Genomic DNA, 114,671 nt, shown 5'->3' on the forward strand with positions numbered 1-114,671 from the left:
CCTACAGGACATGTATAACTATGTGCGGCGCTCGATCTTGATCTTGATCTTGATCTTGATCTTGATCTTGATCTTGATCTTGATCTTGATCTTGATCTTGATCTTGATCTTGATCTTGCTTTTGATCTTCGCGACTTCAGAAGGCCGAACGCAGGTCTTGCGGAGGGAGGTGACAGGCATGGATGCCTGTCAAGCGCTGGGCCCCAGGATGGGGCCTACAGCGCGGTCCTCCCGGGAGCAAGACCGGAGTGAGGGAACCCCGAAGCGCAGCGTAGGGGCCGTATGAATGGAGCGCAGCGTTTTTTGGTTACTTTTTGTCGCGTTTGACAAAAAGTGACTCGCCGTAAGGGCGAAAAGGTGATTAAGCGTCGCCATCGCAAATGGACTAAACACTTTATCACCACCCACACCTAAGCATTCAAGTTCTAAACATATAACTCCGAACTTAGAACTTAGAACTTAGAACTTAGAACTTAGAACTTAGAACTTAGAACTTAGAACTTAGAACTTAGAACTTAGAACTTCCACATCATCAGGCAGGATATCGAAACCCATCAAAACTCCCGACCCAACCTGTAAGAGGCTAACTCACCCCTCACCCACCACGACGAGCATTAAAAGTCCACCAACCGATAAACCTCATAGGCCGGCGTCTCATACGGATGACTCTGCTTGAGCGCAGCAACAACCTGACGAATCAGGTCATCGCCCATCACAAGCTCCACCCTCCACTCCTCCACCACCTCGACCTGACCCGCCCGCCCAAGAAACGGCGAACTGCCGTCCAATGGACGAAACTGGCCCTGGCCCAAGGTCTGCCAAGCACAGTGGTCATAATCACCCATGTGCCCACCACCTGCGGCGAACACAGCAGCCTTGACCACCTCCACATGGCTGGCAGGGACGAAGAAGGCGAGCTTGTACACGCCTTAGTTCACCCACACCCGCGCATTGCGGAACATACGCATCAGCGCCGCATCTTCCTGCCACTCATCCGGGCGCCACGAGTTCTGCACGGCACGGAACACACGCTCCGGGTGCGGCATCATGATGGTCACGCGGCCGTCGCGGCTGGTGAGCCCCGTGATACCGCGTGGCGAGCCGTTGGGATTGGCCGGGTAGGCCTCGGTGACCTTGCCGTGGTTGTCCACGTAACGCAGCGCCACGCAACCGGACACATCGGCCTCCAGCAAGGCTTCTTCACTGGCGAACTCGGCATGGCCCTCGCCGTGGGCGATGGCGATCGGCATGCGCGAGCCGGCCATGCCCTGCAGGAAGATCGAGTTGGACTTCTGCACCTCGACCATGGCCACCCGCGCCTCGAACTGCTCGGAGCGGTTACGCACGAAGTGCGGCCAGTACTCGGTGCCCGGAATCAGCTCGTGCAGGTTGGACATCATCTGGCAACCGTTGCACACCCCCAGGGCGAAGCTGTCGTTACGCTCGAAGAACGCCTGGAAGGCATCACGCGCACGGCTGTTGAACAGGGCCGACTTGGCCCAGCCCTCGCCTGCACCCAACACGTCGCCGTAGGAGAAGCCGCCACATGCGACCAAGCCCTTGAAGGCCTCGAAGTCCACGCGACCAGCAAGGATGTCGCTCATGTGCACGTCGATGGCCGCGAAACCGGCACGGTCGAAGGCAGCCGCCATTTCGACCTGGCCGTTGACGCCCTGCTCACGCAGGATGGCCACTTGCGGGCGCACGCCTTTCTTGATGTAGGGCGCGGCGATGTCGTCGTTGACATCAAAGCCCAACTTGACCGACAGCCCTGGGTTGTCTTCTTCGAGCAGCAGGTCGAATTCCTGATCCGCGCAATCGGCGTTGTCGCGCAGGCGCTGGATCTGGTAGCTGGTCTCAGCCCACTGGCGCTGAAGCATGCGGCGGTCGTCATCGAACAGCACTTCGCCGTTCAGGCTGATGGAGACTTCGGCGTTGTTGACCGGCTTGCCGATCACCGCCACGCACTGCTCACCCAAGCCAGCGGCGCTGAACTGGACCAGTACGTCCGGGGTAGCGTCCTGACGCACCTGAATGACCGCGCCCAGCTCTTCGTTGAACAGGATGGCCGGGATGTCGGCCTTGCTGTCGGTCAGCGGATCGAGGTGCAAGTCCAGACCGCAGTGACCCGCGAAGGCCATTTCCAGCACGGTGGCGAAGAGGCCGCCGTCGGAGCGGTCATGGTAGGCCAGCAGGTGGCCGTCGGCATTCAGGCCCTGGATGACGGCGAAGAACGCCTTGAGGTCTTCGGCATCGTCCACATCCGGCGCCTGGGCACCGAGCTTGCCGTAGGTCTGCGCCAGGATCGACGCGCCCATGCGGTTCTTGCCACGGCCCAGGTCGATCAGGATCAGGTCCGTCTCGCCCTTGTCCATGCGCAATTGCGGGGTCAGAGTGCCGCGGATGTCGGTAACCGGCGCAAAGCCGCTGACGATCAGCGACATCGGCGAGGTCACGCTCTTGTCCACGCCGTCCTCGCTCCACTTGGTTTTCATCGACATGGAGTCTTTGCCGACCGGAATCGTCAGGCCCAGCTCTGGGCACAGCTCCATGCCCACAGCCTTGACGGTGTCGTACAAGCGGGCGTCTTCGCCCGGGTGGCCGGCGGCCGACATCCAGTTGGCCGACAGCTTGATGTCGGACAGTTTGTCGATACGCGCGCCGGCCATGTTGGTCAGGACCTCGCCGATGGCCATGCGCCCGGAAGCCGGGGCATCGAGCAGGGCCAGCGGGGTACGCTCGCCCATGGCCATGGCTTCACCGGTGTACACGTCGAAGCTGGTGGCGGTGACGGCACAGTCAGCCACCGGCACCTGCCAGGGGCCGACCATCTGGTCGCGCGCCACAAGGCCGGTGATGGTGCGGTCGCCAATGGTGATCAGGAAGCTCTTGCTGGCAACGGCCGGGTGGTTCAGCACGCGCTGCGCAGCGCTGTCCAGGTCCAGGGTGCTCGGATCGAAGTCGTCGCCCAACTCGGCTTCGCGGCTGACCGAGCGGTGCATGCGCGGCGGTTTGCCGAGCAGCACGTCCAGCGGCATGTCGACCGGCGTGTTGCCAAAGTGGCTGTCGGTCACAGTCAGGTGCGGCTCGGCAGTCGCCTCGCCGACGACTGCGAACGGGCAGCGCTCGCGCTCGCAGATGGCCTGGAAGCGCTCGAAGTCCTCGGCGCTGACTGCCAGTACATAGCGTTCCTGGGATTCGTTGCTCCAGATTTCGTGCGGGGCCATGCCCGGCTCGTCATTGGGCACGTTGCGCAGCTCGAAGCGGCCACCGCGACCGCCGTCGTTCACCAGTTCAGGGAACGCATTAGAGATACCGCCCGCCCCCACGTCGTGGATGAAGGCGATGGGGTTGTGTTCACCCAACTGCCAGCAACGGTCGATGACCTCCTGGCAACGGCGCTCCATCTCGGGGTTTTCGCGCTGCACCGAGGCGAAGTCGAGGTCGGCCGAGCTGGCGCCGGTGGCCACCGACGAAGCGGCGCCGCCACCCAGGCCGATCAGCATGGCCGGACCGCCCAACACGATCAGCTTGGCACCGACGGTGATCTCGCCCTTCTGCACGTGATCTTCGCGGATGTTGCCCATGCCGCCGGCCAGCATGATCGGCTTGTGGTAACCGCGCACTTCTTCGCCGTGCGGGGTGTTGATGGACTGCTCGAAGGTACGGAAGTAGCCGGTCAGGGCCGGACGCCCGAACTCGTTGTTGAAGGCAGCGCCGCCCAGCGGGCCTTCGACCATGATGTCGAGGGCGTCGACGATGCGGCCAGGCTTGCCGTAGTCCTGCTCCCAGGGCTGCTCGAAGCCTGGGATGCGCAGGTTGGACACGGTGAAGCCGGTGAGGCCGGCCTTGGGCTTGGCGCCACGGCCGGTGGCACCTTCGTCACGGATTTCGCCGCCAGAACCGGTCGATGCCCCGGAGAAGGGAGCGATGGCGGTCGGGTGGTTGTGGGTTTCCACCTTCATCAGAATGTGTACCGGCTCCTGCACCGCACCATACTGGCGGGTTTCAGGGTTCGGGTAGAAACGACCAGCAACGTTGCCGACGATGACCGAAGCGTTGTCCTTGTACGCCGACAGCACACCTTCGCTGTGCATCTGGTAGGTGTTCTTGATCATGCCGAACAGGCTCTTGTCCTGCGCCTGGCCGTCGATGTCCCAACTGGCGTTGAAGATCTTGTGGCGACAGTGCTCGGAGTTGGCCTGGGCGAACATCATCAGTTCGATGTCGTTGGGGTTGCGCTTGAGGCCCTGGAACGCGGTGACCAGGTAGTCCACCTCGTCCTCGGCCAATGCCAGGCCGAGGTCGATGTTGGCCTGGGCCAGAGCGTCGCGGCCACCGGCGAGGATGTCCACTGACGTCATGGGCCTTGGCTGGGCGTGGCTGAACATGTCGGCGGCCTGCTCAAGCTGGCCCAGCACGCGCTGGGTCATGCGGTCGTGCAACTGCGCCGACACCTGCTCGGCCTCGGCGTCGCTGAGGTCACCGGCAACGTAGTACGCAATGCCGCGCTCCAGGCGCTGGATCGACTGCAGGCCGCAGTTGTGGGCGATGTCGCTGGCCTTGCTGGCCCAGGGCGAAATGGTGCCCAGGCGCGGTACGACCAGGAACAGGCGACCGGCGGGCTCCTGCACCGGTACGCTCGGGCCGTACTTGAGCAGACGGCCCAGCACCTGCTGCTGGTCGGCGGTCAGCTCGCCGTCGGTATCGGCGAAGTGGGCAAATTCGGCATACAAACCAGTAACAGCGGGGACTTTCTGGCTCAGTTGCTCGAGTAACTTACCGTGGCGAAAGGCAGAAAGGGCAGGAGCGCCGCGCAGGATCAACATCGTCGGGACAGCCTCAGAAGGGGTGTGCTTGGAGGCCGTGCATTCTAGCCTAATTCGTTGGCTTGCGGCACCCGCTGTAGCGCATGGCTGCCGGGCGGCGGAACCGGACCGGCGGGTCAAAATTTCCGGGGGTTCTACCACTTGTCAGGGGCCGTGTTGGCAGCTCATCGGCAGCGCCTGCCCGGGCTGGCAAAAGGGGGGGCGATCGCTCTGATGCAGGGCCTGCACCCTGTACCAGACCATGAACGCAGCGCTGGACGGTGCGCACGAGTGACAAACCCCAGTAAGCGCTATCAGACAAGCTAGCCGTTGTCGAGATATGGCACGGCCAGTCCTTTGCGTATACTGCAACCTATGTTCACCCACACTGCTTTGCGCCAGCGTTGCGCCAGATGGCTTTTCGCAACCGGACTCTTTCTGCTGCTTGGTGGCTGCGTTGAAAAACCCAGTACCCTCGAGCGCGTGAAGGAGGACGGTGTGCTGCGCGTGATCACCCGCAACAGCCCGGCCACCTATTTCCAGGATCGCAACGGTGAGACCGGCTTCGAGTACGAACTGGTCAAGCATTTTGCCGATGACCTGGGCGTGAAGCTGGAAATCGAGACCGCCGACAACCTCGACGAACTGTTCGACGACCTTGGCAAGCCGTCCGGCCCGGTGCTGGCAGCCGCCGGCCTTGTCAGCAGCGAACGGCGCCAGGTCCAGGCGAAGTTTTCTCACCCCTACCTTGAGGTGACGCCTCAGGTCATCTACCGCAATGGCCGCTCGCGCCCGACCAGCGCCCAAGGCTTGGTCGGCAAGAAGATCATGGTGCTCAAGGGCAGCAGCCATGCCGATCAGCTGGCCGAGCTGAAAAAACAGTACCCGGGCCTGCAATACGAAGAGTCCGATGCCGTGGAGGTGGTCGACCTGCTGCGCATGGTCGACGAAGGGCAGATCGACCTTACCCTGGTCGACTCCAACGAACTGGCCATGAACCAGGTGTACTTCCCTAATGTGCGCGTGGCCTTCGACCTGGGCGAGTCTCGTGACCAGCGCTGGGCCGTCGCCGCAGGCGAGGACAACAGCCTGCTGAACGAGGTGAACGAATTCCTCGACAAGTCCCAGAAGAATGGCACCCTGCAGCGCCTGAAGGACCGCTATTACGGGCATGTCGACGTACTGGGCTATGTGGGCGCCTACACCTTCGCCCAGCACCTGCAGCAACGTTTGCCCAAGTACGAAAAGCATTTCAAGAGCTATGCCAAGGTCGAGCAGGTGGACTGGCGCCTGTTGGCCGCCATCGGCTACCAGGAATCCATGTGGCAGCCGGAGGTCACCTCCAAGACCGGCGTGCGTGGCTTGATGATGCTGACCCAGCGCACCGCCCAGGCCATGGGGGTTTCCAACCGCCTGGACCCCAAGCAGAGCATCAAGGGTGGCGCCAAGTACTTCATGAAGATCAAGGCCGAGCTGGACGACAGCATCCAGGAGCCCGACCGCACCTGGTTCGCGCTGGCCGCCTACAACGTCGGCAGCGGCCACCTGGAAGATGCGCGCACCCTGGCCAAGCGCGAAAAGCTCAACCCCAACAAGTGGCTGGATGTGAAGAAGATGCTACCGCGCCTGGCGCAGAAGCAATGGTACCGCCAGACCAAGTACGGCTATGCACGGGGCGGCGAACCGGTGCACTTCGTCGCCAACATCCGCCGCTACTACGACATTCTCACCTGGGTTACCCAGCCTCAGCTCGAAGGCCAGGTGGCCGAGGGCGACCTGCATGTACCGGGTGTGAACAAGGCTAAACCGGCAGAGCAATCAGCGCCGTTGTAGCCGGTCACGTCACGGCTTGGCCCGGCGAGCCTTGAAGAAGTCACTGAGCACTTGCCCGCACGCTTCGGCCATCACGCCCCCCTCTACCAGCACACGGTGGTTCAGGAAGCCTTGCCCGAAGAACTGGCCCTGGCTCTGCACGATCCCGGCCTTGGGTTCCAGTGCGCCGAAGACCACGCGCATCACCCGCGAATGCACGATCAAGCCGGCGCACATGCTGCACGGCTCCAAGGTCACGTACAGCGTGCTACCCGGCAGGCGGTAGTTGCCGACCGCCCGCGCGGCGGCGCGGATCGCCACCATCTCGGCATGGGCGCTGGGGTCGCTGTCGGTGATCGGGCGGTTGAAGCCCTGGCCGATGACCTGGCCGTCCTGCACCAGCACAGCGCCCACCGGCACCTCGCCCAGCTGGGCGCCCTCGGCGGCCAACGCCAACGCCATGCGCATGTAGGTCTGGTCATGGCTGCGGTCGATGATCTGCGGTCGCATCAGACCACCGCGATCGCGGCCATCAGGCCGGTTTCCATGTGGTCGATGACGTGGCAGTGGAACATCCAGGTGCCCGGGTTATCGGCGACCAGCGCAACCTGGGCGCGCTCGTTCTTGCCCAGCAGGTAGGTGTCGGTGAACCACGGCTCCTTGATGTCATGCCGGTTGGAACCAATCACCTTGAAGCTCATGCCGTGCAAGTGGATGGGGTGCTGGTACTGGGTCATGTTCTTCAATTCGAAAATGTAGCTCTTGCCCTTGGTCAGCGTCGCGATCGGGCGATCGGCGCAGGTCTTGTCGGTGATGTCCCAGGCCTGACCGTTGATCTGCCACAGGCTCGGCGGCTTGCCCTGGTCGGTGCCGACCGACACCTTGCCTGCCCACTCGAAGTTGAAGTTGAGCTTTTCGGCGTTTTCCAGGTCCGGCTCGGCGATGGGGTTGGGCGGCAGCGCCGCTGGCCAGTCGCTGGGCGCATCCGGGTTGGCCACCGCGCGCAGGGTGCCCAGGCGCACGAAGCCATCGCGAAGGGAGATCTCTTCGCCGGCCTCGGGAATGCGGATCGCCAGGCAAATGCGCATGCCAGGCCCCAGCCAGTAGTCATCCTCCAATGGCCGGGGGGTGACGGGGTTGCCATCGAGCGCGTAGATCCGCGCTTCGCAGTTGCCCTTGAGGTTGATGCGGTACGTCCAGGTGTTGTCCAGGTTCAGCAGGCGCACGCGCACCACCTGCCCTGCCGGCAGCTCGGTCACGGCATCGGCTTGGCCGTTGATGGTGATCAGCCGCCCTGCCGTCCCATTGCGCGCCGCCTCGCGCGGGACGCTGAACGGCATCCAGCCCCCCTGCTCGTCCACATGCCAGGTCTTGAGGTTGAGCGTGCGCTCATGCTTGAAACCGGTGGGTTCGCGCTCCTCGACGATCAGCGGGCCCACCAGGCCCCGGCCCAGCTCTTCGGAGCTGCTGACATGGGGGTGGTACCAGTAGCTGCCGGCATCGGGCACCCGGAACTTGTAGTCGAAATACTCCCCTGGCTTGACTGGCAATTGCGACACATACGGCACGCCATCCATTTCCAGCGGCAAGCGGATGCCATGCCAGTGGATGGTGGTCTCGATCGGCAGGTGGTTGATGAAGCGCACGCGCAGCCAGGTACCCTGCCGCACGCGCAGCTCGGTCCCAGGGGCACTGGGCCCGAACGCCCAGGCTTGAGTCGTGTGTCCAGGGACCAGTTCGACGTCAAGGGGCGCTGCGATCAGCTCGTAGTCATGGCCGGCATTGTCATCTTCGACCTTGCCCAGCCAGTACCGCGCGGCGCCCCCCGCGCCCAGGCCAACCACAACCAGGCCGGTCAGGCCCTTGAGCATTTGTCGACGGGTGAAGGACATCGCAGCGGGTACCTCGTGTTCGGCACAAACAGTTCACCAGCAGGCGCTGATGAAGAAGGGCGAATACGATACACCTGCGAATGGGAAAGATTAAGTGAAGGATCAATCCGATGTGTCCTGGGCGCGCTCAATCGGCTTGAGCGCGCGCCCCCGTTCACAGTCGGCCGAACCAGTGGCGCTCCTCGACGCCCGGTGCCCGGGTAGCGGCGAACAGCAGCGCCGGGTCGGGCGCAACACCCAACGCCTGCAGGCGGGAAGCGGCTGCAGGGTGAGTGTCGAAGGGGTGCGCCATGGCGGCACCCAGCACCTCGTCGCCCACCTGCAGCGGGTGATGCTCAAGGTAGCCAGGCAGGGCTCGATCGATACCTTGTCCACCGCACGTCGCCAGCACCGTATCGACCGCAGGCTGCAGCGCAATGATGCGCAGCAAGGTCTGCGCAAACAGCCGTTGTCCGCCGACTGCAGCGCCTGCCTGGTCTGCCAGCAGCTCTTGCGACCGTCCCCAGTGCAGTACCGCACGCTGGAAATGGTGCAGGAACTGCCAGGCCATCCACAGCGTCGGGCGTTGCGTCCAGGGCGCGGGCTCGTCATCGCCCACCAGCGCCGAGAAATGGGCGCGCATCATGCTGAACTGTGCATTGGTCTGGCTGGCCCGTTCGGTATCCTGATGCCGGAAATGGCCCAGTTCGTGTCCAATGACCGCACCCGCTTCTGCCTGGCTGAGCATGCCCAGGTAAGGCAGCGGCAAGTACAGCGTGCGACCTGCCAGCGGCAAGCCTGCAGGCTGAAGCAGAATCGGCACGCTGGTGACAAAAAAGCCCTGATCGAGGCCAACCACGATGTTGTCGGGGACCGGTGCCTGAAGCTGCGCCGCCAGGCCCTCGACCCAGCGCCATACCCCCGTTGCACTGTCCCGATCAAGCGCCCTGCCCAGAAAGGACGTGCCCTGATCGAGTACAAGCGGCCAGCGTCGATGCAACCGCCTGGCCAGTTGCAGGCAGACCAGCACGCACGAAGCCAGCGGCAACACGATGAACAGCACCGTCAACCCACCCTCGGCCACCCGGCTGGTCGCAACGCTCAGCTCGTACAGCAAGGCAAGGCTCAATGCGGCAGCCAGCAAGCCCAGATGCAGTACCAGCCACTTGCCCAGGGCACGCCAACGCTGGGTCATGTGCTGCTGCAGGAACTCAGATGAGCGCAGCGCCCGCCAGGCGTCCAGTCTGAGCCTGAGCCACGCCCCTGCCGCAGTGAGCAGGGCCAGAACCGCCAGCAGGCCGCTCGTGACTGCCAGGACCTTGCGCAGAGACTGCCCGCCAAGGCCCGCCTCATAGCGGTCCACTTCACGCTGAAGCCGCTCACGTCGGTCTGCCTGGGGCAGGTATGGGTTACGCTCGGCCTTGGGCAGGGCCTGCAAGAGCGTGTCGCTTGGCGTATCCAGCCACTGGCGCATCACCTGAGCCTGCGCCTGTGCCACCTCGAGGCGCCAGAGTTGCACCTGGCTCCACCCCAGTACCAGCAGCGGCAACAGCAGCAGGGCCAAGCCCCAGCCCAGGCGCCTGAGCAGCCGTATGGCCCCGTTGCTCATGGCCCAGCCCGCCGCAGGGCATCACCCTGGCGAGCCACGGCCGGGAACAACTGTGCCAAGGTACGCCTGGCCTGTGCTGCCTGCAGGTAGGGGTAAAGCACGTCCACCAGTTCTGCCAGTGTGAGCCTGCGCCCGGTCAGGGTGAAGTTACACGCCCACACCTTGAGCCGCAGGCCACCGGCAATCAGCTGGGCATCAGGGGCTGCCAGCGCTTTGAAACTCGAGGCCTTGAGCACAGGTGCAGCACCGAACGCGGCAAGGCTGAACACCAGGTGCGTACTCAGCCGCCGTTGTTCGACATCGAAGCCCTCGAACGCTTCCCATGGTACAGGGGCCAAGGCGTTGGCGAAGCTGACCGTGTCACGGGTCACCGCCAGTGCGCACTGCCCATGGCGCTGATACAGCGCCCAGGCGCAAACCAGGGCCACCAGCCCGATGCCGGCCAGCCCTGCACCGAATGCCCATAGCAACACCACCACCGCGGTGGAGGTCTGCGGGCCGAAGACCATCGGCAAGCTCGCGAGCCAGCCACCGAGCCCAAGTGCCACCAGCCCGATGATTGCACACGCAAGTGCCTTGCCCAGCGAGTGCTCACGCAGCTCGAACGACTCATCAGGCCCGACGGCATGGACCTGCAGGTAGGCCAGGTCGTCATTGGCGCCGGAATTATCCATTGGCCTGCAGCAGCTCGAGCTGACGCTGAGCGTGGGCGGCATCGCAGTAGGCCGTCAGCACGGCCAGCACTTCTTCGTTGGACAGCTTGCGTCCGTTCTGCGCCAGCCCAGCCGACATGATACGGATCTGGGGGCGCGGCTTTTTCAGAACCATGGCCTGGTTACCGAAGAACTGCAGCCTCGCCACTCGGTGGGTAGGCAATGCAGCATCGCTGCTCATCTCCAGCGTCTGCATCATCACCAGCCCTTCATCCTTGACCGAGATGTCCTGCACTTGGGCCAGGTCCACCGGCGCGTCCAACGTGTCGACGAACAGTTGGCGGCGCGTCAGGCGCATGAACACCTGGGTACCGGCGTTGCGGTGCTGCCAGGTCACAACAGCGGCGATGAGCACGATGAAGGCGGTGGCCACGATCGGCCCGGTGCGCTGCATGCTGATGCCGATTCCGAACAGAATCAGGGCACCGACCAGCCATACAGGCCCCCACACGCGGTAACGGCGAGAGTTGGTGAATTCGCTCTGCTCCGGCACGCGCTCGATCACTTGCCGAAGCTCGGCAACCACGCGCTCGCGCTGGGCCGTGCGCGACTGGTCGTACTCGTTGCCCAGCGAGCCGGACAGGTCGGCCAGTGGATCGGTATGTTCGCTCATGATCGATGCCCCTCGATTATTTCTTGGCAGCCAGGTAATCGGTCAGGAACGCCTCGGCGTTGCCCTGATGCGACAAACCTTCCGAGTAACCGACCTGGCGCGGCTGCGCCTCGCCGGGCAGGTACAGCTCGCCCCCCCACATGCCCTGGATGATCAGCACGACGAATTTCTTGCCGTCGACGTCGGTCCAGTAGCGGGTATCCGTGGCGGTTTTCTCGACGTGCATTTTCTGGATGCGCATATCCCAGTCGTGATCGACGCCTTCCACCTGCACCAGCGCCTCGTTGGCCGCGCGATCGCCAATGCGCAGCGTCCACACCTTGGCCCCTTCAGTGCCCAGGTAGGCGACGACGTTCTTGGCCACGTCCGGGCGGTCCTCGGCCTGGGCTTGACCGATACACAGGGTGAGCGCGGCAACCAGCAAGGCAGCCCATTTCCGATAAGCGAACATGATTTTGTTTCCTGATCTGCAACAAAACGCGTATTGAAGGACTCAATAGCCAGGCTGCCAACCCAGTTGCCCGTTCATCACAACAAACAGCCGGTTGGTCACAACGACTATTGTCGAAAATGTGCGCGCGTTACCATTTCCGGTCGACGCTGCCCCCACCGAGAAACCGAGCCTGCATGCAATCGCTAACCCCCTACCTGGATACCGCCTTCTGTTTCGACAGCCCTGGCTCCCTGGCCCAGGCAGGCGTGCTGGATACGCGTGCCGCTCATGTGATGGGCAGTGCCACGGGGCACTATCGGGCACAGACCGTGCGCCAAGGCTTGCAGTACTTCGACTGCCACCTGCACTTTCCCGAGCCCCTGCGCATCGACAAGGTGCTGCCCGAGAGCCTGTGCATCGTGCAAGTGTTCGACGGCGCCTGGCAGCACAAGGTCGACGGCAGGCTGAACCAGTACGACACCGGTCGGCTGCACGTGCTTGGCCTGAGCGAGAGCCTCGAAGCCCAGGACCAGTTGCCGGTCGACAGCCATGCGCGCATGGCCGGCGTGCGCATTGCCGGTGACGCGTTGCGCGAACTGGCTCAGGACGATCCCCAGTTCCACCCACTGCTGGCCCTGCTGGCCGATGGCATGCAGTTCGACCAGTTGCCCCAGTCCCCCTCGCTGAGCCGCCTGTTCCAGCAGCTTTATCGCTCGCCCTACAGCGGGAGCTTGCGCCGCCTGCACTACGAAAGCCTGAGCCTGGGGATCGTGCTGGAGCTGGCCAGCCATCTGTCGAGCCAGGCCCCGACACCTGAGCTGCAGCAAGACCGTGGCCGCCGCGACCTGGCACTGGAAACGCGTCGGCTGCTGGACACCAGCCCCACTGCCCCGCCGTCCGTCGCCGCCCTGGCCAAACAGCTGAAAGTGAGCGAGACCACCCTGCGCCGGGCCTTCAGCCAGCAGTTTGGCTGTTCGATCCTGCAGTACATTCGCCAACAGCGCCTGGAGCTTGCACGCCTCCTGGTACTGGAACGCAAATGGCAAATCTCGCAGATCGCCTATCACATCGGCTATGCCAACCCGGCGAACTTCTGCCATGCCTACAAGGCCTATTTCGGCCACACCCCCGGCACGGAATAACCGGCGCTACTCACCGCGGCGTTGGCAGGCGGGAACGAAATCAAAGTGCCACCAGTCTGAACGATTGCAGCAACCAGAGGATCGGCCGATACGGTCCGTGAGAGCAGCGTCCCGCCCTGCTCGTTTCAAGCTGAAAAAGGGCAATCCGTTCGGTTTGTCACCTGGTTGTACTTTCAGAGCGTCGCCTGATGAAAAAAACACTACTCGGCCTGCGAGCTTTGATGTCCGTACCCAAGGACAACCCCGACCTGGTCAAGGCGCAATACATCGCGCTGTCGCGCCAGCTGCCCATGATGTACTTCATCCTGCTGATCAACACGCTGATGCTGGCGGGCACCCACTTCACGATGGCGCCGCGCTGGCTGGTGGTGTACTGCCCGATGATCATGACGGTGTTCGGCCTGGTCCGAGGGATAGAGTGGGTACGTACCCGCCGGCGCGTGCGCAGCCCGGCCCAGATGGTCACGGCACTCAAACGCACCAACACGCTCGCACCCTTCGTTGCCGTGGCCTTCACGGCCTGGTCGCTGGCGCTGTTTCCCTATGGCGACAGCTACACCCGGGCGCATGTCGCCTTCTACATGGCCATCACCGTGATCGGCTGCATTTTCTGCATGATGCACCTGTTGCCAGCGGCCTTGGCCACTACCGCTGTGGTCAACACAGCGTTCGTGGTGTTTTTCGCCTCCACCTCCATCATCACGTTCATTGCCACCGCGCTCGATGTGCTGTTGGTATCGATCGCCATGCTGGTCATCCTCAAGGCGCAATACACCGACTTCACCCGGCTGGTGAACATGCAGGCGCAAACGGCCAGGCTCAGCGAGGAAAACCTGCAGCTGGCCAACGTGGACAGCCTGACCGGGCTTGCCAATCGGCGGCAGTTCTTCTCCCGGCTCGACACGCTGTTGACCCAAGCTGGTGACCAGGGCGCCCGCCTGGCCGTCGGGCTGATTGACCTGGATGGTTTCAAGCCAGTCAACGACCTGTATGGCCACAGTGTGGGCGACCGGCTGCTGTATCAGGTCGGTCAGCGCCTCAACGAGTTGCTCGACGACAGCGTGCACCTGAGCCGGCTGGGGGGCGACGAGTTCGGCCTGATCATTACTCAGGCCCTGGATGACGAGCAGCTACGCGCCTTTGGCGAGAAGGTCTGCACGCGCATGCGCGAGCCATTCGTACTGGTGGACATCCCCATTCAGATCAGTGCGTCGCTGGGCATCGCCACCTTTCCGGATCAGGCATCGTCAGCCACGCAAGTGTACGAATATGCCGACTACGCGCTGTACCAGAGCAAGCGTCATCGCCCTGGTACGGCGTGCCTGTTCAGCACTGCCCATCGTCAGCAACTCAATCGACAAGGGCTGACCGAGCAGGCCCTGCGCAGGGCGGACCTTGATCGCGAGTTTCACATGGTGTTCCAACCCATCGTGGATATCCGCAGCGAGCGAACCGTTGCGTTCGAGGCACTGGCGCGCTGGGAAAGCCCGGAACTGGGTAATGTGCCACCCAGTGATTTCATCCCGATCGCCGAGCGCATCGGCATGGTCAATCGCCTCACGCTGCCCCTGCTGACCAAGGCACTGGACACGGCCGCCAGTTGGCCTGCAGGCATGCGCCTGTCTTTCAACCTGTCTACCCATGACTGTGGCTCGGAAGAGGCCGCCCAGCAGATCGTGGCGTTGATCAGGAGCAGCCGGTTCGACCCTGCGTACCTGGACCTGGAAATCACCGAAACCGCAGCCATCCAGGACCTGCCACAAGCCCAGCGCGCCATCAGCCGCCTGCGTGAATTGGGCTGCGGCATTTCCCTGGACGACTTTGGCACCGGCTACTCCAGCCTCAGCCAGATCCATGCGTTGTCGCTGACCAAGCTGAAGGTGGACCGCACCTTCGTCACCGGCATCCAGCTCAACCCGGCCAGCTTGAAAATCGTCAAGTCGCTGATTGCCCTGTGTCAGGACATGCAACTGGAGTGCATCGTCGAAGGCGTGGAGACTGCGGCAGAACTCAACACCCTGAAGACCCTGGGCTGCACCTGGGCACAAGGCTACCTGTTCTCCAGGCCGATGCGCCCCAACGAGATCGGGGCGTGGCTTGAGGCCGAGCAATGGGTCAAGGTGAAGGCGATCTGACAGGCCGCTTTTTCGGCTGTGACAGCCTGCCGGTGTGACCGCGCTTTACGCCGTGATCAACCTGCGCCGGCAGAACCGCCTGGCAAGCTGTGCATCGCCTCCAACCGCTCCCGAATGAACGCCAGCAGGGCGCGCACCCGCGCCGTCACTGAATGGCGGTGGCTATACGCCGCCAGCAACTGCAAAGGCGCCGGGCACAGATCCAGTACCACTTCCTGCAACCGGCCAGCCGCCAGATCGTCCTGGCAGGGATAAGCCGCCACAATCGCAAACCCTATCCCCTGCCGCGCGCCCGCCACGGCCAGCTCACCGCTGTTGACGCGGTAACGGCTGCGCACCGGTACCTTGACGATTTCGCCCTTGGCACCTTGAAACTGCCAGGGTTGCCCGCCGAGCGCGCTGAGCGTGGTGATGCAAGGCAGCGACTTCAGCGCTCGAACGTGCTGCGGGATACCTGTACGGGCCAGCAGAGACGGGGCAGCGACCACGATGCTCGGCAAGCAGGCCAGCTCGCAGGTGATGAACTCGCTGTCTTCCTGGCGGCCACGGTGAAAGAGGATGCACAGGTCCACGTCCTCACGCAGCACTTGCAGCCCAGTCACCCGGGTATCGCACTCAAGCTCGATGCCAGGGTGCAGGCTGCAAAATTCGGCCAGGATGGGCGCCAGCAGCCTGGGAGCCTCACCCGGCATACACAGCTTCAATGGACCTCGCAGCTCGCGCTGTACAGCACCGAGTGCTTCCTGGGTGCTGCGCAAAGCGTCGAGCAAGGGCTTGGCCCGTGCGTATAACAGCCGCCCCGCTTCGGTCATGCGCAGATGACGGGTGCTGCGCTCGAGCAGGCGCGTGCCGAGCTGTCGCTCCAGTGAAGCGACATGGCGACTGACATTCGAAGACGGCATGGCCAGCACACGCGAGGCGCCGACGAAACTCTGCTCATCCACCACCGCTGTATAAACACGGACCGCATTCAGATCGAGCTCATTGCGCACTGACTATCCCACCTGAGGTATGAAAACGTCCCATTTTTGCACGCTAGTGATCTGAAGCGGGGAAATCTACGATTGCTCTTTGCCCCCAGCGCTCAATGACCTGGCGCGGGGCAGCGAATGAACAAGGAGGGCTGGAACGTGGACATAGCGATAGTGGGTGCAGGCATTGCAGGGCTGAGCGCGGCGCTGGCGTTGCGCAAGCAGGGCTACAACCCACGGGTCTTTGAGCGCCGCAGTGTACCGGCAGCCGGAGGGGCCGGCGTGACGCTCTGGCCCAACGCCAGCTTTGTGCTGGAGCAGCTCGGCGTGTTGCACGCTATCCAGGCCGTCGGCGGCAGGCCCCTTACCATGCGCCGGTACGATGCAGCCGGCAATGCGTTGGGAGGCCTGGATATCGAACTGCTGGACCGAACCATGGGCTACCCCACCGTAACGGTGCTGCGCCGGGATTTGCAGGACGTGCTGCTCGTACATGCAAGGCGGGCGGGGATCGCAGTCGAATTCGGCTGCCAGGCAGTTGCCATCGACCTGGATGCCCAGGGCCAAGCCGTGGCCCGCTTCGGCAACGGCACACGCATCCGCCCAGACGTGCTGATCGGTGCGGACGGGCGCATGGCATCGGTGACACGCAAGTTCGTCGCGGGCGACAACACCCCGCGCTATCAAGGGTTCGTGAACTGGATCGGCGTGGCACAAGGGTCGCGTGCACTGGTGGACGATGTGTCGATCCAGGATTACTGGGGAACGGGGCAGCGCTTCGGTGCGGTGGCGGTTCGACCTGACCTGGTGTATTGGGCCGCTGCGCAAGCATGCCCGTCCAACGAAGGGGCTGGCCAAGCCGATGACCGGGCGCAGGTCGAGCATAAATTCGCCCAATGGCCCGAGCCCGTTTCACGCATCATCCGGGCAACCCCCATCCAGGCCGTCCGGCGAATTGCAGTCCACGACTTGGAACCGCTGCACACGTGGAGCCGCGCGAACGTGCTGTTGATCGGCGACGCTGCGCATGCGCCATTGCCCACCTCCGGCCAAGGCGCCTGCCAGGCCCTGGAAGACGCCTGGCACCTGGCTCGCTGCCTGGCTGTTGCCGGCAACGAGCCCACCGAGGCGTTTGAGGTATTTACAACGATCCGCGCCCCCAAAACCGCACGGCTTTCGGAACAGGGCCGGGGCTTTGCCCGCGCCTTGTTCGCAACGGATGCCCAGACGTGTCGGTTGCGCGATGAGAGGGTCAGGGCGTGCGACCCAGCGCGGGACGTGCAGGTGTTGGCCGCGGGATGGGCGCAGGGTTTACCGATGGCGGGAGGGGTGCTTGATACGCCGTTGCCTGAAGACGGCCGGGACAGCGTTTATCGTTTGAGAGGATGACGATGCTTCATGGGTATAAGAAGGTGTGCTCGGCTTTGGCTGATTCCCCCTCGACTCATAGCCTTTTTGCCGCCACCGGTCGTCCGCTCATACGAAACATGATGTAGCACCTCAACTATCGGGCTTGGCTGCCGTAATCAATGAAAGCCAACCTAAATTTTGTGGAGCTTCAGCATGTCGCTACTTCCCAATCGCATCTCCGGGCGCATGACCCTGGGAATCCTGACGTTGCTGGCACTCACCGCATTGGCGATCTATAGCGTCATGACCCTGGGCGGCAAGCCTGAACTGGTTGCAGCTGGCACCGAGGCGGCGGAACAGTCGGCCAGCGCCATCACCCGCCAGCTGGCCATGCAGGTGAACCGCATCGAGGGCACCGCGGCTGCAATGGCGCACCTGGCCGAGACCCTGCCCCGCGACGAGAACCTGATCAAGGCGAACTTGCCCAACGTGATCGACAGCCAAGGCGATACCGCCATTGCAGGCGGCGGGCTGTGGCCAGAACCCAACAGCTTCGTTGCCGGCACCGAACGCCGCAGTTTTTTCTGGGCACGCAACGCCAGCAATGGGTTGGATTACTCGGACGAGTACAACGCTGCGCAAACCGCGCCGTATCAGGCTGAGTCCTGGTACATCGGCGCCAAAGCCGCGCCCTTGGGCCGCTGTGTCTGGTCGGATGGGTACCAGGACCCGGTCAGTGGCGTCGCCATGACGACGTGCAGCGTGCCCTATCACGCCCAAGGCGCGTTCGCCGGCGTCGCCACCATTGACCTGAAGCTCGACGGCCTTGCGGCCTTCCTCAAGGCCAACGGCAATGTCACCGGTGGCTACGCCTTTGCGGTCGACGCCTCAGGTAACCTGCTGTTCTTCCCCGATGCAAAGAGCGCCAAGGGCTTGCCGACCCTTGCCGGCCTGAGCCAGGAACAACCGTGGTTCAAGCCAGTGGCCGATAGCCTGGCGAGCAAGCCGGCTGGCACCACCACCCTTTATCTGGATAACGATGCGCGCCTCGATGGGCCGGCCTACGTCACCCTGGCTACCATGGAAGGCACTGGCTGGCGCATTGGCTTGGTCACCCCCGAAGCTCGTGTTGTCGGCCTGGCGAACAAGCTCACCGGCCAGATCCTGCTGTTCCTGCTGCCCTTACTGGCCATTTTGCTGGGGCTGGCATGGCTGGCGGGCAAGCGGCTGCTCACCCAGATCGACGAAACCACGGCGCAAATCGAAAGCCTGGGTCAAGGCGGCCAGGCGGGTGCTCAGCTAGACGTTGTGCGCAATGATGAGCTGGGCGCGTTGCGCACGGCCGTCAACCAGTACGCCGGCTCTCTGCAGGCCATGCTGCGCCACATAGCCGAGGAGTCGGTGTCACTGGAAGAACAAGCCAACGAGCTGGCGCAACTGTCCACTGGCCTGGCCGATCGGGCAGAGGCGCAACGCGTGGACAACACCCTGCTCGCCACCGCCATCACCGAAATGTCGGCCAGCGCCAATGAGGTCGCGCGCAACACCACGGACTGCTCGGACACGGCTCGCAGCTCATTGGTCGAGGCGCAGAAGAGTCAGGACCAAGTCAGTCGCAACGGTGAATCCATCGAAGGCCTGGCGACCGACATCTCGGGCGCGGCCACCGCGATCACCCAGCTAGGCGAAGACATCGAGCGCGTAGGCGGCGTGCTGGAGGTGATCAAGTCGATCTCCCAGCAGACCAACCTGTTGGCGCTCAACGCTGCCATCGAGGCCGCCCGCGCTGGCGAACAAGGCCGCGGCTTTGCGGTGGTAGCCGATGAGGTGCGCACGCTTGCCGGCCGTACACAAACGTCTGCCAACGAAATCCAGGAAATGATCACCCATCTACGCGAGGCATCGTACGCTGCGGTCACCACCATGCAGCACGGTGCGCAGCGCACTCGCGAGTCGGTGCAGCAGGCCGTGGGCGTGGCCACGACCCTGGGCACCACCGTGGGCAGTTTCGACGACATCGTCCAGCGCGCCCAGCAGATCGCCGTCGCCGCCCAGGAGCAGAGCCACGTGACGCAGGAAATCAACGAGCTGGCGGTACGGATCCATGCGGCCAGTGAAGAAGGCGCCCGGGATGCGAGTACGCTCAGGGAGTTGGGCAAGGGGATGCAGTCGATTTCGGCGCGGCTGGGTGGGTTGAGTCGCGGCGGTCGTTAGGACTTGGGGCTTGGGCTTGGCAGCCAAGCATTGAGTGAAAGGCTGTTATCCAATGCAAATGGGGCCGCTAAGCGGCCCCGTCCCTTCCGGCCTCCTGTAAGGGAGCCGAAAGCGCTTCAGCGCAATAGCTCGGTGGCCAACACGCTGTTGCTAAATGGCGTGGATCACGCCCACGCTATTCCAAAAGCAGCCTTTCGTCTGCGTCGTCTCAATAGCCAATCTCGGCCAGCCGAGCAAATGCATGGTAGTGGCTATGAGATCAAGGGTGATTCATGGCGCCTGAGTTGGGAACCCATACTGGCTTGAATGAGCCAGCAGAAGCTGGCTCTTTCTTTTCTAGAGAACTACTTCAGGATCGGGATCTCAGCCAATCTACCCTTGAGCGTGATGGCGTCTCACGGCAGGTGCTCGGTGATACCCAAACCAACCACATCAGTCGCCTTGGATACACCGTTGATTAATCGCACGCCTTGGGCGAAGCTCATTTTCCCTGCAGGGAAGCCTCGTAAGGGTCGCAGGCCGGGTTAGGCTCGCCGAAGAAGACCGAGCGACACTCAGTCGGATCCAGGACATCCAGATCGAATTGGATGGCCAGATGCTTGATCTCGTTGACGCGGTTCCACTCCAGCACGCTTGCACTAGATAAGATCTGCGCTTCTGGCGGCGCAACGTTCAGGCTATAGCGCTCGATGAACTCAGCCCCCTGACATGTCAGACCATCGTTCCGCAGCCATGCGAACATCACCTTCTTCGGGTCAATATGCACCTTCACCTGCGCAGCGAGTGGGGTGTTTTATAAGTACCATGGAAACATCAATTACCCAGCGCTCTTGCTACACGAGCGACCCGTTGAATTTGCCTTGGTTCAACCGGCGCGCCGCCAGCCAAACGACACCCCCATCATGCATCAGCACTTGCATTCGGGAAGTAGCGACAGGCCTTTATCTTGAAGATAACCGTTAATGACCGCGAGCCTCGCGCAGGTCAGTGGATGCTATTCCAGTAGGTGCCGGAATGTCATGTTCGTGATGTCTTCAGGTATCGGGGCCCTCAGGGTCAGGCGGTCAGGCGTCATCACACTGCAGGACTTGACCGGCGACTTCCTCTCCGCGGCCATTACGCTAACACGGCGGTTAATCAACTGATATTTTTGCCAGTATGAAAATCTATAAGGGCGCATTACGTTAGGTACGACGAAAGACAGACTTGAAAACCTAGACAGGCTGCCCGCGTCTATTTTTCAATGAGTTTCGATTTTGTCTTCTGCGTCATTAACAATGACGCTGGGGCATGAAAATACTGTCTTTTTCCACAGCTGTAACCTTCATCAGCAAAATAGAGGTGTCTTATGGGAAAGCGAAGAGAGTCTGCCTTTAAACTTTACTTTGGCAATGACGAGAATGAATCTAAAGCCATTGTGAGGTTTACCGATGATGATGGGCTAGGCATCGGTCTTGACGGTGGTGATGTAGCCAAGGTGACTAAAGGTCAAATGGTCGCACAGCATACAGAAATGGGCCCAGAGTACCTAGATCACCTCGGCGGCAAATTAAGGGCTACTTTATGGGTAGAAATTGTAGACAGCTGGGAAAAAGACGGTAACTGGGGTGGTTACCTTAAAGTTGCCTGCGAGCACTTGAAGGGTCAGTACCTCGATAGCAAAAGCGGATGGGTGAGGCCCTACAGTAAAAAGTACGACCCCGTGACGTTCGTCGACAAGGACGATTATTACGAGATCTGGCAAGGAGACCCTGGGACGGGTAAACCATTGAGTATTGAGGGGGGGGTCTTGAGGTTCATGGATGACAAGACGAATATTGGCCAATGGAATATCAAAGACTAAATAGCAATGACCCGTGTTCCGCTCGGGAAGTTCGTTAATCCAAAAGCCCCTGAAACATTGGGCGAGTTATTTAAACAGATAAACGAACTAACCGTTCGGGGCACTCGTGTGGTGTTTCATAAGTACTGTGGACACATCATTTGCCCAGGGCTCTTGCTTGCACGAGCGGCTGAGGTGAGGATGTCATCAGCTTCTGGCGCCACCGGAATGGCTCCGGGTTCTGGTTGTACGTTTCCAAGTCCTGCGCAATGGATGCTTATAGATCTTTGACGCTAACCTGTGCCTGCCGCTTGATCCATTTCTCGCTCAGCGTTGAGAAAAAGCGCTCGACCCCATTCAGGCACGAGGCCGGAGTCGGTGTGAAGTGCATGTTGTAGCGCGGACGCGCCGCGAGCCAGGCCCTGACTTTCGATACAGTGTCAATACTGAGGCAAACGACATGGTATTGAGCGTCATGCATGGCATTAGATGCAGTCAATACCCCGTACCATGTCACACAAACACCGTGCTTGGCGATGCAGAACTCTATCCGAATTTGCCAAACGCAAAAAGCCAAAAGCCCGCAATTACGCGGGCTTCAGGGCATTTTTTGCTAGATCGTGCCGGGCTATACCGGACGCAGGATCACTCCCACTCAATCGTCGCCGGCGGCTTGCTCGACACGTCGTAGGTCACCCGCGAGATACCGTCGATCTCGTTGATGATACGGCCGCTCACGGTTTCCAGCAGTTCGTAAGGCAGATGAGCCCAACGCGCGGTCATGAAGTCCACGGTCTCGACGGCGCGCAGGGCGACGACCCAGGCGTAGCGACGGCCGTCACCGACCACACCAACCGATTTCACTGGCTGGAACACCACGAAGGCCTGGCTGGTCTTGTGGTACCAATCAGCCTTGCGCAGCTCTTCGATGAAGATATGGTCCGCGCGACGCAGAATGTCGGCGTATTCTTTCTTCACTTCACCCAGGATGCGCACACCCAGGCCCGGGCCTGGGAATGGGTGGCGGTAGACCATGTCGTAGGGCAGGCCGAGTTCAAGGCCGATCTTGCGCACTTCATCCTTGAACAGCTCACGCAGTGGTTCGACCAGCTTGAGGTTCATTTCCTCCGGCAGGCCACCGACGTTGTGGTGGGACTTGATCACGTGGGCCTTGCCACTCTTGGCGCCAGCCGATTCGATCACGTCCGGGTAGATGGTGCCCTGGGCGAGGAACTGGATGTTGGGCAGCTTGCTGGCCTCGGCATCGAAGATGTCGATGAAGGTGCGGCCGATGATCTTGCGCTTCTTCTCCGGGTCGGCTTCGCCGGCCAGGTTGTCGAGGAACTGCTGTTCAGCGTCGGCACGGATCACCTTGACGCCCATGTTCTCCTTGAACATGGCCATCACCTGGTCACCCTCGTGCAGGCGCAGCAGGCCGTTGTCGACGAAGACGCAGGTCAGCTGGTCGCCGATGGCGCGGTGCAGCAGGGCCGCGACCACCGAACTGTCCACGCCGCCGGACAGGCCGAGCAGGACGTTGGCCGACCCCACTTGCTCACGCACCTGGGCGATGGCGTCCTCGACAATGTTGGACGGGGTCCACAGGGCTTCACAGCCGCAGATGTCCTGCACGAAACGGGACAGGATGCGACCGCCCTGCTTGGTGTGGGTCACTTCCGGGTGGAACTGCACGCCGTAGTAGCCGCGTGTGTCGTCGAACATGCCGGCGATCGGGCAGCTCGGGGTGCTGGCCAGTACGTGGAAACCGGTCGGCAGCTGGGTGACCTTGTCACCGTGGCTCATCCACACGTCCAGGCCCAGTACGCCGTCGGCGTCGATATGGTCCTCGATGCCGTCGAGCAGGCGGCTCTTGCCGACCACGTCCACGCGGGCATAACCGAACTCACGCAGGTCGGACCCTTCGACCTTGCCGCCCATCTGTTCGGACATGGTCTGCATGCCGTAGCAGATGCCCAGCACAGGCACGTTCAGGTCGAACACGGCCTGGGGTGCACGGGGGCTGTTGGCTTCGTGAACCGACTCGGGGCCACCGGCGAGGATGATGCCGCGCGGGTTGAATTCGCGGATCGCTTCATCGTCCATGTCGAACGGGTGCAGTTCGCAGTACACGCCGATCTCGCGCACGCGGCGGGCGATCAGCTGGGTGTACTGGGAGCCGAAATCGAGGATGAGGATCCGGTGAGCGTGAATATCGAGGGCCATGGGGAATCTCTGATTCAGCTGCGAGCTTGAAGCTGCAAGCTGCAAGTTGATCGGGGAAAACGCAGTGGCTGCGCGAACGCAGCCACCGTCTGGAGCTTACCGCTGAGCAATCAGCCAACCCGGTAGTTGGGGGCTTCCTTGGTGATCTGCACGTCGTGAACGTGGGACTCGGCCATGCCGGCGCCCGTGATGCGTACGAATTCCGGCTTGGTGCGCATCTCTTCGATGGTGGCACTGCCGGTGTAGCCCATGGACGAACGCAGGCCGCCCATCAGCTGGTGAATGATCGCGGCCAGTGCGCCCTTGTACGGCACGCGGCCTTCGATACCTTCGGGGACCAGCTTCTCGGCACCGGCCGAGGAGTCCTGGAAGTAACGGTCGGAGGAGCCTTGCGACTGCGCCATGGCGCCCAGCGAACCCATGCCACGGTAGGCCTTGTAGGAGCGGCCCTGGAACAGTTCGACTTCGCCCGGCGCTTCTTCGGTACCGGCGAACATCGAACCCATCATCACGCAGCTGGCACCGGCGACGATGGCCTTGGACAGGTCACCGGAGAAGCGGATGCCGCCGTCGGCGATCAATGGCACACCGGTGCCTTCAAGCGCAGCGGCGACGTTGGCGATGGCGCTGATCTGCGGCACGCCGACACCGGCCACGATACGGGTGGTGCAGATCGAGCCAGGGCCGATACCGACCTTGACCGCGTCCGCGCCGGCTTCGGCCAGGGCCTTGGCAGCCGCGCCGGTGGCGATGTTGCCGCCGATCACCTGCACCTGCGGGTAGGTTTGCTTGACCCAGCGCACGCGCTCGATCACGCCCTTGGAGTGCCCGTGAGCGGTGTCGACCACGACCACGTCCACGCCAGCGGCGACCAGGGCGGCAACACGCTCGCCGGTGTCCTTGCCGGTGCCGACAGCAGCGCCAACGCGCAGACGACCCTGGTCGTCCTTGCTGGCCAATGGATAGGCCTTGGCCTTCTCGATGTCCTTGACGGTCATCATGCCCTTGAGGCTGAAGTGCTCGTCGACGATCAGCACTTTCTCGAGGCGGTGCTTGTGCAGCAGCTCGCGCACCTCGTTCTTGTCCGCGCCCTCGCGGACGGTGACCAGGCGTTCCTTGGGCGTCATCACTTCGCGGACCCTGGCGTCCAGGCGGCTTTCGAAGCGCACGTCGCGGGAGGTCACGATACCGACCAGGTCACCGTTTTCCAGCACAGGCACGCCGGAAATGTTGTTCAGGCGCGTCAGGTCGAACAGGTCACGCACGGTGGCGTCGGCCTCGATGGTGATCGGGTCCTTGACCACGCCAGCCTCGAACTTCTTGACCTTGCGCACTTCGCCGGCCTGCTGCTCGATGGTCATGTTCTTGTGGATGATGCCGATACCGCCTTCCTGGGCCATGGCGATGGCCAGGCGCGCTTCGGTGACGGTGTCCATGGCAGCGGAGACCAGCGGGATGTTCAGCTCGATGCCACGGGTCAAACGGGTCTTGAGACTGACTTCATTGGGCAGTACCTCGGAATAACCAGGTACAAGGAGAATATCGTCGAAGGTCAGGGCTTCTTGGCTGATACGCAACATCGCGGGGGCTCCCGGGCGGGAAAAATGGAAGCGCGCCATTATACTCATGCGTGCCGTGCCACTCAATGTAAATCAAGCCTGAAGTTACAAGTGGCCGTTGCTGCCCTGCGCGCTACCGCCCTGCCCGGCCGCTCGTCAGGCGAGCCGGACCTGCACCACCGCCACCGGTTGGTCCAGCCAATCGGCGAAGCTGTCGATGAACGCCTGGGTGAACCCGGCATCGCCCCAGTTGTTGAAGATGAAGCCCAGGTTGGAAAAGGCACAGGGTTGCAGGAACAGAAAGCCATTGATGTCGTCTTCGAACCCGCACAGCGGGCACGTGAAGTTGTCGCTGACCCCAGGCATCCACTCTTCCAGGCTGTCGAACAACGGCTCGCCCACTTCCCGCCGGCACTGCGGGCAGCCTGCCTCTTCCTTGAAGCCTTCGGTGGGCGTATAGATGCAGCGCTTGAGCATCACCTCAAGGCCGTTGACCGGCGCACCGAAGGGCAGTTTGTCGGGGTGCAGCGCCACCTTGCGAGCACCTGGCCCAAGGGCATGGGCCATGCGGTTGCCGGTACGCCCGCAGGTGGTCAGCTGCTCTTCCACGACCTTTTCGCGGACCAGCCAGCGCAGGATGGCGCGGGCGCGGGCCTCGTGCACCGGGACGGTGGACTGCCTGGGAACGATGATGCTTTGGGTATTCATGAGCGGGACAAGCCTTGGATCGGGTAGTCGGCCAATTCTACCCCCTGCTCAAGCGCTCACATAGCGAGCGATGAGCGCCAGGCCGCTGGCCAGCACCAACCAGGTGACCAGCCGCACGAAGACCTCGCGTGACAGCCTGTGCGCGAGCCTGCGCCCAGCCCACAGGCCGATGACCATCACCGGCAACAGGCAGGCCGCCATCAGCAGCAGTTGTCGATCGGCGTAGACACCGGCGACCAGGAACAGCGTCAGGCGCACCAGGGTGCTGCAACTGATCAACGCGCTCTGGGTGGCGCGCACCTGCGCCTTGTCGGGCAGGCGAGCGCTCAGGTAAAGGGCGTAGAGAAAGCCGCCACTGCCGAACAAGGCCCCGAACAGCCCGCCCACAGTGCCCATTGGTGCCGCCCACCACCCGGCAAGCGAGGCCGGGCGTACCTTCAGCGCCAGGCTGTAGAGCGCATAGGCGGTGATGAACAGCCCCATCAGCAGCATCAGCAGGTCCGATTTGAGCTGCAGCAGGAACACAACGCCCAGGGTGCACCCCAGCGCCATGAACGGCAGCAGGCGCAGCAATTCGCGCCGTATCACATCGCGCCGCGAGGGCAGCAGGTTGCCGAACGCCGCCACGAAATCGAGCAACACCAGCAAGGGAATGATCTGCGACAGCGGCATGAAATGGATCAGCACCGGGCCTGCCACCAACGCCGTGCCGAAGCCGGCGATGCCGAACACCACATAGGCCGCCGCGATACCCAGCACGATGGGTAGCCAGTCAAGCACCGAGAACGGTAGTGCTATGGCGAAGTCAGCAAGCATCGGCGCATTGTCCTTGAAGGTTCAGCGCACCATAACCAAACCCGTGTCATGCCGGCTAATATGCAATCTCGCCTTGATCCATCTCGAAATGGCATCGCTCATGATCTCGACCCGTCAGTTACGTTACTTCGTGGAAATTGCCGAATGTGGCAGCTTCAGTGCTGCGGCCGAACGGCTGTATGTCGCCCAGTCCGCCCTCAGCCGCCAGGTGCGCGAGCTTGAACTGCAGCTGGACACGGCGTTGTTCGAACGCACGGCCAGGTTGCCTCGCCTGACCGATGCGGGCCGGGCGTTCCTGCCGCGTGCGCGCAACCTGCTGCTGGACCTGGACAAGGCTGGCGAGCTGGCCCGAGCCGTTGGCCAGGGCCTGCGCGGCAGCCTGAACATCAGCCACTCCAGCACGGTGCCGCTGACCGGTCGGTTGCTTGAGCACTTGGGTGAGTACTTGCGGACCAACCCAGGCGTGAGCATGGAGATCGCCCAGCTGTCCTCCGAAGGGCAGCTTGCAGCCCTGGCCGAAGGTCGCCTGGACATCGGGTTGCTGAGACTGCCGGTGCTGCGTCAGCACGATGGGTTGTGCGTCGAGCCGCTGTTCGAAGAGCCCCTGCTGCTGGCGCTTGCCCCTACCCATGAGCTGGCAGCGCGCGATTGCATCGCCTTGGCGGAGCTTTCGAGCCAGCCGTTCATCTCCATTCCCCACCACCAACGCGGTGGCCTGAGCTATCTGTCTGCCGAGCTGTGCATGGCGGCGGGGTTCTTTCCCCAGCCTGCGCGGGTGGTGTCGCGCAAGACCACGCAGTTGCAGCTGATCCAGGCGGGGTTCGGGGTGGCTTTGCTGCCACGCTGCATGCAGGACATCGCCCCTCCTGCGCTGCGGTTCATCCCGCTGACGGACCCCGGCTGCGTCAGCACCGTCGCCATCGCTCACCGTCGCGATGCCGGGCCGCTGGTTAGCCAGTTCATCGAACACATGACCTGCGCAGCTTCGGCAATCGGTACGCCAGGGCAGGCACCCGCGATCCAGGTCAGCTCCTGATCGACCGGGCACGACACCCGGCCCCCTCATCCTTTATAGTGCCTTCCCATGATCAAAGACCCTTTCGAACGCCTCGGCCTTGACCGTGATGTGCTCACCGTCAGCCAACTCAATGGCCGCGCCCGGGTGCTGCTGGAAGACGTTTTCCGCAGCGTGTGGGTGGAGGGCGAGATTTCCAACCTGGCCCGGCCGGCCTCCGGTCACATGTACTTCACCCTCAAGGACAGCGGTGCCCAGGTGCGCTGCGCCCTCTTCCGGCAGAGCGCCACGCGGGTGCGCCAGGCACTGCGTGATGGCCTGGCGGTACGGGTGCGCGGCAAGGTGTCCCTGTTCGAAGGCCGTGGCGACTATCAGCTGATCCTCGATACGGTGGAGCCTGCTGGCGATGGTGCGCTGCGCCTGGCTTTCGAGGCGCTCAAGGAAAAGCTTGGCGCCGAGGGCTTGTTCAGCACCGACAGCAAGCGCGCGCTGCCTGCGCATCCCCAGCGTATCGGCATCATCACCTCCCCCACCGGGGCCGTGATCCGCGACATCATCAGTGTGTTCGCCCGTCGCGCGCCCCAGGTGGAGTTGAACCTGATCCCCACCGCCGTGCAGGGCCGCGAAGCCATCGCCCAGATCGTGCGCGCCATTCGCCTGGCCGACAGCCGCGGTTTCGACGCATTGATCCTGGCCCGCGGCGGCGGTTCGCTGGAGGACCTGTGGTGCTTCAACGAGGAAGCCGTGGCGCGCGCCGTGGCCGCGTGCAAGACGCCGATCGTGAGCGCCGTGGGCCATGAAACCGACGTGTCGATCAGCGACTTCGTAGCCGACGTGCGTGCCCCTACCCCGTCTGCTGCGGCCGAGCTGCTTGCCCCCGACAGCAGCGGGTTGCAGCATCGCCTGGACGGCCTGCAACGGCGCCTGACCCTGCGCATGCAGAACCGGTTGGTGCATGATCGCCTGCGCCTGGAGTCGCTGATTCGCCGCTTGCGCCATCCGGGCGAACGCCTGCGTCAGCAGGCTCAGCGCCTTGATGACCTGGACATGCGCCTGCGCCGTGCCTTCCTGCACAACCTCAATCAGCGCCGCGAGCGCTTGGTGCGCCTGGAGACGCGCCTGGCTGCGCAACATCCCGGGCGCACCCTGGCCCTGCTGGGCCAGCGCCTGGACAGCCTGGCCGAGCGACTGCCACGGGCCATGCGCGACGTGCTCAAGGACCGGCGCCAGCGCTTCCAGGCCCAGCTACAGACCCTGCAGATCGTCAGCCCCCTGGCGACGCTGGCGCGCGGCTACAGCATTCTGCTCGACGAACAAGGCCAGGCCATCCGCAGCGCCGAACAGACGCGCAACGGCCAGCGCCTCACCGCACGCCTCAACGAAGGCGAGCTGCAGGTGCGGGTCGAAGATAACCACCTGACTCCGGTCACGCTCTCACTTCTGGATTGACCCATGCCCCGCTTGCTCGCGTCACTGCTCGCCCTCGCCTTCACCGTCCTGAGCGCCACAGCCCAGGCCAGCTACATCACCCGCACGCTGAACAAGCCGGTGCCCGGCGGCGTTGCAGTGGTCGACCTGGGGCCGGCAGCCAGTGCCCCCAGCGCACGCTTCGATGGCAAGCCGGTGCTGGTGGTCAAGGAACAGGACAACTGGTTGGCCATCGTCGGTATCCCCCTGACCCAGAAGCCTGGGCAGGCGGTGGTGCAGCAAGGCAGCCGAAGCCTGCCCTTCACCGTGGGCCACAAGCAGTACCCCGAACAGCGCATCACCTTGAAGAACACCCGCCAGGTCAACCCCAATCCGGCCGACCTCAAGCGCATCGATCGCGAACTGGCCGAGCAGATCAAGGCCTACCGCAGCTTCAGCCCGGCATTGCCAAGCAACCTGATCCTCGACAAGCCGGTCAATGGGCCGCTGTCGAGCAAGTTCGGCGTGCGCCGGTTCTTCAATGGTGAAGAGCGCAACCCCCATGCGGGCCTGGATTTCGCCGTACCAGCGGGTACGCCGATCAAGACGCCAGCCAATGGCAAGGTGATTCTGGTAGGCGATTATTTTTTCAATGGCCGCACGGTGTTCGTCGACCACGGGCAGGGCTTCATCAGCATGTTCTGCCATATGTCCAGGATCGACGTGCAGAACGGGCAGCAGCTGCGTCGTGGCGATGTGGTTGGGCGCGTTGGCTCAACGGGGCGCGCGACCGGGCCGCACATGCACTGGAACGTCAGCCTGAACGATGCGCGTGTTGACCCGGCGATCTTCATCGGCGCCTTTCAGCCCTGAGGCAGGGCTGACTCTGCGTCGATAGACCCTTGAGCCGCCCGACGAAACGGGCGGCGATTGCCGGGCCAACGCAGATCTGAAGCCCTTCTGAACGGTTGACACACCATTGCGCCAAAGAAAAATACTGCGCAACAGATGCAAAGCATTCAAATGCTAGCCACAAGAAAATCTCGCAATAGCGCTTTTTTTGAGCATTTCTCTCAATTTTTTTTCAACGCTTGCCAACCCTCAGCCCACTGGTTAGGGTTGAGGCCATGAAAACCTTCAGCACCCTCATCTTGCTCCGACAACATCGCAGCCTCTGCCTGGTCAGCGCTCGACTACCAGGCTGAATCGCGTCGCCTCGCCCCCACCTCGTTACTGCTCGGCAGGCCCGATCTCGGCCGCACATAAAAGGATTGCTTCCATGACCATGCTCAAAGACCCTTCGAAGAAATACCGCGCCTTTCCCACCATCGACCTGCCCGACCGTACCTGGCCGTCCAAGACCATCACCGAGGCGCCCATCTGGTGCAGCTCGGACCTGCGGGACGGTAACCAGTCGCTGATCGAGCCGATGGATGCGGAGAAGAAGCTGCGGTTCTGGAAGACCTTGGTGCAAGTGGGCGTGAAGGAAATTGAAGCCTCCTTCCCTTCGGCCTCGCAAACCGACTTCGACTTCGTCCGCACCTTGATCGAAGACGGTCATATTCCAGAGGACACCACCATCCAGGTGCTGACCCAGGCGCGTGAAGACCTGATTGCCCGTACCTTCGAGTCCCTGCGCGGCGCCAAGAAGGCCATCGTTCACCTGTACAACGCCACCTGCCCGGCTTTCCGCCGCATCGTCTTCAACCAGGACAAGCAGGGCGTGAAGGACATCGCGGTAAACGCGGCCAAGCTGTTCGTCAAATACGCCGCACAGCAGCCGGACACGCACTGGACATTCCAGTACTCGCCCGAAACCTTCAGCGCTACCGAGATGGAATTTGCCAAGGAAGTGTGCGATGCGGTCATCGAGGTGTGGAACCCTACACCCGAGCACAAGATCATCCTCAACCTGCCGGCTACCGTCGAAGTCGCCACGCCCAACGTGTACGCCGACCAGATCGAATGGTTCTGCCGCCACATCAACCGCCGTGACAGCGTGATCATCAGCCTGCACTGCCACAACGACCGGGGAACCGGCATCGCCGCGACCGAGCTGGGCCTGATGGCCGGCGCCGACCGTGCCGAGGGCTGCCTGTTCGGCAATGGTGAGCGTACCGGCAACGTCGACCTGGTGACGCTGGCCTTGAACCTGTACACCCAGGGCATCGATCCGGGCCTGGATTTCTCCGATATCGACGGTGTGCGCAAGGTCGTCGAAGAATGCAACCAGCTGCCGGTACACCCGCGCCACCCGTACGTAGGCGACCTGGTGCACACAGCCTTCTCCGGCTCGCACCAGGATGCCATTCGCAAGGGCCTGGCCAAGCAGCAGGAAGGCGAGTTGTGGGAAGTTCCGTACCTGCCGATCGACCCGGCCGATATCGGCCGTAGCTACGAGGCCGTGATTCGCGTCAACAGCCAGTCCGGCAAAGGCGGCATCACCTACCTGCTCGAGCAGGAATACGGCATCAGCCTGCCGCGCCGCATGCAAATCGAGTTCAGCCAGGTTGTGCAGGGCGAAACCGACCGCCTGGGCCTGGAAATGACGGCGCAGCAGATCTACAGCTTGCTGCACAAGGAATACTTGCAAGCCAATGCGCCATACGCGCTGGTCAGCCATCGCCTGCAGGAAGAAAACGGCCACAGTGCCGTGGAAGTGGAAGTCGCTGGCGAAGGCGAGACCACGCTGCACTGGCGCGGCAAGGGCAATGGCGCTCTGGAAGCCCTGGTTGCCGGCCTGCCGGTTGCCGTCGAAATCATGGACTACAACGAACATGCCATCGGCGCCGGCACCAACGCCAAGGCAGCGGCCTACATCGAGCTGCGTGTAGCCGGCGGGCGTCCTGTGCACGGTGTGGGTATCGATGAAAACATCACCACAGCCAGCTTCAAGGCCCTGTTCAGCGCGCTGAACCGCTCGCTGAGCCAGCAAGAGGCCAAGGCGGCCTGAGTGCTGTCAGGGAGAAAGCGGCCTCTTTAGCCGATGTTGTTGACTCGGGATTGTTGGGGCCGCTTTGCGGCCCCAACGTTCTAAAGGCACACTTACCTCTACCGTCTACGCGCTCACCACCCGCAAGCGGCAAACGGCAGGCAAAAAAATGGGCGCCGACCAAGCGCCCAAAAAGCCGTAAAGCACACAACGAAATTCAGTGACCGTCCACCAGCGCCATGGCCTCGGCACTGCAGGCCTCGATGCGAGCCCAGTCGCCATTCTTGATCCAGCTGCTGTCGAGCATCCAGGTGCCGCCTACACACATCACATTGGCCAAGGCCATGTAATTGCGCACGTTGGCCGGGTTGACGCCGCCGGTGGGGCAGAAACGGATATCGCCAAACGGGCCTGCAAAGGCTTTGATCGCCGCCACGCCACCGCTGATTTCGGCGGGGAACAGCTTGAAACGGCGGTAGCCCAGCGCGTAGCCCATCATGATTTCGGACGGGGTGCTGATACCCGGCAGCAATGGGATTTCGCTCTCCACACCTGCTTGGAGCACATCCTGGGTAATGCCGGGCGTGACGACGAACTGGGCGCCAGCGGCCTCGACGGCTGCAAACATGGCGCGATCGAGCACCGTCCCGGCGCCTACACACAGTTCGGGGCGCTGCTCACGCAGCACTTCGATGGCCTTCAGGCCATGCTGTGAACGCAGGGTCACTTCCAGCGTGCGGATACCGCCGGCTGCCAGGGCATCGGCCAGTGGCAGGATGTCCTGTTCGCGGGCGATGGTGATCACCGGCAGGATGCGCGCCGCTTCGCAGATGGCGTCGACCCGCGCGGCCTTGTCGGCCATCGAGAGCTTGGGCTGTGGACGTTCGAGGGTGATCATTGCTGTGGATCCTTGGCTCATGGGCACCAGTAGATGTCCAGGGGTGCGTGAAGAAAAGCGCGAATGGGCATTTCGGCGAGGTCGCCATCCGCCAGCGCGGCGCGCAGGGTAGCGAGTTTGCCTGGCCCTTGCACGGACAATGCGGTGAACCCTGCCGTGGCCAGCAGCGATCGGGTCATGGAAAGACGCTGATGGGGAACGGTTGGCGCCATTAGCGGTAGGCAACGGCGGGGATTGTTTGGATCAAGGCCCTCGGCCAAGTTGGGACTGGCTGGGAACAGCGAGGCCGTATGGCCATCGTCACCCATACCCAGTACCAGCACGTCGATGGGCGGCAGATCGGCCAGGGCGCGATCGGCCTGCTCTGCAGCTTCTTCCAGCGAAGGCGCTTGCTGGTACAAGCCAATGAAGCGCGCTTGGGCGGCCTGCCCTGTGAGCAGGTGCCGGGCCAACAGGCCGGCATTGCTGTCGGCGTGCTCCACCGGCACCCAGCGCTCATCGGCAAGGCTAACCGTCACCTTGCTCCAGTCCATGTCCTGCTTGGCCAGTTGCTCGAGAAAAGGCACCGGGCTGCGTCCACCAGACAGCACGACGCAGGCCTGGCCTTTAGCGTCGATGGCCGCCCGCAGGCGCTCACTCACACCCTTGGCCAATGTGTCAGCCAGGGTGCTTGCGTCGGGCAGTTGATGCACCTCGGTGCTCGTCGGAAACTGCAAGTCGGACAATGTTTCAGATGTCGCCATACCAGGCCCTCCCATCGCGGGTGATCAAAGCAATCGAGCTCATTGGCCCCCAGCTGCCCGCAGCATAGGGCTTGGGGGCGTCGCCTGTGTTGCGCCAGCCGGCAATCAGCTGGTCACACCACTTCCAGGCGTACTCGATTTCGTCCTTGCGCACGAACAGGTTCTGGTTGCCCCGCATCACTTCAAGCAGCAAGCGTTCATAGGCGTCCGGAATCCGCGCGCTACGCCAGGCGTCGGAAAAATTCAGTTGCAGCGGGCCACTGCGCAGTTGCATACCCTTGTCCAGCCCTTGCTCCTTGGTCATCACGCGCAGGGAGATACCTTCGTCCGGCTGCAGGCGAATGATCAACTTGTTGCCCACCTGCAAACGCTGTTCCGGGGCAAAGATGTAGTGCGGCGTTTCCTTGAAGTGGATGACGATCTGCGACAGCTTTTGCGGCATGCGCTTGCCGGTGCGCAGGTAGAACGGCACGCCCGACCAGCGCCAGTTGCGAATGTCGGCGCGCAGAGCGACGAAGGTCTCGGTGTCGCTCTGGCTGTTGGCGTTGTCTTCTTCAAGGTAACCCGGCACCGGCTTGCCATCGCTGTAGCCGGCAATGTACTGCCCGCGCACCACCCGCGTGCTCAACCCGTCTCCGGTGATTGGCGCCAGCGCCTTGAGCACCTTGACCTTCTCGTCGCGAATGGCGTCGGCCGACAGCTCGCTCGGCGGGTCCATGGCAATCAGGCACAGCAACTGCAACAGGTGGTTCTGGATCATGTCGCGCAACTGCCCGGCCTTGTCGAAGTAGCCCCAGCGACCCTCGATACCCACCTTCTCCGCCACCGTGATTTCCACGTGGGAGATGGAGTTCTGGTTCCATTGGGTTTCGAACAGGCTGTTGGCGAAGCGCAAGGCGATCAGGTTCTGTACCGTCTCCTTGCCCAGGTAGTGGTCGATGCGATAGACGCGGCTTTCGGGAAAGAACCGCGCCACGGCATCATTGACCCGGCGTGAGGACTCAAGGTCGTGACCGATCGGCTTCTCCAGTACCACACGGGTGCGCTCGCTCAGGCCCGCCTTGTCCAGGTTTTCGCTGATGGCACCATACACAACGGCGGCCGTGGCGAAGTAGGCGATCAGGGGATGCCCGTCAGGCACTTGCGCGGCCAGGGCCTGATAGCCTTCTGGCTGCAGAAAATCCAGGTGCTGGTAATCGAGCCTTGCCAGGAAGCGCTCGAGCGCCGGAGCCTCGATGTCGGCCTCGGGCACATGTTTGCGCAAGTGGGCTTCGATGCTGTTCAGGTGATCCTGGGCGCTGCCAGCCTCACGCGCCAGCGCCAGCAGGCGCGTCTGGGCGTGCAATAGCCCGGCGCGGTCGAGCTGGTAGAGCGCAGGGAAGAGCTTGCGCAGGGCCAGGTCGCCCAGGGCGCCAAACAGGGCAAATGTGCAAGGTTCGACACTGATTGCAGCCATGATGTTGGTTCTTTCCTAAAGTTGATTTAGAAATACCGTTTTCAGTTAGGGTTTTCAAGGAAAAATGTAGTAAAAACCATAACATTATTCGGATGTATGACAGACGAGTGGTGCGCAATCGGCGCCGCCAGTACGATAGACGACCCTGCAAACAGGCCTGCTGCTCCCTCAGCTGGCTGTCTTCCCGACCCAAGGACACCCCATGGACCGCGTGAGAAACCTCCTGGAACAGATCCAGGGACGCCTCGACGAGCTGAACAAGGCCGAACGCAAAGTCGCCGAAGTCATCCTGCTCAACCCGCAACAAGCCACACGCTTCAGCATCGCGGCGCTGGCACAGGCGGCCAAGGTCAGCGAACCGACCGTCAACCGCTTCTGCCGCTCATTCGGTGTCAGCGGTTACCCGGAGCTGAAACTGCAACTGGCGCAAAGCCTGGCCAGCGGCGCTGCCTACGTCAGCCGTGCGGTGGAGGCCGATGACGATCCGGCGGCCTATACCCAGAAAATCTTCGCCAGCGCCATCGCTTCGCTCGACAGTGCCTGCCAGCAGCTGGATCCCCAACAGGTCAGCCGCGCAGTCGACATGATGATCCAGGCTCGGCAGATTCACTTCTTCGGCCTGGGCGCCTCCGCGCCGGTGGCGCTGGATGCCCAGCACAAGTTCTTCCGCTTCAACCTGGCAGTGTCGGCGCATGCCGACGTACTGATGCAACGCATGCTGGCCTCGGTGACCCATACTGGCGACCTGTTCGTGATCATTTCCTACACTGGGCGTACTCGCGAGCTGGTGGAAGTAGCCCGTCTGGCCAGGGAAAACGGCGCCTCGGTGCTGGGCCTGACAGCGGCCGGGTCGCCGCTGGCCAACGCCTGCAGCCTTAGCCTTCACATCCCCCTGCCCGAAGACACCGACATCTATATGCCGATGACCTCGCGCATCATCCAGTTGACCGTACTCGATGTGCTGGCCACCGGCATGACCTTGCGCCGGGGCGTGGATTTCCAGCCACACCTGCGCAAAATCAAGGAAAGCCTCAACGCCAGTCGCTACCCCATCGAGGACGACGAACTCAGCTGAGCCGGTGCGCCTGAAGACTCAAGTGCGCGCGCTGCCCCGGTGCCAGGCTCAGGCCGTCGTCGCTGCCGCTGGCAGCCTCCACACACACGAAACGCTGGCACTCGCGCCCGGTAACCCCCAATAGCGGCCGGCTGCCGGGGTGCCATACGACCGTGTCGTCGCTGTCGCCGGTGTCGATGCACAGCTGGCGCTGCCAGGCCGGGTCATGCAGTTGCACGCGCGGAATGCCCGGATAGACCCGCTGGCAGCCGCCCTTGGGCTTGAGCGCCCCGTCCTGGCGGCATGCCTGACGGTTGAGGTGGTCGTACCCCTCGATGTCCTCGAGCCCGGACAGCGCTACCTCCGACACGTCACTGATACGCCAGTAGGCCAGCAAGGCATGACTCAACTGGCACGGCTCGCTGTCCTGATGCTCGGTGCTCAGGCTCAACTCCATGCGGCTGCCCAGCCGCGCCTCCAGGTCGACCTGCCAGTCGCACAGTTCCAGGCGCCACTTGAGGACCACGCCCTGCTCATCCTCATGACTGTCCATCAGCTTCCAGTCCAGCAGGCGGGCCCAACCGTGGGCAGGCCACAGGTCTTCACTGGGATGGCGCCCGTACCAGGGCCAGCAGACCGGCACCCCGCCGCGAATGGCGCCCACCTGTGGCCACTGTTCTGCGCACCACAGCCAGGGCCGTTCACCTGTGGGCTGGAAATGCAGCAACTGTGCCCCCTGGCGACTGAAAGCCGCCTGGCACAGGGGGTGATCGATGATCAGCACATCGCGCTGCTGGTAGCGCTCCCATTCGAACGTCGGCCGGGGCCGCCGCGCGGCGAAGAAGCGATGGAGCGGATGCTCAGGCATGGTGCAGGGCTCTTGTTGTTTGAGGTAGCGCTGTCTTGGCCTGTCCACGGCAACCACTGCAGGTCAGTGGTTGCCGGGCGCCAAACGGGATTGGCGTAAATTTACAACAAATGCACTTAGAAAGACGACTGAATCTTCAGGCCTGCCACCAGCGCATTGTCCACTTCATCTACGCCGCCGGGGCTCTTGATGTACTGAAGGTTCGGCCGCACGGTCAGCCAGTTGGTGACGTGGAAGCCGTAGTACAGCTCGGCGTTGTACTCGGTACGTTGCAGCGGGACGAAGCCTGGGTTGTCGTAGTCGTTGATGCCGCTCATGTCGTTGAGCTGGCGCGCACGCTTGCGCACATCGTCATTGACGTGGATGCGGGCGATACCGAAACCGATATCATCCTTGGGCCGGGCATCGAAGGCGCCTTTGTAGACCATGCCCACCTGCTGGTAGTTGTCGACCACGTTGGTGGCCTTGTCGTGCACCGTGAAGTTGGCGAACAGGCTCAGCCCGCGGTTGACGTCGCCCGCCTGGGCCGTCACCTGCTGTTGCGCCACCACCCACCAGCCGTGCTTGCTAGAGTGCGACTTGAAGCCCGAACCACTGAGCCCTTGGGCGTTACCGTTGACGTCCTTGTACACATCTTCGGCATCGGCGGTGCTGTAGTAATAGCCCAGGCGGTATTCGCCGGGCAGGCCGTTGAGCTTCGGCGTCCAGACCATTTCCACCGGCAGGATCGCGCCCTTGGTGCCGCTGCCGCTCAGCTTGAAGCCATTGCCGGTTTCCAGGTTGGACGGGTTCTGCTCGTAGGCACCGACTTGTACATAGAACTCGGGGGTGACGTTGTACTTGACGCGCGTCGCCCATTGGCTGACGGGCCAGTTGTACCAGATACCGCCCACCCAGTTACCCACTTGCGAGCCGCAGAACGCCAGGTTCTGGAAGTCGCAAGGGAAGCTGTTGAAGTCCTCCCCCGGCCCAAAGTGGCCGAATTTCACGTCCAGCGCGCCGTCGAAGTACTTCTGTTTGAACCACATCTGGGTCAAGCGCCAGGTCTGGCCGCGTCCCCACACTTCCTGCACCGAGCTGAACTGCCCGGCGCGTGGGTCGCTGATGCGGTCGTTGGACAGGTTGCGACCGCTTCGCTCGGTGATGGCCAGTTTGAATTCGGCATCGTGCCAGCCGAAGATCTTCTGCAGGTCCAAGTGCGCACCCAAGGCGAACTGGTCGCTGTAGCGGGCGGTCTTGTCGTTGTTGTAGCCACCGTGGAGGTTGCTGGCCACTTCGCCAACGTAATCGACGGTGAAGTCGTAGCCTTTTTCCAGCAGCTCGGTGCGGGTGCCGCCCCAATCACCGGTCATCCATTTCGACTCGCTGGAGAAAGCTTCGGCAGCCTGCAGGCCAGTACTGACGGCCATCGCCAGCGGCGCAAGCAACGCCAGTGAGCCCCAGGTGGTAATACGATTGCGCTGTTCCATTGCGTTGCGTCCTCTTTTTCTTATTGATGGTGTAGACGATTCAACGGCCACCGAGGGCAGCCATGTTGTCCTTGACGGTATTGGCGATACGGGTTGCCTGTAGGCGCTCGCCGCTCTGGGCGTCGAACAGCAGCACCCGCGCCGGGTCGAACTGCAGGGCCAGGGTGTCGCCTACCTGGCAGGCCACGTCGGGGGCCAGTCGGCAGCACACCTTGGTCTGGTTGAGTGTCACGAACACCAGCATGTCCGGGCCGGTGGGCTCGGTGACCTGTACCTGGGCGCGAATGCTTGGCCCGCCGTTGCCACCCTCGGCGCCCAGGGCAATCTGCTCGGGACGAATGCCCAAGACGATTTCGCGCCCTTCCAGGCCCAGGTCGGCGCCGGGCAGGGGCAGCTCGCAGCGTGCCTGGCCACTGTCGAGTACCGCATGCAGCTGACCGCCTTGTGCAACCAGCCGCGCCGGCACGAAGTTCATGGGCGGCGAGCCAATGAAGCTTGCGACGAACTGGTTGGCCGGGTCGTTGTAGATCTGCTGAGGCGTACCGAACTGCTGGATGATGCCGTCCTTCATGACAGCTACCTTGTCACCCAGGGTCATGGCCTCGATCTGATCATGGGTGACGTAGACGGTGGTGGTTTTCAGGCGCTGGTGCATCAGTTTCATTTCAGTGCGCATCTCGACCCGTAACTTGGCATCGAGGTTGGACAACGGTTCATCGAACAGGTAGATCTTCGGCCGGCGCGCCAGCGCCCTGCCCATGGCCACGCGCTGCTGCTGACCGCCAGACAGTTGCGCCGGCTTGCGCGCCAGGAGGTGCTCGATCTGCAGCAGCTTGGCCACCCGCGCCACCTCCTCGTCGATGGCGGCTTGGGGCATCTTGCGGATCTTCAGGCCAAATTCGATGTTCTCGCGCACGGTCATGGTCGGGTACAGCGCATAGGACTGGAACACCATGGCGATGTCACGGTCCTTGGGGCTCATGCCGCTGACGTCCTGCTGGTCGATCAGGATGGCGCCACCGGTGATCTGCTCAAGCCCGGCGATGCAGTTCATCAAGGTCGACTTGCCGCAGCCCGAAGGGCCGACCAGGATCAGGAACTCACCGTCCTTGATCGACAGCTGGATGTCCTTGAGGGTATCCGGCAGCCCGGCACCGTAGGTTTTGTTCACGTTGCGAAGTTCGAGCGTTGCCATGACTTACCCCTTAACCGCGCCGGCCGTGAGCCCGCGCACGAAATATTTGCCTGCCACCACGTACACCAGCAGGGTCGGCAGGCCGGCGATCATCGCGGCGGCCATGTCGACGTTGTACTCCTTGGCCCCGGTGCTGGTATTGACCAGGTTGTTCAAGGCCACCGTGATGGGTTGCGAGTCGCCACTGGAGAACACCACGCCGAACAGGAAGTCGTTCCAGATCTGGGTGAACTGCCAGATCAGGCAGACCATGATGATCGGCGTTGACATGGGCAGGATGATGCGCCTGAAGATGGTGAAGAACCCTGCCCCGTCCAGCCGTGCGGCCTTGACCAGGGCATCGGGAATGCTGACGTAGAAGTTGCGAAAGAACAGTGTGGTGAAGGCCAGGCCATAGACCACATGTACCAGCACCAGGCCGGTGGTGGTACTGGCCAACCCAAGCTTGCCCAGGGTGAACGAGGCCGGCAGCAGCACCGTCTGGAACGGCAGGAAGCAACCGAACAACAGCAGGCCGAAGAACAGCTGCGAGCCACGGAAGCGCCACATCGACAGCACATAGCCATTGAGCGCACCAATGGTGGTGGAAATCAGCACCGAGGGCACGGTGATCAGCATCGAGTTCCAGAAATAGCCGCTGACCGTGCCCCAGGCCTTGACCCAGCCAATGGCCGTGATCGCTGTCGGCCAGCTGAGCAGGTTGCCAGTACTGATGTCCTCGGGGGTTTTGAAACTGGTCAGCAGCATCACCACCAGTGGCACCAGGTACAGCACCACGGCGATCAGCAGCACGGCATGGATGGCGAGCCGGCTGGGGCTGAGCGCGGGTTTGTCGACAGGGCTATGCATGGCGTTTGCTCCGCAACTCTGAATACAGGTAAGGCACCAGGATGGCCAGGATCGCCCCCAGCATGAGGATGGCACTGGCCGAGCCCATGCCCATCTGCCCGCGGCTGAAGGTGAAGGCATACATGAACATCGCCGGCAGGTCAGACGAATAGCCGGGCCCGCCTGCCGTCATCGCAGCAACCAGGTCGAAGCTCTTGATGGCGATGTGCGAGAGGATCATCACCGAGCTGAAGAACACCGGGCGCAAGCTGGGCAGCACCACGCGCCAATAGATGCGCGGCAGGCTGGCACCGTCGATCTGGGCGGCGCGGATGATTGAGGGATCAACGCCCCGCAGGCCGGCGAGGAACATCGCCATGATGAAACCCGAGGCCTGCCACACGGCCGCGATCACCAGGCAGTACACTACCCGGTCCGGGTCCAGCAGCCAGTCCAGGCGAAAGCCCTCCCAGCCCCAGTCGCGCAGCAGCTTGTCCAGCCCCATGCCAGGGTTGAGCAACCACTTCCAGGCCGTGCCGGTAACGATCATCGACAGGGCCATGGGATACAGGTAAATGGTGCGGATGAACCCCTCGCGGCGAATGCGCTGGTCCAGCAGCACCGCCAGCAGCACGCCAATCGCCAGGCTGATGGTAATGAACAGCCCGCCGAACACCAGCAGGTTCTTGCTCGCCACCCACCAGCGGTCGTTGTCGAACAAACGCACGTACTGCGCCAGCCCTGCCCACTTGTAGGTAGGCAGGAACGTGGACGTGGTGAAGGACAGCACAAAGGTCCAGAGGATGTAGCCGTAGAAGCCCACCAGCACGATGAACATGCTCGGCGCCAGCACCAGCTTGGGCAGCCAGCGCTGTAGCGCATCCATGGGAGAAGCCCGCAGGCGGGCGGTGGTAGTGGTCATGGTTCACCTCGAAGGCGCTGCTGCGCAGGGCGCGCGGCAGCGACTGTCTTGCTCAGGTTTGAAGGTCGCCTTGGGCGCTACGTGGCACCGGGGTGCGAGGCCGGTGGCCGCGCGAGACTGACGCAGCCACAGGTCGATGGGCCACGCAGCCTGCTTGTCACGCCGGGCCACGATGGCGCAGCGACCCGTCAGGCATCCCCGACACCGGGCCGCATTGGCCAGCCCGTGGGCTACTTGGCCGCTCGGATGGCGGCTGCCAGCTTCTTGGCCGCGTCTGCCGGGTCGGCCTTGGGGTCGTTGATGTAGTTGGTCACCACATCGAAGAAGGCGCCCTGCACGGCCAGCGTCGTGGCCATGTTGTGCGCCATGCTCGGCTGCAGGCCGCCGGTCTTGGCGTCGGCGAGGAAGTCCTTGGCCGAGGTCTGGGCGCACGCATCGAACCCATACTTGCCCATGTCGGCAAGCATGTCGTTGCGCACCGGGATCGAGCCTTTGTTGGTGCTGAACACCTTCTGGAACTCCTCACCCAGCACCTTGCGGGCGATGTCCTGCTGGCCGGCAGCTGTGCCCTCATCGTTCTGCTTGAACACCACCAGCGAATCGATGTTGTACAGGAAGGCCTTCTCGGTGCCGGGGAACGGCACGCACTGGTAGTCCTTGCCGGCGGTTTTCTTGGCCAAGGTCCACTCGCTCTTGGCCCAGTCGCCCATGATCTGCATACCGGCCTTGCCGTTGATGACCTTGGCAGCTTCCAGGTTCCAGTCCTGGCCTTTGCCATCGGGGTCCATGTACGTGGCGACCCGCTTGAGTTCGGTCAGGGCCTTGATCATGTCGGGCCCGGTCAGGGCATCGTTGTCCAGGTCGACCATGGCTTTCTTGTAACCGTCGACACCCATCACCGACAGCACGACGCTTTCGAAGACGGTGCTGTCCTGCCACGGCTGGCCACCGTGGGCGAGCGGGATGATGCCTGCCGCCTTGAGCTTGTCGGCAGCGGCATAGAACTCATCGAGGGTGGCGGGCGCCTTGTCGATCCCGGCCTTCTTGAAGGCTTCAGGGTTGATCCACAGCCAGTTGGTGCGGTGGATGTTGACCGGAACGGCTACATAGTCGCCGTCGTATTTCACGGTGTCGGCGACTTTCTTGTCCAGCAGTGCATCCCACTTTTCCTGCTTGGCCACATCCTTGAGCACGTCGCTGTCGAGCAGGCCGGTTGCAGCCCAATCCTGGATGTCGGGGCCCTTGATCTGCGCGACGCCTGGCGGATTGCCAGCCACCGCTCGGCTTTTGAGCACGGTCATGGCAGTAGCGCCGCCGCCGCCGGCCACGGCGCCGTCCTTCCAGGTGAAACCGTCTTTCTCGACCTGGGCCTTGAGCACATCGACGGCCGCTTTTTCACCACCCGATGTCCACCAGTGCACCACTTCGACGGTGCCCTTGGCATCGGCAGCGTGCGCAGTCAGGGGGAACAGGGATGCCAGGGAGATCGCGGCAGCGAGACGAAGGTAGGAAGTCATTTCTACACCTTATTGTTGTTATGCCGTGCAAGTCGTGCGCTTGCGTTGCATGGAGTCTAAACAGCGTGCGCGCACCGCCAGGTAACGAAGCGATGCGCGAATGTCATCGTTTGGTTACATTCAGGGCCAACCCGCTCGCCAGGCTTCGTGCCAGCGGCAGGCCGGGTAGCAATAGGGCCTGGTAGGCATGGTACAGGTCGGGCTTACCGGGCCATATCGTGCCGGCAGGACGGTTGTCGGCATCGAGTTCGTGGTGCCAACTGCCGCCTTCAAGATCGATGAAATGCTCGGTGATGAAGTCCCAGCAGCGCCGATACCACTGCTCGAAGCGCGCCTGCCCCGTGCGCTGCAACAGGGCTGCTGCGCATGCGCAGGCTTCGGCGTGAACCCAATGCAGCCGGGCGCGTACCCGTGGCTGATCATCCCAGCCGAGGGTGTAGACGAAGCCAGGCTGGCCATCGACGCTCCACGCCTGTGCGCAGGCGGCGTCGAACAGGGCGCGGGCACTGTCGACCAGCCATGGCGGGGGCTGGTGCCCGCAGCGGGCCAGGCTGGCCTCCAGATGAAGCAGAAGCCGCGCCCACTCGAAGGCATGCCCAGGCGTCGTGCCGTAGGGTCGGAAGTGGTCGGCCGGGTGTGCTTGGTTGTAGTCCTTGAGCGGCCGCCAGAAGACGTCGAAGTGTTCCACCACTCGGTAGCCGTTGGCAGCCGCGTGGGCATGGATGATGCGCTCGGCAATGCGCAAGGCGCGGTGCAACCACACTGGGTTGCCGGTGACATCGGCCAGGGCCAGGAACGCCTCGGTCGCGTGCATGTTGCTGTTGGCGCCGCGGTAGGGCTCGGGCATCTGCCAGGCGCGGGCGTAGGCTTCGCGAAGCGCACCTTCCTCCTCGCTCCAGAAATGCCGCTCGATGATGTCGATGGCGTCGCTCAGCAAGGCCTCAGCGTCATCGACGCCCGCCACCACGGCGGAGCTGGCGGCCAGGGCGACGAACGCATGCAGGTACGCATCCTTGCCACTGTCCTGACGGCCGCCCGCCTGGGCAAACCAGCCGCCGTAGCGCGCATCCTTCAGGGGGCCGCGCAGGGCACTCACACCGTGGGCAGCCAGCCCTAGGTGGCCCGGCAGGCCTTGAAGGTGAGCCAGGGCGAAACAGTGGGTCATGCGGGCAGTGGTCAGGGTCTGGGCGCTTGCATCAAGGGCAAGCCTGCCTGCCGCATCCAGGTCACCAAACCCTTCTGCGAGCCGTGCAGCCCTGGCGAAGGCCAGCAACCGCTGCCCCTCGGCCAGCCGCCAGGCGGTGTGCCCCGGAGCTTGGAGCCAGGACACCTGTGAAGAAAGATCATTGTTCATCGCCAGCGAGGTCCTTGCCAGTCGTGTGCCGATTCTAGCCAGCCAGGCCACGTGGGGTGTCACGAACGCGGGCATGATTGTCACGTGCCCGTGACATTTGGCCCTCTGCGCGCAGGTGCACGTTCAACGCGTACAGGTGGGTCAGTCCACGCCCCGTGGCAGGTACAAGGTCACCCGCAAGCCGCCTTCGCGCAGATTGAGCAGGCTGACCTCGCCACCGTGGCTGTGGGCGATGTTGCGGGCAATGCCCAACCCCAGCCCATAGCCTTGCTGATGACCGGCCAGCCGCACATGGGGTTCGAACACCTGCTCCATCTGCTGTTGCGGCACCCCAGGCCCCTGATCATCGACCTGCAGGACGAAGCCTGCCGCACCGTCGATGATACGCAGCCGCGCCCGCTCGCCGTACTTGATGGCGTTGTCGATCAGGTTGCCGATGCAGCGCCGCAATGCCAGTGGCTTGCCCGGATACGGCGCCAGGGCATGCCCTTCGAGTATGATCCTACCGTCTCGCAGGTACGGCTCGGCCAGCAGTTCGAGGATATGATTGAGGTCCACCGGCTCGATGTTCTCGTGAATGTCGGTGTCCTTCACGCATTGCAGCGCACCCTTTACCAGCAATTCCAGTTCGTCCAGGTCCTGGCTGAACTTGGCTTGCAGGTGCTCGTCTTCAAGCAGTTCGACACGCAGGCGAAGCCGGGTGATGGGCGTACGCAGGTCGTGGGAGATGGCGCTGAACAATTGGCTACGCTCGGTGAGGTAACGGCTGATCCGCTCGCGCATGCTGTTGAAGGCCCGGCCCACCTCCACCACCTCGCTGCCGCCGCCTTCGGCCACAGGCGCAACATCGGCGCCCAGTGACAGCTCCCGCGCTGCACGGGCCAGGCGCTTGAGCGGCCAGCTCTGCCATTGCACCAGCAGCCCGATGAACAGCAACAACAATGCCGTAGTCAGGACGATGAAGCCGATCTGCTGGCGCGGCAGACGCTCGGCTTCCAGGCTGGTATAGGGCTCGGGCAACAACGAGGCGATGTACAGCCATTCGCCTTCGGCCAGACGAATCTGGGTGACCAGTACCGGCGGATTGAGCGGTTCGAGGGTGAGCGAATAATGGGCCCATGACCTTGGCAGCTCGTCGAGCTTGAGCCCGCTGTTGAAGATGCGCAGTTCGTCGGGGTCGACGAATTCGACGGAAATGTCCATCTGCGGCCCTAGACGCTCATGCAGCACTTGCTGGAACACCTCCATCACTGCCTGCTTGCGCGGCGTGACAGGCAGCATCTGCATGTCCAGCGGCTTGGCGTTCAGCGAAACGAAAAACCGCGTGCCTCCCATGCTGCGCAACTGGTCGAGCACCATTGGCCGGTAAGCAACGGGCAGCGAGCGAAAGTAACTGACGCTGGCGCTCATCGAGTGGGCCAGGCTGCTGGCACTGGCACGCAGCCCTTGCAACTGGCTGGCGCGCAGCTGGGCCACCCAGATGATGCTCGACAGCCCTTGGGCCAGCAGAACCACCAGCAAGGTCAGCAGCAGCATGCGCCCCAGCAGCGAACGTGGCAGCAGGCGCCACCGCCGCTCAGGGTGCAGTGCAGACATGGGTCGCCAGCAGGTAGCCGCTGCCACGCACGGTGCGGATCAGCCGGGGTGGCTTCTCGGTGTCGCGCAAGCGCTGGCGCAGACGGCTGACGGCCATGTCCACGATGCGGTCCAGTGGCATCGGCTCTCGCCCTCGCGTGGCGTTGCCGATGGTGTCGCGGTCGAGGATCTGCTGGGGGTGGTCCAGAAACAGCTTGAGCAGCGCAAAGTCCGCGCCCGAGAGAATCACCTCCTCTCCGTCGCGGTGGAACAGGCGATGGCTGACCGTGTCGAGCCGCCAATCGTCGAATGCCAGCACCGCCCCACCCGGCGCTGCTTGCCCGAACTCGGCGCGGCGCAGCAAGGCTTTGATGCGGGCCTGCAGTTCACGCGGGCTGAACGGCTTGCCCAGGTAATCATCGGCGCCAAGCTCGAGCCCGATGACCCGATCGGTCTCGTCCGAGCTTGCCGTCAACATGATGATGGGCACCCGCGCATGACGCGGGTGCTGGCGTACCCATCGGCACAGGCTGAAACCGTCCTCGTCCGGCAGCATGACGTCCAGGATAACCAGGTCACAAGCGGTGGTGTCCAGGGCATGACGAAACCCGGCGCCATCGGCCTGGGCATTGACCTGAAAGCCCGAGCGGCTGAGGTAGGTTTGCAACAGTTCGCGAATTTCCTGATCGTCGTCGACCATCAGGATGGATTTGCCGGCAGTGCTCAAGGGGGATGTCCTTTTGTGGTGGCGGGTCTTGTTGCCCGCTGACCTGTGTCGCCTTGCAGGGAGCCCAGGCGCCTAGCCCTGATCCAGCGCTTGCTGCAAGGCCACGCCAGCGCCCAGCAGCCCGGAAAACTCGGCAGTCACCAGCCATACGGGCACGCCTTGGAAGTAACCGCTCATGCAGCCTTTGTCGCCGAAACTGTCGGCGAAACCGCTGCGCAGGAACAGCTCGGCAAAGCGTGGGATCACGCCGCCGACGATATATACCCCACCACGCGCGCCCAGGGTAAGCACGTTGTTGCCCGCCACGCGTCCCAGGAACCGGCAGAATTGCTCGATCACCGCCCGCGCCCGCGGCTCGCCACCCAGGGCCGCATCGGTGATCTGCGCCGGCGAAGTGTGTCGCGGATTTTCACCATCCAGGGCGCAGATGGCCTGGTACAGGCGCACCAGCCCGCCGCCGCTGAGCACCGTCTCGGCACTGACATGGCCGATCTGGCCATGGATGTACTGATGGATCGCCGCCTCTCGGGCATTGCCCACCGGCAGGTCGACGTGCCCGCCTTCGCCTGGCAAGGCATGCCAGTGCTTGCCCCCCAGGCGCAACAGCGAGCCGACACCCAGGCCTGTACCGGGTCCGATGACCAGCGCCGGGCGCAGCGGATCGGCCTGACCTGGGCAGACTTCTCGACACTCACCCTCGCGCAGGCGGGTCATGCCAAGGGCCATGGCGGTGAAATCGTTGATCAGCAACAGGTGCCCGATCTGTAAGCGTTGGCAAAAGGCGGTCCGGCTCAGGCGCCAATGGTTGTTGGTGAAGCGAAACTCATCGCCATCGACCGGGCCGGCCACCGCCAGGCAAGCAGCGGCTACGCCACCCCGCGGTATGGCCAGGGCTTCAAAATACGCTTCGATGGCCTGTTCCGGGCTTGTGTAGTCCTCGGTGGCGAATACCTTCACCTCGTGCAGCTGGTTGTCACGCCATAACGCAAAACGGGCATTGGTGCCGCCGATGTCGCCAACCAGCAGGTCATTCATTTCAGGTTCTCCAGGGCAGAGGTAAAGGCGCTGGCGCCCTGCTCTGCCGGGCTGAACGCCATGCGCATGAAGCCGAACAGCTCGCGCCCGCAGCCCAGGTCATTGCCCTGGGGCGCGGTCGCCAGGTCACGCAGGGCCAGCTCGTCGGCCGATACCATTACCCGCAATGTACCTTCAGCGCCATCGACCCGCACGATATCACCATCGCGCAGCCGTGCCAGCGGGCCGCCGTCATAAGCTTCGGGGCACACGTGAATGGCGGCGGGGATCTTGCCCGATGCACCGGACATGCGCCCATCGGTCACCAGGGCTACCTTGTACCCGCGATCCTGCAGCACGCCAAGGAACGGGGTGAGTTTGTGCAGCTCCGGCATGCCGTTGCAGCGCGGGCCCTGGAAGCGCACCACTGCGACGAAGTCCCGCTCCAGCTCGCCTGCCTTGAAGGCGTCGGCCAATGACTGCTGATCGTGAAAGATGCGCGCCGGCGCCTCGACCACGCGGTGCTCTGGAGCCACGGCGGAGACTTTCATCACGCCACGCCCCAGGTTGCCTTCCATCACCCGCAACCCGCCTTCGGCGGAGAACGGCCGCGCCACGGGCCGCAGGATGCTTTCGTCCAGGCTCTGCTGTGGCCCTTCGCGCCAGACCAGCTTGCCGTCCTCCAGGAACGGCTCCTGGGTGTAGCGACGCAGGCCAGGGCCGGCGACGGTGTTGACGTCCTCGTGCAGCAAACCGGCATCGAGCAGCTCGCGGATCAGGAACGCCATGCCGCCGGCGGCCTGGAAGTGGTTGATGTCGGCCTTGCCGTTGGGGTAGACGTGGGACAGGGTCGGTACCACTTCGGACAGGTCGGCCATGTCCTGCCAGGTCAGCTGGATACCGGCGGCCTGGGCTATGGCCGGAATGTGCAGGGTATGGTTGGTGGAACCGCCTGTGGCATGCAGGGCCACGATCGAGTTGACCAGCGCCTTCTCGTCGACGATTTCGCCCAGGGGCATGAAGGTGCCGCTGGCCTTGGTCATGCGCGTGACCTGTTGCGCCGCCTCGGCGGTCAGCGCGTCGCGCAGCGGCGTGTAGGGGTTGACGAAAGAAGCACCCGGTAGGTGCAGCCCCATCACTTCCATCACCAGCTGGTTGGTGTTGGCCGTGCCGTAGAAGGTGCAGGTGCCAGGGCCGTGGTAGGACTGCATTTCCGATTCCAGCAGTTCCTCTCGGCTGGCCTTGCCTTCGGCATAACGCTGGCGCACATCGGCTTTCTGCTTGTTGGAAATACCCGAGACCATCGGCCCGCCCGGTACGAACACCGTGGGCAAGTGACCAAAGCGCAAGGCCCCCATCATCAGGCCCGGCACGATCTTGTCGCAGATGCCCAGCATCAGGGCCGCGTCGAACATGTTGTGGGACAACGCCACGGCAGTGGACATGGCGATCACTTCACGGCTGGCGATGGCCAGTTCCATGCCCGGCTCGCCCTGGGTGACGCCATCGCACATGGCCGGCACACCGCCGGCGAACTGGCCTACCGAGCCGACTTCGCGCAGGGCCTGCTTGATCTGTTCGGGAAAATGCAGGTAGGGCTGGTGGGCCGACAACATGTCGTTGTAGGCCGAGACGATGGCCACGTTGGCGGCATTCATCAGGCGCAGGGTCTGTTTGTCCTCGCTGCCACAACCGGCCACGCCATGGGCGAAGTTGGCGCATTGCAGGCTGGCACGCATCGGGCCCTCGCTGGCGGCCCCGCGGATCAGCTGCAGGTAGCGTTCGCGGGTGGCGCGGCTACGCTCGACCAGCCGTTGGGTGACCTCAAGGATGCGCGGGTGCATGTACTGGACTCCAGGCTAATTGTAAGGGCGGTTTACCAAGTGATCGTGCCCGGCCGATTGCCGCCTAGGCTCAAAGGACAGGCGCGCACTGCTTCGGTAGGCTCACGATCGAACCGCTCGTTGTAGGTTTAAACAAAATACTGCCACTAAAAAGGCTTGTTTTCTATCTGCAACTGAATAATCTTGTAATTCCAACAACAAAACCGTTTCAGTGAAGCACCTTTGTGCCACAGGTTTGACTCGGACTGCCAGAGGTATCGCCATGACCCTTCGCATCGCCATCAACGGATTCGGCCGCATCGGGCGCAATGTCCTGCGCGCACTCTATACCCAGGGCTACCGCCAGGACATGCAGGTCGTCGCCATCAACGACCTGGGCGACAGCACCATGAACGCCCACTTGCTCAAGTACGACAGCGTGCACGGCACCTTCGAGGCCAGCGTCGAAGCCGACCACGAAAGCCTGACCGTCAACGGCGACCGCATCGCGGTGAGCGCCATTCGCAACCCGGCCGAACTGCCCTGGAAAGCCCTGGCGATCGATGTGGTCTTCGAATGCACGGGGCTGTTCACCGAGCGCGACAAGGCCGCTGCGCACATCGCTGCCGGCGCGGGCAAGGTGATCGTCTCGGCGCCGGCCAAGGGCGCTGATGCCACCGTGGTGTATGGCGTCAACCACGATGTGCTGCGCGCCTCGCATCAGGTCATTTCCAACGCCTCCTGCACCACCAACTGCCTGGCGCCCATCGCCCAGGTGCTGCACCGCGAGTTCGGTATCGAGCAAGGCCTGATGACCACCATCCATGCCTACACCAACGACCAGGTGCTGACCGACGTGTACCACAGCGACCCCTACCGCGCCCGTTCGGCCACCCAGTCGATGATCCCCAGCAAGACTGGCGCCGCCGAGGCCGTGGGCCTGGTACTGCCGGAGCTGGCCGGCAAGCTGACCGGCATGGCCGTGCGGGTACCGGTGATCAACGTGTCGCTGGTGGACCTCACCGTCAACCTCAAGCGCGAAGCCACGGCCGAACAGGTCAACCAGCTGTTCCTCGAGGCCAGCAAGCATTCGCGAGTATTGGGCTATAACGCCCTGCCCCTGGTCTCGTGCGACTTCAACCACAACCCGCTGTCGTCGATCTTCGATGCCAACCACACACGGGCCAATGGGCGCATGCTCAAGGTGCTGGCCTGGTACGACAACGAGTGGGGCTTCTCCAACCGCATGCTGGACAACTGCCTGGCGCTCTGCCGCGCTCAGTAACGGCTGTGCCAGCACGCCCTGACAACTGGTAACAGGTGCTGGGGCATCGAGCTCGTATCGCCGTAGCCGCTCTGCGGCACCGGCGATACTCGCGGCGCCGTTACGATTTGCCTACATTTCGCAGCTTGACCCCAAGCACGGATGATAAGCATTATCATTGGCCGCTTGTCAGGTCAGGTCGCTCCGTGAGTCAGTCCCGGTTCAATTCCGTATTCCTCAGCCAGAGGCCCATCTTGCTGCGCACGCTCCAGCGCATGGTAGGCAACCGTTGCACGGCCGAAGACCTGCTTCAGGAAACCTACTTGCGCGTCTCACGCGCACTGGGCGAGCGTTCGGTCCAGCACATCGAACCCTTCGTCTTTCAGACCGCCCGCAACCTTGCGCTCGACCACTTGCGTGCCCGCCGGGTACAGGCCCGAACCCTGGTCGACGACGTGGCTGACGAGGTAGTGAACAATGTCGCCGTGCCCGCCAGCAGCAACGAGGATGCTGCACATGCCCAGCACCTGCTGCGCCACCTGAGCGAAAGCCTGAAGCAACTGACGCCACGCCAGCAAAGGATCTTCACGCTAAGCCGGCTGCACGGCGCCACCTCTCTCGAAATCGCCCAGCAGCTGGGGGTTTCTGCGAGCACGGTGCAAAAGGAGCTGAAGTTGATCATGGGTATCTGCCTGGGTGTCGCCCAGCGCCTGGACGCCTGACGGGCCGCCGCGATGAGGCCCGCTTGCCACATCGCGCCAGCGCCCTGATCATCTGCGCACGCCCGCTCAAGGACTCACCGTGACCGACAGCCCCGAACATCGCCCGTCACCAACCAGGCCCAATGCGCGTCGTCGTGCCACGGACGAGGCTTTGGCGTGGCTGGTCCGTCTTGAAACCGCCGAGCCCGCCGACCACCTCGCATTCGAAACCTGGCTGCAAGCCGCTCCCGAAAATGCCGAAGCGTTCGTGCAAGCCGAGGCATTGTGGAACGGCGCAGCGCTCAAGCAGGCCGCTGCACAGCTGCAGGGCTACCCATCGCGCCCTCGCGCAGGTCGCCTGCGTCGCCAGTGGAAACCGCTGGCCACCGCTGCCGCGCTGCTGGTAGGCCTGTTCACGTTCGGCAACGTGCCAGTGCGCCTGCAGGCTGATCACCTGACGGTCGCGGGGGAACGCCACCGGGTGAACCTTCAGGACGATGCCCGGGTACTGCTCAATACCCAGTCAGCGTTTGCCAGCGAGCGCAATGACGGGCGGCAGGTCGCCCGCCTGCTGCAAGGCGAGGCATACTTCCAGGTGCCCAAGGGCGCGCCGGCACCGCTCGAAGTGCAAGCCGGCCCTCTGCGCGCCCAGGCACGCGACACCGATTTTGCCGTGCGCCTGCTCGATGGCCAGGCTTGGGTCAAGGTGCAACGCGGCGACGTCGACGTCGACGTGCAAGGGGGCCGCGTCCAACGCATCCGTTTGCAGGCCGGTCAGAGCATTCGCGTCGGGCCCGACGGGCTCGGTGCACGCAGGCAACTGGACATGCGCAAGGACCTGGCCTGGGTCGATGGGCGCCTGGTCTTCGAAAATTGCCCCTTGAGCCAGGTGCTGGCCGAGCTGCGCCGCTATTACCCCGGCTGGATCATCAATCGCAATGAACGGCTGGAGAACATCGCCGTCACCGGCAACTACCGCCTTGACCAGCCGCTTGAGGCGCTACGTGCATTGGCCCATATCACCTCGGCACAACTGCATGAGTATCCAGCGCTGGTCATCCTGAACTGATGCGCCTGCCTTGACCGCTACCAGCCCACCCGCGGCAGCGCCGTACGCCCTGCTGGGCGCCTGGGATTTATTTTTACGCGATACCCCCTCCCTGTCCGTCTCGTCATAGCCAATGCAATTGATTCTTGTTCAATCAAGAACGCACACCCTATGAACAGTTCGCGCGTCAGGGAGCGCTTTCGATGCCCACCAGTCCTATCCGTTCGACCCTACGGCCACGCCTCAAGGGGCAACTGTCCCTGTTTTCACTCGCCTTGCTCGCCACAGGCGCCTGTTCACTCCCCACGCTGGCGGTCGAGCCGGCGTCGGTGAGCACCTCGCGCATGGGCGACTACCACTTCGGCATCGCCCAACAGCCGCTGGTATCGGCCATCAATGCCTTCAGCCAGGTTACGGGCTGGCAGGTGGGCTTCGACGCTCGCCTGGCCGAAGGGGTCGCCTCCCCCGGCATACAGGGTTCACTGCCCCCCGAGCAGGCACTCAAACGCCTGCTACACGGCACTGGCCTGGTCCCGCGGACCATCAGCCACGGCAACGTGGTGCTCGAGCGCCAGTCAGGTCGCGGGGCCATAGCCTTGCAGCAGGTGACCGTCAGCGCCACCCGCAGTGCCCAGGACGTGAGCCAGGTCCCCAGCACGGTCAGCGTGCAGACCCGAGAGCAGCTGGACCGGCAGAACGTCAACACCCTCCAGGACCTGGTGCGCTACGAGCCGGGCGTCTCGGTGGCGGGGACCGGGCAGCGCAGTGGCCTGAACGGCTACAACATTCGCGGTATCGATGGCGAGCGGATACTCACCCAGATCGACGGCGTGGCGATACCGGACAGCTTCTTCTACGGGCCCTACGCCCAGACCCAGCGCAATTATGTCGACCCGGAAATCATCAAGCGGGTGGAAATCCTGCGCGGCCCAGCCTCGGTGCTCTACGGCAGCAATGCCATCGGCGGTGCAGTGAGCTACTTCACCCTGGATCCTGAAGACATCATCAAACCTGGCCGAGACGCTGGCGCGCGACTCAAAACCGGCTACAGCTCAGCCGATGACAATTGGCTGACGTCCGCCACCGTGGCTGGCCGTGAGGGCAGCCTGGACGGTCTGCTGCACCTGAGCCAGCGCAACGGTCACGAAACCGAGAGCCATGCCGATCACGGCGGCGTGGGCCTTGCACGCACCCGCGCCAACCCAGTGGATGCGCGTACCACCAACGTGCTGGCCAAGCTAGGCTGGGACTACGCCGACGACGCCCGCCTGGGCGTGACCTACGAACGCTTCAAGGACGACCGCGACCAGAACCTGCTCAGCGCCGTAGGCGGGCCATTCATCCCGGGCGTTGGTGCCATGAATTCGTACCGCATGCGCCAGGGCAACGACACGATTACCCGCGAGCGCTTCGGCCTGAACCAACGTTTCGGCCTGGACAGCCTGTTCGCAGACGATGTCAGGTGGAGCCTGAACTACCAGATCGCCGAGACGGACCAGCGCACCGACGAGCTGTACGTCGCTTCGGGACGTCAGGTACTGCGCGACCGCCAGACCACCTACAAGGACCGCCAGTGGATCTTCGATGCCCAGCTTGAAAAGGCATTCAGCCTTGGCCAGACCGACCACGCCCTGACCTATGGCACTACCCTCAAGCACCAGGACGTCACCGGGGCGCGCAGCGGTACTGGCACGTGCGTGAATGTGGGCGGCACCTGCCGGGGTATCGGCCAGGACAGCCCGCGCGACGGCCAGGCGCTGGTCAGCGACTTCCCGGACCCAACCATCGATACCTACAGCCTGTTCGTTCAGGACGAGATTCGCTGGGGCAGCTGGACGTTCCTGCCAGGTGCGCGCTACGACTACACACGCATGGCGCCTCACTTCACCGATGCTTTCCTGCGCGGCCTTGATGCCAGCGGCACGGCCCCGGCTTTCCAGGATGACTCAGACAAGAAGTGGCACCGCGTGTCACCCAAGCTGGGGATGACCTATGCCTTCAACGACCACTACACAGGCTACGCGCAATACGCCCAAGGCTTCCGTACGCCCACGGCCAAGTCCATGTACGGCAAGTTCGTGAACCTGGAACAAGGCTACCGCGTGGAGGGTAACCCTGGCCTGCGGCCTGAGCGCAGCAAGGGCCTGGAAACCGGGCTGCGCGGTCGCTTCGATACGGGCAGCTTCGATATGGCGGTCTACTACAACAAGTACCGTGACTTCATTGACGAAGACGCCGTGCAAGGCGCCAACCTCGAGCAGACCTTCCAGGCCAACAACATCAAGCGCGCGACCATCAAAGGCGCCGAGGTCAAAGGCCAGCTCGAACTCGACCAATTCGGCGCGCCACAGGGGCTGTATGCACAAGGCTCCCTGGCATACACCTACGGCCGCAACGACGACAGCGGCCAGCCGCTCAACACCGTCAACCCACTCAAGGGCGTCATGGGCCTGGGCTACACGCAGGGCGACATGGGTGGGCTGCTGAGCTGGACGCTGGTCAAGCGCAAGACGCGGGTCGACGACAGCACCTTCTATTCCCCCGATGGCTCGGCGTCGAAGTTCCGCACGCCCGGCTATGGCGTGCTGGACCTGACCGGCTTCTACAACGTTACCGATGACATCACCGTGAACGCCGGCCTGTACAACCTCACCGACAAGAAGTACTGGCAGTGGGACTCGGTGCGCAGCTATGACGGCCAGGGGGAGGCCGCGGTGACCCAGCCGGCCAACATCGACCGCCTGAGCATGCCGGGCCGTAACTTCGCCATCAACGTGGTGTGGGACATCTGAGGCGCTGGCGCAGCTGAAACCGGGCGGGGTCGCTGTGTTCCCGCCTTGGTTCCTGGCACCCACCCCTGTTCCTGCGGGGTTTTTTACGCCCCCGCCCCTGTTGATTCGTCTTGTATTGAAACGCTTCGCTTTCCAAGGACTGCATCATGAGCAACCGCGCTTCTTCGCGTACCCAACGCCTGAACCTGGTGACCCAGGCGCCCCATGCCGCACTCGACGCCCTGGTCAAATCCCATGCGCCATTCGATAGCCGCGAAAGTTTTGCCCGCTTCGTGGTGGCCCAGTACCTGTTCCAGGCCGAACTGCAGCCGCTCTACAACGACCCGCGATTGATCGCCCTCATACCCGACCTTGCCGAGCGCTGCCGAGCCCATCAGGCCCGCCAGGACCTGGCGGACCTGGACATGCAGGCGCCTGCCGAGCTGCCGGGGGCCGTGCAGCGCCCCAGCATTGCAGAGGCATTAGGCTGGATCTTCGTGTCCGAAGGCTCCAAACTGGGCGCCGCGTTTCTAATCAAGCGGGCGGCGGCGCTGGGCTTGTCGGAGACCTTCGGCGCCCGCCACCTGGGCGAGCCCGCCGGTGGCCGCGCCGAAGGCTGGAAGCAGTTCACGCGAACACTCGATGGCCTGATGCTGTCAGCTGGAGAAGAAGTGGCTGCAGAACACGGCGCCGTCGCAGCGTTCGAGCGCTTTACCGTCTTGCTCAAACAGGCCTATGCCGTGGATGCCGAGCAGGTTTGAAACACTTTCAAAGGCCCCCTGACCGGGGCCGTTCGTTCTAGCAGTGAGCCCATGACCCAACCTGCCCGCTCCAAAATTGCCCGACTGCTGTATGCGATCCTGGCTTACGCAAGCCTGGGGGTGGGCCTGGTCGCCATTGTCATTCCGGGCTTGCCGACCACCGAATTCATTCTGTTGTCGGCATGGGCGGCCACGCGAAGCTCGCCTCGCCTGTCCGCCTGGCTGGAAAATCACCGGTTGTTCGGTCCTATTCTGTACAACTGGCGCAACGGCAAGGTGATCCAGCGGCGGGCCAAGGTCAGTGCGACGGTCAGCATGTTGCTCTGCGCGGTTTTGATGCTGGTGTTTCTTGAGCATCACTGGCCGGTGTTCCTGGCCATCGCCGGCATGAGCCTGGGCAACCTGTGGATCTGGTCCCGCCCGGAACGGCCGTTCACAGCCGGCTCACAGGCTCAGCAACCCTGACCAGAGTGCATAGCCTGCCAGCGCCGCCCCCGACAGCACGGCGGCGAAGATCAGTTTCTCCATCAGCGTGAAAAGCGTGAGACCTTGTTCATGCTTGGCCCGCGCAAACAGGATCACCCCCGGTGCGTACAAGAGCGCAGAGAGCAGCAGGTACTTCAGGCCACCGGCATACAGCAGCCAAACGGCGTACACCACCGCGAGCGCGGCCACCAGCAGGTCCTTGCGCCGCCGGGCCGGTTGGCCTGCGTAAGTCTCCCCACGCACGGCCAGCGACATGGCGTAGGCGGCAGACCACAGGTACGGCGCCAGAATCATGGATGAGGCCAGGTAGATCAGGCTGGTATAGGTACCGGCAGATACCAGCGTGATCAGTAGAAAACCCTGGATCATGCAGTTGGTCAGCCACAGTGCATTGGCAGGTACCTGGTTGGCGTTCTCCCTGGCAAGGAAACGGGGCATGGTCTGGTCGCGCGCCGTGGCATAGAGGATCTCGGCACACAGCAGCGCCCACGACAGCAACGCCCCAAGCAACGAGACAGCCAGCCCCAGGCTGATCAGTAACGCGCCCCAGGGGCCAACGATGTGCGACAGAACCGCCGCCAGCGAGGGGTTCTGCAAGCCAGCCAGCTCCGGTTGCGTCATGACCCCAAGGGAGAGGACGTTGACCAGCACCAGCAGGGCCAGCACACCCACAAAGCCAATGACCGTCGCCCTGCCCACGTCGGCCCGGCGCCGTGCCCTGCCCGAATACACGCTGGCGCCTTCGATACCGATGAAGACGAACACCGTCACCAGCATCATGTTGCGCACTTGCTCGAGCACACTGCCGATCGCCGGAGTGCCCTGCCCCCAAATGTCCTGGGTGAAGATATCCAGGCGAAAGGCGCAAGCCGCGATGACGACGAACAGTACCAAGGGCACCACCTTGGCCACCGTGGTGACCAGGTTGATGAACGCCGCCTCGCGAATCCCGCGCAACACCAGAAAATGCACGGCCCATAGCAACATCGAGGCACACCCGATGGCCACTGGGGTATTGCCTTCACCGAACACCGGGAAATAGAACCCCAGGGTGCTGAACAACAGTACGAAGTAGCCAACGTTGCCCAGCCAAGCACTGATCCAGTAGCCCCAGGCCGAAGAAAAGCCCATGTAATCGCCGAACCCAGCCTTGGCATAGGCATAGACCCCCGAATCCAGTTCGGGCTTGCGGTTGGCCAGCGTCTGGAAAACGAACGCCAGGGCCAGCATGCCCACGGCAGTGATCCCCCAGCCAATCAGCACCGCCCCGGCCTGGGCACGGGCCGCCATGTTCTGGGGCAAGGAAAAGATGCCGCCACCGATCATTGAGCCCACGACGAGCGCCACCAATGCCCCCAGCCGGAGTTTCTGTCCTTGTTCGCCCATAGGTCTCCAAATATTTCCTGACAGTCATGCAGTTGTAACAACACACTGTTTATAAAGGCTGGTTTCATTACAGCCGTACTTCCATTTAGCCACTAAGCCATTAACGTCTAAGCGTGCGGTGGTTAAGAACCCCGCAGTTGCCAACCGGTTCACACTATTCCGATAAAAGCATAAATACCCGTAAAAAATTTGCGCTCTGCCCAGAAGCGACTAGTTTCAACCTTCGCAGGCAAAGAGGGATGAAGATGAGCAATACATGGAGGTGCCAGCGTACAAGGCCTGCAGCCATGGCAGTCGGCAGTCTCCAGGAGTTCGGTGAGGTGATTCAACGGCCTTACCTTGCAATGCACTGATCCATATCAGCGTGTGGCCACGGCGTCAGATTTAATCTGAGGCCAACTTTCTCCTGGCAGGAGTTGTTAAATGTCTGATTCTCCCGCAAAACTAAAACTCGGCGCATTAGTTGCGTTGGTCGTCGGCTCGATGATCGGTGGCGGTATATTTTCCCTGCCGCAGAACATGGCCGCCAGCGCCGGCGTGGGCGCGGTACTGATTGGCTGGGCGATCACCGCCGTGGGCATGCTGACCCTGGCTTTCGTATTCCAGACCCTGGCTAACCGCAAGCCTGACCTGGACGGTGGGGTCTATGCGTATGCCAAGGCCGGTTTCGGCGATTACATGGGCTTTTCTTCGGCCTGGGGCTACTGGATCAGTGCCTGGCTGGGGAACGTCGGCTATTTCGTGCTGTTGTTCAGCACCCTGGGCTATTTCTTCCCGGTGTTTGGCGAGGGCAACACGCCGGCCGCGATCATCGGCGCCTCGATCCTGCTGTGGGCCGTGCATTTTCTGGTGCTGCGTGGCATCCGTGAAGCGGCGTTCATCAACCTGGTCACCACGGTGGCCAAGGTGGTGCCGCTGGTGCTCTTTGCGCTGATTTGCCTGTTCGCCTTCCGGCTGGACATCTTCACCGCCGATATATGGGGCACCAGGACCCCTGAGCTAGGCGGTGTGATGAATCAGGTGCGCAACATGATGCTGGTGACGGTGTGGGTCTTCATCGGCATTGAAGGCGCGAGCATCTTCTCGTCACGTGCGGAAAAACGCTCCGACGTGGGCAAGGCCACCGTCATTGGCTTCATCACGGTGCTGTTGTTCCTGGTGCTGGTCAATGTGCTGTCGCTGGGCATCATGACCCAGCCTGAACTGGCAGGGCTGCAGAACCCCTCGATGGCGGCCGTGCTTGAGCATGTGGTCGGCCACTGGGGCGCCGTGCTGATCAGTGTCGGGCTGATCATTTCGCTGCTCGGTGCGCTGCTGTCATGGGTGCTGTTGTGCGCCGAGATCATGTTCGCCGCAGCCAAGGACCATACCATGCCCGCGTTCCTGCGCCGCGAGAACGCCAACCAGGTGCCTGCCAACGCCTTGTGGCTGACCAACGCCATGGTGCAGATCTTCCTGGTGATCACGCTGTTCTCCAACAGTACCTACCTGTCGCTGATCTACCTGGCTACCTCGATGATCCTGGTGCCCTACCTGTGGTCGGCGGCCTACGCCGTGTTGCTGGCGGTGCGCAGTGATACCTATCAACAGGCGCTGGCCGAACGCCGCAAGGACCTGTTCATCGGCAGCATCGCCCTGCTCTATGCCATCTGGCTGCTGTATGCCGGCGGGGTGAAGTACCTGCTGCTCTCGGCGTTGCTGTACGCCCCTGGCGCCATCCTGTTTGCCAAGGCCAAGCGTGAGGTGGGCCAACCTGTCTTCACCCCCGTGGAAAAACTGATTTTCGCAGCCGTGGTCGTCGGTGCCCTGGTGGCAGCCTTCGGCCTGTACGACGGCTTCCTGACGCTGTGACCCCTCTTCGACTCAATGGAGGATTGAAACCATGTCCGCTGAAAAACAGAAATACGGTGTGCATTCAGAAGCCGGCAAGCTGCGCAAGGTCATGGTGTGCTCGCCGGGCCTTGCGCACAAGCGCCTGACCCCGAGCAACTGCGACGAGCTGTTGTTCGACGATGTGATCTGGGTGGACCAGGCCAAGCGTGACCACTTCGATTTCGTCACCAAGATGCGCGAGCGCGGTGTCGACGTGCTGGAGATGCACAACCTGCTGACCGATATCGTGCAGCAACCCGAAGCACTCAAGTGGATACTGGACCGCAAGATTACGCCCGACACCGTTGGGGTGGGCCTGACCAATGAAGTGCGCAGTTGGCTCGAAGGCATGGAGCCGCGCCATCTGGCCGAATTTTTGATCGGCGGTGTGGCCGGCCAGGATCTGCCGCAAAGTGAAGGTGCCGAAGTGGTCAGGATGTACAACGACTACCTGGGCCATTCCAGCTTCATCCTACCGCCGTTGCCCAACACCCAATTCACCCGCGACACCACCTGCTGGATCTACGGCGGCGTCACGCTCAACCCCATGTATTGGCCGGCGCGGCGCCAGGAAACACTGCTCACCACCGCCATCTACACGTTCCACCCGCAGTTCACAGGCGCCGACTTCCAGGTCTGGTACGGAGACCCGGACAAGGACCATGGCCAGTCCACCCTCGAAGGCGGTGATGTCATGCCCATCGGCAACGGCATCGTGCTGATCGGCATGGGCGAGCGGACCTCCCGCCAGGCCATCGGCCAGTTGGCGCAGAGCCTGTTCGCCAAGGGCGCCGTGCATAAAGTCATCGTCGCCGGCTTGCCCAAGTCCCGCGCCGCCATGCACCTGGATACCGTGTTCAGCTTCTGCGACCGCGACCTGGTTACGGTCTTCCCCGAAGTCGTCAACGAGATCGTGCCGTTCATCATCCAGCCCGACGAAAGCCGGCCCTATGGCATGGACGTCCGCCGCGAGCACAAGTCGTTCATCGAGGTGGTGGGCGAACAATTGGGCGTGCGCCTGCGGGTGGTCGAAACCGGCGGCAACAGCTTCGCCGCCGAACGCGAGCAATGGGACGACGGCAACAACGTCGTGGCGCTGGAGCCAGGCGTGGTCATCGGCTACGACCGCAACACCTACACCAACACTTTGCTGCGCAAGGCCGGGGTCGAAGTGATCACCATCAGTGCTGGCGAACTGGGCCGTGGTCGCGGCGGTGGCCACTGCATGACCTGCCCTATCGTTCGCGACCCCATCGATTACTGACGTCCATCACCCAGGCCGTCCCTACCCGGCGGCGGCCCGGCGTTCACCACACCCAGGAGAAAAGTCATGGCGTTCAACATCCACAACCGCAACCTGCTCAGCCTGGAACACCACAGCACCCGTGAGCTGCGTTACCTGCTGGACCTGTCCCGCGACCTCAAGCGGGCCAAGTACACCGGCACCGAGCAGCAGCACCTCAAGGGCAACAACATTGCGCTGATCTTTGAAAAAACCTCCACGCGTACCCGTTGTGCGTTCGAAGTGGCCGCTTACGATCAAGGCGCCAACGTCACCTACATCGACCCGAATTCTTCGCAAATCGGCCACAAGGAAAGCATGAAGGACACCGCACGAGTACTCGGGCGCATGTACGACGCCATCGAGTACCGCGGTTTCAAGCAGGAAATCGTCGAAGAGTTGGCCAAGTATGCCGGCGTGCCCGTATTCAATGGCCTGACCGATGAATACCACCCGACCCAGATGATTGCCGACGTGTTGACCATGCGCGAACACAGCGACAAGCCGCTGCATGACATCAGCTACGCCTACTTGGGCGATGCGCGCAACAACATGGGCAACTCGCTGCTGTTGATCGGCGCCAAGCTGGGCATGGACGTGCGCATCGCCGCGCCCAAGGACCTGTGGCCCCACGATGACCTGGTGCAACGTTGCAAGCAGTACGCCGAGGAAAGTGGTGCCCGCATCACCCTCACCGAAGATGCCAAGGCGGCAGTCAAGGGCGTGGACTTCATTCATACCGACGTGTGGGTATCGATGGGTGAACCCATCGAAGCCTGGGGCGAACGTATCAAGCTGCTCAAGCCCTACCAGGTCAACGCCGAGCTGATGAAGGCCAGCGGCAACCCCAGGACCAAGTTCATGCACTGCCTGCCGGCGTTTCACAACTGTGAGACCAAGGTCGGCAAGCAGATCGCCGAGCAGTACCCGGACCTCACCAACGGCATCGAAGTGACCGACGACGTGTTCGAGTCCCCGGCCTGCATTGCGTTCGAGCAAGCGGAGAACCGCATGCACACGATCAAGGCGATCCTGGTGTCGACACTGGCCGACCTGTAGATCGCCACCTGCCCAGGCGTTGCGGCTGTTAGCCTGCCGCAATAGCCGTCGGGCAGCGGCTCAAGACTTTCGATAAAGGACATTCTTCATGCGTATCGTTGTTGCACTAGGCGGCAATGCCCTGCTGCGCCGTGGCGAGCCCATGACCGCGGAAAACCAGCGCGCCAACATCCGTACCGCCGCCGAGCAGATTGCCAAGATCCACCCAGGCAACGAGTTGGTGATCGCTCATGGCAACGGCCCGCAAGTGGGCCTGCTGGCATTGCAGGGGCTGTCGTACAAGCCGGACGAGGCCTACCCATTGGACGTGCTGGGCGCCGAAACCGAGGGCATGATCGGCTACATGATCGAGCAGGAACTGGGCAACCTGCTGGACTTCGACGTGCCGTTCGCCACCCTGCTGACCCAGGTCGAAGTGGACGCCCAGGACCCTGCGTTCAAGGACCCGAGCAAGTTCATCGGCCCGGTCTACAGCAAGGATGAAGCCCAGCGCCTGGCCGCTGAAAAGGGCTGGGTGGTCAAGCCTGACGGCGACAAGTACCGCCGCGTGGTGGCAAGCCCCAGACCCAAGCGCATCTTCGAAATCCGCCCCATCAAGTGGCTGCTCGAAAAGGGCAGCATCGTGATCTGCGCCGGCGGCGGCGGCATCCCGACTCTCTATGATGAACACCGTAACCTCAAAGGGATCGAGGCGGTGATCGACAAGGACCTGTGCTCTGCACTGCTGGCCGAACAGCTCGAGGCCGATCTGCTGGTCATTGCCACCGACGTGGAGGCGGCGTACATCGACTTTGGCAAGCCAACCCAACGCGCCATCGCCCAGGCCCACCCTGACGAGCTGGACAGGCTGGGTTTCGCGGCAGGTTCGATGGGGCCCAAGGTGCAGGCGGCCTGCGACTTCGCCCGGCACACGGGCAAGGTGGCGGTGATCAGCTCGCTGGCCAACATCGAGCGCATCGTGAGCGGTACCGCCGGCACGCGGGTTTCGACCGCTGCCCCCGGGATCAGCTACCGTTGACACAGTCGGCGGGCCATGTGCCCGCCCAACCTCGTACAGGAGAGCCCATGGCCAAATATGAACCCGGTCACGTCCACATCGAGCGCACTGCGCTCAACAGCAGTGACCACAGCTATGACCTCAAGGTGGACTACGAGGCCTTCACCGACCCCCGTGAAGGCAGGGGCATTCAGTTCCGCATGCAGGGCAGCATCGAGGGCAAGCCGGTCGACGAGGTTTTCTTTCTGCCCAAGGACCAGGTGCTGCCTAGCTTTCTGATGCAACTGAGTCGCCGCGCCCAGGCCTACCTGGCCCCACCGAAGAAGTTCGAGAGCCTGGCTTCACCTCACAGGATCTACGACTGGATGTTCGAAGACATTCGCGCCAAGCTGGACGTGAAGTCCGGTGACCCCATCAAGCCTGAGCATCTGGAGTAGGGCGCTACCCGTCACGAGCAGGGTCAGCTTGAGGCATACTAGCGCCCTACCCGGCCATTTCGTATTGCCCCATGCGTATCCACGTCAGCTTCATCGACCGCGTCGGCATCACTCAGGAAGTCCTGGCGCTGCTCGGTGCGCGCAACCTCAACCTCGATGCCGTGGAAATGGTGCCGCCGAACGTCTACATCGACGCGCCTACCCTCAGCCCCGCCGTACTGGAAGAGCTGCATGACGCCTTGTTCGAGGTGCAGGGCGTGGAGGCGGTGGAGGTGGTCGATATCCTGCCGGGGCAACGCCGTCACCTGCAGCTCGATGCGCTGCTGGCCGCCATGAGCGACCCCGTACTGGCGGTTGACAGGGCCGGCAAGGTGCTGCTGGCGAACCCAGCGCTGGTGGCGTTGTGTGGTCGGGAGTCGGCCGGGCGCTGCGTAGGCGAGTTGTTTGGCGACCCGGGCCTGCTGCAAGTATTGCTCGACAGCAACTTTCACCTGCCCATGCGCGAAATGCAGCTCAATGGCCAGAGCCTGCTGCTCGATGCCATGCCAATCACCCATACCGGCGGCTTGCTGACGCTCTACCCGCCTACGCGGTTGGGCGAACGGCTATCGGCCCTGCGCCATGACCATGCCGAGGGCTTCGACGCTCTGCTGGGCGAATCACCTACCATCCGCACCCTGAAGGCTCGAGCCCTGCGCGTGGCCACCCTGGATGCACCGCTGCTGGTGCATGGCGAAACCGGCACCGGCAAGGAACTGGTGGCCCGCGCATGCCACGCGATCAGCAGCCGTCATGCGGCCCCCTTTCTGGCTCTGAACTGCGCCGCATTGCCTGAGAGCCTCGCCGAGAGCGAACTGTTCGGTTATGCACCAGGCGCCTTCACCGGCGCCCAGCGCGGCGGCAAGCCAGGGCTGATGGAGCTGGCCAACCAGGGCACGGTGTTTCTCGACGAGATCGGCGAGATGTCCCCCTACCTGCAGGCCAAGCTGCTGCGTTTTCTAAGCGACGGCAGCTTCCGCCGGGTGGGAGGCGACCGGGAAGTGAAGGTCAACGTGCGTATCATCAGCGCGACCCACCGTAACCTGGAGCAGATGGTGGCCGAGGGCACGTTCCGCGAAGACCTGTTCTACCGCCTCAACGTGTTGAACCTGCAGGTCCCACCCCTGCGTGACCGCGGCCAGGACATCCTGATGCTTGCGCACTTCTTCATGCAGCAGGCCTGCACACAGATCCAGCGGCCTGCCTGCAGGCTCACCCCCGCCACTCACAGCGCCATGCTGGCTAACCCTTGGCCGGGCAATGTACGGCAATTGCAGAACGTGATCTTTCGCGCCGCCGCCATTTGCGAAAGCAACCTGGTGGACATCGGCGACCTGGACATCGCCGGCACGTCTGTCAGTCGCACCCATGAAGGTGATGTGGCCAGCCTGGAGCAGGCTGTGGGTGATTTCGAGCGTGAACTGTTGCAACGGCTGTACACCAGTTACCCCTCGACCCGATTGCTGGCGGCCCGGCTGCACACCTCACATACCGCCATTGCCCAACGCCTGCGCAAATACGGCATTCCGGGGAAAACCTGAAGTTGTCGGCAAATGCTGCTGTTTTAGTAGACTTTTCCTAGGCGTTCCCCGGATACGTCCTTCCTCACGCCTCGTAGAATGGCGCCAGTGCAATCCCTGCCTGTCACCCCGCAAGACCACCCCAGAGTGGTCAGCGGTCCGTTATGGATTCAACGAGAGTACCTGATGTTCGAACTCGATTTTTACGGCACGCTGGTGGCCGCTTCCCTGGTGCTGCTGCTAGGTCGCGGCCTGGTCGCACGCATAGGTTTTCTGCGTGCCTACAACATTCCTGAACCGGTCGCCGGCGGCTTGGTGGTCGCGATTGCCCTGTTGGTGCTGCGCACCTTCGATGTGCAAGTTCACTTCGACACCTCCCTGCAAACACCTTTGATGCTGGCGTTCTTCGCTACCATCGGCCTGAACGCCGATTTCGCCAGCCTGAAAAAAGGTGGGCGCGCGGTGGTGCTGTTCCTGGCGGTGGTGACCAGCCTGCTGGTGGTACAGAACGCCCTGGGCATCGGTCTGGCCACGGCGCTGGGGTTGGACCCGCTGATGGGCCTGCTGGCCGGTTCGATCACCCTGTCAGGAGGCCATGGCACCGGTGCTGCGTGGGGCGCCACCTTCACCGAAAAATTCGGCCTGGTCTCGGCCTCGGAACTGGCACTGGCCTCCGCCACATTTGGATTGGTACTGGGGGGGTTGATTGGTGGCCCCGTGGCCCGCTTGCTGATCAAGCGGGTCGCTAGCCCTGGTCGCGCCGACAGCACGCCTCAGTTACCTTCAGGCTTCGAGCAGCCGGAGAAAGAACGCCTGATCACCTCGATTTCCGTGATCGAGACGCTTGCCCTGATTGCAGTGAGCCTGTTGACCGGCACCGTTTTGAATGAGCTGCTCAAGGGTACTGCCTTCGAACTGCCAAACTTCGTCTGCGTATTGTTCGTGGGCGTGCTGCTGCGCAATGGCCTGTCAGCCTTCGGCTTTTACCAGGTGTTCGAGCGGGAAGTGTCGGTACTGGGCAATGTGAGCCTGTCGTTGTTTTTGGCCATTGCGTTGATGTCGTTGAAACTGTGGGACCTGGCTGCACTGGCACTGCCGTTCTTCGTGCTGCTGGCGGCGCAGACGCTGCTGATGGCACTGTTCGCCATCTTCATCACCTTCCGAGTGATGGGCCGCACCTACGACGCGGCTGTCCTGTCCGCCGGCCATTGCGGCTTCGGGTTGGGGGCAACGCCGACGGCAATCGCCAACATGCAAGCGGTAACCCAGCGGTTCGGGCCTTCGCACGTGGCATTTCTGGTGGTGCCGATGGTGGGGGCGTTCTTCATTGACTTGATCAATGTGGTGGTGATCAAGGTGTATTTGGCATTGCCGTTTTTTCAGTAAGCAGGCCATGATGGCGTTGCTGAACCGCTAAGGTTAAGACTCCCGCATGATGAGCTGCGGGAGTCGTCTGTTCTGGATTCAAGATGGCTTGAACCCTGGAAGTCCGTGCTCAGCCCGCCACCGTTTCACTTCATCAACCACCGCTTGAGGGGAAAATTGAATCCCGACCCTGTGGGGGCGATAAATTAAGTTCCACTTTGCCGGATGCTGTGCCAAGCGATCAAACTCAAGAACGCCGCGCGTGTGCTCTTTGTCATTAGGAAAGTACTGCGGGTCGCCATGATACAGGGCATACACTAATTGAAAAAACTCTTGTTCAGTGTAATCAGTTATTTCTTTAGGCATGTGTCTATTTTCCGTTTGAGCAAGACTTGCCTGTGACCCGCTGTAGCTTGCCTTTCATTCCAGGCATGCTCTGAGGGCCTGTGGATATCATACCGCCTTTAAAGCCACGGTTAATCAGACATCTTTGAAACCCTTTGCGCCACCTTTTTCACAGCATCGACTACGGATTGTGTTCAATCGTTTATCCTTACTGCACTTGAGTGAACTATTAAATTAGATCCTTGTGAATGTTCTCAAATTACCTCAAACTTCATGCCCCCTGTGGGTGCGAAGGACCCCAAGAATAAAGGACCGGATCTGCATGATAGAAACCGCAGACAAATTCTAGATTTTTTGTCAGGCCAGATAGTTTATTTCGCATGACCTACTGCCCCTGATAAATAAAATTCATATTTCAATAAACTTCAGCAGTAGATTATTAATATCTTTGCTTTAGAAACACTGGCTTTATGATGTATTTCCCATCCCTTGTTTGATTCCCCCAATGCAGGGTGGCTTATTCAAAACAGTGGAACACATGTAGCCGTATCGAATTCAATACACCGTATCTGAATCGCTACACCTCCAACTCCAAGGTGGGCCGAGAGATTAACGGCGTCGTGTAGCAAAACCAACGTTTTATCGTATCGATTTCGTTACGCCGCCTTACTCGATCTTCAGCGAGCTGGCACTCCCTCCCTGCATCCACAGGGCCCAGAGCTAGTTGGCCACGTTATTGCTTACTGAAAACCCACCAGAGCGCGAACCTAATCGCGCCACCCGGTCCACGAGGATTTTTCATGAGCGAGTTGCGTTTCACCGACGACCACGAATGGCTGCGTGTAGAAGCTGATGGCAGCGTCACCGTAGGTATCACTGCCTACGCCCAGCATGCACTGGGGGATGTGGTGTTCGTGCAGCTGCCGGAGCTGCAGCACTATGACAAAGGCAGCGAAGCGTCCACCGTAGAGTCGGTCAAGGCTGCTAGCGGGGTGTACATGCCGCTGTCCGGCGAGGTGATCGAGGTCAACGCCCAACTCGAAGAGCGCCCCGAGCTGGTCAACGAGGACCCGCTGGGCGAAGGCTGGTTCTTCCGCATCAAGCCTGCCGACGCCAGCGCTGTGAGCGCCCTGCTCGACCAGGAGGCCTATGACCGCCTGCTCAACGCCAACGACGACGCCTGAGGAATCACGCCATGACCATCAACCTCGGCACTGCCAATGAGTTCATTGCCCGCCACATCGGGCCACGCAGCGAAGACGAGCAGGCCATGCTCGCCACCCTGGGCTTCGACTCGCTGGAGGCCATGACCGACGCCGTCATCCCCGCCAGCATCAAGGGCACCAGCGTGCTGGGCACGGACGATGGGCACAGCGAAGCGGATGCGCTCGCCGCCCTGAAGGCCATCGCCGGCAAGAACCAACTGTTCAAAAGTTACATAGGCCAGGGTTACTACAACACCCACACGCCCGCGCCCATCCTGCGCAATCTGCTGGAGAACCCGGCGTGGTACACCGCGTACACGCCCTACCAGCCAGAAATTTCCCAGGGCCGGCTGGAAGCTCTGCTCAATTTCCAGACCCTAATCAGCGACCTCACAGGGTTACCGATCGCCAATGCGTCGCTGCTCGATGAGGCAACGGCCGCTGCCGAGGCCATGACGTTCTGCAAGCGCCTGTCGAAGAACAAGGCCAGCAACCGCTTCTTTGCCTCAATGCATTGCCACCCCCAGACCCTCGATGTACTGCGTACCCGCGCTGAACCTCTGGGCATCGAAGTCGTGATAGGCGACGAGCAGACGCTCGACGATGCCAGCCCGTTCTTCGGCGCCTTGCTGCAATACCCCGCCAGCACCGGTGGTATCTTCGATTACCGGGAGGTGGTGCAACGGTTCCACCACGCCAATGCGCTGGTGGCCGTGGCGGCGGACCTGTTGGCCTTGACCCTGTTGACCCCGCCTGGCGAGTTCGAGGCCGATGTGGCCATTGGCAGCGCCCAGCGCTTTGGCGTGCCCCTGGGCTTCGGCGGGCCTCATGCGGCCTACTTCGCTACCCGCGATGCCTTCAAGCGCGACATGCCAGGGCGCCTGGTGGGCGTGTCGATAGACCGCTTCGGCAAGACGGCACTGCGCTTGGCCATGCAGACACGTGAGCAGCACATTCGCCGCGAAAAGGCCACCAGCAACATCTGCACCGCCCAGGTGCTGCTTGCCAACATTGCCAGCATGTTCGCCGTCTATCACGGCCCTGAAGGTCTCACGCGCATTGCCCAACGTACCCATAGCCTGACCGCCATCCTGGCCCAGGGCTTGCGTGCAATGGCTGTGACGGTGGTGGGCGACACGGCATTCGACACCCTGACCCTGGCCACTGGCGATGCCACCCTCGGCCTGCACGAAAAAGCCCGTGCACAAGGCATCAACCTGCGTCAGGTCGATGCCGGCCATGTGGGCGTATCGCTGGACGAAACCACCACTCCGGCGGATGTGCAGGCGCTGTGGCAGCTGCTTGGCGATGGTCAAACGCAACCTGACTTCCAGGCGCTGGCCGCCAGCAGCGGTACGCTGCTGCCCGAGGCCTTGCTGCGCCGCTCGACGTTCCTGGAACACCCCGTGTTCAACCGCTATCACAGCGAAACGGAGTTGATGCGTTACCTGCGCAAGCTGGCCGACAAGGACTTGGCCCTGGACCGCAGCATGATCCCGCTGGGCTCGTGCACCATGAAACTCAACGCTGCCAGTGAAATGATCCCGGTCACCTGGGCAGAATTCGGCAACCTGCACCCCTTCGCCCCGGCGCAGCAGAGCCAGGGCTACCTGCAATTGACGTCGGAGTTGGAGGCCATGCTCTGCGCAGCCACGGGCTACGATGCCGTATCGCTGCAACCTAACGCCGGTTCTCAGGGCGAGTACGCGGGCCTGCTGGCGATCCGCGCCTATCACCGCAGCCGCAACGAGGGGCATCGCGACATCTGCCTGATCCCTTCTTCAGCCCACGGCACTAACCCGGCAACGGCCAACATGGCCGGCATGCAGGTGGTGGTCACGGCCTGCGACGCGCGCGGCAACGTCGACGTTGCCGACCTGCGTGCCAAGGCCATCGAGCACCGTGAACGCCTGGCAGCGCTGATGATCACCTACCCGTCCACCCACGGGGTGTTCGAGGAGGCGATCGGCGAGATTTGCGCCATCATCCACGACAACGGCGGCCAGGTTTACATCGACGGTGCCAACATGAACGCCATGGTCGGTCTGTGCGCACCGGGCAAATTCGGGGGCGATGTGTCGCACCTGAACCTGCACAAGACCTTCTGCATTCCCCATGGCGGCGGTGGTCCGGGCGTTGGGCCGATCGGTGTGAAATCGCACCTGGCGCCCTTCCTCCCGGGCCATGCTGCCCTGGGCACTGCCGAAGGCGTGGTATGCGCCGCACCCTTCGGCAGCGCCAGCATCCTGCCGATCACCTGGATGTACATTCGCATGATGGGCGGCGCAGGGCTCAAACGGGCTTCGCAGATGGCCATCCTCAATGCCAACTACATCGCCCGCCGCCTGGAGGAGCACTACCCGGTGCTGTACACCGGCGGCAATGGCCTGGTCGCCCACGAATGCATCCTGGACCTGCGCCCGCTCAAGGACAGCAGTGGCATCAGCGTCGACGACGTGGCCAAGCGGTTGATCGACTACGGCTTCCATGCCCCGACCATGTCGTTCCCGGTGGCAGGCACGCTGATGATTGAGCCGACCGAAAGCGAATCCCGGGAAGAACTGGACAGGTTCTGCGCGGCCATGATCCAGATCCGCGAGGAAATCCGCGCGGTAGAGGACGGCACGCTGGACAAGGATGACAACCCGCTCAAGAACGCGCCGCACACCGCAGCGGAACTGGTGGGCGAATGGGCTCATGGTTACTCCCGCGAGCAAGCGGTCTACCCGCTGCCTGGCCTGGTGGAAAGCAAGTACTGGCCGCCTGTGAGCCGGGTCGACAACGTCTTCGGCGACCGCAACCTGGTCTGTGCCTGCCCCTCGATCGAAAGCTACCAGGACGCCTGACAGCGCCGGATCGTGAGTGTGTCATTCGCCTGGCGGTCAATGTCCCCGGACATTGACCGAAAACCCATGCAAGGAGTCATCGATGTCCGAAACACTGCTCAAAACCCCACTGCATGCCCTGCACCTGGAACTGGGCGCGCGCATGGTGCCCTTCGCGGGCTACGACATGCCGGTGCAGTACCCCCTGGGCGTGCTTAAAGAGCACCTGCACACCCGAGAACAGGCCGGGTTGTTCGACGTCTCGCACATGGGGCAGATACTGCTCAAGGGTAGCGACGCTGCCAGTGCGCTGGAAACGCTGGTGCCGGTCGATATCATCGACCTGCCCGTTGGCATGCAGCGCTACGCCATGTTCACCAACGAACACGGCGGCATCCTCGACGACCTGATGGTCGCCAACCTGGGTGACGACACGCTGCTGCTGGTGGTGAACGCCGCCTGCAAGGATCAGGACCTGGCGCACTTGCAGCGGCATATCAGCCAACGTTGCGAGGTCCAGCCACTGTTCGATCAACGTGCTCTGCTCGCCTTGCAAGGGCCGGCAGCGGCCAAGGTCCTGCAGCGTCTGGCGCATGAAGTGGCGGACATGACGTTCATGCAGGTGCGACCTGTCACGTTGCTGGGCCACCTGTGCTGGGTCAGTCGGTCGGGCTACACCGGGGAGGATGGTTATGAAATCTCCGTGCCGGTGGCAGGTGCCGAGACGCTCGCCAGAGCGCTGCTCAAGCAGCCAGAGGTCCAGCCGATCGGGCTGGGGGCCCGTGACTCGTTGCGTCTGGAAGCCGGCCTGTGCCTGTATGGCCATGACATGAACGCCGACACTTCACCCGTGCAGGCGAACTTGTTGTGGGCAATGTCCAAGTCGCGCCGGGCCGATGGTGCGCGTGCTGGGGGCTTTCCGGGCGCACAGGCCATCTTCGATCAGCAACGTGAGGGTGTGAAACGCAAGCGGGTCGGTTTGCTGCCCCAGGAACGCACGCCTGTACGCGAAGGCGCCGAGATTGTCGATGCAGAAGGCACCTCGGTTGGCACCATCTGCAGTGGCGGCTTTGGACCCACACTCAGTGCCCCTGTGGCGATGGGTTATGTGGACACCGAACAGTCCGCACTGGACACGCTTCTATATGCACTCGTGCGTGGAAAGAAGGTGGCCTTGAAAGTCAGTAAAACCCCATTCGTTGCGCCCCGTTACTATCGCGGTTGAGGCAGACTCATCAGCGGCGTGGCAACGTTCGGCATCTTCGTTTGCGAACGTTGCCCGCGCCACTGCGAACATGGCGCCAGGCCAGGCACCATGCACTGTTCGGCGGTTTGGCCGCTGGTTGTAAAACAGTCACTTTCCACCCGCTGGAAGGCTTGTTTTTCGCTCGGCAGTTGGCGTAGAGTCAACGCACTGTGTTTGCATGGGTCGCAACAGTTCGTGACCTGGGCCAGTAGCCGCAATCTGCTACAACCCGTTCGACGTCTCTTACTTTCCTGCAACCCAGCCCAGTACTCTTTTGCTTGTTTGAAAGCGAAAGAAAACTGTCATCCAAACCTAAGTTTCATAGGAAATAAGATTATGTCTACCCGTCAGAACGGTATCGTCAAGTGGTTCAATGACGAAAAAGGCTACGGCTTCATCACCCCAGAAAGCGGTGCTGATCTGTTCGTGCACTTCCGCGCCATCGAAGGCAACGGCTTCAAAAGCCTGAAAGAAGGCCAGAAGGTCACTTTCGAAGCCGTTCAAGGCCAAAAAGGTATGCAAGCTGACAAGGTACAGGTTGCTGAATAAGCCTTGTCACCTTCCAAAAAGCCCCTGCTCAGTGCAGGGGCTTTTTTTTGCCCGTAGAATGGCGCCTTTGCATGATGGAGCTGTTCTGCATGTCCAAGCCTGTGCTGCTTCCCCAAGGTGATTTCCCTCCGGTCGGCCTGGGCAGGCGCCTGGCCGCGGTGTTCTATGACTTTTTACTGTGTACGGCCCTGCTGATCGTCACTGCGGGCCTCTACAAGATGGTCCAGATGGCGATCATCGGCCAACAGCGTATGCGCGAACTTACCGAAGCAGGCGCGCTCGACGGCGACCCTTTGCTGTCCACGGTGCTGCTGTTCGTGCTGTTCGGTTTCTTCGCCAAGTTCTGGACCCATGGCGGGCAGACGCTGGGCATGCAGGTCTGGGGCGTGCGTGTGCAGAACGCCGATGGCTCGCCCATCACGCTCTGGCAGGCGCTGTTGCGGTTTGTCGTTTCCATTGCCTCGTGGCTGTGCCTGGGACTGGGTTTTTTCTGGGCCCTGATCGACAAGCGCAAACGCAGCTGGCATGACATCTACTCCGAGAGCCAACTGGTTCGAGTCCCCAAGCCGAAGAAATGAGCGCTCTACTCAAGCGGCAGCGGCCATGAAACACAAGGGGCCGCAATAGCGGCCCCCAGGGTCAAGCACGCAGCCATGGGGCTGCGCAGCAGGCTTATCCAGCGCGGCGCAACAACCACAAGCCTGCCACGGCACAGATGCCGGCTGGCAGCACCACCGCAAGCAACGGCGGGAAGCCGAACACCTGGCTGGATGGGCCCAGCAGGTCCTGAGCGATACGGAACACGAAGCCCACCAGCACGCCGGTGAAGACACGCTGACCAAGCGTCACCGAGCGCAGCGGGCCGAAGATGAACGAAATGGCCATGAGTACCAGGGCTGCCGTGATGGCCGGTTGCAGGACCTTGGTCCAGAACGCCAGCCAGTAGCGGGCATTGTTCAACCCTTGGTCGGACAGGCAGTGGATGTAGTCCCACAGGCCGGTGATCGACAGCGATTCAGGCGCCAGCACCACCGTGTTGAGCAACTGCGGCGTGACCGACACATCCCACTGTTCTTCAGGGTTTTGCACGACTTCGGTACGGTCACCATGGAACAGCGTGGTGCGCACATCGGTCAGCAGCCAGTGATCGTTTTCGTAACGCGCCCGGCGCGCGAAGCTGGAGCTGATGATCTTGCGCTGGTCGTCGAACCGGTAGCGGGTCACACCCAGCAGAAGGCCGTTGGGCTGCACGGAGTTGATGTGCACGAACTCCTCGCCCTGCCGGTGCCACATGCCGCGCTTGGAGCTTTGCGCTTCACCGCCACCCTGGGCGAGGGAGCGATCGGCCTGGGCTTTGTTTTCGGTAACCGGTGCCACGTACTCGCCGATCAGCAGGCCAACCAGCATCAGCACCAGCATTGGTTTCATCACCGCCCAGACGATGCGACCGATCGACACCCCAGCAGCGCGCATGATGGTCAGCTCGCTGCTGCTGGCCAGCGTACCCAGGCCGATCAGGCAGCCGATGAGCGCGGCCATCGGCAGCATGTCGTACAGGCGCCGCGGTGCGGTAAGCAGCACGTACTTGCCTGCTTCGAGCACCGTGTAGGTATCGCTCAGGTCGCCCATTTCGTCGATGAAGGCGAACAGCGAGGCCAGCCCCAGGATGATGCCCAGGACAGCCAGAATAGCCACCAGCACGCTTTGGCCGATATAACGATCGAGCTTAGCCACGGGCCACCTCCGCACGACGGGCTGCGCGCTTGAGGCGAAGAGGTTCCCAGTACATCAGGCCCAGGCCGATGAGCAGGAACAGCCCATGCACCCACCACATGCCAAGGGCGATGGGCAGCTTGCCCTTCTCGAGTGCACCGCGCACGGAAATCAGCATTGTCAGGTACGCCATGTACAGGAGGATGGCTGGCAGCAGCTTGAGGAAACGCCCCTGCCGAGGATTGGCCCGTGACAGCGGCACGGCGAGCAGGGTCACGATGAACACCAGGATCGGCAGTGACAGACGCCATTGCAACTCGGCGCGTTCACGCAGGTCCGTAGCGCCGAATAGTTGGGTAGTGGGAATGGCCTCCCGCTCGGTGACCTCCTCGCTGACTTCAGGCTTGGGCAACAACACGCCATAGGTGTCGTACTTGATGGCGCGGTAGTCGGCCTGGCCTGGGTTGCCGTCGTAGCGGTAGCCGTTTTCGAGCACCAGATAACGGTTGCCATCGGCCTGGATTTCCTGGTGCCCGCGCTCGGCCACCAGCACCGACGGGGCGCGGTCCTTGGTCTTGTCCTGGTTGAAGCGTTTTTCGGAGATGAACACGCCGCCCAGGTTTACCCGGTCATCTGAAAGCTGCTCGGTGTAGGTCACCCGCGAACCATCGCGCAGGGTCTGGAAGCGGCCCGGCACCAGGGTGTCGAATTCGGTCAGGGCATCCTGCTGGCTGATGATCTTCTGCACCTGGGCCACGCCCAGGGGTGCAAGGCTCAGGCTCAGCCAGGCCACCAGCAGGGCCACCAGCGCTGCAGGCGCCATGGTCATGGCCAGCAAGCGCTGCTGGCTCATGCCGGTGGCCGACAGCACGGTCATTTCGCTTTCCAGGTACAGCCGGCCATAGGCCAGCAGAATACCCAGGAACAACCCCAGCGGCAGGATCAGTTGCAGGAAGCCCGGCAGGCGGAACCCCATGATCAGGAACAGAACGCCAGGGTCGAGCACCCCCTGTGCAGCCTGGGCCAGGTATTTGATGAAGCGCCCGCTCATGATGATCACCAGCAGCACGGCGCTGACGGCGCTCAAGGTCACCAGGACCTCGCGGGAAAGATAACGAAAGACGATCAAACCAGACACTCCTGGGTTGTCAGCACGGACTGCCAATCGATGGCACCAGACGATGACTTAGTACATCCAAGGCCAATGCTGGTTCGCCCAAGGCGAACCTCCATATAAAGTGCGCGCATTATCCTGTGATTGACCGCGCCTGTCACTTGGCCGCGCATCGCACAGCACGCCGGGGTTGTCAGCACGCCGGCCGCAGGCTCAAACTGGCAGCTTTTCCACTGGCCTGCCACTGCGCAGCCAGTCGCGTTCCAAGCGCCGGCCAGCACGGCGCCACACGTATCGATCATTCGGGGACCCTGAGATGGAACTGGTTGTAAAAAGCGTAGCCGCTGCATCGCTCAAGACCGCAACGCTGGTCATCCCAGTCGGTGAAAAACGTGCCTTGGGCACCGTGGCCCAGGCCGTGGACCTGGCAAGCGAGGGCGCCATCAGTGCGGCGCTCAAGCGTGGCGACCTGGTGGGCAAGCCTGGCCAGACGCTGCTGCTGCACGCCGTTGCAGGCCTGAAGGCCGAGCGTGTGCTGCTGGTGGGTAGCGGCAAGGACGAGGCACTGGGTGATCGCACCTGGCGCAAGCTGGTGGCCAGCGTTGCCGGCGTGCTCAAGGGCCTCAACGGTGCCGACGCCGTTCTGGCACTCGATGACATTGCGCTGAGCAACCGCGATGCAGGCTATGGCAAATATCGCCTGCTGGCCGAAACCCTGCTCGACGGCGAGTACGTGTTCGATCGTTTCAAAAGCCAGAAAGCCGAGCCTCGTGCGCTGAAAAAAGTCACCCTGCTCACCACCAAGCTCGGCCAGGCCGACGTGGAGCGCGCCGTGCGCCACGCCAATGCCATCGCCACTGGCATGGCCTATACCCGTGACCTGGGCAACCTGCCGCCCAACCTGTGCCATCCAAGTTACCTGGCCGAGCAGGCCAAGGAGCTGGGCAAGGCGCACAAAGGCCTGAAAGTCGACGTGCTGGACGAGAAGAAGATCAAGGACCTGGGCATGGGCGCGTTCTACGCCGTCGGCCAGGGCAGCGATCAACCTCCGCGCCTGATCGTGCTCAACTATCAAGGCGCCAAGAAAGGCGACAAGCCTTTCGTGCTGGTGGGCAAGGGCATCACCTTCGACACTGGCGGCATCAGCCTAAAGCCCGGTGCCGGCATGGACGAGATGAAATACGACATGTGCGGCGCAGCCAGCGTGTTCGGCACCCTGCGTGCGGTGCTGGAACTGCAGCTGCCCATCAATCTGGTGTGCTTGCTCGCCTGTGCCGAGAACATGCCCAGCGGCGGCGCCACTCGCCCCGGTGACATCGTGACCACCATGAGCGGCCAGACCGTTGAGATTCTCAACACCGACGCCGAAGGTCGCCTGGTACTGTGCGATACCCTCACCTACGCCGAGCGCTTCAAACCCCAGGCGGTGATCGATATCGCCACGCTTACCGGCGCCTGCATCGTCGCCCTGGGCAGCCACACCAGCGGTCTGATGGGCAACAACGACGCGCTGGTCAGCCAACTGCTCGAGGCGGGCAAGCGTGCCGATGACCGCGCCTGGCAATTGCCGCTGTTCGACGAATACCAGGAACAACTGGACAGCCCGTTCGCCGACATGGGCAACATCGGCGGCCCGAAAGCCGGCACCATCACCGCCGGTTGCTTCCTGTCGCGATTCGCCAAGGCCTATGACTGGGCGCACCTGGATATCGCCGGTACCGCCTGGATCAGCGGCGGCAAGGACAAGGGTGCCTCCGGTCGCCCGGTGCCCTTGCTGACCCAGTACCTGCTGGACCGCGCTGGCGCCTGACGGCAACCGCCGGCAGTGCCTCGGGCATTGCCGGCTGACGGAACCCACATGAGCAAAGTCGACTTCTACATACTGCCTACCGATTCGCTGGAGGCGCGCCTGGATTTCGCCTGCAAGCTGTGCGACAAAGCCTGGCGGCTCGGCCATCGCGTCTACCTGCACTGCCAGGATGAGGATCAGCGTGCCGCTTTGGACACGCGTTTATGGGCATTCAGGGGCGAAGCCTTCGTGCCCCATGACCTGGCAGAAGATCACGCCGATGCGAGCGTGGCGCTTGGCGTCGGTGATCACGCCCAGGGGCACCAGGACTTGTTGATCAACCTGGGCGCCGATGTTCCCGGCTTTGTCAGCCAGTTCGAGCGGGTTGCCGAGATCGTGGTTGAAGAGGCAGCGATCCGCCAATCGGCGCGTGAGCGATTCCGTTTCTACCGTGAACAAGGCTATGCTCTGCAAGACCACCGCTTACAGCGATTTTGATGACGATGGACAAGCACGCTCCCCTGCCCGGCTCTACCCACCTGCTCGACGATCTTGAGTCGATTCGCCAATTGCTTGGCGATGCCGACCTGCAACCGCCTTTGCTCACCGACACGGTGGAGCAGGTGCCTGCACGCGTTGACGCCGCTGCCGATCCGGCTGCCAGCGACACCGCCCAGGACGACCCGCAGGCACGTCGCCAGGACACCCTGCTGCACCTTGAAAGCGAACTGCGCGCTGCAGCGCAGATGATCATGCAGGATGTGATCAACGACTTTACCCCGCACATCGAAAACGAGATCAAGCGTCGCCTCGATGCGCGCATCGAGCGGTTGATCAAGCGTTCGGAGTGAAGGGGCTACCGGGCACCTGCTCTTCACCCGCCTGCAAGCTACTGCTCCTACTGGCGAAGCTGTAACGTTCTGCTGCGGCGCAGGACGCTTGCCGTCACGCGGCTGTCTTTCCCCGCACCGGGCAAACCCGCCCAGCAGCCGCTTGTCGCCTGCGCCCTCCGGCTTGGTTATACTTCCCGGCTTTCCCGAATAAATGCACAGGGTCCCGCCGCGCATGGATAAGACCTACCAGCCGCACGCCATCGAAACTTCCTGGTACAACACCTGGGAAGCCGAAAACTATTTCGCTCCACAAGGTGCAGGCGAGTCCTACACCATCATGATTCCGCCGCCGAACGTGACCGGCAGCCTGCACATGGGCCATGGTTTCAACAACGCGATCATGGATGCCCTGATCCGCTTCCGCCGCATGCAGGGTCGCGACACCCTCTGGCAGCCTGGTACCGACCACGCGGGCATCGCCACGCAGATGCTGGTCGAGCGCCAGCTTGAAGCCAAGGGCCTGAACCGTCATGACCTGGGCCGCGAACAGTTCCTGGAAAAAATCTGGGAGTGGAAAGACCAGTCGGGCGGCAACATCAGCCGGCAGATTCGTCGGCTCGGCTCCTCCGTGGACTGGAGCCGCGAGCGCTTCACCATGGACGATGGCCTGTCCGAAGCGGTCAAGGAAGCGTTCGTGCGCCTGCATGAAGACGGCCTGATCTACCGGGGCAAGCGCCTGGTCAACTGGGATACCAAGCTGCACACCGCCATTTCCGATCTGGAAGTCGAGAGCCACGACGAGAAAGGCCACCTGTGGAACCTGCGCTACCCGCTGGCCGACGGTGCCACCACCGCCGAGGGGCTGGATTACCTTGTGGTCGCCACCACGCGTCCGGAAACCCTGCTGGGTGACGCTGCCGTCGCGGTCAACCCCACCGACGAACGCTACCAGGCCCTGATCGGCAAGTTCGTCGAGTTGCCGCTGGTTGGCCGTCGCATCCCTATCGTTGCCGATGACTACTGCGACCCTGAGTTCGGCACCGGTTGCGTCAAGATCACCCCGGCCCACGACTTCAACGACTATGAAGTCGGCAAGCGTCATAACCTGCCGCTGCTGAACATTTTCGACAAGAATGCCGTGGTGCTGCCAGCAGCCCAGGCATTCAACCTCGATGGTTCGCTCAATGACCAGGTAGACACCGCCCTGCCGTCCCAGTACGCCGGCCTCGATCGCTTCGTTGCACGTAAGCAGATCGTTGCCGACCTGGAGGCTCAGGGCCTGCTGGTCGGCATCGACGACCATGCCTTGAAAGTGCCCAAGGGCGACCGCTCGGGCACCATCATCGAACCGTGGCTGACCGACCAGTGGTACGTTTCCACCAAGCCGCTGGCCGAGCCTGCCATCGCTGCGGTCGAGGATGGCCGTATCCAGTTCGTGCCCAAGCAGTACGAGAACATGTACTTCTCCTGGATGCGCGACATTCAGGATTGGTGCATCAGCCGGCAGCTGTGGTGGGGCCATCGCATCCCGGCCTGGTACGACGAGGCGGGCCGGGTCTATGTCGGGCGCAACGAGGAGGAAGTGCGCAGCAAGCACGGCCTCGGCGCGGACGTGAACCTGCGCCAGGATGACGACGTGCTCGACACCTGGTTCAGCTCGGGCCTGTGGACCTTCTCAACCCTGGGCTGGCCGGAGCAAACGGAGTTCCTCAAGAAATTCCACTCCACCGATGTGCTGGTCACCGGCTTCGACATCATCTTCTTCTGGGTTGCGCGCATGATCATGTTGACCATGCACCTGATCAAGAACGAGGACGGCACGCCCCAGGTTCCGTTCAAGACCGTGTACGTGCACGGCCTGGTGCGTGACGGCCAGGGCCAGAAGATGTCCAAGTCCAAGGGCAACGTGCTGGACCCACTGGACATCGTCGACGGCATCACCCTCGATGCCTTGCTGGAGAAACGCACCAGCGGCATGATGCAGCCCAAGCTGGCCGAGAAGATCGCCAAGCAGACCAAGGCCGAGTTCCCCGAGGGTATCGCCAGCTACGGTACCGACGCCCTGCGTTTCACGTTCTGCTCCTTGGCCTCGACCGGTCGCGACATCAAGTTCGACATGGGCCGCGTCGAAGGCTATCGCAACTTCTGCAACAAGATCTGGAACGCCGCCCGCTACGTGCTGGACAAGGGTGAGGACTGTGGGCAGAACGGCGAGGCCTACGAGCTGTCGCTGGCCGACCGCTGGATCATCTCGCAGCTGCAGCGCACCGAAGCTGAAGTGACCCGTCAGCTCGAACAGTTCCGCTTCGACCTGGCCAGCCAGGCGCTGTACGAATTCATCTGGAACCAGTACTGCGACTGGTACCTTGAGCTTTCCAAGCCAGTGTTGTGGGATGAGCAGGCCCCTGTGGAACGCGCCCGTGGCACGCGCCGCACCCTGGTTCGCGTGCTGGAGGTGGCACTGCGCCTGGCCCACCCGTTTATGCCGTTCATCACCGAGGAAATCTGGCAGCGCATTGCACCGTTGGCCGGCGTCGAAGGCAAGACCATCATGCTGCAGCCCTGGCCTCAGGCCAATGACGCCCGCATCGACGTGGCCGCCGAAGGCGACATCGAGTGGCTCAAGGAGCTGATGGTCGGCTTGCGCAACATTCGCGCTGAAATGAACATCGGCCCTGGCAAACCCCTGCCGCTGTTCCTGAAGAACGCCAGCGCCGACGACCAGCGCCGCCTGCAGGAAAACGAAGCCTTGCTCAAGAAATTGGCCAAGGTCGAATCGTTCACCGTGCTGGGCGACAACGACGAGGCGCCATTGTCCGCCACGGCGCTGGTGGGTGACCTTCAGGTGCTGGTACCGATGGCCGGGCTGATCGACAAAAATGCCGAACTGGCTCGCCTGAACAAGGAAATCCAGCGCCTGCAAGGCGAAGTGGCGCGCGTGGGCGGCAAGCTGTCCAACGCCGCGTTCGTCGACAAGGCACCGCCTGCCGTCATCGAGAAGGAGCGCGCCAAGCTGGCCGAGTCCGAGCAGGCGTTGGCGAACTTCACCGAGCAGCATGCGCGGATTGCAGCGCTGTAACCTGACCGTGCAGTGCTGACTGACGAGGGCTCAGCCCTCGTTCGCGGCCAGCCCCGGGGCAACCGGGCCGGCCGCGACCGGGCCGTCCAACGGTCTGGGGGCCAGCACCTGCAACACCGGACCCGAGCATGACCCAGAGCAAACCCACCCTGCACCCGCGTAACCGCCATCAAGGGCGCTACGATTTTCCCAGCCTGATCAAGGCACACCCTGATCTGGCGCGCTTCACCCTCACCAACCCCCATGGCAAACCCAGCATCGATTTCGCCAACCCCGAAGCGGTGCGAGTGTTCAACCGTGCCCTGCTCAAGGCCCAGTACGGGATCCAGCATTGGGACATCCCCGCCAACTACCTGTGCCCGCCGATTCCAGGTCGCGCCGACTACCTTCATGTGGCCGCCGACCTGTTGGCTGCCGATAACGCAGGCCAGCTCCTCAAAGGCGCTCAGGTGCGCGTGCTCGACATCGGCGTGGGTGCCAACTGCATCTACCCGCTGCTGGGCCATAGCGATTACCGCTGGCGCTTTCTGGGCTCGGACATCGATCCGGTAGCATTGGCGTCGGCCAAGGCGATCATTCAGGCCAATGGCTTGGACAAGGTCATCAACCTGCGCCAGCAGAGCAACCCTGCGCATATCCTCAGCGGCCTGCTCAAGGACGACGAGCGCTTCGACCTGACCCTGTGCAACCCGCCCTTCCATGCCTCACGCGAAGAAGCCACCCGTGGCAGCCAGCGCAAATGGAAGAACCTGGGCAAACAGGACCCCAAGCGCAAGCTGCCCGTGTTGAACTTCGGTGGCCAGAACAACGAACTGTGGTGCGAAGGCGGTGAAATCCGCTTCGTCACCCAACTGATCAACGAGAGCGCGCAATACGCCAGCCAGACACTGTGGTTCACCAGCCTGGTGTCGAAGGCCAGTAACCTGCCGGCACTGGAGGCAGCCTTGAAAAAGGCGGGGGCCGCGGCTGTGCGCGTTGTCGAAATGGGCCAAGGACAGAAACAGAGCCGCATGCTCGCCTGGAGCTTCCATGACGATGCTGCGCGCCAGGCATGGCGCGCCAAGCCCATTTCACAGGCATGAAAAAACCGCGCTCGGGTAACCCGGGCGCGGTCAGGTCACTGCATCGACAATTACTTGTTGATGGCGTCGGTCAGCACTTTGGCCGGTACGAACTTGACGACTTTCTTGGCAGCGATTTCGATGGCAGCGCCAGTCGAAGGGTTGCGGCCGGTACGGGCAGGACGCTCGGAGACTTTCAGCTTGCCGATGCCTGGCAGGGTGATTTCAGCGCCGTTTTCCAGTTGGTCGGCAACGATCTGGCCCAGTTGCTCCAGAGCGTTCTTGGCGGTGGCTTTAGGCGCTGCGATCGATTCGGCGATGTCGGCAATCAGTTGGTCTTTGGTCAATGCCATGGTGGTGTTCCTTCCCTATCAAATTCGATGGTTATGCAGCGAACGACGACGTTATCGGGCCAGCCCCGACGAGATTGGAGGGCCGCGCCAATTGGGTATGTAGATACGCAAATCAGCGTTTGGTTCGACACGCCGAGCGCGTACTGCAGCAATGCGCCACAACAGGGGCGCAAGACGGCGCAAAACTACCACAGCAGCGGATAAATATCCGCTGCCACCCCTGATTTAATGCAGGTTTTCAGGCCTTGATGATGAAAAGACCGCAGATTTGAGTAAAAAACCGCCAACCTGCGATTCTGCTTCGATCCGCCCACTGAATCACCCAGCGTCTGAGGTAAACTTCAGTGCTTTTGTACCTGTCCGAGACTCCCCATGCCAATCCGACATTGCATCGTTCACCTGATCGACAAAAAGCCCGATGGCAGCCCTGCCGTATTGCACGCACGTGACGCCGAGCTCGCGGCCTCGGACGCCATCGAGAACCTGCTAGCCGACCTCAATGACAGCTACAACGCCAAACAAGGCAAGGCTTGGGGGTTCTTCCACAGCGAGTCCGGCGCTTATCCGCTCAGTGGCTGGCTGAAACAGTACCTAGAGCAGGAGCAGGATTTCACCGCCTTCAGCCGGCAGGCTGTGGAGCATCTGCAAAAGCTGATGGAAGAGTCCAATCTGTCCACCGGCGGGCACGTTCTGTTCGCGCATTACCAGCAAGGCATGACCGAATACCTGGCCATCGCATTGCTGCACCACAGCGAAGGCGTTGCCGTGAACGCCGAGCTCGATGTCATGCCTTCGCGGCACCTGGACCTGGGTCAGTTGCACCTGGCAGCACGCATCAATCTTTCGGAATGGAAGAACAACCAGAACTCCAAGCAGTACATCTCGTTCATCAAAGGCAAGAACGGCAAGAAAGTCTCGGATTACTTCCGTGACTTCATCGGTTGCCAGGAAGGTGTGGACGGGCCGGGCGAGACGCGCACGCTGCTCAAGGCGTTCAGTGACTTCGTGGAAAGCGAGGACCTGCCTGAGGCCTCTGCCCGCGAAAAGACCCAGACGCTGGTGGACTACGCCACCACGCAGACCAAGTTGGGCGAACCGGTGACGCTCGAAGAACTGTCCAGCCTGATCGATGAGGATCGGCCCAAGGCGTTTTACGACCATATCCGCAACAAGGACTACGGGTTGTCACCGGAGATTCCTGCCGATAAGCGCACCCTCAACCAGTTCCGTCGCTTCACCGGCCGTGCCGAAGGGCTGTCGATCAGTTTCGAGGCGCACCTGCTGGGCGACAAGGTGGAGTACGACGAAGCTGCTGGCACCTTGATAATCAAAGGTTTGCCCACGACGCTCGTGGATCAGCTCAAGCGTCGCAAAGACTGACCGCACGGCATGCAGGTTCGGCGTTGTAGGAGGACACCAGTGCCTCTTTCGCCGACTTGCGCAGGCGCTTGACCAGCCTTTCCTGGCGCAAGGCTTCGCTTTTGTCTGGCCACCGCTCCATGTAGACCAGGGCCTGGGCTGGGCTGCTTTTGAAAAAGCGTGCCCCCTGGCCTTTGCGGTGCGCCTCGAAGCGCCGCCGCGGGTCATCGCTAATGCCACAGTAGAGCGCGCCATTGGCCGCCCTGACCAGGTACACATACCATGGTTTGATTACCTGATCCGGTACTCTTTCACTCACCACAACGGTTGTATCCATCATTAACTTCATGAGCCCACTCGACGAGGGCTCATCATGCTCCATTTGCAGATTCGTTCACTGCTGGCCACTGCGGTACTCGCTGCAACTACCAGCGCACAGGCTTCGATTGGCGCCCAGACCGCCGCCCGCATGCAGGAAAACTATAACGCCACCCCCACCCAGTGCGAGGGCAATGCCGTGCCGGCCCATGCCTGCTCCGGCGTCTTGCTGAGGTCCACGGTTCCATCTCCGTACTATCACACCTGGCATCATAGCCAGAACAGCAAGGACAAAGGTGGTGTTTCGTTTTCCTACCTGCGCAGTGACTTGCCGACCACTGGCCTGGCCGCCGATGGTCGCAGTGGCTTCACCTTGTATCCGCTGATACAGCGACCCGCTGGATCCCTGCGCTATGAAATGCTCTGCGCATGGCCCACCGACGGCGACACCTGGGAACGTGACAACCGCGGGTGCGGCGACAATCGACAGACACCCGAACGTGAAACGGCTTGCCATGAGCAAGGCGTGCACACGGCCGAAGACTGGATCGCACGCTTCAGGCTGACCGGCGACTACAAGCGTCAATGCGCCTTCGACATACGCCGGGCGCGCATACCGGAACGCGCGGAGGCCTTCCACCAGACCCTGCGCACGCAACGGTTGTTTGCTGACGAACTGCCCTTTGTCTGGAACGAGATAGTCATCGGCGCTTGGGATGAAGCCCGCGCGGGCGAGCTGCCCATCCAGTCATTCTTTTACATCGACGGGGAGTCCGGTGCCCTCGAGCAGGCCCAGGCAGATCAGAAGGACTGGCACCGCACCCATGGCGGCTTCATACCCGTCATCAAGGTACGGCTACCCTGGCAGGCCGGCGAGCGTGCCACGTTCACCTATCACGACCGTGATCAGGCCGTTGCCGCCCCTTGAGCGTGCTGGTACGCCCGCAAGCCCTTGAATGCCTGGTGGCGTACTTTGGCCTGTAGCCAAGGTGTCCAGCCCAGCAGCAGCCCTGGCGCACCCAGGGCCTGGCGGGACCAGGCCCACAGGTCGAAGTCGTCTTGATGCCGGTGTATCAGCCCATCGCGGATCTCGAAGCGTGCCTGGATGGTGTTGACCACGTCTCGTCCGGTCTGGGCGAAGACGTAAGTGGCAGTCCATTGCGCCGAACCACCGCGCTCATCGGCACACACGTTGTCGTAGCGCAGGGAGAAATCCTTGGCGCGCCGGGTCAGCATTCGCCACATGTCGCCGGCGTCCCTGCCACGCAGCGTGCCGAAGACCGGATCACTGAACACCACGTCATCGCTGTAACAGGCGACCATGGCCTGGGCATCAAGCCGCTGGAAGGCCTGGTAGAAACGGGTTATCAACTCGCGGTTGGCATCGCTCATCAAAGGGCCTTCCCTTAGGTTAAAACCGCACGATAATCCGCGTCGCGGGGTTACGCCAGTACCACCGTGAAACCATCAGACCTTCTCGCTGGTGACCTGCACATGCAACGCGCGCCCTGCCCCCAGGCCAAACACAATGGCCCCTGCACCGAGCACCGCAAACACCCAACCCAAAGCACTCCAGCCTCCGGTCAGGTCATGCACCAGGCCCACGGCGAACGGACCCATCGACGCCAGCGTATAGCCAACGCCCTGAGCCATGCTGGAGAGGTTTGCCGCCACATGCGCATCCCTTGAGCGCAGCACGATCAAGGTCAGTGCCAGGGCAAACGTGCCACCCTGGCCCAGGCCCAGCAGCACTGCCCAGCCCCACAGCCCCGACAAGGGTGCGTAAAGGCAGCCGAACAGTCCGCAAAGGGTCACCAGCATGACCACCACGATCGCCAGGCGCTGATCACGTCCACGGGTGGCCAACCAGGGTGCCGCAAGCGAGCTGAACAGTTGCATGATCACCGACCCCGACAGCACCAGGCCCGCCTGGGTTGGGCTAAGGCCGCGGCCAATCAGGATAGAGGGCAGCCAGCCGAAGACAATGTAGGCGAGCGAGGACTGCAGGCCCATGTACAGGGTGACCTGCCATGCCAGCGGATCACGCCAAAGGCCACGCACGCGATAGGCGACCTTGTGCACGCCATGACCGTTGCGCGCCTGTGGCAGCCATACCAGCATGGCCAGCACGGCTGGTAGCATCCAGAACCCCAGTGCCGGGGCCCAGTTGTCGCCCAAGGCGTGCGCCAGCGGCACGGTCGCCCCCGCCGCCATCGCCGCCCCCAGGCACAGCGCCATGGTATAGACGCCGGTCAGCGTGCCGGCATGCTGTGGAAAGTCGCGCTTGACGATACCCGGTAGCAGTACACCGATGATGCCGATACTGGCACCGGCCAGCAGGCTGCCCAGAAACAGACCCGTCGTGCCCAGGACACTGCGCAGGACGATGCCCACCGCCAAGGTCCCCAGAATGCCCAGCACCACCCGTTCGCTGCCCAGGCGGCGCGCCAGCATGGGCGCGAGCGGCGCGAACAGGCCCAGGCACAGCACCGGCAATGTCGTCAGCAGGCCTGCCTGCGCTGCGCTGAGCCCCAGCCCGTCAGAGACCTGCCCCAGCACCGGCGCCATGCTCGACAACGCAGGGCGCAGGTTCAAGGCCACCAGTATCAGGCCGAGCAACAGCAGCCAGGGTTTGTGCCTGACCGGCGGCTGGCTCTGCACCTGCTCGTCGTCCGCCTCGGCGTCGATGAGCAACGGATCGCTGTCATGATCCACTGCTGGGGTTTTGGGCATTCTGGATTCAGGCATTGGTAACTCGTGTCAGAGGGCGAGCAAGATCAGGTGCGTCGCCTGGGCCGCACCCGTGGTTGGATAACCTCGAAACAAAGACGCACGCCATGAGCCTTGCGGGACATGGCGAACGCAGCGACGTCACGCCAGGGCGTCGAGCAACGCCTGATTCATTTCAGGGGTGCCAATGGTGATGCGCAGGAACTGATCGATACGCGCCTGCTTGAAGTGACGCACGATGACCCCTTGCTCGCGCAACTGCGCCGCGAGGGCAGCGGCATCGTGTCGAGGATGGCGGGCAAAGACGAAGTTGGCTGCCGATGGCAGCACCTCGAAGCCACGCGCTTGCAACTCGGCCACCAACGCTTCGCGGCTGTCGATCACTTTCTGGCAGGTCTGCTGGAAATACGCTCGATCGGCGAATGCCGCTGCTGCACCGACGATGGCGGCGCGGTCCAGTGGGTAGGAGTTGAAGCTGTTCTTGATCCGCTCCAGTGCCTCGATCAGGTCCGGATGACCTACGGCCAAGCCCACCCGCAGGCCGGCCAGGGAGCGCGATTTCGACAGGGTCTGGGTTACCAGCAGGTTGTCGTAACGGTCTACCAGGCTGATCGCCGTCTGACCGCCGAAATCGATGTAGGCCTCATCGACGACCACCACCGAATCCGGGTTCTGCTGCAAGAGTTGCTCGATGGCCTGCAACGGCATCAGGCAGCCAGTCGGCGCATTGGGGTTGGGGAAAATGATACCGGCGTTGGGCTTGCGGTAGTCCTCGACACGAATCTGGAACTGCTCGTCCAGGGGCACCTGCTCATAGGCAATGCCGTACAGCCCGCAATACACCGGATAGAAGCTGTAGCTGATGTCTGGAAACAGCAGAGGCGCATCGTGCTGGAACAGGCCATGGAAGATGTGCGCCAGCACCTCGTCCGAGCCGTTGCCGACGAATACCTGGGCAGCGGTGATGCCGTAGTAGTCCGCGACCGCTTGCTTCAGGTGATCGCCATTGGGATCAGGGTACAGGCGCAGGCTCTCGTTGATTTCACCGCGCATGGCTTCGAGCGCCTTGGGCGACGGGCCATAGGGGTTCTCATTGGTGTTCAGCTTGACCAGGCGGGCAAGCTTGGGCTGTTCACCAGGAACATAGGGCACTAGCGCCTTGACGAAAGGGCTCCAGAATCGACTCATGCTCAGTTCCCCTTCTCGGTAGTCAGAATGCGGTATTCGGCACTGCGCGCGTGGGCGGTCAGCGACTCGCCGCGGGCCAGCACGGAGGCCGTGCGCCCCAGTTCGGAAGCGCCCTGCTCCGAACAGAAGATGATCGATGAACGCTTCTGGAAGTCATAGACCCCGAGCGGGGACGAGAAGCGTGCAGTGCCAGAGGTGGGCAGTACATGGTTCGGACCCGCGCAGTAGTCACCCAGTGCCTCGCTGGTGTGACGCCCCATGAAAATGGCGCCAGCGTGACGGATGTGCGGCAACCACGCCTGTGGATCTGCCACTGACAACTCGAGGTGCTCGGGCGCGATACGGTTGGCCACCTCGATGGCCTGCTGCATGTCGCGCACCTGGATCAATGCCCCACGCCCATTGACCGACTTTTCGATGATGTCGGCCCGCTCCATGGTCGGCAGCAACTTGTCGATGCTTTTCGCGACACGGTCGAGGAATGCAGCGTCCGGGCTCACCAGGATGGCCTGGGCGTCCTCGTCGTGCTCGGCCTGGGAGAACAGGTCCATGGCGATCCAGTCTGGATCGGTCTGGCCGTCACACACCACGAGGATCTCGGAGGGGCCGGCGATCATGTCGATCCCGACCTGCCCGAACACATGGCGCTTGGCCGTGGCGACATAGATGTTGCCCGGGCCGACGATCTTGTCGACCTTGGGCACGCTGGCAGTGCCATAGGCCAGAGCAGCCACGGCCTGGGCGCCACCGACGGTGAACACGCGATCGACACCGGCGATACAGGCCGCGGCCAGCACCAGTTCGTTGACCTCGCCACGCGGTGTGGGCACCACCATGACCACCTCGCCCACACCCGCCACCTTCGCGGGAATGGCGTTCATCAGCACGGATGAGGGGTAGGACGCCTTGCCGCCAGGCACATACAACCCGGCGCGATCCAGCGGGGTGACCTTCTGGCCCAGCACGGTGCCATCGGCTTCGGTGTACTGCCAGGAGTCCTGTTTTTGCCGCTCGTGGTAAAGACGCACGCGCTCGGCGGCTTTTTCAAGGGCCGCACGCTGGGTGTCAGTGATGCGGGTCAGTGCGAGCTCGAGCCGCTGACGATCGAGGATCAAGTCCTGGATCGAGTCGGCTTGCAGGCCATCGAAGCGCTGGGTGAACTCCACCAGGGCGTCGTCGCCGCGCTCGCGCACAGCCTTGATGATGTCGAGCACGCGCTGGTTGACCGCCTCATCGGACACACTCTCCCAGCTCAGCAGATGATCCAGATGTCGGGCGAAGTCCGGGTCAGCAGCGTTGAGACGGGCAATTGCAGTGGACACGGTCATGGCGAGGGCCTCGGTTGATGACGAATGCTCAGGCGCCCTAGGCTACCAGTCCATCCGCGCGGGCACCTGAGAAAAGTGGCTATGACGCGGATAGACGGGCGCGACAGCGAAGGTCGCGCGCAGAAGTCAGCCGCGGTGTCGCGATTCGACCGCTTTACGCAGGGTGTCGATCAGGCTCTGGATGCGGGCGTGCTGCATTTTCATGGAGGCCTTGTTGACCACCAGGCGGGAGCTGATGTCGGCGATCATCTCCTGGGGTTCCAGGCCGTTGGCACGCAAGGTGTTACCGGTATCGACCACGTCGATGATCTTGTCGGCCAGGTTGATCAGCGGCGCCAGCTCCATGGAGCCGTACAGCTTGATGATGTCGACCTGACGGCCTTGCTCGGCATAGTAACGTTTGGCCACGTTGACGAACTTGGTGGCCACCCGCAGACGCCCCTTGGGCTCTGGCGCACCAACCACCCCGGCGGTCATCAGCTTGCAGCGGGCAATCTGCAGGTCCAGCGGTTCGTAGAGACCTTGGCCGCCATACTCCATCAACACGTCCTTGCCAGCCACGCCCAGGTCGGCGGCGCCATGCTCGACATAGGTCGGCACGTCGGTGGCACGCACGATCAGCAAGCGCACGTCGTCCTGCGTGGTGGGAATGATCAGCTTGCGGCTCTTGTCCGGGTTCTCGGTGGGTACGATACCGGCTTCGGCCAGCAACGGCAGGGTATCGTCGAGAATACGGCCTTTGGAAAGCGCGATGGTCAGCATTGGAACGTCAGTCCTTAAGCGGCTACTGCTGGCCAGGTCAACGACCTGGCGGCATTCAATTCATGAGGCACAGGCAGGGCAAGCGAGGCTGCACGCTTCCCTGCACTGCGCCAACGGGCTCCTAGCCCGGCACGCGACGGATCTTCGCGCCCAGCATCTGCAGTTTTTCCTCGATGCATTCGTAACCACGGTCGATGTGGTAGATGCGGTCGATCAGGGTGTCCCCTTCGGCTACCAGGGCCGACAGTACCAGACTGGCCGAGGCGCGCAAGTCGGTGGCCATGACCGGGGCGCCCTTGAGCGCATTGACGCCAGTGACGATGGCCGTGTTGCCCTCGACCTGGATCTGCGCGCCCATGCGGTGCATTTCATACACGTGCATGAAGCGGTTTTCGAAGATCGTCTCGATGACGGCGCCAGTGCCTTCAGCGATGGCGTTGAGCGAGATGAACTGCGCCTGCATGTCGGTCGGGAAGGCAGGATAGGGCGCGGTGCGCAGGTTGACGGCCTTGGGCCGCTTGCCGTGCATGTCCAGCTCGATCCAGTCGGTACCGGTGCTGATGTCGGCACCGGCTTCCTTGAGTTTTTCCAGCACCGCTTCAAGGATGGTCGGATCGGTGTCCTTGACCTTGACGCGGCCACCGGTCACGGCAGCGGCGACCAGGTAGGTACCGGTCTCGATACGGTCGGGCATGACCCGGTAGTTGGCCGAACCCAAACGCTCCACGCCATCGATGGTGATGGTGTCGGTGCCTGCGCCTTGGACGTTACCGCCCATGGCATTGATGAAGTTGGCCAGGTCGACCACTTCAGGCTCGCGCGCGGCGTTCTGCAACACGCTGCGACCCTTGGCCAGGGCTGCGGCCATCATGATGTTCTCGGTACCGGTCACGCTGACGGTATCGAAGAAGAAGTGCGCGCCGCGCAGCCCGCCTTCGGGCGCCTTGGCCTTGATGTAGCCGGCCTCGACTTCGATCGTTGCGCCCATGGCTTCCAGGCCGCGGATGTGCAGGTCGACCGGGCGTGAGCCAATGGCGCAACCGCCGGGCAACGCCACTTCGGCTTCACCGAAGCGGGCAACCATGGGGCCGAGCACCAGGATGGAGGCACGCATGGTCTTGACCAGCTCATACGGCGCTACCAGGGTCTTGATGCTGCGCGGGTCGATTTCCACCGCCAGCTTTTCGTCGATCACAGGCTCGATGCCCATGCGCCCGAACAGCTCGATCATGGTGGTGATGTCGTGCAGGTGCGGCAGGTTGCCTACGGTGACCGGGCCATCGGCCAGCAAGGTGGCGGCCAGGATTGGCAGGGCGGCGTTTTTCGCACCCGAAATGCGGATCTCGCCGTCAAGACGCGCGCCACCAGTGATAATCAGTTTGTCCATTTGGAATCTCGCCGCCTTGTGGCTCAGGTGCGCTCAGCCCAAGCTGCGCTGCTGAAAAATTTCATGGTTACCGCATGGATGCTGCCATTGGCGATCCATGGATTGAGGTGGGCGTAGATCGCCTGCTGACGCTTGACCGGGCTAAGGCCAGCCAGCTCGTCGCTGATCACGTTCAACTGGAAGTTGCAGCCTTCGCCTTCAACTTCGACCCGGGAACCCGGCAATTTTTCTTCAAGGAAGCTTTTAACTTCTAGGGCCTGCATGCTCAACCTCAATCGGCGCCCGATGCGCACGGGTCGGCCATCATACAAAAAAGCCCCTCGCCTGCGAAGCCCAACGAGGGAGTTCACTGACCGAGGGGCGATTCTACCGCCAGCGTTTCAGCTCGCCAGCACCTCGTCGAGGTCATAAACCTGGGCGATGTCACGCATGTCATCAGGCAGGCCCTGCACCTGGCAGCGCTTGCCAGCGGCCTGAGCATCGCGCATGAAAGCCAGCAACAGCGACAGGCCCACGCTTGTGGAATGCTCGACGGCCGTGCAGTCGATGATCAGCTGCGCATCACCGCTGGCCTTGATCAGCGCCTGGCCCTGCTTGCGCAGCGCAGGGCCACTGCGGTAGTCCAGCACGCCGGCCAGGCGCAGTACGCCAGGCTCGTTCATGCTTGCGGTGGCGGCCGGGCTCATTTGACAGCCTTCTCCGGGGAGCTGTCGGCGCTCTGCTTGGCCTTGGCCACTTCGCCGGCCCAGCCGTCGATGGTCTTGTCCAGGTTGTTGCCATTGCGCTGCATGGCATCGGCGAACTGATCACGGAACAGCTTGCCGATGTTGATGCCGTTGACAATCACATTGCGCACCTTCCACTCGCCAGCGATGTTCTCCAACGTGTACTGCACCGGGTACACCGCACCGTTGTTACCGGTGACCTTCATGCCAACACTGGCACGCTTGCCATCATCGGCCTTGGCCGGGTCGACCACGATCCCTTCGTTGTTGTACTCAAGCAGGGCATTGCCGTAGAACTGCAGCAGGCTGCGCTTGAAGTTTTCCTGGAAGCGCTGCATCTGCTCGGGCGTGGCCTTGCGCGAATACTTGACGGTCATGATGCTCCTGGAGATACCGTCGGCATCGACCACCGGGCCGAGAATCCGATTGAGCGACTCGTAGAACGCATTGGGGTTGGCCTTGTACTGCTGCTTGTTGGCCTTCAGGTCACTCAGCAACTCGTTGGTGGTGCTCTGGATCACATCGTGGGGCGATTGTGCCGCCACGGCCAGCAAGGGGAAAGCCGCCAGCAGAACCAGCAGGCCACGTCGCAGAATCGATATCATGGAAACTCCTCAGTTGTCCGGTTGCGCGTCTCTGGGTTCCTTGCCAACGGAGTTGAGCAGGAACTTGCCAATCAGGTCTTCGAGTACCAGCGACGATTGGGTATCGTGAATGGTCGCACCCTCCTTGAGCACGTCTTCCTCACCGCCCACGCTGATGCCAATGTATTTCTCGCCAAGCAGCCCGGCAGTCAGGATCGACGCCGTGGAGTCGGTCGGCAGGTTATCCACCGACTTGTCCAGTTGCAGCGTCACCCGACCGGTGTACGAATCACGGTCCAGGTCGATGGCGGTGACCTTGCCGATGGTGACGCCGGCCATGGTCACCTTCGCTCTGACAGTCAAACCGGCGATATTGTCGAAGTAGGCATAAACTTTGTACGTATCGGTGGCGGGGCTGGCCGACAGGCCACTGACGCGCAGGGCCAGCATCAGCAACGCCAGAATGCCGGCCAGGAGGAACAGGCCGACACCGATTTCCAGGGTGCGGTTTTGCATCAGAAATCTCCAAACATCAAAGCGGTCAGAATAAAGTCCAGACCCAGTACAGCCAGCGAGGCATAGACCACGGTCTTGGTAGTGGCACGGCTGATCCCTTCGGAAGTGGGCTCGCAGTCATACCCTTGGAACACGGCAATCCAGGTGGTGACGAAGGCGAACACCAGGCTCTTGATCAACCCGTTGAGCACATCGTCGGTAAAGGAGACACTGTTCTGCATGTTGGCCCAGAAAGACCCTTCATAGACGCCCAGCCAGTCGACCGCCACCCACGAGCCACCCCAGATCCCCACCACGCTGAAGATCAGCGCCAGCAACGGCAATGAGATGAACCCTGCCCAAAGGCGCGGCGCAACGATGTATTTGAGGGGGTCTACGCCGATCATCTCGAGGCTGGAAAGCTGCTCGGTGGACTTCATGTTGCCGATCTCGGCCGTCAGGGCGGAACCGGCTCGGCCCGCGAACAGCAGGGCGGTCACCACCGGGCCCAGTTCGCGCAGCAGGGTCAGGGCAACCATCTGCCCCACCGCCTGCTCGGAGCCGTACTTGGTGAGGATGCTGTAGCCCTGCAGGGCCAGCACCATGCCGATGAACATGCCCGAGACCACCACGATGGCCAGGGACAGCACACCCACCGAATACAGCTGGCGAGTGAGCAGTTGGAAGCCGCCGCCGATGCCGCCGCGCCCAACCAGGGCATGGAACAGGAACAGGCAGGACCGCCCTAGCACCGCCAGCACGTCAATGGACGAGCGCCCCAGCAGGCGCACACGCTCAAGAATGGATTTCTGACGCATCAACGCGCCCCCAACAGGTCGGCGCGGTAATCGGGCGCGGGGAAATGGAACGGCACGGGGCCATCGGGATCGCCTTTCATGAACTGGCGAATGCGCGGGTTATCGGAACCCATCAATTCGTCCGGCGTACCTTGCCCCAGCACCTGGCCATCTCCGACTACATAGATGTAGTCGGCGATGCTGGCAGTTTCTGCCAGGTCATGGGACACCACGATGCTGGTAATGCCCAGGGCATCGTTGAGCAGGCGAATCAAGCGCACCAGCACCCCCATGGCGATCGGGTCCTGGCCCACGAAGGGCTCGTCGTACATGAGGATCTGCGGGTCCAGGGCGATGGCCCGGGCCAGGGCCACGCGCCGCTTCATGCCGCCGGACAATTCGTCCGGCATCAGGTCGATGGCGCCGCGCAAGCCCACCGCCTGCAGCTTCATCAGCACGATGTCGCGAATCATCTCGTCCGGCAGTTGTGTGTGCACGCGCAGGGGGAACGCCACGTTTTCGAAGACATCGAGGTCGGTGAAAAGGGCACCACTCTGGAACAGCACGCCCATCTGCTTGCGTGCATCGAACAGGTCACTGCGCGAAAGCGCCGGCAGGTTCTGCCCGGCCACCCACACTTCCCCACTTGCAGGGCGCAGCTGCGCACCCATCAGACGAAGCAATGTGGTCTTGCCGCAACCCGATGGCCCCATGATGCCGGTGACCTTGCCGCGTGGGATACGGATGTCGACATTGTTGAAAATGCTGCGTGAACCGCGTTTGAAGGTAACCCCCTTCAACTCGACCGCGCAGGCGCTATCCACACTCATCTAGACTCCTTGCTAGTGCAGCCCTGTCCTAGTGGACGTCAGCCTTCATCGGGAAGGCACACGCCCCGGGCCAGGCCGAATAGCCGCGAACTATAACACCGCTCTGAACGCCGCCCCAAGGCCGTACCGCCCGCTGTTCAGCTAGTCGACAGCGTTTGGGGATATTGCCTACGACAATCGAAAGCGTGAGGGTTTCAATCATTACCGCTATAATCGCCGCCTTTTTATCAGACACTGCTTTTTCGACATGAGCCAATCCAGCGAGCTGATCCAATCCGCCCAACGCACCCTGCGCCTGGAACTCGAGGCCGTCACGGCCCTGATCGAGCGTATCGGCGACGACTTCGTCAAAGCCTGCGAGCTGATCCTGGCCAGCAAAGGCCGCGTCGTGGTGGTCGGCATGGGCAAGTCCGGGCATATCGGCAACAAGATCGCCGCCACCCTGGCCAGTACCGGCACACCGGCCTTCTTCGTGCACCCGGCCGAAGCCAGCCATGGCGACATGGGCATGATCACCCGCGACGACGTGATTCTCGCGCTGTCGAACTCTGGCAGTACTGCCGAAATCATCACCCTCTTGCCACTGATCAAGCGCCTGGGCATCAAGCTGGTGAGCCTGACCGGCAACCCGGCCTCGTCCCTGGCCCAGGCCGCCGACGTCAATCTCGACGCCAGCGTCGCCCAGGAAGCCTGCCCGTTGAACCTGGCGCCCACATCCTCCACCACCGCCTCGCTGGTGCTGGGGGATGCCCTTGCCATCGCCCTGCTCGAAGCACGCGGGTTCACCGCCGAGGATTTTGCCTTCTCCCACCCCGGCGGTGCGCTGGGGCGCAGGTTGCTGCTCAAGGTCGAGAACGTGATGCATGCCGGCGACGACCTGCCCAAGGTGACGCGCGGCACACTGCTCAAGGACGCCCTGCTTGAAATGTCCCGCAAAGGCCTGGGCATGACCGTGATCATCGAAGACGATGGCACGCTGGCCGGCGTCTTCACCGACGGCGACCTGCGCCGCAGCCTGGACCGCAACATCGATGTGCGCACTGCCTTGATCGAGGAGGTGATGACGGTACACGGCAAGACCGCCCGGGCCGAAATGCTGGCCGCCGAAGCGTTGAAAATCATGGAAGACAACAAGATTGGCGCACTGGTGGTGGTGGACGCCCACGACCGCCCCACCGGCGCCCTGAACATGCACGATCTGCTGCGCGCTGGCGTACTGTGAGGAGCTCCACGATGAATCAGGATCTGATGCAACGCGCCAAGGCCATCAAGCTGGCGGTCTTCGACGTCGATGGTGTACTCACCGACGGGCGTCTCTATTTTCTTGAAGACGGCAGCGAGTTCAAGACCTTCAATACCCTCGACGGGCATGGCATCAAGATGCTGATGGCGTCTGGCGTTACGACCGCGATCATCAGCGGGCGCAAGACACCGGTCGTCGAGCGCAGGGCGAAGAACCTCGGCATCGCGCATCTGTATCAGGGGCGCGAAGACAAACTCGTGGTGCTCGACGGCCTGCTCGCCGAGCTGGGCCTGAGCTATGATCAGGTGGCTTACCTTGGCGATGACCTGCCGGACTTGCCGGTCATTCGGCGCGTAGCTCTGGGCATGGCCGTCGCCAACGCGGCGCCGTTCGTGCGCGAGCACGCTCACGGCGTGACCCAGGCCCGCGGCGGCGAAGGCGCCGCACGTGAATTCTGCGAACTCATCATGCAGGCCCAGGGCACCCTGGATGCTGCCAACGCCAACTACCTGTAAGGTTGCCCATGTTCAGCAAGAAAGCCAGAAACATCGTGCTGCTCGGGGCCATTGCGGCCCTGCTGGTGGCCGTCGGCTACTGGAACGTCAGCCCGGAGAGCTTCCTGGAGAAGCCAGTCGCCCAGGTCGACGAGAGCGCCATCGACTACTACGCCATCAACGCCCACAGCGTCCAGTTCCTGCCCGACGGCAGGCTCCAGTACGAAATGACCGCCGACAAAGTCGAACATCTCAAGGCCAGCGAGGTCACGATGTTGACCACGCCGGACTTGCACCTGTACCGCGGCACGGCGTTTCCGTGGCATGTACAAAGCACCCGCGCCGAGGTCAACCCCGACGGCAGCGAGGTCGAGTTGATCGACAATGTGCGGGTTGCCCGCACTGACGAACAGAAGCGTGAGACCATCATCACCAGCTCGCGCATGACCGTGTTCCCGCAGAAGCAATATGCGCAGACCGAGCAAGCCGTTAGAATCGACGGCGCCGGTGGAACGACCACGGGCAAAGGAATGAAAGCGTACCTGAAAGAAGGCAGGATGGACCTGCTCTCTAACGTAAGAGGACAGTATGAGGCTCGTTAAAACCCTCCCCCTTTTGCTCAGCCTGAGCGCAGCACTGGGAAGCGCGAGCGCCCTCGCCCTGCCGAACGACCGTGACCAGCCGATTCGCATCCAGGCCGACAATGCGCACCTGGACGACAAGAAAGGCGTGGCCACCTATACCGGTGACGTGATCATCACCCAGGGCTCTATGATGATCAAAGGCAACACCGTAACCATCACTCGCACGAACGGTGGCGACATCGACGTGGTGACCTCGGTGGGCAACCTGGCCTATTTCGAGCAGCAACAAAGCGCGTCCAAGGCGGACAAGATGAAAGGCTGGGGCGTTACCATCCAGTACCAGGCACAGAAAGACCTGGTGGTGCTCACCGACCGAGCCAAGGTGGAAAACGAAGGCAACACCACCGAAGGCGAGAAAATCGTCTACAACACCCAGACACAAGTGGCCACTGCCGGTCGGGGTGGCAACGTAACCACGCCACGTCAGCGTATCGACATGGTGATCCAGCCCAAGAAGAAGGCCGAGTAAATGGCAACCCTCAAAGCCCAGCACCTGGCCAAGAGCTACAAGGGCCGCCAGGTCGTGCGAGACGTCAGCCTGTCGATCGACAGCGGTCAGATCGTCGGCCTGCTCGGCCCCAATGGCGCCGGCAAGACTACGTGCTTCTACATGATCGTTGGCCTGGTTCAGGCCGATCAGGGGCGCGTGCTGATCGACAGCCTCGATGTCAGCCACCAGCCCATGCACGGTCGCGCCCGGGCCGGTATCGGCTATCTACCGCAGGAAGCGTCGATCTTCCGCAAGCTGTCGGTGGCCGACAACATCAAGGCGATCCTGGAAACCCGCAAGGATCTTGATCGCGAGGGCCAGCGCCAGGAGCTCGAAAGCCTGCTTCAGGAATTCCACATCAGCCATATTCGCGACAACCTGGGCATGAGCCTGTCCGGCGGCGAGCGGCGGCGTGTCGAGATTGCCCGGGCATTGGCAACCTCTCCAAAATTCATCTTGCTCGACGAGCCCTTCGCAGGCGTGGACCCCATTTCGGTCGGTGATATCAAGCAGATCATTCATCACCTCAAAGCCAAGGGCATCGGTGTGCTGATCACGGACCACAACGTGCGTGAAACGCTGGATATCTGTGAAACGGCCTACATCGTCAACGACGGCCGCCTGATCGCCGAGGGCGATGCCCAGACCATCCTGGCCAATGACCTGGTGAAAGAAGTTTACCTGGGGCACGAGTTCAGGCTTTGATCACGACGCGCGCCTTGGGCACGAACAAAGACGCCCCCAAGTCGGGCCAAGTTGTTACAGTGCTCTAGGCAAACGCTACAATTTAAGGCATAAATCTTGCTTGAAATGGCGCCCCGGCGCCCTCGTGTAGTGGAAGGCGCATGTGCGCCGGCGAACAAGGTACAAAGCATCTGCCATGAAACCATCGCTCGTCCTAAAAATGGGCCAGCAACTGACGATGACACCGCAGTTGCAACAGGCCATCCGCCTGCTCCAGCTTTCCACCCTGGACCTTCAGCAGGAAATCCAGGAAGCCCTGGAGTCCAATCCGATGCTCGAGCGCCAGGAAGACGGCGACGACTTCGACAACACCGACCCCATGGCGGACAACGCCGAGAACAAACCGACCAGCGACGTCCAGGACAACAGCTTCCAGGAAACGACTGCCAGCGCCGAAAACCTCGAAGACGGCGAGTGGAACGAACGCATCCCCAACGAGCTTCCTGTCGACACCGCCTGGGAAGACATTTACCAGACCAGTGCCAGCAGCCTGCCAAGCAATGACGACGACGAGTGGGATTTCACCACCCGCACTTCGGCTGGCGAGAGCCTGCAAAGCCATCTGCTGTGGCAGTTGAACCTGGCGCCGATGTCCGACACCGACCGGCTCATTGCAGTCACCTTGATCGACAGCATCAACAATCAGGGCTATCTGGAAGACAGTCTGGAAGAGATTTGTGCAGGGTTCGACCCTGAGCTCGACATCGAGCTGGATGAAGTCGAGGCAGTGCTGCATCGTATCCAGCAATTCGAACCTGCTGGTGTCGGCGCCCGCACGCTGGGCGAATGCCTGTTGCTGCAACTGCGCCAGCTGCCGGCCAGCACCCCGTGGATGACCGAGGCCATGCGCCTGGTCAGCGACTTCATCGACCTGCTGGGAAGCCGCGACTACAGCCAGCTCATGCGCCGCATGAAACTCAAGGAAGATGAGCTGCGCCAGGTCATCGAACTGGTGCAGAGCCTCAACCCTCGCCCAGGGTCGCAGATCGAGTCCAGTGAGCCCGAGTACGTGGTGCCGGATGTGATCGTGCGCAAGGACAGCGAGCGGTGGCTGGTGGAACTGAACCAGGAGGCGGTGCCACGCCTGCGCGTTAACGCGCAATACGCCGGGTTCGTACGCCGCGCCGACACCAGTGCCGACAACACCTTCATGCGCAACCAGTTGCAGGAAGCCCGCTGGTTCATCAAGAGCCTGCAAAGCCGCAACGAAACCTTGATGAAGGTGGCTACGCAGATCGTCGAGCATCAGCGCGGTTTCCTGGACCACGGCGACGAGGCGATGAAGCCGCTGGTGTTGCACGACATCGCAGAAGCTGTGGGCATGCACGAGTCGACCATTTCCCGGGTCACCACCCAGAAGTACATGCACACCCCCCGCGGTATCTACGAGCTGAAATACTTTTTCTCGAGCCACGTCAGCACCTCCGAAGGCGGGGAATGCTCGTCCACGGCGATCCGCGCGATCATCAAGAAACTGGTTGCGGCGGAAAATCAGAAAAAGCCATTGAGTGACAGCAAGATCGCTGGTTTACTGGAGGCACAAGGCATCCAGGTCGCCCGTCGCACTGTCGCCAAGTACCGCGAGTCCCTGGGTATCGCACCCTCGAGCGAGCGCAAGCGATTGATGTAGCCCCTGAGATGTGCCACCGCGTTTGTGTGGCAGGTGCAACACCTGCCTCTTTGATGCACGGGCAACAAAAGGAGAAGCTGTATGCAAGTCAATATCAGTGGACAGCATGTAGAAGTCACCCAACCCTTGCGTGATTACGTGCTCGAAAAGCTCGCCCGCGTGGAGAGTCACTTCGACAAGATCACTAACGTGCAGGTCATCATGAAAGTCGAGAAGCTGCAGCAGAAGGTCGAAGCGACCTTGCAGATTCCTGGCGGTGAAGTGGTAGCCAACGCCGAACACGAAGACATGTATGCAGCCATCGACGCCTTGGCCGACAAGCTCGACCGCCAACTGAAAAAACACAAGGAAAAACAGCAAAGCCTGCTGCAAGGTGCAGCAGCCCGCTGATCCCCCTCATCCATGATCCGACTTGAAACCATCCTGACCCCCGGCCGTTCCCTCGTGAACGTGCCGGGCGGCAGCAAGAAGCGCGCCCTGGAAAAGGTCGCCACCCTGATTGCCGATCAAGTACCTGAACTTGAGATGCAAGACGTCTTCGAAAAACTGGTGGCCCGCGAAAAGCTGGGCTCCACTGGTTTCGGCAATGGCATCGCCATCCCCCATTGCCGCCTCGAAGGGTGCTCCTCACCGGTCAGCGCCCTTCTGCACCTTGACGCCCCCATCGATTATGACGCGATCGATGGCGCGCCCGTGGACCTGCTTTTCGTTCTGCTGGTTCCGGTTGCGGCCACCGATGCTCATCTGGAACTGCTGCGCCAGATAGCCAGCATGCTCGATCGCAAGGACGTTCGTGATCGCCTGCGTGCAGCCCAGAGCAGCGAGGCCTTGTTCCAGGTCGTCCTGGACGTACAGAACGAGCATTGAACATGCGCTTGATCATCGTCAGTGGCCGGTCCGGCTCCGGTAAGAGCACGGCCCTCGATGTCCTCGAAGACAACGGTTTCTACTGCATCGACAATTTGCCCGCCGGGCTGCTGCCGCAGTTGGCGGAAAGCGCGCTGCTCAACACCGAATTGCCGCAGCCCAAGGTTGCCGTATCGATTGACGCACGCAACCTGCCAAGCCACTTGTCGCGCTTTCCCGAACTGCTCGAACAGGCGCGTGCTCGTCACATCCAGTGCGACGTGCTGTACCTCGATGCCGACGAAGACACGCTGCTCAAGCGTTTTTCCGAAACCCGCCGACGCCACCCGTTGACCAATGCCGATCGCTCACTGGCCGAGGCGATTCGCGTCGAACGGGATTTGCTGGGGCCAATAGCTGACCTGGCCGATCTCAAGATCGACACCACCCGCCTGAATCTCTATCAGCTGCGTGACTCGATCAAGCTGCGCTTGTTGGACAAGCCAGAACCGGGTACGGCTTTTCTGGTGGAGTCATTCGGCTTCAAGCGGGGCATGCCGGTCGATGCCGATCTGGTGTTCGACGTGCGCTGCCTGCCCAACCCTTACTGGAAGCCAGAACTGCGCGAGCATTCCGGCCTTGAACAACCCGTCATCGACTACCTCGCGGCTCAGGCGGACGTCGAAGAGATGTTCACCGATATTTCCAGCTACCTGCTCAAGTGGCTGCCACGGTTCGCCGCCAGCAACCGTGCCTATGTCACCATCGCCATCGGATGCACTGGCGGCCATCATCGCTCGGTGTACCTCACCGAACGGCTGGGCCAGTTGCTCCAGCAATCTTTGAAAAACGTCCAGGTTCGCCACCGCGACCTCTAGCCCAAGGATCCGCCAGCTCATGCCCGCCCGCGAAATCACCATCATCAACAAACTGGGTCTGCATGCCCGGGCGGCAGCCAAATTCGTCGGGGTTGCCGGTCGCTTTCCCTGCCAGGTCAAGGTAGGTCGTGCCCCGGACAAGCTGGTCGATGGCAAGAGCATCATGGGGGTCATGATGCTGGCGGCGGGCAAAGGCACTCAGGTCTACCTGCACACCGAAGGCGAGCAGGACAGTGAAGCCATGCAGGCACTGGTCGAGTTGATCAACAACTATTTCGACGAGGGGGAGTAAGCCCTCGGCACGGCCAGCAGGCGTTTCACATCGGCCGTCGCCAAGCGTGACGCCCTCCTCCTCACGCCCGCAGTCTGGCGGGCGCTTCAGGACATCGCGGTATCCATCACCATCATCAGGCAGAAACCGATGCACAGCCCCAGGCTGGCCAGGCGGTGATTACCGTGGCTGCGTGATTCGGGGATGATTTCCTGGGTCACGACCAGCAGCATCGCCCCTGCAGCGCAGGCGAGGCCCAGGGGCAACAGCAGTTGCGCCACATTCACCAGCCAGGCGCAGATAACGGCTGCCACGGGCTCCACCAGACCGGAGGCGGCGCCGATGAGAAAGGCCTTGAAGCGCGACATGCCAGCCCCGGCGAGCACCAGCGCAATGACCAGCCCCTCCGGTACATCCTGCAAGGCGATGCCCATTGCCAGGCTGTCGGCATCTGCCATGCCCCCGCCTGCAGACACGCCTATGGCCATGCCCTCTGGAATGTTGTGGGCGATGATGGCGAACACGAACAGCCACACGCGCGAAGCGATGACCGGCTCGTCAGGGGTCAGCCCTGAGGACGAGCCTGGCGAGAGTTTCAGGTCCACCAGGTAAAGGCACAACGCGCCTGCCAGCAGGCCCGCGCTGATGAGGCCGCCGGCTCCCCATGCACCAAAACCAATGGCCTGAGCGGCCTCCAACCCAGGCACTATCAGCGAGAAGGCCGTGGCCGCCAACATGACGCCAGCACCAAAGCCCAACAGTGTATCGGCCAATGCGACGGGCATGGTGCGGATAACCAGTACCGGCACCGCACCCAGGGCCGTCCCCAACGCGCACAGCGCGCCGCCCTCAAGCGCGCGCAACATACGTGGGTCCAGGTCGAGCCAGGCAAATGCGCGCGCCACCAGCAGCGCGGTACCCGCCAGCAGCAACAGGGTTCCAAGCGCCAGCCTGAACAGGCGCACGCTGCTGACGGACATGACTTCGGCGCGCATACCTGCCTGGCTCATTTCATGGCATCGAGGTAGCGGCGATTCACTTGCGCCCAGTCGATGACGTTGTAGAAGGCCCCGATGTATTCAGGCCGACGGTTCTGATACTTCAGGTAGTACGCGTGCTCCCAGACGTCCAGGCCGAGGATCGGTGTGTGGCCATGCATCAACGGGCTGTCCTGGTTGCCACTGCTCTCGACCACGAGGGTCCGCTGCGGGGTAACGCTCAGCCAGGCCCAACCACTGCCGAAGCGGGTGAGCGCGGCCTTGGTGAAGGCTTCCTTGAATGCCTCGAAGCCACCCAATTGTGTGTCGATGGCACGGGCAACTTCGCCCTGGGGCTCGCCTCCACCACGGGGGGACATCACCGCCCAGAACAGGCTGTGGTTGGCATGTCCGCCGCCATGGTTGGTCACGGCGCCTCGCAGGTTTTCAGGTAACTGCTCGACCTGCGCCACCAGCTTTTCCACCGGCCAGTCGGCCCATTCACTGTTCTCGACCGCTGCGTTGAGGCCATTGACGTACGTCTGGTGATGCTTGGTGTGATGGATCTCCATGGTCTGCGTGTCGATGTGCGGTTCCAGCGCATCGTAGGCGTAGGGCAGTGCAGGCAATGCATGAGGCATGTCAATGGACTCCGTGGGCAGGTTGAAGTGAACAGGCGCTGTGTCGGTTGAGCAGGTGCTCGGTGCGCGGGTACTGGCCGTGTTCGGCGATGAAACTCAACAACTCGGTGTAGGTACGGGCGCTGTGGCGCAGTGCGGCATCACGCAGCGCCCGTGGCAGGCACACGTCCTGACTGGCCTGCAACAGCCGTTGGTGCACGGCGCACAGGTAATCGGCGCTTTCATGGGGCTGCTGCAGACGCAGGTGCAGGTCGGCCAGGTTGTGATGCGCGATCACCAATGAGGCCACGGCTTGATCGGCATCCTCCCAGCGCGTGAACAGCACTTGGGCCAATGCCAGGGCCTGGAGGTAATGTTCGCGAGCATCCACCAGCTCACCTTGCGAGAACAGCTGATTGGCGACTTGCGTGATGCGTTTCCAGTGCTGCATGACGAGCCTCCAGGGCCATTGCGCTGTTCAGATACCGCCAGCGGTCAGCTTTTCCGGATTCAGCAAAGCCTGCAACCGATCACGGGAAAGGTCGGTGTGCTCCAGCGCCACATCGATGATGGGCCGCCCTTGCGCATAAGCGGCCTTGGCGATCTCGGCTGCCTTGAGGTAACCAATGATCGGGTTCAGTGCCGTGACCAGGATTGGGTTACGCGCCAACGCCTCGTTGAGTTTGTTTTCATTGACCTTGAATGTGGCAATGGCTTTGTCTGCCAGCAACCGGCTGACATTGGCCATCAGCTCGATGCTTTCGAGCAGGTTACGGGCGATGACCGGCAACATGACATTGAGCTCGAAGTTGCCGGACTGCCCCGCTACCGCGATCGTTGCGTCATTGCCGATGACCTGAGCGGCGACCATGGCGGTGGCTTCAGGAATCACCGGATTGACCTTTCCAGGCATGATCGACGAGCCAGGTTGCAAGCCCTGCAGCTCGATTTCACCCAAGCCCGCCAAGGGCCCCGAGTTCATCCAGCGCAGGTCGTTGGCGATCTTCATCAACGCCACCGCCGTGGTCTTGAGCTGGCCAGACAGTGCAACGGCAGTGTCCTGGGAGCCGATCAGGGCAAACAGATTCTGAGCAGGGCGAAACGCTACGCCCGTCAACGCGCTGAGGTGACGGGCGAAGCCGGCTGCGAAATCAGGATGGGCGTTGATCCCGGTGCCCACGGCCGTGCCGCCCTGGGCCAGGGCCTGCAGGCTAGGCAAGGTGGCCTCTATGTGCGCCTTGGCACCTGCGACCTGCGCCGCCCAGCCATCGAGTACTTGGCTCATGCGTACAGGCATGGCATCCATCAAGTGCGTACGGCCTGTCTTGATATAGGGACGAACCTGGATCGACTTGGCTTCGATCACCTGCACAAGGTGGCTCAGCGCTGGCAGCAGTTGCTCGTGGAGCGCCAGGGCTGCGCTCACATGAATGGTGGTAGGAATGATGTCATTGCTGCTCTGCCCGCAATTGACGTGGTCATTGGGATTGACCGTTTCGCTCGAGGCTCGGCTGGCCAGCGTTGCAATCACTTCGTTGGCGTTCATGTTGGAACTGGTGCCGGAACCGGTCTGGAACACATCGACCGGAAAATGCACGATGAAGTCTTCTGCCAGCAGTTGCTGTACGGCCGTGACGATCGCCTGGCCTTGCTGCTCAGACAACTGCTCCAGTTCGACGTTGGCGTTAGCCGCCGCTGCCTTGGCCAGCAGCAGCGCGCGTAAGAACTGGGCAGGCATGCGCTGGCCACTGATGGGGAAATTGTCGACCGCACGCTGGGTCTGCGCGCCGTACAGCGCGTCTGCCGGCACGTGCAACTCGCCCATGCTGTCACGCTCGATGCGGGTATTGATCATCATCGGGTCCTTGCATCAATTCATCGGGGGAAATCGAGGGCAGCAAACGGCAATTGGCCAGTTGCAGGGCATAGGGCTGCCAGCGTTGGTTCTGTTCCTGTCGGTCGAGGTTGCGCAGGATCAACAGTGGCCGCCAGGCCTGATCCAGGCACTGGCAGCGCCAGTGCCAAGGCAGCATGCGGTCGCAGGCGGTATCGAGCAGCAGGCGGAAGGAGGTCAATGCCACCGTCCAGGGTGACGTCTGGGTGCAACACACCAGGTAACGCCCTTCCGCCAGGTAATGTTCGATCAGGCGCGGCTCATCGGGCTCGAGCGCACAGCGGATCCGGCGACTGAGCCAGCGCCAGTTTTCAAGATAGGGCAGTTCGCGAAGGGCGGTCGTCATGAACATCATCATCGTGCAGCTGTGAAATGATATTCATTATTAATTGATAAACAGAATCAATTCAACCCATAGATGGTGTGAAGGGGCCGCCGCTTGATCTTCTGCCGCGAAAAAAAAAGGGGCCGCTGCGCGGCCCCAACGGCTTCACATGAAGAGGATCAACTACCGGCAACCATCATCCGCTCGATCAACACCGAGCCTGTATGAATGTTGCTGCGGGTCTCCAGGTCGCTGCCAATCGCCACGATCTGCTTGAACATGTCCTTCATGTTGCCCGCGATGGTGACTTCCTGGACGGCGTGCTGGATCTCGCCATTCTCGACCCAGAAACCGGCCGCGCCACGGGAATAGTCCCCTGTCATCATGTTCAGGCCATGCCCCATCAATTCGGTGACCAGCAGGCCGCGCCCCATGCGTCGGATCAACGCGGCCTGGTCTTCACTGCCATGGGTGACGAACAGGTTGTGCACGCCGCCTGAGTTGGCGGTACTGGGCAGACCCAGTTTGCGCCCCGAGTAGGTACCGAGCAGGTAGGACACCAGCTGGCCCTTATCCACGAACGGTTTGGCGTAGGTTGCCAGGCCATCACCATCGAAGGCTGCGCTGCCCAACGCGCGCGGGATGTGAGGGCGCTCGTCCAAGGTCAGCCAGGCCGGGAACAACTGTTGGCCGAGGGCGCCTTCAAGGAAGGAGGACTTGCGGTACAGGTTCCCACCGGAAACCGCCGACAGGAAGCTGCCGAACAGCCCGCCTGCCAATTCGGCCGAGAACAGTACCGGCACCTCACAGGTCGGCACCGGCCGTGCGCCCAGGCGACTGGCGGCGCGTTGGGCGGCGCGGATACCGATGCTGCGCGGGTCAGCCAGCAGGTTACCTTGGCGATTGACGTCGTACCAGTAGTCACGCTGCATCTGCCCATCGCCCTCGGCGATCATCACGCAGCTCAGGCTGTGACGGGTGGAGGCGTAGCCACCGACAAAGCCGTTGCTGTTGCCATACACCCTGCACCCCTGGTGGGTGTTGAGCGAGGTGCCATCGGCGTTGAGAATTCGAGGATCAGCGTCGAAGGCCGCAGCTTCGCACGCCAAGGCCATTTCAATGGCCTTCTCCGGCTCCAGGTTCCAGTCGTGGTAGAGGTCGAGGTCCGGAACATCGCGGGCCATCAGGGCGGCGTCGGCAAGCCCGGCGCATTCGTCCTCGGAGGTGTGCTTGGCAATGGCCAGCGCAGCTGCGACGGTTTCGCGAATGGCGTCCGAACCACTGGCCGAGGTGCTGGCCGAGCCTTTGCGCTGCCCGACGTACAGGGTGATACCAAAGCCCTGGTCACGGTTGAACTCAACCGTCTCGACCTCGCGCTGGCGGACCGTGGTGGACAGGCCCTGCTCCAGCGACACCGCCACTTCGCAGGCGCTGGCACCCTGGCGGCGGGCCTCGGCAATGATCGCTTCGACCTGCTCTTGCAAGGCTGGCAGATCGTTCGGGCCGATACTCTGGACTGCACTCATGGTTTTCTCCACTCAGAATTCTGCGTTCGGCAAGGGCCATTCAACGGCCGGGCCGGACAAGCGGCCCCCGACTGGTTATCATGGCGGCGATCTTTAGCGGACTGCCACCATGGTTGATTCAAACGACGACGCCTTCGACGGCGAAAAAAGCAAAACCCAGATCAAGCGCGAACTGCATGCGCTGGTCGAACTCGGCGAGCGGCTCACCACCCTCAAGGCCGATACCCTGGCGCGCCTGCCCTTGACCGATGAACTGCGCAAGGCATTGGCCGAAGCCAGCAAGCACACCGCGCATGGGGCTCGCAAACGCCACATGTCGTTCGTCGGCAAGCTGATGCGTGTACAGGACCTGGACGCCATTCACGCCCTGCTGGAACAGATGGACAGCTCCACCCGCCAGTACAACGAGCGTTTTCACGGCCTTGAACGCTGGCGTGATCGGTTGATCGACGGCAACGACGAGGACCTCGAACGGTTCGTCAACGAATACCCGGAGACCGACCGCCAGCAGCTGCGCTCGCTGGTGCGCCATGCCCAGCACGAAAAGGCCAGGAACAAACCCCCTGCCGCTTCGCGCAAGGTGTTCAAGTACATTCGCGATCTGGACGAGCTGCAGCGCGGGCTGCGCTGATCGCGGCGGGGCCGCCTTGCGGCCCCAGCCGACCCTCACGCCCCGGTACCACCCACCGTGATCGCATCGAGTTTCAAGGTCGGTTGGCCTACACCGACCGGCACGGACTGCCCGTCCTTGCCGCATGTCCCTACCCCACTGTCGAGCGACAGGTCGTTGCCGACCATCGACACACGGCTCATCGCCTCCGGGCCATTGCCAATCAAGGTCGCGCCTTTGACCGGGGCGGTGATCTTGCCATCCTCGATCAGGTAGGCCTCGCTGGTCGAAAACACGAACTTGCCGCTGGTGATGTCCACCTGTCCGCCACCCAAATTCGCGCAGTAGATGCCCTTCTTCACCGACGCGATGATCTCCTGCGGGTCGCTTTCACCGGCCCGCATGTAAGTGTTGGTCATGCGCGGCATCGGCAAGTGGGCATAGGATTCCCGTCGGCCGTTACCCGTCACCGCCATGCCCATCAGGCGCGCATTGAGCTTGTCCTGCATGTAGCCCTTGAGCACGCCGTTTTCGATCAGGGTGGTGCACTCGGTCGGCGTACCTTCGTCGTCCACGCTCAAGGAGCCACGTCGGCCTTCCAGGGTGCCATCATCGACGATGGTGCACAGGCTGGACGCGACCTTCTGGCCGATTCGGCCGCTGAATGCCGAACTGCCCTTGCGGTTGAAATCGCCTTCCAGGCCATGGCCAACCGCCTCGTGCAACAGCACGCCGGACCAACCAGGCCCCAGCACCACGGGCAGGGTGCCGGCAGGCGCAGCAACGGCCTCCAGGTTCACCAACGCCTGGCGCAGTGCCTCGCGGGCATAGCCCATCACCCGCTCCTCGGTGAAGAAGCGATAGTCGGTGCGCCCGCCGCCGCCCTGCCCGCCGCGTTCGCGACGGCCGTTCTGCTCGACGATGACGCTGACGTTGAAGCGCACCAGGGGCCGTACGTCGGCCGCCAGGCTGCCATCGGCGGCCGCGACCAGGATCCGCTCCCAGACGCCGGCCATGCTGACGCTGACCTGCTGGATACGCGGGTCCAGTGCACGGGTAGCGGCATCGACACGCTTGAGCAGCTCGACCTTCTCGGCACGGCTGAGCACGTCCAATGGATTATCCGCCGGGTAGAGAGTGGTCACGTCCTGGGCACGGAATGCCTGAACCGTGCCGTTCTGCCCGGCACGGGAAATCGATCGCGCGGCGCGCGCGGCGGAGGTCAAGGCTTCGAGATTGATGGCATTGCTGTAGGCAAAGCCGGTTTTTTCGCCGGCCTGGGCACGGACACCGACCCCCTGATCGAGGTTGAAGCTGCCTTCTTTGACAATCCCATCCTCCAGCGCCCAGGTTTCCGAAATCTGGCCCTGAAAGTACAGGTCGGCGGCGTCGATGCCTGGGCCGGCCAATTCACCCAGCACACTTTGCAGGCTGTCCAGGGTCAAGCCGCCTGGGGCCAGGAGCTGCTCGCTGACGGTGGATAACATCTGGCTCATAGTCACTCCGAGGTGTGCGCAGGCCGCAATGCGCCCTGCGAGAAGAAGCGCCGGTGATCGATCACCGGCATGCGCGCCCGAATGGACGCCTGTTCGTCACTGTCGCGCTCGGCAAGCAGTACCGCTTCGCCTTGCGCCTGTTGCGCCACGATGCGCCCCCATGGGTCGACGATCGCCGCGTGGCCGTGGGTCTGGCGCTGGCCGGGGTGAAGCCCGCCTTGGGCTGCGGCCAGCATGTAGCATTGCGTTTCGATGGCGCGTGCGCGGATCAGCACGTCCCAATGCGCCGCCCCTGTCACCGCCGTGAACGCCGACGGTGCACTGATCAGTTCTGCCCCGGCTGCGCGCAGGTGGCTGTACAACTCGGGAAAGCGCAGGTCGTAGCACACGCTCAGGCCCAACCGCCCCACCGGCGTATCAGCAACCACCACCTGCGCACCGGGGGCGTAATCATCGGATTCACGATAGCGGCCACGATTGTCGGCGACATCCACATCGAACAGGTGCAACTTGTCATACCGCGCGACCTGCTGCCCATGCTCGTCGATCAACAACGAACAGGCATGTGCCTTGGCCTTGGGCTGACCGGTCGGCGGCAGGGCAATGGTGCCTGCGACAATCCATAACCTGAGGTCACGAGCCACGCGTTTCAACCAGGGCAGGATCGGGCCTTCGCCGAGGGCCTCGGCGCGGCCGATCGCCGCGGCGTCTGCACGCCCCATGGCGGCGAAGTTCTCCGGCAGCACGGCCAGCCTGGCGCCACCTGATGCCGCCTGTTCCAGAAGCTTGCTCGCCTGGCGCAGGTTACCCTGCACATCATCCTGGCTGACCATCTGGATCACTGCCGCCTTCATCGACCCTCCTGGCGCTATTTCTGGAATGGTTTCACAAAGGTAATCTTAGGCTCTTTCCACGGCCCTACTACCCGGTAATGCACGCTGGCAAAGCGCGACACCCGATCGCCAATCAGCCGGTCGACCAGAAACAGTGCGCCGCCCACGGCCGGGGCGCCGACGATCAGCGCTGCCAGGGGAAGGTTGTTGGTGACCGGCAGGCTGACCTGCAGGTTGGCAGCGACCCGCTCACGCACCATGTCCAGGGTACCATCGAGTTCGAAATCGCTCGACGGGCCGGTTACCTTGATCGGCGTGCGGGTTACGTATACCCCTTCACTGGCCACCAGCAGCCCCTTGAGCCGGTCGTAGGCCAGGCCCTTTTCGAACAAGTCGGAGAAGTCCAGGCGCAAGCGCCGACCAATGGCGTTGAAGTTCAGCAAGCCGAATACACGCAACGCTTGTGCGCCACCGTCCACCTCGACGAACTGCCCGCTGTGCAGCACTGCATCGAGGCTCCCGGAGAACCGCTTCAGGCTGATTGCCGCCGGGGAGCCCGGCCACCGCCCGTCCACGTCCATGCGAAAATCCCGGGCGGTTACCGTCGGTGCAAAGCCCCAGGCCGTGAGCACGTCACCCAGTTGCTTGCCTTGCACGCGGCCTTTGTACCAGCTCGTGCCGCCTGCGCCATCCCAACCACCAGCGCCGTCGATGCGCAGCCCCTTGAGGTTCAGATCGATGTCGCTGGCGTTCACACCGGTACGGGTCGGCCGCAGCTTGATCGCAGCGCTGCCGTACAGATCGTCACCGCGGTAAAACGTGTCGATGCGCACGTCCAGCGGCGGCACCTTGCGCGGATCGAACGACGCCAGCGGGTCGGCGCCGTCTTCGTCCTGCGCCTGGTCGGCATTGCCTGCCGGCAGGCGCAAGGTTTGCAGCCGCACCACGATAGGGGCGCCCTCGGCGTCGGGCACGCGCGCGTCGCCCACCACCTGCCGACTGTCCAGGCGCACGTCCCAGGCCGCCGACCCACGTGCCAGACGCACCCTCGCCTGGTTCAGCTCGGTACCGTAGGCCTTCAGGGCCCCGATGCTCAGGTCAACGCTCTGCAGTGTCTGGCGCGCATTGCCACCTGGATCGTCGCCCCCTAGCTTCTGCGCCTGAGCCTGCCAAGGCTCAAGGTCCAGGGTATCGAGGTGCCCACGGATACGCAGGCCGCGACCGCCGGGAGGCTGCGCTTGACCAGCACCAAGCAGCAGCTCACCAGCGCCCTGGTCCAGGTGCTCGGCTGGCGCCACGTAGGCTAGCCGGGCAAGATCGGTGTAGGCGGCGTCGATGTGCCGTTGCGCGCCTTGCAGGTTCATGCTGAAACGGCTGGCCCGACTGTCGGCAGGCGCTTTGCCAAAGGGCGCCGGCAGGTCGATCGACAGGCCTTTGAGGTCCGAATCGACGTTAATCAGGTTTTCACGTGCGCCAATGCTCAACTGCAGCTGGTACGGCAGCTCGCCAGACGCCGGCAGTGCCTGGTCGAAGTGCAGCCATTGGGTCAGTGCTTGCAGCGAAACCCGGCCGCTGGCGCTGATTCTGGTCTGCATCTGTCCCGGTTCGCCTACAGCGGCAATCTGTGCAGTGACCGGCTTGCCGAATGCCTGCAGGGAAATGCCCTTGCCACTGAGGCCCTTGTCGTAGTCGAAGCTGAAGTCGCCCTTCAGGCGCGTGAGTTCCAGCTCGGGCGATGCAATCTTGAGCCGTGCATCGCGCGTGGCGAAATCCACCTTCACCTTAGGTTGCTGCCCATGGGCCAGCGGGATGTCCAGCTTGACCTTGCCTTTGAGGGGGCCCTCACCTTCCCATCCTGCAAAGATTTCATTGGTGCCAATGGGCGCTTGCTTGAGTATCTTGAGCCCGTCCACCAGGCCACCCTCGAAATTGCCGTCCAAGTGCAAGTGGCTGTCACCCATGCCTTCCACATGTGGAATGTCGACTTTCACGTCGCTGACCTTGGTATCGAGCAGCACACCGCGTTGCGCCTTGATGCGCACACCGCTGTCCTCGATGAACACGTCGCCGTCCACATGCTGTACCTGTGGCCAGCCGGGCTGGAAGTCCAGGGTGGCATCATGAACTTTGAAGAACAGGCTGATGCTGCGAGCTTCGGGCTTGGCACCGTGATTGAGCGAGCCCTGGTACTGGAAGTAACCCTGGTCGACACTGCCTTTGACGATTGCGCTGCGCAGCCATTGGTCCAAGGCCGGGCTCAACACCTCGGGCAAGTACTTGGCGGTGTAGCGGCCATCGCCGTCGGTCAGACCGACACGCAGGTCCATGTAGTCTTCACGCCCTTCCTCGAACAACAGGCGGATGAGGAAGTCGCCTGCAATGTTGCCCTCCTCGCCCACGACCTTCAGGTAAGGAGCGATCAGGGTGAAGCCTTCCTTGTCCAGTGCCCAGGTCAGGCGCGCATTGGCTTTCTGGTAGTGCCAGGGTTTGGCGAAGATCGGATCCAGGTGCAGCATGAAAGCGTCGGTGTCCAGGCGCAGTTCGCCATGCCCAAGGTCGCCGCTGATGCTGCCGCTCACGTTACCGGCAGCCGGGGCGCCGTGATACGCATCGAAACCCACGCGCTCCAGGTTGCTTTCGAACGCCAGCCGGCGATCGCCGTCGGCCTTGGGCCGGGCCGTCAGGTGCACATTGCGCAGGGCACCTGTGACATTGAGGCCATCGATCACCGCCAGCACTTGCTGGCCCATGGGCGCCAAGGCGTGGATCAGCGGCGTGAGAGGGGTCAGCTCCACACGGTCGGCCTGCACCTGCCAGCTTTCATCGGCCGGGGCCGCACCGTTGCGCTGCATCAACCGCAGCCGCGAGGCCCAATGCGTGTCGCCAATGTCCATCGCCAACGCGTCGACAATGACGTCGAAGCCCTCATCCTGACGCTCGAACCAGGCATTGAGGGCGAGGCTGTCTACCTTGACCGGTTTGCGCGTGTCATAGGCCCCTTGCAGGTGCGGCGCATTCAGGCGTACGGCGCCTTGGTGCAACTGACGGTCGCGCCACTCGAACCAGGCTTCACCGCCTGCCTGAAGCACCTGGGCATGCCACTGCCCCAACAGCCGGGGCGGCAACCAGCGTGCCCAGTCACTGTGCGGCAGGTTGAGATAGCCCTGTACCTGCGCATCACGCCAGGCTTCGGCCGAAGCGCGGCTGCGCGCGCTCAGCGTCAGGGGTTGGCCATCTGGCAAGGTTGCCCGCAGGTCCAACGATTGCCGCGAGGGCCCCGCCAGCAAGCCTGCGCTGACATAGGTCAGCGTCAGCGGATCACGCTGCCAGGCGTGGAGGGTAACTTGGCTGTCGAACACATCGACCCGCCCAAGCCGGCGCAGGTCCTTGAGCAATTGCTCGGGCTGCAAGGGTGCGTCGTCCTGCTTGGGCAGACCCTCGAGCTTCCACTTGCCGGCTTCATCCTCTCGGGCGATCAGTTGCAGGCCAGCCAGCTGGATGCGCGCCAGGCGCACTTCACCTGCGACCAGGCTGCCCCAGACATCCGGCACCACGGTGACGTCATCGAGCCGCAAGGCCGTGCCGCCTTCACCGATTTGCAGGTCGCGTACGGTCAGCACCGGCGACAGCCTGCTCCAGCGGCCCTGAAGCGCGCCAATGTGCACCGGCACACCCAGCGCTCCGGCGACCTTGGCCTGCACCGTGCTGCGGTACTCGGCCGCCAGCGGCACCAAGGCCCGGCCAAGGCTGGCGTACAGCGCCACTGCGATGACCAGCAACGCGCAAGCCCCCAGCCCCCAACGGGTCAGGACACTCAGAACGCGGCTTAGACGTCCCATGGCCATGGCCCTCCAGGTCGTATATGCATAATGGCCCGTGGTGCAGTTTTCGCCATGCCGATCGAACCGGGTCGGGTTTCAGCAGGCCTCAGAGCAGCACCACGTCATACTG

Annotated in this window: 104 protein-coding genes and 3 pseudogenes (1 of these 107 running past the window's edge); 48 read left to right on the plus strand and 59 right to left on the minus strand. The window is 62.5% G+C overall.

Annotated features, from left to right (window positions below):
• Positions 1-18 precede the first annotated feature (18 nt).
• The 3 genes from PFU01S_RS22370 to purL all read right to left on the minus strand — a co-directional run bounded on the left by PFU01S_RS22370 (position 19) and on the right by purL (position 4,829).
• Positions 19-180 (minus strand): hypothetical protein, encoded by a 162-nt coding sequence (locus tag PFU01S_RS22370; protein ID WP_169741120.1) that lies wholly within the window; start codon positions 178-180, stop codon positions 19-21.
• Positions 181-614: 434 nt separating this feature from the next.
• A complete protein-coding gene (locus tag PFU01S_RS09875; RefSeq protein ID WP_028687084.1) occupies positions 615-926 on the minus strand; it encodes a YqfO family protein in 312 nt (103 codons plus the stop codon).
• Positions 927-929: 3 nt separating this feature from the next.
• Positions 930-4,829 (minus strand): phosphoribosylformylglycinamidine synthase, encoded by a 3,900-nt coding sequence (purL, locus tag PFU01S_RS09880; RefSeq protein WP_027913811.1) that lies wholly within the window; start codon positions 4,827-4,829, stop codon positions 930-932.
• A 354-nt stretch (positions 4,830-5,183) separates the two neighbouring features.
• Between purL and mltF the strand changes: the two genes are divergently transcribed.
• Complete coding sequence (gene mltF, locus PFU01S_RS09885; RefSeq protein ID WP_028687083.1) at positions 5,184-6,641, plus strand: membrane-bound lytic murein transglycosylase MltF; 1,458 nt, start codon at positions 5,184-5,186, stop codon at positions 6,639-6,641.
• 9 nt (positions 6,642-6,650) lie between these two features.
• Here the strand turns inward: mltF and tadA are convergent, their stop codons facing one another.
• The 6 genes from tadA to PFU01S_RS09915 all read right to left on the minus strand — a co-directional run bounded on the left by tadA (position 6,651) and on the right by PFU01S_RS09915 (position 11,877).
• On the minus strand, positions 6,651-7,130 hold the full coding sequence (tadA, locus tag PFU01S_RS09890) for a tRNA adenosine(34) deaminase TadA (RefSeq protein ID WP_023533384.1): 480 nt from the start codon (positions 7,128-7,130) through the stop codon (positions 6,651-6,653).
• Complete coding sequence (locus PFU01S_RS09895; protein ID WP_028687082.1) at positions 7,130-8,512, minus strand: multicopper oxidase family protein; 1,383 nt, start codon at positions 8,510-8,512, stop codon at positions 7,130-7,132. The genes tadA and PFU01S_RS09895 overlap by 1 nt, the downstream gene beginning before the upstream one ends.
• Before the next feature lie 154 nt (positions 8,513-8,666).
• The gene (locus PFU01S_RS09900; protein ID WP_033736824.1) at positions 8,667-10,100 is read right to left on the minus strand and encodes a M48 family metallopeptidase; all 1,434 of its coding nucleotides are present in this window, start codon (positions 10,098-10,100) and stop codon (positions 8,667-8,669) included.
• Positions 10,097-10,774, minus strand: coding sequence for a hypothetical protein (locus tag PFU01S_RS09905; RefSeq protein ID WP_028687081.1), 678 nt, complete (start codon positions 10,772-10,774; stop codon positions 10,097-10,099). Before PFU01S_RS09905 ends, PFU01S_RS09900 begins: the two co-directional genes overlap by 4 nt.
• Positions 10,767-11,426 (minus strand): hypothetical protein, encoded by a 660-nt coding sequence (locus PFU01S_RS09910; RefSeq protein WP_027913806.1) that lies wholly within the window; start codon positions 11,424-11,426, stop codon positions 10,767-10,769. Before PFU01S_RS09910 ends, PFU01S_RS09905 begins: the two co-directional genes overlap by 8 nt.
• A gap of 16 nt (positions 11,427-11,442) precedes the next feature.
• Complete coding sequence (locus PFU01S_RS09915; protein ID WP_028687080.1) at positions 11,443-11,877, minus strand: hypothetical protein; 435 nt, start codon at positions 11,875-11,877, stop codon at positions 11,443-11,445.
• A gap of 176 nt (positions 11,878-12,053) precedes the next feature.
• On the opposite strand from PFU01S_RS09915, the gene PFU01S_RS09920 reads away from it, so the two are divergent.
• Positions 12,054-13,001 (plus strand): helix-turn-helix transcriptional regulator, encoded by a 948-nt coding sequence (locus tag PFU01S_RS09920; RefSeq protein WP_027913804.1) that lies wholly within the window; start codon positions 12,054-12,056, stop codon positions 12,999-13,001.
• 188 nt (positions 13,002-13,189) lie between these two features.
• The gene (locus tag PFU01S_RS09925; RefSeq protein ID WP_033736815.1) at positions 13,190-15,136 is read left to right on the plus strand and encodes a putative bifunctional diguanylate cyclase/phosphodiesterase; all 1,947 of its coding nucleotides are present in this window, start codon (positions 13,190-13,192) and stop codon (positions 15,134-15,136) included.
• Between the two features lie 56 nt (positions 15,137-15,192).
• Here PFU01S_RS09925 and PFU01S_RS09930 read toward each other — a convergent pair whose 3' ends face one another.
• Positions 15,193-16,128, minus strand: a complete 936-nt coding sequence (locus PFU01S_RS09930) for a LysR family transcriptional regulator (RefSeq protein WP_027913802.1) — start codon at positions 16,126-16,128, stop codon at positions 15,193-15,195.
• A gap of 138 nt (positions 16,129-16,266) precedes the next feature.
• On the opposite strand from PFU01S_RS09930, the gene PFU01S_RS09935 reads away from it, so the two are divergent.
• The 3 genes and pseudogenes from PFU01S_RS09935 to PFU01S_RS23020 all read left to right on the plus strand — a co-directional run bounded on the left by PFU01S_RS09935 (position 16,267) and on the right by PFU01S_RS23020 (position 19,671).
• Positions 16,267-17,496, plus strand: coding sequence for an FAD-dependent oxidoreductase (locus tag PFU01S_RS09935; RefSeq protein WP_028687078.1), 1,230 nt, complete (start codon positions 16,267-16,269; stop codon positions 17,494-17,496).
• 387 nt (positions 17,497-17,883) lie between these two features.
• Positions 17,884-18,276: pseudogene (locus tag PFU01S_RS23015) on the plus strand (cache domain-containing protein); the annotation flags it as partial.
• A 162-nt stretch (positions 18,277-18,438) separates the two neighbouring features.
• Positions 18,439-19,671, plus strand: a complete 1,233-nt coding sequence (locus PFU01S_RS23020; RefSeq protein WP_490808016.1) for a methyl-accepting chemotaxis protein — start codon at positions 18,439-18,441, stop codon at positions 19,669-19,671.
• A 481-nt stretch (positions 19,672-20,152) separates the two neighbouring features.
• Here PFU01S_RS23020 and PFU01S_RS09945 read toward each other — a convergent pair whose 3' ends face one another.
• Both PFU01S_RS09945 and PFU01S_RS22140 read right to left on the minus strand, forming a co-directional pair.
• Positions 20,153-20,437, minus strand: coding sequence for an arginase family protein (locus PFU01S_RS09945; protein WP_132578335.1), 285 nt, complete (start codon positions 20,435-20,437; stop codon positions 20,153-20,155).
• Between the two features lie 162 nt (positions 20,438-20,599).
• A pseudogene (locus PFU01S_RS22140) lies at positions 20,600-20,734 on the minus strand (IS5/IS1182 family transposase); the annotation flags it as partial.
• Positions 20,735-21,019: 285 nt separating this feature from the next.
• Between PFU01S_RS22140 and PFU01S_RS09950 the strand changes: the two are divergent.
• Entirely contained in the window at positions 21,020-21,514 is a 495-nt protein-coding gene (locus PFU01S_RS09950) for a hypothetical protein (RefSeq protein WP_028687075.1), read from the plus strand.
• 116 nt (positions 21,515-21,630) lie between these two features.
• Here PFU01S_RS09950 and PFU01S_RS21750 read toward each other — a convergent pair.
• The 5 genes and pseudogenes from PFU01S_RS21750 to PFU01S_RS09970 all read right to left on the minus strand — a co-directional run.
• Positions 21,631-21,923: pseudogene (locus PFU01S_RS21750) on the minus strand (IS630 family transposase); the annotation flags it as partial.
• A gap of 215 nt (positions 21,924-22,138) precedes the next feature.
• Positions 22,139-23,716, minus strand: coding sequence for a glutamine-hydrolyzing GMP synthase (guaA, locus tag PFU01S_RS09955; protein WP_023533313.1), 1,578 nt, complete (start codon positions 23,714-23,716; stop codon positions 22,139-22,141).
• A 110-nt stretch (positions 23,717-23,826) separates the two neighbouring features.
• Positions 23,827-25,296 (minus strand): IMP dehydrogenase, encoded by a 1,470-nt coding sequence (gene guaB / locus PFU01S_RS09960; RefSeq protein WP_023533362.1) that lies wholly within the window; start codon positions 25,294-25,296, stop codon positions 23,827-23,829.
• A gap of 135 nt (positions 25,297-25,431) precedes the next feature.
• The gene (locus PFU01S_RS09965) at positions 25,432-25,983 is read right to left on the minus strand and encodes a hypothetical protein (RefSeq protein WP_027913795.1); all 552 of its coding nucleotides are present in this window, start codon (positions 25,981-25,983) and stop codon (positions 25,432-25,434) included.
• A 48-nt stretch (positions 25,984-26,031) separates the two neighbouring features.
• On the minus strand, positions 26,032-26,799 hold the full coding sequence (locus PFU01S_RS09970) for a sulfite exporter TauE/SafE family protein (protein WP_028687074.1): 768 nt from the start codon (positions 26,797-26,799) through the stop codon (positions 26,032-26,034).
• Positions 26,800-26,899: 100 nt separating this feature from the next.
• Here PFU01S_RS09970 and PFU01S_RS09975 point away from each other — a divergent pair, with 100 nt between their 5' ends.
• The 4 genes from PFU01S_RS09975 (at position 26,900) to leuA (ending at position 32,174) form a co-directional block, all read left to right on the plus strand.
• A complete protein-coding gene (locus PFU01S_RS09975; RefSeq protein WP_081783941.1) occupies positions 26,900-27,835 on the plus strand; it encodes a LysR family transcriptional regulator in 936 nt (311 codons plus the stop codon).
• A 48-nt stretch (positions 27,836-27,883) separates the two neighbouring features.
• Positions 27,884-29,263 (plus strand): exodeoxyribonuclease VII large subunit, encoded by a 1,380-nt coding sequence (gene xseA / locus PFU01S_RS09980; RefSeq protein WP_023533297.1) that lies wholly within the window; start codon positions 27,884-27,886, stop codon positions 29,261-29,263.
• 3 nt (positions 29,264-29,266) lie between these two features.
• A complete protein-coding gene (locus tag PFU01S_RS09985) occupies positions 29,267-30,094 on the plus strand; it encodes a M23 family metallopeptidase (RefSeq protein WP_027913793.1) in 828 nt (275 codons plus the stop codon).
• A gap of 406 nt (positions 30,095-30,500) precedes the next feature.
• Positions 30,501-32,174: a 2-isopropylmalate synthase gene (gene leuA / locus PFU01S_RS09990; RefSeq protein ID WP_023533308.1), complete on the plus strand. Its 1,674-nt coding sequence runs from the start codon at positions 30,501-30,503 to the stop codon at positions 32,172-32,174.
• Between the two features lie 196 nt (positions 32,175-32,370).
• Here the strand turns inward: leuA and PFU01S_RS09995 are convergent, their stop codons facing one another.
• Genes PFU01S_RS09995 through zwf form a run of 3 tightly spaced genes read right to left on the minus strand, consistent with a single transcriptional unit; the run spans position 32,371 to position 35,250 of the window.
• Positions 32,371-33,051: a bifunctional 4-hydroxy-2-oxoglutarate aldolase/2-dehydro-3-deoxy-phosphogluconate aldolase gene (locus tag PFU01S_RS09995; protein WP_023533406.1), complete on the minus strand. Its 681-nt coding sequence runs from the start codon at positions 33,049-33,051 to the stop codon at positions 32,371-32,373.
• Positions 33,052-33,068: 17 nt separating this feature from the next.
• Positions 33,069-33,794: a 6-phosphogluconolactonase gene (pgl, locus tag PFU01S_RS10000; protein ID WP_420835086.1), complete on the minus strand. Its 726-nt coding sequence runs from the start codon at positions 33,792-33,794 to the stop codon at positions 33,069-33,071.
• The gene (gene zwf / locus PFU01S_RS10005; protein ID WP_027913791.1) at positions 33,781-35,250 is read right to left on the minus strand and encodes a glucose-6-phosphate dehydrogenase; all 1,470 of its coding nucleotides are present in this window, start codon (positions 35,248-35,250) and stop codon (positions 33,781-33,783) included. The genes pgl and zwf overlap by 14 nt, the downstream gene beginning before the upstream one ends.
• A 211-nt stretch (positions 35,251-35,461) precedes the next feature.
• Here zwf and hexR point away from each other — a divergent pair, with 211 nt between their 5' ends.
• Positions 35,462-36,325, plus strand: coding sequence for a DNA-binding transcriptional regulator HexR (hexR, locus tag PFU01S_RS10010; protein WP_173645906.1), 864 nt, complete (start codon positions 35,462-35,464; stop codon positions 36,323-36,325).
• Here hexR and PFU01S_RS10015 read toward each other — a convergent pair.
• The 11 genes from PFU01S_RS10015 to edd all read right to left on the minus strand — a co-directional run bounded on the left by PFU01S_RS10015 (position 36,318) and on the right by edd (position 49,617).
• A complete protein-coding gene (locus tag PFU01S_RS10015; RefSeq protein WP_023533397.1) occupies positions 36,318-37,172 on the minus strand; it encodes a D-hexose-6-phosphate mutarotase in 855 nt (284 codons plus the stop codon). The two genes, hexR and PFU01S_RS10015, sit on opposite strands and share 8 nt — an antisense overlap.
• A gap of 116 nt (positions 37,173-37,288) precedes the next feature.
• Complete coding sequence (locus PFU01S_RS10020; RefSeq protein WP_248694593.1) at positions 37,289-38,581, minus strand: carbohydrate porin; 1,293 nt, start codon at positions 38,579-38,581, stop codon at positions 37,289-37,291.
• 100 nt (positions 38,582-38,681) lie between these two features.
• Entirely contained in the window at positions 38,682-39,836 is a 1,155-nt protein-coding gene (locus tag PFU01S_RS10025; RefSeq protein WP_028687071.1) for an ABC transporter ATP-binding protein, read from the minus strand.
• 3 nt (positions 39,837-39,839) lie between these two features.
• Positions 39,840-40,685, minus strand: a complete 846-nt coding sequence (locus PFU01S_RS10030; protein ID WP_028687070.1) for a carbohydrate ABC transporter permease — start codon at positions 40,683-40,685, stop codon at positions 39,840-39,842.
• Positions 40,678-41,586, minus strand: a complete 909-nt coding sequence (locus PFU01S_RS10035) for a carbohydrate ABC transporter permease (RefSeq protein ID WP_023533407.1) — start codon at positions 41,584-41,586, stop codon at positions 40,678-40,680. The genes PFU01S_RS10030 and PFU01S_RS10035 overlap by 8 nt, the downstream gene beginning before the upstream one ends.
• Before the next feature lie 230 nt (positions 41,587-41,816).
• Positions 41,817-43,103 (minus strand): ABC transporter substrate-binding protein, encoded by a 1,287-nt coding sequence (locus PFU01S_RS10040; protein ID WP_027913787.1) that lies wholly within the window; start codon positions 43,101-43,103, stop codon positions 41,817-41,819.
• Between the two features lie 103 nt (positions 43,104-43,206).
• The gene (locus PFU01S_RS10045) at positions 43,207-44,457 is read right to left on the minus strand and encodes a D-mannose isomerase (RefSeq protein WP_027913786.1); all 1,251 of its coding nucleotides are present in this window, start codon (positions 44,455-44,457) and stop codon (positions 43,207-43,209) included.
• 141 nt (positions 44,458-44,598) lie between these two features.
• A complete protein-coding gene (locus tag PFU01S_RS10050) occupies positions 44,599-46,053 on the minus strand; it encodes an ATP-binding protein (protein ID WP_027913785.1) in 1,455 nt (484 codons plus the stop codon).
• A complete protein-coding gene (gltR, locus tag PFU01S_RS10055; RefSeq protein WP_027913784.1) occupies positions 46,034-46,759 on the minus strand; it encodes a two-component system response regulator GltR in 726 nt (241 codons plus the stop codon). Before gltR ends, PFU01S_RS10050 begins: the two co-directional genes overlap by 20 nt.
• A gap of 72 nt (positions 46,760-46,831) precedes the next feature.
• Positions 46,832-47,794, minus strand: coding sequence for a glucokinase (locus PFU01S_RS10060; RefSeq protein WP_027913783.1), 963 nt, complete (start codon positions 47,792-47,794; stop codon positions 46,832-46,834).
• Positions 47,791-49,617: a phosphogluconate dehydratase gene (edd, locus tag PFU01S_RS10065; protein WP_027913782.1), complete on the minus strand. Its 1,827-nt coding sequence runs from the start codon at positions 49,615-49,617 to the stop codon at positions 47,791-47,793. The genes PFU01S_RS10060 and edd overlap by 4 nt, the downstream gene beginning before the upstream one ends.
• 262 nt (positions 49,618-49,879) lie before the next feature.
• Between edd and gap the strand changes: the two genes are divergently transcribed.
• The 6 genes from gap to PFU01S_RS10095 all read left to right on the plus strand — a co-directional run bounded on the left by gap (position 49,880) and on the right by PFU01S_RS10095 (position 56,606).
• Entirely contained in the window at positions 49,880-50,881 is a 1,002-nt protein-coding gene (gene gap, locus PFU01S_RS10070) for a type I glyceraldehyde-3-phosphate dehydrogenase (RefSeq protein WP_027913781.1), read from the plus strand.
• Positions 50,882-51,066: 185 nt separating this feature from the next.
• The gene (locus PFU01S_RS10075; protein ID WP_028687069.1) at positions 51,067-51,582 is read left to right on the plus strand and encodes an RNA polymerase sigma factor; all 516 of its coding nucleotides are present in this window, start codon (positions 51,067-51,069) and stop codon (positions 51,580-51,582) included.
• Positions 51,583-51,661: 79 nt separating this feature from the next.
• Entirely contained in the window at positions 51,662-52,630 is a 969-nt protein-coding gene (locus PFU01S_RS10080) for a FecR family protein (protein WP_027913779.1), read from the plus strand.
• A gap of 182 nt (positions 52,631-52,812) precedes the next feature.
• Positions 52,813-55,401 (plus strand): TonB-dependent receptor, encoded by a 2,589-nt coding sequence (locus PFU01S_RS10085; RefSeq protein ID WP_028687068.1) that lies wholly within the window; start codon positions 52,813-52,815, stop codon positions 55,399-55,401.
• A gap of 146 nt (positions 55,402-55,547) precedes the next feature.
• Positions 55,548-56,141, plus strand: coding sequence for a biliverdin-producing heme oxygenase (locus PFU01S_RS10090; RefSeq protein WP_027913777.1), 594 nt, complete (start codon positions 55,548-55,550; stop codon positions 56,139-56,141).
• A 51-nt stretch (positions 56,142-56,192) separates the two neighbouring features.
• Positions 56,193-56,606 carry a YbaN family protein gene (locus PFU01S_RS10095; protein WP_027913776.1) on the plus strand — a complete coding sequence of 138 codons (414 nt, stop codon included), beginning with the start codon at positions 56,193-56,195 and terminating at the stop codon, positions 56,604-56,606.
• Here the strand turns inward: PFU01S_RS10095 and arcD (PFU01S_RS10100) are convergent.
• The gene (arcD, locus tag PFU01S_RS10100; RefSeq protein WP_028687067.1) at positions 56,586-58,013 is read right to left on the minus strand and encodes an arginine-ornithine antiporter; all 1,428 of its coding nucleotides are present in this window, start codon (positions 58,011-58,013) and stop codon (positions 56,586-56,588) included. The genes PFU01S_RS10095 and arcD (PFU01S_RS10100) overlap by 21 nt on opposite strands.
• Positions 58,014-58,436: 423 nt before the next feature.
• On the opposite strand from arcD (PFU01S_RS10100), the gene arcD (PFU01S_RS10105) reads away from it, so the two are divergent.
• The 7 genes from arcD (PFU01S_RS10105) to gltS all read left to right on the plus strand — a co-directional run bounded on the left by arcD (PFU01S_RS10105) (position 58,437) and on the right by gltS (position 66,605).
• Positions 58,437-59,864, plus strand: coding sequence for an arginine-ornithine antiporter (arcD, locus tag PFU01S_RS10105; RefSeq protein ID WP_028687066.1), 1,428 nt, complete (start codon positions 58,437-58,439; stop codon positions 59,862-59,864).
• A 31-nt stretch (positions 59,865-59,895) separates the two neighbouring features.
• Positions 59,896-61,149, plus strand: coding sequence for an arginine deiminase (arcA, locus tag PFU01S_RS10110; RefSeq protein WP_027913773.1), 1,254 nt, complete (start codon positions 59,896-59,898; stop codon positions 61,147-61,149).
• A 66-nt stretch (positions 61,150-61,215) separates the two neighbouring features.
• Positions 61,216-62,226: an ornithine carbamoyltransferase gene (locus tag PFU01S_RS10115; protein WP_027913772.1), complete on the plus strand. Its 1,011-nt coding sequence runs from the start codon at positions 61,216-61,218 to the stop codon at positions 62,224-62,226.
• 88 nt (positions 62,227-62,314) lie between these two features.
• Complete coding sequence (gene arcC, locus PFU01S_RS10120) at positions 62,315-63,244, plus strand: carbamate kinase (protein ID WP_028687065.1); 930 nt, start codon at positions 62,315-62,317, stop codon at positions 63,242-63,244.
• Positions 63,245-63,291: 47 nt separating this feature from the next.
• Positions 63,292-63,660: a DUF5064 family protein gene (locus tag PFU01S_RS10125; RefSeq protein ID WP_027913770.1), complete on the plus strand. Its 369-nt coding sequence runs from the start codon at positions 63,292-63,294 to the stop codon at positions 63,658-63,660.
• Positions 63,661-63,731: 71 nt separating this feature from the next.
• A complete protein-coding gene (gene gcsR / locus PFU01S_RS10130) occupies positions 63,732-65,240 on the plus strand; it encodes a transcriptional regulator GcsR (RefSeq protein ID WP_028687064.1) in 1,509 nt (502 codons plus the stop codon).
• Positions 65,241-65,405: 165 nt separating this feature from the next.
• Positions 65,406-66,605 carry a sodium/glutamate symporter gene (gltS, locus tag PFU01S_RS10135; RefSeq protein ID WP_028687063.1) on the plus strand — a complete coding sequence of 400 codons (1,200 nt, stop codon included), beginning with the start codon at positions 65,406-65,408 and terminating at the stop codon, positions 66,603-66,605.
• A 78-nt stretch (positions 66,606-66,683) separates the two neighbouring features.
• On the opposite strand, the gene PFU01S_RS21760 is transcribed toward gltS, so the two are convergent.
• Positions 66,684-66,950 carry a bacteriocin immunity protein gene (locus PFU01S_RS21760; RefSeq protein ID WP_081783940.1) on the minus strand — a complete coding sequence of 89 codons (267 nt, stop codon included), beginning with the start codon at positions 66,948-66,950 and terminating at the stop codon, positions 66,684-66,686.
• 779 nt (positions 66,951-67,729) lie between these two features.
• Here PFU01S_RS21760 and gcvH point away from each other — a divergent pair.
• The 5 genes from gcvH (at position 67,730) to PFU01S_RS10160 (ending at position 73,332) form a co-directional block, all read left to right on the plus strand.
• On the plus strand, positions 67,730-68,113 hold the full coding sequence (gene gcvH / locus PFU01S_RS10140) for a glycine cleavage system protein GcvH (RefSeq protein ID WP_027913767.1): 384 nt from the start codon (positions 67,730-67,732) through the stop codon (positions 68,111-68,113).
• An 11-nt stretch (positions 68,114-68,124) separates the two neighbouring features.
• Complete coding sequence (gcvP, locus tag PFU01S_RS10145) at positions 68,125-70,980, plus strand: aminomethyl-transferring glycine dehydrogenase (protein WP_027913766.1); 2,856 nt, start codon at positions 68,125-68,127, stop codon at positions 70,978-70,980.
• An 82-nt stretch (positions 70,981-71,062) separates the two neighbouring features.
• Positions 71,063-72,184 (plus strand): glycine cleavage system aminomethyltransferase GcvT, encoded by a 1,122-nt coding sequence (gcvT, locus tag PFU01S_RS10150; protein WP_028687062.1) that lies wholly within the window; start codon positions 71,063-71,065, stop codon positions 72,182-72,184.
• 357 nt (positions 72,185-72,541) lie between these two features.
• On the plus strand, positions 72,542-72,754 hold the full coding sequence (locus PFU01S_RS10155; protein WP_027913764.1) for a cold-shock protein: 213 nt from the start codon (positions 72,542-72,544) through the stop codon (positions 72,752-72,754).
• 89 nt (positions 72,755-72,843) lie between these two features.
• Positions 72,844-73,332, plus strand: coding sequence for an RDD family protein (locus tag PFU01S_RS10160; protein ID WP_028687061.1), 489 nt, complete (start codon positions 72,844-72,846; stop codon positions 73,330-73,332).
• 94 nt (positions 73,333-73,426) lie between these two features.
• On the opposite strand, the gene lptG is transcribed toward PFU01S_RS10160, so the two are convergent.
• The gene (lptG, locus tag PFU01S_RS10165) at positions 73,427-74,488 is read right to left on the minus strand and encodes an LPS export ABC transporter permease LptG (protein WP_042139441.1); all 1,062 of its coding nucleotides are present in this window, start codon (positions 74,486-74,488) and stop codon (positions 73,427-73,429) included.
• Positions 74,481-75,596 carry an LPS export ABC transporter permease LptF gene (gene lptF, locus PFU01S_RS10170; RefSeq protein ID WP_023533424.1) on the minus strand — a complete coding sequence of 372 codons (1,116 nt, stop codon included), beginning with the start codon at positions 75,594-75,596 and terminating at the stop codon, positions 74,481-74,483. The genes lptG and lptF overlap by 8 nt, the downstream gene beginning before the upstream one ends.
• Before the next feature lie 301 nt (positions 75,597-75,897).
• On the opposite strand from lptF, the gene PFU01S_RS10175 reads away from it, so the two are divergent.
• The 5 genes from PFU01S_RS10175 to rlmF all read left to right on the plus strand — a co-directional run bounded on the left by PFU01S_RS10175 (position 75,898) and on the right by rlmF (position 82,364).
• On the plus strand, positions 75,898-77,391 hold the full coding sequence (locus PFU01S_RS10175; protein WP_028687060.1) for a leucyl aminopeptidase: 1,494 nt from the start codon (positions 75,898-75,900) through the stop codon (positions 77,389-77,391).
• 48 nt (positions 77,392-77,439) lie between these two features.
• Positions 77,440-77,868 carry a DNA polymerase III subunit chi gene (locus tag PFU01S_RS10180; RefSeq protein ID WP_027913761.1) on the plus strand — a complete coding sequence of 143 codons (429 nt, stop codon included), beginning with the start codon at positions 77,440-77,442 and terminating at the stop codon, positions 77,866-77,868.
• Between the two features lie 5 nt (positions 77,869-77,873).
• Positions 77,874-78,221 carry a hypothetical protein gene (locus tag PFU01S_RS10185; protein WP_027913760.1) on the plus strand — a complete coding sequence of 116 codons (348 nt, stop codon included), beginning with the start codon at positions 77,874-77,876 and terminating at the stop codon, positions 78,219-78,221.
• Between the two features lie 214 nt (positions 78,222-78,435).
• Positions 78,436-81,282: a valine--tRNA ligase gene (locus PFU01S_RS10190; RefSeq protein ID WP_023533311.1), complete on the plus strand. Its 2,847-nt coding sequence runs from the start codon at positions 78,436-78,438 to the stop codon at positions 81,280-81,282.
• Between the two features lie 128 nt (positions 81,283-81,410).
• A complete protein-coding gene (rlmF, locus tag PFU01S_RS10195) occupies positions 81,411-82,364 on the plus strand; it encodes a 23S rRNA (adenine(1618)-N(6))-methyltransferase RlmF (protein ID WP_027913759.1) in 954 nt (317 codons plus the stop codon).
• Positions 82,365-82,414: 50 nt separating this feature from the next.
• On the opposite strand, the gene PFU01S_RS10200 is transcribed toward rlmF, so the two are convergent.
• Complete coding sequence (locus PFU01S_RS10200; RefSeq protein ID WP_003255106.1) at positions 82,415-82,696, minus strand: HU family DNA-binding protein; 282 nt, start codon at positions 82,694-82,696, stop codon at positions 82,415-82,417.
• Positions 82,697-83,068: 372 nt separating this feature from the next.
• Between PFU01S_RS10200 and yejK the strand changes: the two genes are divergently transcribed.
• Positions 83,069-84,076: a nucleoid-associated protein YejK gene (gene yejK, locus PFU01S_RS10205; RefSeq protein ID WP_027913758.1), complete on the plus strand. Its 1,008-nt coding sequence runs from the start codon at positions 83,069-83,071 to the stop codon at positions 84,074-84,076.
• On the opposite strand, the gene PFU01S_RS10210 is transcribed toward yejK, so the two are convergent.
• Complete coding sequence (locus PFU01S_RS10210; protein WP_027913757.1) at positions 84,057-84,374, minus strand: GIY-YIG nuclease family protein; 318 nt, start codon at positions 84,372-84,374, stop codon at positions 84,057-84,059. The genes yejK and PFU01S_RS10210 overlap by 20 nt on opposite strands.
• Before the next feature lie 54 nt (positions 84,375-84,428).
• Here PFU01S_RS10210 and PFU01S_RS10215 point away from each other — a divergent pair, with 54 nt between their 5' ends.
• Positions 84,429-85,301 (plus strand): hypothetical protein, encoded by an 873-nt coding sequence (locus PFU01S_RS10215; RefSeq protein ID WP_028687059.1) that lies wholly within the window; start codon positions 84,429-84,431, stop codon positions 85,299-85,301.
• Here PFU01S_RS10215 and PFU01S_RS10220 read toward each other — a convergent pair.
• The 12 genes from PFU01S_RS10220 to PFU01S_RS10275 all read right to left on the minus strand — a co-directional run bounded on the left by PFU01S_RS10220 (position 85,280) and on the right by PFU01S_RS10275 (position 95,199).
• The gene (locus PFU01S_RS10220; protein ID WP_027913755.1) at positions 85,280-85,765 is read right to left on the minus strand and encodes a nuclear transport factor 2 family protein; all 486 of its coding nucleotides are present in this window, start codon (positions 85,763-85,765) and stop codon (positions 85,280-85,282) included. The genes PFU01S_RS10215 and PFU01S_RS10220 overlap by 22 nt on opposite strands.
• Before the next feature lie 75 nt (positions 85,766-85,840).
• Positions 85,841-87,121 (minus strand): CynX/NimT family MFS transporter, encoded by a 1,281-nt coding sequence (locus tag PFU01S_RS10225; RefSeq protein ID WP_027913754.1) that lies wholly within the window; start codon positions 87,119-87,121, stop codon positions 85,841-85,843.
• Between the two features lie 123 nt (positions 87,122-87,244).
• A complete protein-coding gene (gene hisC / locus PFU01S_RS10230; RefSeq protein ID WP_028687058.1) occupies positions 87,245-88,291 on the minus strand; it encodes a histidinol-phosphate transaminase in 1,047 nt (348 codons plus the stop codon).
• A 2-nt stretch (positions 88,292-88,293) separates the two neighbouring features.
• A complete protein-coding gene (hisD, locus tag PFU01S_RS10235; RefSeq protein ID WP_027913752.1) occupies positions 88,294-89,619 on the minus strand; it encodes a histidinol dehydrogenase in 1,326 nt (441 codons plus the stop codon).
• A gap of 126 nt (positions 89,620-89,745) precedes the next feature.
• The gene (gene hisG / locus PFU01S_RS10240) at positions 89,746-90,381 is read right to left on the minus strand and encodes an ATP phosphoribosyltransferase (RefSeq protein WP_023533364.1); all 636 of its coding nucleotides are present in this window, start codon (positions 90,379-90,381) and stop codon (positions 89,746-89,748) included.
• 121 nt (positions 90,382-90,502) lie between these two features.
• Entirely contained in the window at positions 90,503-91,768 is a 1,266-nt protein-coding gene (gene murA, locus PFU01S_RS10245; protein WP_027913751.1) for a UDP-N-acetylglucosamine 1-carboxyvinyltransferase, read from the minus strand.
• Between the two features lie 23 nt (positions 91,769-91,791).
• Positions 91,792-92,031: a BolA family protein gene (locus PFU01S_RS10250; RefSeq protein WP_019471361.1), complete on the minus strand. Its 240-nt coding sequence runs from the start codon at positions 92,029-92,031 to the stop codon at positions 91,792-91,794.
• A gap of 117 nt (positions 92,032-92,148) precedes the next feature.
• Positions 92,149-92,454 carry an STAS domain-containing protein gene (locus tag PFU01S_RS10255; RefSeq protein ID WP_027913750.1) on the minus strand — a complete coding sequence of 102 codons (306 nt, stop codon included), beginning with the start codon at positions 92,452-92,454 and terminating at the stop codon, positions 92,149-92,151.
• Positions 92,451-93,098: an MlaC/ttg2D family ABC transporter substrate-binding protein gene (locus PFU01S_RS10260; protein WP_027913749.1), complete on the minus strand. Its 648-nt coding sequence runs from the start codon at positions 93,096-93,098 to the stop codon at positions 92,451-92,453. The genes PFU01S_RS10255 and PFU01S_RS10260 overlap by 4 nt, the downstream gene beginning before the upstream one ends.
• Before the next feature lie 9 nt (positions 93,099-93,107).
• The gene (gene mlaD, locus PFU01S_RS10265) at positions 93,108-93,593 is read right to left on the minus strand and encodes an outer membrane lipid asymmetry maintenance protein MlaD (RefSeq protein WP_023533426.1); all 486 of its coding nucleotides are present in this window, start codon (positions 93,591-93,593) and stop codon (positions 93,108-93,110) included.
• Entirely contained in the window at positions 93,593-94,390 is a 798-nt protein-coding gene (gene mlaE, locus PFU01S_RS10270) for a lipid asymmetry maintenance ABC transporter permease subunit MlaE (RefSeq protein WP_023533432.1), read from the minus strand. The genes mlaD and mlaE overlap by 1 nt, the downstream gene beginning before the upstream one ends.
• Positions 94,390-95,199, minus strand: a complete 810-nt coding sequence (locus PFU01S_RS10275; RefSeq protein WP_023533446.1) for an ATP-binding cassette domain-containing protein — start codon at positions 95,197-95,199, stop codon at positions 94,390-94,392. Before PFU01S_RS10275 ends, mlaE begins: the two co-directional genes overlap by 1 nt.
• A 247-nt stretch (positions 95,200-95,446) precedes the next feature.
• Here PFU01S_RS10275 and PFU01S_RS10280 point away from each other — a divergent pair, with 247 nt between their 5' ends.
• The 10 genes from PFU01S_RS10280 (at position 95,447) to PFU01S_RS10325 (ending at position 102,460) form a co-directional block, all read left to right on the plus strand.
• A complete protein-coding gene (locus PFU01S_RS10280) occupies positions 95,447-96,421 on the plus strand; it encodes a KpsF/GutQ family sugar-phosphate isomerase (protein WP_027913746.1) in 975 nt (324 codons plus the stop codon).
• Between the two features lie 11 nt (positions 96,422-96,432).
• Positions 96,433-96,957: a KdsC family phosphatase gene (locus PFU01S_RS10285; RefSeq protein ID WP_027913745.1), complete on the plus strand. Its 525-nt coding sequence runs from the start codon at positions 96,433-96,435 to the stop codon at positions 96,955-96,957.
• Between the two features lie 8 nt (positions 96,958-96,965).
• Positions 96,966-97,538: an LPS export ABC transporter periplasmic protein LptC gene (gene lptC / locus PFU01S_RS10290; protein ID WP_028687057.1), complete on the plus strand. Its 573-nt coding sequence runs from the start codon at positions 96,966-96,968 to the stop codon at positions 97,536-97,538.
• The gene (gene lptA / locus PFU01S_RS10295; RefSeq protein WP_023533341.1) at positions 97,525-98,049 is read left to right on the plus strand and encodes a lipopolysaccharide transport periplasmic protein LptA; all 525 of its coding nucleotides are present in this window, start codon (positions 97,525-97,527) and stop codon (positions 98,047-98,049) included. The genes lptC and lptA overlap by 14 nt, the downstream gene beginning before the upstream one ends.
• Positions 98,050-98,775 (plus strand): LPS export ABC transporter ATP-binding protein, encoded by a 726-nt coding sequence (gene lptB / locus PFU01S_RS10300; RefSeq protein WP_027913743.1) that lies wholly within the window; start codon positions 98,050-98,052, stop codon positions 98,773-98,775.
• A 175-nt stretch (positions 98,776-98,950) separates the two neighbouring features.
• Entirely contained in the window at positions 98,951-100,444 is a 1,494-nt protein-coding gene (locus PFU01S_RS10305; protein WP_023533448.1) for an RNA polymerase factor sigma-54, read from the plus strand.
• A gap of 81 nt (positions 100,445-100,525) precedes the next feature.
• Positions 100,526-100,834, plus strand: a complete 309-nt coding sequence (hpf, locus tag PFU01S_RS10310) for a ribosome hibernation-promoting factor, HPF/YfiA family (RefSeq protein WP_003255135.1) — start codon at positions 100,526-100,528, stop codon at positions 100,832-100,834.
• Between the two features lie 12 nt (positions 100,835-100,846).
• Positions 100,847-101,311 carry a PTS IIA-like nitrogen regulatory protein PtsN gene (ptsN, locus tag PFU01S_RS10315; RefSeq protein ID WP_027913742.1) on the plus strand — a complete coding sequence of 155 codons (465 nt, stop codon included), beginning with the start codon at positions 100,847-100,849 and terminating at the stop codon, positions 101,309-101,311.
• Positions 101,312-101,313: 2 nt separating this feature from the next.
• Complete coding sequence (gene rapZ / locus PFU01S_RS10320) at positions 101,314-102,168, plus strand: RNase adapter RapZ (protein ID WP_028687056.1); 855 nt, start codon at positions 101,314-101,316, stop codon at positions 102,166-102,168.
• 19 nt (positions 102,169-102,187) lie between these two features.
• Positions 102,188-102,460 (plus strand): HPr family phosphocarrier protein, encoded by a 273-nt coding sequence (locus PFU01S_RS10325; protein ID WP_028687055.1) that lies wholly within the window; start codon positions 102,188-102,190, stop codon positions 102,458-102,460.
• Positions 102,461-102,546: 86 nt separating this feature from the next.
• Here the strand turns inward: PFU01S_RS10325 and PFU01S_RS10330 are convergent, their stop codons facing one another.
• The 6 genes from PFU01S_RS10330 to pmbA all read right to left on the minus strand — a co-directional run bounded on the left by PFU01S_RS10330 (position 102,547) and on the right by pmbA (position 107,781).
• The gene (locus PFU01S_RS10330; protein ID WP_027913740.1) at positions 102,547-103,434 is read right to left on the minus strand and encodes a ZIP family metal transporter; all 888 of its coding nucleotides are present in this window, start codon (positions 103,432-103,434) and stop codon (positions 102,547-102,549) included.
• 11 nt (positions 103,435-103,445) lie between these two features.
• Positions 103,446-104,057 carry a superoxide dismutase gene (locus tag PFU01S_RS10335; RefSeq protein ID WP_028687054.1) on the minus strand — a complete coding sequence of 204 codons (612 nt, stop codon included), beginning with the start codon at positions 104,055-104,057 and terminating at the stop codon, positions 103,446-103,448.
• Between the two features lies 1 nt (position 104,058).
• Complete coding sequence (locus PFU01S_RS10340) at positions 104,059-104,487, minus strand: DUF2753 family protein (protein WP_028687053.1); 429 nt, start codon at positions 104,485-104,487, stop codon at positions 104,059-104,061.
• A 27-nt stretch (positions 104,488-104,514) separates the two neighbouring features.
• Entirely contained in the window at positions 104,515-105,891 is a 1,377-nt protein-coding gene (locus PFU01S_RS10345) for a class II fumarate hydratase (protein ID WP_028687052.1), read from the minus strand.
• Entirely contained in the window at positions 105,866-106,285 is a 420-nt protein-coding gene (locus PFU01S_RS10350; RefSeq protein WP_027913736.1) for a hypothetical protein, read from the minus strand. The genes PFU01S_RS10345 and PFU01S_RS10350 overlap by 26 nt, the downstream gene beginning before the upstream one ends.
• 149 nt (positions 106,286-106,434) lie before the next feature.
• Positions 106,435-107,781 carry a metalloprotease PmbA gene (gene pmbA, locus PFU01S_RS10355; protein ID WP_028687051.1) on the minus strand — a complete coding sequence of 449 codons (1,347 nt, stop codon included), beginning with the start codon at positions 107,779-107,781 and terminating at the stop codon, positions 106,435-106,437.
• Between the two features lie 109 nt (positions 107,782-107,890).
• Here pmbA and yjgA point away from each other — a divergent pair, with 109 nt between their 5' ends.
• The gene (gene yjgA / locus PFU01S_RS10360) at positions 107,891-108,412 is read left to right on the plus strand and encodes a ribosome biogenesis factor YjgA (RefSeq protein ID WP_023533376.1); all 522 of its coding nucleotides are present in this window, start codon (positions 107,891-107,893) and stop codon (positions 108,410-108,412) included.
• A 35-nt stretch (positions 108,413-108,447) separates the two neighbouring features.
• Here yjgA and tldD read toward each other — a convergent pair whose 3' ends face one another.
• The 4 genes from tldD to rng all read right to left on the minus strand — a co-directional run.
• The gene (gene tldD / locus PFU01S_RS10365) at positions 108,448-109,887 is read right to left on the minus strand and encodes a metalloprotease TldD (RefSeq protein WP_028687050.1); all 1,440 of its coding nucleotides are present in this window, start codon (positions 109,885-109,887) and stop codon (positions 108,448-108,450) included.
• A gap of 2 nt (positions 109,888-109,889) precedes the next feature.
• Complete coding sequence (locus PFU01S_RS10370; RefSeq protein ID WP_028687049.1) at positions 109,890-110,741, minus strand: carbon-nitrogen hydrolase family protein; 852 nt, start codon at positions 110,739-110,741, stop codon at positions 109,890-109,892.
• A 14-nt stretch (positions 110,742-110,755) separates the two neighbouring features.
• Positions 110,756-114,565, minus strand: coding sequence for a YhdP family protein (locus PFU01S_RS10375; protein ID WP_028687048.1), 3,810 nt, complete (start codon positions 114,563-114,565; stop codon positions 110,756-110,758).
• A gap of 82 nt (positions 114,566-114,647) precedes the next feature.
• Positions 114,648-114,671 carry the final stretch of a ribonuclease G gene (gene rng / locus PFU01S_RS10380; RefSeq protein WP_027913731.1) on the minus strand. The gene runs 1,434 nt beyond the window's last position, so the window shows 24 of its 1,458 coding nt (coding positions 1,435-1,458); its start codon lies off the right edge, out of view — the gene reads right to left on this strand; the stop codon is at positions 114,648-114,650.

This window comes from Pseudomonas fulva NBRC 16637 = DSM 17717 (genome assembly GCF_000730565.1).
Classification (GTDB): Bacteria; Pseudomonadota; Gammaproteobacteria; order Pseudomonadales; family Pseudomonadaceae; genus Aquipseudomonas; species Aquipseudomonas fulva.

Excerpts from the sequence above, each read along its gene's own strand:
- PFU01S_RS09900 (WP_033736824.1), bottom strand. The coding sequence starts at position 10,100 with ATGAGCAACGGGGCCATACGGCTGCTCAGGCGCCTGGGCTGGGGCTTG.
- PFU01S_RS10090 (WP_027913777.1), top strand. The coding sequence starts at position 55,548 with ATGAGCAACCGCGCTTCTTCGCGTACCCAACGCCTGAACCTGGTGACC.
- pmbA (WP_028687051.1), bottom strand. The coding sequence starts at position 107,781 with ATGAGTGCAGTCCAGAGTATCGGCCCGAACGATCTGCCAGCCTTGCAA.
- PFU01S_RS10255 (WP_027913750.1), bottom strand. The coding sequence starts at position 92,454 with ATGAGCCCGGCCGCCACCGCAAGCATGAACGAGCCTGGCGTACTGCGC.
- rlmF (WP_027913759.1), top strand. The coding sequence starts at position 81,411 with ATGACCCAGAGCAAACCCACCCTGCACCCGCGTAACCGCCATCAAGGG.
- PFU01S_RS09910 (WP_027913806.1), bottom strand. The coding sequence starts at position 11,426 with ATGAGCGAACATACCGATCCACTGGCCGACCTGTCCGGCTCGCTGGGC.
- lptB (WP_027913743.1), top strand. The coding sequence starts at position 98,050 with ATGGCAACCCTCAAAGCCCAGCACCTGGCCAAGAGCTACAAGGGCCGC.
- PFU01S_RS22370 (WP_169741120.1), bottom strand. The coding sequence starts at position 180 with ATGCCTGTCACCTCCCTCCGCAAGACCTGCGTTCGGCCTTCTGAAGTC.
- tldD (WP_028687050.1), bottom strand. The coding sequence starts at position 109,887 with ATGAGCCAGATGTTATCCACCGTCAGCGAGCAGCTCCTGGCCCCAGGC.
- arcA (WP_027913773.1), top strand. The coding sequence starts at position 59,896 with ATGTCCGCTGAAAAACAGAAATACGGTGTGCATTCAGAAGCCGGCAAG.
- leuA (WP_023533308.1), top strand. The coding sequence starts at position 30,501 with ATGACCATGCTCAAAGACCCTTCGAAGAAATACCGCGCCTTTCCCACC.
- PFU01S_RS09915 (WP_028687080.1), bottom strand. The coding sequence starts at position 11,877 with ATGTTCGCTTATCGGAAATGGGCTGCCTTGCTGGTTGCCGCGCTCACC.
- PFU01S_RS10215 (WP_028687059.1), top strand. The coding sequence starts at position 84,429 with ATGCTCCATTTGCAGATTCGTTCACTGCTGGCCACTGCGGTACTCGCT.
- gap (WP_027913781.1), top strand. The coding sequence starts at position 49,880 with ATGACCCTTCGCATCGCCATCAACGGATTCGGCCGCATCGGGCGCAAT.
- PFU01S_RS09895 (WP_028687082.1), bottom strand. The coding sequence starts at position 8,512 with ATGTCCTTCACCCGTCGACAAATGCTCAAGGGCCTGACCGGCCTGGTT.
- PFU01S_RS10275 (WP_023533446.1), bottom strand. The coding sequence starts at position 95,199 with ATGAGTGTGGATAGCGCCTGCGCGGTCGAGTTGAAGGGGGTTACCTTC.
- PFU01S_RS10035 (WP_023533407.1), bottom strand. The coding sequence starts at position 41,586 with ATGACCACTACCACCGCCCGCCTGCGGGCTTCTCCCATGGATGCGCTA.
- PFU01S_RS09905 (WP_028687081.1), bottom strand. The coding sequence starts at position 10,774 with ATGGATAATTCCGGCGCCAATGACGACCTGGCCTACCTGCAGGTCCAT.
- PFU01S_RS10345 (WP_028687052.1), bottom strand. The coding sequence starts at position 105,891 with ATGATCAATACCCGCATCGAGCGTGACAGCATGGGCGAGTTGCACGTG.
- hisD (WP_027913752.1), bottom strand. The coding sequence starts at position 89,619 with ATGACCGTGTCCACTGCAATTGCCCGTCTCAACGCTGCTGACCCGGAC.
- PFU01S_RS10260 (WP_027913749.1), bottom strand. The coding sequence starts at position 93,098 with ATGATATCGATTCTGCGACGTGGCCTGCTGGTTCTGCTGGCGGCTTTC.
- PFU01S_RS10305 (WP_023533448.1), top strand. The coding sequence starts at position 98,951 with ATGAAACCATCGCTCGTCCTAAAAATGGGCCAGCAACTGACGATGACA.
- guaA (WP_023533313.1), bottom strand. The coding sequence starts at position 23,716 with ATGGCCCTCGATATTCACGCTCACCGGATCCTCATCCTCGATTTCGGC.
- PFU01S_RS10250 (WP_019471361.1), bottom strand. The coding sequence starts at position 92,031 with ATGCAGGCCCTAGAAGTTAAAAGCTTCCTTGAAGAAAAATTGCCGGGT.
- guaB (WP_023533362.1), bottom strand. The coding sequence starts at position 25,296 with ATGTTGCGTATCAGCCAAGAAGCCCTGACCTTCGACGATATTCTCCTT.
- hisG (WP_023533364.1), bottom strand. The coding sequence starts at position 90,381 with ATGCTGACCATCGCGCTTTCCAAAGGCCGTATTCTCGACGATACCCTG.
- PFU01S_RS10325 (WP_028687055.1), top strand. The coding sequence starts at position 102,188 with ATGCCCGCCCGCGAAATCACCATCATCAACAAACTGGGTCTGCATGCC.
- PFU01S_RS10020 (WP_248694593.1), bottom strand. The coding sequence starts at position 38,581 with ATGGCCGTCAGTACTGGCCTGCAGGCTGCCGAAGCTTTCTCCAGCGAG.
- PFU01S_RS09970 (WP_028687074.1), bottom strand. The coding sequence starts at position 26,799 with ATGCTTGCTGACTTCGCCATAGCACTACCGTTCTCGGTGCTTGACTGG.
- mlaE (WP_023533432.1), bottom strand. The coding sequence starts at position 94,390 with ATGCGTCAGAAATCCATTCTTGAGCGTGTGCGCCTGCTGGGGCGCTCG.
- PFU01S_RS10220 (WP_027913755.1), bottom strand. The coding sequence starts at position 85,765 with ATGAGCGATGCCAACCGCGAGTTGATAACCCGTTTCTACCAGGCCTTC.
- gcvP (WP_027913766.1), top strand. The coding sequence starts at position 68,125 with ATGACCATCAACCTCGGCACTGCCAATGAGTTCATTGCCCGCCACATC.
- PFU01S_RS09920 (WP_027913804.1), top strand. The coding sequence starts at position 12,054 with ATGCAATCGCTAACCCCCTACCTGGATACCGCCTTCTGTTTCGACAGC.
- PFU01S_RS10085 (WP_028687068.1), top strand. The coding sequence starts at position 52,813 with ATGCCCACCAGTCCTATCCGTTCGACCCTACGGCCACGCCTCAAGGGG.
- PFU01S_RS10200 (WP_003255106.1), bottom strand. The coding sequence starts at position 82,696 with ATGGCATTGACCAAAGACCAACTGATTGCCGACATCGCCGAATCGATC.
- PFU01S_RS10280 (WP_027913746.1), top strand. The coding sequence starts at position 95,447 with ATGAGCCAATCCAGCGAGCTGATCCAATCCGCCCAACGCACCCTGCGC.
- PFU01S_RS10335 (WP_028687054.1), bottom strand. The coding sequence starts at position 104,057 with ATGCCTCATGCATTGCCTGCACTGCCCTACGCCTACGATGCGCTGGAA.
- PFU01S_RS10095 (WP_027913776.1), top strand. The coding sequence starts at position 56,193 with ATGACCCAACCTGCCCGCTCCAAAATTGCCCGACTGCTGTATGCGATC.
- PFU01S_RS10175 (WP_028687060.1), top strand. The coding sequence starts at position 75,898 with ATGGAACTGGTTGTAAAAAGCGTAGCCGCTGCATCGCTCAAGACCGCA.
- PFU01S_RS10225 (WP_027913754.1), bottom strand. The coding sequence starts at position 87,121 with ATGCCTGAATCCAGAATGCCCAAAACCCCAGCAGTGGATCATGACAGC.
- gcvH (WP_027913767.1), top strand. The coding sequence starts at position 67,730 with ATGAGCGAGTTGCGTTTCACCGACGACCACGAATGGCTGCGTGTAGAA.
- purL (WP_027913811.1), bottom strand. The coding sequence starts at position 4,829 with ATGTTGATCCTGCGCGGCGCTCCTGCCCTTTCTGCCTTTCGCCACGGT.
- gltS (WP_028687063.1), top strand. The coding sequence starts at position 65,406 with ATGTTCGAACTCGATTTTTACGGCACGCTGGTGGCCGCTTCCCTGGTG.
- PFU01S_RS10330 (WP_027913740.1), bottom strand. The coding sequence starts at position 103,434 with ATGCGCGCCGAAGTCATGTCCGTCAGCAGCGTGCGCCTGTTCAGGCTG.
- PFU01S_RS10040 (WP_027913787.1), bottom strand. The coding sequence starts at position 43,103 with ATGACTTCCTACCTTCGTCTCGCTGCCGCGATCTCCCTGGCATCCCTG.
- PFU01S_RS10015 (WP_023533397.1), bottom strand. The coding sequence starts at position 37,172 with ATGCCTGAGCATCCGCTCCATCGCTTCTTCGCCGCGCGGCGGCCCCGG.
- PFU01S_RS10375 (WP_028687048.1), bottom strand. The coding sequence starts at position 114,565 with ATGGCCATGGGACGTCTAAGCCGCGTTCTGAGTGTCCTGACCCGTTGG.
- hisC (WP_028687058.1), bottom strand. The coding sequence starts at position 88,291 with ATGAGTCGATTCTGGAGCCCTTTCGTCAAGGCGCTAGTGCCCTATGTT.
- PFU01S_RS09995 (WP_023533406.1), bottom strand. The coding sequence starts at position 33,051 with ATGATCACCCTCGAACGTCCACAGCCCAAGCTCTCGATGGCCGACAAG.
- PFU01S_RS10025 (WP_028687071.1), bottom strand. The coding sequence starts at position 39,836 with ATGGCAACGCTCGAACTTCGCAACGTGAACAAAACCTACGGTGCCGGG.
- lptC (WP_028687057.1), top strand. The coding sequence starts at position 96,966 with ATGTTCAGCAAGAAAGCCAGAAACATCGTGCTGCTCGGGGCCATTGCG.
- PFU01S_RS10190 (WP_023533311.1), top strand. The coding sequence starts at position 78,436 with ATGGATAAGACCTACCAGCCGCACGCCATCGAAACTTCCTGGTACAAC.
- arcD (WP_028687066.1), top strand. The coding sequence starts at position 58,437 with ATGTCTGATTCTCCCGCAAAACTAAAACTCGGCGCATTAGTTGCGTTG.
- arcC (WP_028687065.1), top strand. The coding sequence starts at position 62,315 with ATGCGTATCGTTGTTGCACTAGGCGGCAATGCCCTGCTGCGCCGTGGC.
- gcsR (WP_028687064.1), top strand. The coding sequence starts at position 63,732 with ATGCGTATCCACGTCAGCTTCATCGACCGCGTCGGCATCACTCAGGAA.
- murA (WP_027913751.1), bottom strand. The coding sequence starts at position 91,768 with ATGGACAAACTGATTATCACTGGTGGCGCGCGTCTTGACGGCGAGATC.
- PFU01S_RS09965 (WP_027913795.1), bottom strand. The coding sequence starts at position 25,983 with ATGAATACCCAAAGCATCATCGTTCCCAGGCAGTCCACCGTCCCGGTG.
- gcvT (WP_028687062.1), top strand. The coding sequence starts at position 71,063 with ATGTCCGAAACACTGCTCAAAACCCCACTGCATGCCCTGCACCTGGAA.
- yjgA (WP_023533376.1), top strand. The coding sequence starts at position 107,891 with ATGGTTGATTCAAACGACGACGCCTTCGACGGCGAAAAAAGCAAAACC.
- ptsN (WP_027913742.1), top strand. The coding sequence starts at position 100,847 with ATGATCCGACTTGAAACCATCCTGACCCCCGGCCGTTCCCTCGTGAAC.
- arcD (WP_028687067.1), bottom strand. The coding sequence starts at position 58,013 with ATGGGCGAACAAGGACAGAAACTCCGGCTGGGGGCATTGGTGGCGCTC.
- PFU01S_RS10115 (WP_027913772.1), top strand. The coding sequence starts at position 61,216 with ATGGCGTTCAACATCCACAACCGCAACCTGCTCAGCCTGGAACACCAC.
- xseA (WP_023533297.1), top strand. The coding sequence starts at position 27,884 with ATGATCAAAGACCCTTTCGAACGCCTCGGCCTTGACCGTGATGTGCTC.
- hpf (WP_003255135.1), top strand. The coding sequence starts at position 100,526 with ATGCAAGTCAATATCAGTGGACAGCATGTAGAAGTCACCCAACCCTTG.
- yejK (WP_027913758.1), top strand. The coding sequence starts at position 83,069 with ATGCCAATCCGACATTGCATCGTTCACCTGATCGACAAAAAGCCCGAT.
- pgl (WP_420835086.1), bottom strand. The coding sequence starts at position 33,794 with ATGGCGACATCTGAAACATTGTCCGACTTGCAGTTTCCGACGAGCACC.
- edd (WP_027913782.1), bottom strand. The coding sequence starts at position 49,617 with ATGCACCCGCGCATCCTTGAGGTCACCCAACGGCTGGTCGAGCGTAGC.
- PFU01S_RS10350 (WP_027913736.1), bottom strand. The coding sequence starts at position 106,285 with ATGATGTTCATGACGACCGCCCTTCGCGAACTGCCCTATCTTGAAAAC.
- PFU01S_RS21760 (WP_081783940.1), bottom strand. The coding sequence starts at position 66,950 with ATGCCTAAAGAAATAACTGATTACACTGAACAAGAGTTTTTTCAATTA.
- PFU01S_RS10160 (WP_028687061.1), top strand. The coding sequence starts at position 72,844 with ATGTCCAAGCCTGTGCTGCTTCCCCAAGGTGATTTCCCTCCGGTCGGC.
- mlaD (WP_023533426.1), bottom strand. The coding sequence starts at position 93,593 with ATGCAAAACCGCACCCTGGAAATCGGTGTCGGCCTGTTCCTCCTGGCC.
- PFU01S_RS09925 (WP_033736815.1), top strand. The coding sequence starts at position 13,190 with ATGAAAAAAACACTACTCGGCCTGCGAGCTTTGATGTCCGTACCCAAG.
- PFU01S_RS10050 (WP_027913785.1), bottom strand. The coding sequence starts at position 46,053 with ATGTCTGCACTGCACCCTGAGCGGCGGTGGCGCCTGCTGCCACGTTCG.
- mltF (WP_028687083.1), top strand. The coding sequence starts at position 5,184 with ATGTTCACCCACACTGCTTTGCGCCAGCGTTGCGCCAGATGGCTTTTC.
- zwf (WP_027913791.1), bottom strand. The coding sequence starts at position 35,250 with ATGGCTGCAATCAGTGTCGAACCTTGCACATTTGCCCTGTTTGGCGCC.
- PFU01S_RS10340 (WP_028687053.1), bottom strand. The coding sequence starts at position 104,487 with ATGCAGCACTGGAAACGCATCACGCAAGTCGCCAATCAGCTGTTCTCG.
- PFU01S_RS09975 (WP_081783941.1), top strand. The coding sequence starts at position 26,900 with ATGATCTCGACCCGTCAGTTACGTTACTTCGTGGAAATTGCCGAATGT.
- tadA (WP_023533384.1), bottom strand. The coding sequence starts at position 7,130 with ATGCGACCGCAGATCATCGACCGCAGCCATGACCAGACCTACATGCGC.
- rapZ (WP_028687056.1), top strand. The coding sequence starts at position 101,314 with ATGCGCTTGATCATCGTCAGTGGCCGGTCCGGCTCCGGTAAGAGCACG.
- PFU01S_RS10285 (WP_027913745.1), top strand. The coding sequence starts at position 96,433 with ATGAATCAGGATCTGATGCAACGCGCCAAGGCCATCAAGCTGGCGGTC.
- PFU01S_RS10185 (WP_027913760.1), top strand. The coding sequence starts at position 77,874 with ATGGACAAGCACGCTCCCCTGCCCGGCTCTACCCACCTGCTCGACGAT.
- PFU01S_RS10370 (WP_028687049.1), bottom strand. The coding sequence starts at position 110,741 with ATGAAGGCGGCAGTGATCCAGATGGTCAGCCAGGATGATGTGCAGGGT.
- PFU01S_RS09985 (WP_027913793.1), top strand. The coding sequence starts at position 29,267 with ATGCCCCGCTTGCTCGCGTCACTGCTCGCCCTCGCCTTCACCGTCCTG.
- PFU01S_RS10060 (WP_027913783.1), bottom strand. The coding sequence starts at position 47,794 with ATGAATGACCTGCTGGTTGGCGACATCGGCGGCACCAATGCCCGTTTT.
- PFU01S_RS10030 (WP_028687070.1), bottom strand. The coding sequence starts at position 40,685 with ATGCATAGCCCTGTCGACAAACCCGCGCTCAGCCCCAGCCGGCTCGCC.
- PFU01S_RS09950 (WP_028687075.1), top strand. The coding sequence starts at position 21,020 with ATGGGAAAGCGAAGAGAGTCTGCCTTTAAACTTTACTTTGGCAATGAC.
- lptA (WP_023533341.1), top strand. The coding sequence starts at position 97,525 with ATGAGGCTCGTTAAAACCCTCCCCCTTTTGCTCAGCCTGAGCGCAGCA.
- PFU01S_RS10125 (WP_027913770.1), top strand. The coding sequence starts at position 63,292 with ATGGCCAAATATGAACCCGGTCACGTCCACATCGAGCGCACTGCGCTC.
- PFU01S_RS10045 (WP_027913786.1), bottom strand. The coding sequence starts at position 44,457 with ATGAACAATGATCTTTCTTCACAGGTGTCCTGGCTCCAAGCTCCGGGG.
- PFU01S_RS10155 (WP_027913764.1), top strand. The coding sequence starts at position 72,542 with ATGTCTACCCGTCAGAACGGTATCGTCAAGTGGTTCAATGACGAAAAA.
- PFU01S_RS10180 (WP_027913761.1), top strand. The coding sequence starts at position 77,440 with ATGAGCAAAGTCGACTTCTACATACTGCCTACCGATTCGCTGGAGGCG.